This is a genomic window from Fulvivirga marina, assembly GCF_016775155.1.
Taxonomy (GTDB): Bacteria; Bacteroidota; Bacteroidia; order Cytophagales; family Cyclobacteriaceae; genus Fulvivirga; species Fulvivirga marina.
This window is the reverse complement of sequence record NZ_JAEUGD010000058.1, coordinates 191076-306418: the sequence shown is the minus strand read 5'-3', so window position 1 is coordinate 306418 and position 115343 is coordinate 191076. Positions and strand designations below refer to the sequence as shown.

Sequence of the window (115343 nt, the reverse complement as noted above, 5' to 3'; positions counted from 1 at the left end):
GGCATACTCTTTAGTTTGTTTGGGCTGCTGTTCGTTAGCATTTGGATAATCTTCAGCTTTAAATTGAACTGGTTCAAGCGCAATTTCGTTATCTCCATGCTTGTAGAAAGAATTGATAGAATATACCTTTCCTTTCTTAAGCATTTTTACAGGAAGGTTAGCTGACATTTCAAAAGCAACTGTGTCTGCGTGTACCTCCAATGGATTGGGAGTAACGGTTAAGTTCTGGTCCTCCGCCATTTTAACCATTTGGTTGAGCGCACAACCTGAAAGGGATAACACTCCAAACAAAGCTATAGCGTAGAATAATTTTCTCATTGGTTTCGTTTTTTAATGTCTGGTTGAATTTTAGGATATCAAAATTATAGGTTATAATAATTAATGCAATAATAGTTAAAAAAAATAAGAAATAACTAAGTGACTTTTGATAATATGCTTATTATATTTGTAAAGGCGCATATTTGTCGGTAAGTCACACAATAATAAGGATTAAGTGACGTATTTATTTATTAGGATGCGTTTTTTCCATATTTAAAAGGCCTCAAAATGAAAAAGTTACAGCATTTTTTTGAGAAGTATGCCTTCGGAGTGTGTTCAAGGATGGGGGAGAAATTAGGGATTGCAAGCTCCAGTATCAGACTGTATTTTATATATGCTTCATTCCTCACATTCGGTTCGCCTCTTATCATTTATCTGGCGATGGCATTCATTATGAACATAAGAAAGCACCTTCGGCGCAGAAAAAATTCTGTGTGGTATTATTGATTGTTCCGGCACATTTTTAGGGCTTCAAACTTCCTTTTTCCCTTTATAAAATACTCAAAGACTATAGAGCCTCTGTAGATAGTTTCGACCTGTCTGATTTTCTTTTGCTGAACGGCTCTTCGCTTTTTGTAGTTTCTTTTTAGGTCTTTCAAAAAGTCTAAATGAGCCCTGATTACAGCGGCTCCGTCGGCAAAGGAGTCAAAAAGCATGAACTTAACTGAAGCTATAACATCCAGCGTTATCCGTAATGGCATTTTAATATATAGCTCAAGTGTACTATAGTTTTTATATATGAGGGAAAGCCCGTTTCTGAAGTTGAGGTATGTCTTACGAGGGTTGGATTTGTGTAATGTGCCACCACCAACGTGATATACCGTGCTGCTGCCATTGTACATTACTTTATGTCCTGAGCTATTGATTCGCCAGCAGAGATCTATCTCCTCCATGTGTGCAAAAAAGTCAGGGTCGAATCCTTCTAGTTTATGGAAAATTTCAGAGCGTATAAATAAGCATGCCCCGGTTGCCCAGAATATCTGCTTGGTATCGTTGTATTGCCCTGAATCTTTTTCCAGAGTGTTAAATATTCGACCTCTACAAAAAGGGTAGCCTAGCGTATCAATAAATCCCCCGGCAGCCCCTGCATATTCGAATTCTGATTTTTGGTGATAGGACAGTATCTTGGGTTGAGCTGCTGCGATGTTCGGGTCATCGTCCATCATGTTGATTATAGGTATAACCCAATTATCTGTTACCTCAACATCAGAGTTGAGCAATACATAATATTGAGTTTCAACTTGTCGAAGGGCTTCATTATAACCTAAACTATAACCGCCATTGACTGGCAATTTTATTATCTCAACAGACGGGTGATTCTTGCTGACATAGTCAACAGAATTGTCCGTTGAACAGTTATCCGCCACTATGATGCGACAACCGGCGCTATGAGTAATTACAGAGGGAAGAAACTGACGGAGATAACCCTCTCCGTTATAATTAAGAATAACAATGGCGGTTTTTTCCATCTAGACCAATCCGCCCAAGTCAAGGCCAGGGATATTAGGGAGCATGCCCTCGGTACTCTTTTTTAATTCTTCTTTGGCAAGTACTTCAGCCTCTTGTAGAGCTTTGTTTACAGCGGCTACTACGAGGTCCTGCAACATTTCTTTGTCTTCAGGTTTTACCAGGTCCTGATCTATATCCAGGTTGATCACTTCTTTTTTACCGTTGACAGTAGCCTTTACCATTCCACCGCCAGATTCTCCTGTTACTTTAATATGGACTAGATTCTCCTGGGCTTCTTTGACTTTGGCTTGCACCTCTTTCATTTTGCCCATCATCTTCATCATGTCAAACATAGCTTATAAATTTAGATGAGTAAGTTATATAAAACCTTTGTTTATAGGTAAGAGTTTCATAAATCGGATCGCAAAAATGTATTGGATAATATCAATTTCAAAACATTGATTGATATTTTAAATATTTTAATTGCGCAAAAGTAATATTGTGCCTGTTCTGGTTATATCTCTGCCTGCCATATCCTGCATTTTAGCGATAAATGCATAAGTGCCAAGTGGTAGTGTTTTCCCATTCATAGTACCATCCCACCCTTCATCCATGTTGTCTGATGTAAATATTAATTCACCCCAGCGGTTGAAAATATTTAGTTCATAGCTGATGATAAACCTTCCATTGATCTTAAAGACCTCATTTCTGTTGTTACCATCAGGAGTAAATGCATTTGGATAATAGATGTTAACAGGCTTAATAATAGCAACGGTATTAGAGGTTGAATTAGGTATGCCGGCCTGATTGGGTTGGGCAATTATCTGGTATAATACAACCTGCTCACTGTTATTATTGTCAACATCGGTCAGTGAGTTCGTGTTGGTATTAGTTTGTGATGCGGCACCACTTGGATAAGATTTTTGTACCACATAACCGGCTACGCCGTTTTCCCATCCTTGATATTGATTCCAGCTCAAGTTGATCGTATTGTCGTTTTGGGCAACCCCGTTAAGTAGGATGGAGCATGCTACAATACTTTGAGGGTTTTTGTTGCCACAGTCGTCTGTAGAAGCAATCTCATAGCAGTAGGACTGTTGAGATGTTGAAACTCCTGTGTCCTGAAACTCATTTGTATTGTTGGCACCAACCGGGATAAACCCACTGGTCGTATTACTCCTTTTGAGTTGATACTCCGTTACATTCTGATTGGTTGGTGCTTCCCAGAGCAGGTCGATGATATTGTCGGAAACCTGTGTAGAAATATTTCTTATTTGATCCGGAGGGATAGAACTGAAGGCTAGCCCACATTGCTCGAGAGATGTTGTCGTTGCTCCATTCGAATACCTGCCTATCAGGGTATAGCAATATTCTGTATCGCATTGTACATTGGAGTCATCAAAGACTCTTTCCGCTCCAGGGCGATTGTTGTAATTCAAAGGATCTTCCCCAGTACGTATAATATCAAAACTGGCGACATTACCGGTTTGCCAGGATAGCTTATTTACATCACTTTCTATGATCAAATCAAGATCAATACTACAGATTTCATTGGAATATGCGGCGACTGTATTGGAGCATGGATCAATGGAGGCCATCCGGAAGCAATAGAAAGCATCAGCCAGATTGAGGTTTCTTATAGTATCTTTTACAGTTGTTTCATCCACTGGCTTTTTAAGCAGGCTGAAGTTGGAATTTCCCGAAGGCGATATTTGTAACTCGTATAATATATCAGGTTGTAAACTATATTCCAGTACGAGGGTGTTCATATCAAGCATTTCCAGAGCTGTAATGTCAGCAGCCGGAATAGTATTGAGCGGTACCACGGTATTGTTAAATGAATTACAGTTATCCTCAGCGCTATTATTCAAGCCTCTTATGGAAATTGTTTTTTGCAAATTGTCGGCGTACGTATGTTGCGGATTTGCCGCTCCACGAGGTACAGTTTCGGTGTTACCATCACCGTAGTCGATTACATAATTTTCGAAGCTGTCGTCATTAATGTTAATAACCACCCGCTCACCTGAACATGAGTAAATATCGAAATTCGGAGGAGTGTTCTCTGCCACTTCAATAGTGATAAAGTCCTGAGCTGACCCTCCCTGAAAAAGCACTTCGATCTGATATATTCCAGCTTCTGAAAAAGTATATGTATACGGGTCAGGGCTGGGTAAAGGGTCTTCATATGTGCCATCGCCATCGTAATCTATATTACAAGGACATGCACCAACAAAACAGGTGCATGGAGCACTTGCAGTAAGGGAAATAGTTACCGTGAGCGGATTGCACCCACGGTCTTCATTAACAGTAAAATAACCTTTATTGCTCAGTTGGGCAGTAGCTGCCTGGGAGACTGAAAGCAGCAATATACAGAGAGCAATATGTTTAAATGTGTGTTTCAAAGGCTATAGGCTTACTGACCTTAAAAAGCTGACCGCCCTGGCGATATCTTCATATAAAACACGGTCATCTTCAATAAACGGAACATACTCACGGAAATTGCGCATAAAGTCTTCGAGATAACCAGATGTTTTTAAGGGTCTTCTAAACTCCAATGCCTGGGTTGCCGTCATCAGTTCAATAGCTAAAATACGATATAAATTGTTGACAACCTTATATGTTTTGATTGCAGCATTAGCACCCATGCTTACATGATCTTCCTGTCCGTTGGAAGAAACGATGGAGTCGGCCGAAGCAGGTGTACAGTACTGCTTGTTCTGGCTTACCAGAGATGCTGCTGTATATTGAGGTATCATCAGTCCTGAATTAATACCCGGATTAGCCACAAGGTAATTGGGGAGATCTCGAGAACCTGATATGAGCTGGTATGTACGGCGCTCAGAAATGTTGCCGAGTTCGGCTAATGCCAGGGATAGAAAATCTAACGGCAGCGCTAATGGCTGTCCGTGGAAATTCCCGGCAGATATGATCTCATCATCATCAGGGAATACATTCGGATTATCCGTTACACCATTGATTTCTGTTAGGAAAATGTCTTTGACGTAGAAAATGGCATCTGCACTGGCTCCATGCACCTGAGGGATACATCTGAATGAATATGGATCCTGAACATGTTTTTTGGGTTGAGCAATGATGTCGCTACCTTCCAGGAGTTCTCTGAACTTTTTAGCTACAAGGATTTGACCTTTTTGAGGTCTGATGTCATGTACTTTGGCACTGAAAGGCTCTATTCTGCCATCGAAAGCATCAACAGACATGGCTCCGATGATATTAGCCAGATCAAGAAGCTTTTCTCCATTAATTAAAGCCCAGATGCCGTATGCACTCATGAGCTGAGTTCCGTTTAGTAGGGCCAGGCCTTCCTTGGCTCTGAATGCTATAGGTTTGAAACCCAGTTTCTCGTTAATTTGCTTACCCGAGTATCGCTGTCCTTTATAATTAACCTCTCCAAGACCGATTAACGGGAGACAAAGATGGGCGAGGGGAGCGAGATCTCCTGAAGCACCCAAAGAACCCATTTCATAAACAACAGGATATATACCGCTGTTGTAGAAACTGATCAGCCGGTTAACCGTTTCTACCTGTACACCTGAATGTCCGTACGCTAACGATTGCACTTTTAGTAAAAGCATAAGCTTTACTACTTCCTCAGGAACCTCATCTCCGGTACCGCAGGCATGTGATTTTACAAGGTTTTCCTGAAGTTTTGTCAGGTCTTCTTTTGATATGTTTTTATTATATAATGAACCAAAACCGGTGTTTACCCCATAGACAGGTTCTGAGGAGTTTTGAACTTTCTGATCCAGATAATTTCTGCATTTGCTGATTTTCTCTTCAGCATCAGGCGACAATGCTAATTTGTAGTTGCCTGAAATTACCTCTTGAACCTGCTCTAAGGTTAATGATTTATCGGATATATAATGGATCTGGTTCATTAATTAATGCTTTGATAATTGTTTAAGTATTTCTTCCAGAGTTAGCTTTTCCTGTTGTCCGGAAGCCATATTTTTAAAAGACAGTTTTTGCGTGGCTATTTCATCAGAGCCAATAACTATGGTATAACTGATGTTCTTTTTGTTAGCATAGTCAAATTGTTTCTTGGGTTTGGCAGAGTCGGGGTATATCTCAGATTTTATACCTACTTTCCTTAACTGATTGAGTACAGAGAGTCCATATTTTTTCGATTCATCATCAAAGTGAATAATCAGTACTTCTGTAGAAGTGCGAGCCTCTTCTGGAAAAATGTCTAGTTCTTCCATGACGTCATAAATACGATCAACACCAAAAGAGAAACCTACACCTGACAGGTCAGGAACACCGAATACTCCGGTAAGGTCATCGTATCTGCCTCCACCACTTACACTACCAATACTAACATTATTAACTTTAACTTCGAAAATGGCTCCTGTATAGTAACTAAGGCCTCTGGCCAGTGTTACGTCAAAATCTACATGGTGCTGATCCAGGTCAAAAGTCTTCAAGGTTTCCAGGATTTCTTCCAGATCTTTTATGCCCTGCAGACCTTCTTCCGAATTTTGCAATATGTTTTTCAGATGTGCTATTTTCTCCTCAATGGTACCGGTAAGCGCCAAAATGGGCAGGGCTTTCTGCGTAGCTTCTTCGCTGATGCCGCGACCTTTCATTTCTTCCAGAACCTTGTCTATGCCTATTTTGTCGAGTTTGTCAATAGCCACACAGAAATCACTTTCTTTGCCAGTAGCTCCTATAGCCTGGGTTATACCAGTCAATATTTTTCTGTGGTTTATTTTGATGTCAAAATCCTTGATGCCAAGCTTTGCAAAGACCTCATTGATCATAAGTATGATCTCCGTTTCGCATATCAGCGAGTTGGTTCCTACTACATCGGCATCGCATTGGTAAAACTCTCTGTATCGTCCTTTTTGGGGGCGATCTGCACGCCATACCGGTTGTATTTGGTATCGCTTAAAAGGGAGGGCTAAATCGTGGCGATTCATAACAACATATCTGGCAAAGGGTACTGTAAGGTCATACTTAAGCCCTTTTTCGGAGATCTTGGGAAGCAACTGCTTAGAGCCGGCAGCAAAATCGGTTTCTTTTGCCTTGGATAAGAAATCTCCGGAGTTCAATACTTTAAAAAGAAGTTGATCTCCTTCGTCGCCATACTTTCCGGTCAGTACCGACAGGTTTTCCATGGCAGGTGTTTCCAGAGGCATAAAGCCGTACTTTTCAAACACTTGTTTAATGGCACTAAATATAAAATTCCTTTTGCCCATTTGCGCAGGCCCGAAATCGCGTGTACCTTTGGGTAATGTGGGTTTTTGACTCATGGGCGCAAAGCTACAAAAAAGAGCGCAAATGATTTGTTGTCCATTTGAACAGACAACATTATTAATTTGCAGTTTTCCTTTTATTATTAAATACTATTAACGTATCTTTGCAGCCTCTTTTGACAAAAATATTATCAGAAATGGCTGTTACCAGACTTAAAAGAAAAGCGAAAAGAAATAAAACAAGGGCTAGAGTAAGACAGGAGACTATCCAAAGATTGAACTCTAAGCCTGTTATAAAATCAGTTGACGTAGAGGAAATTAAAGAAGAGTTCAAGAAAGGCTCTAAAGGTTCTGCTAAAGCTGATACTAAAAAAGAAGAGGCTAAAGCTGAGAAAAAAGAAGCTAAAGCGCCTGCGAAAAAAGCTAAAGCTGCGGCTGAAAAATCAGAAGAGCCAAAAGCTGAAAAGAAAGAAGTAAAAAAAGCTGCTCCTAAAAAAGAGGACAAAAAAGATACGGAGTAGTCTTTAAGATAATATTTAAAAAAAGGCTGTATCATAAGATGCAGCCTTTTTTACGTTAAACTTTTTTTGGTAACTTTTACCTGTAATGCTCTGTAGCGAATTGTTTATCTAATAGCATTACTGACCACTGGTTCTGCTACCAATCTCTATTACCTGCATATCTTTAATTTCTTTGCCAACAACCTCAAAGCGCACCAGCGTCTTTACCTTATGAAAGCCATGGATTCCCGCTGCGCCAGGGTTAATGTACAACAGGTTATTGATCTTTGGGTCTCTCATAATTCTTAATATATGTGAATGTCCACAAATGAAAATGTCTGGATGGGAAAGTTGAAGACCTCTTTTTATTTTCGGGTTATACCGCGGAGGGTAGCCTCCGATATGAGTCATCCAAACCTTAAGGCCTTCACATCTAAACTTATAATGTTCGGGACAAACAATACGAATATCATGGCCATCTATATTTCCATATACTGCTCTGGTCGGTTTGAAGTCTACCAGTTGCTCTAATACACCCGGGCCTATATCCCCGGCATGCCATACCTCATCGCAGGCTTCGAAATATTTGAATACTTTAGGGTCGAGGTGTCCATGAGTATCTGAAAGCAGGCCTATTTTCATCTATATCTTTTATTTCAGCTTCTAAGCTATACAGATGATTTTAGATGGGCAAATTATACTATTTTTTAATGAATTGCTTTATACCTTGAAAGTAAACATCAGGCTGTTCTACAAAGGGGAAATGGCCGCACTTTGGGATAACCAGTAGCTGAGCCTGAGGAATACTGCTTTCTAATGCTTTACCTGATAGAGTTGCCGCAGGTTCATCTTCACCATAAATGATAAGTGTGGGGACAGAGACATCTTTTAGGCCATTATAAAGATCAAAGTCCGTCAGGTCTTTACCGAGATAACTGAATTTGGCACTTCTGTCCATAAAGTCTTCAGGTATATAAAGATTCAGGCTGTCCAGCAGGTTTTTGTTGTGAAACTGAGTTTTAAAAGAAAGCATCATTAATTTTTTAATAGCGGATGCACTTCTGTTTTTCATTTCTTCGGAATGTATGATTGCTGCCCGGGATAAACTGTCTTCTTTTGTTATCCTGGAAGCCAGCTGTTGCTCTTCCGCCTGCCAACCTTCTGTACTAGCGGGCATGGAATTAGATAAGATCAAATGATCCAGGTTTTGTGGGTACTTAATAGCATAATGCATAGCGAGTAGTCCGCCCCAGGAATGCCCGAGCAGGTCAATCTTTTCAAGCTTCAGTGATGTACGAAGTTGCTCTATGTCATCTACAAACCCTGCAATCGACATACTGCTTGTGTCAACTTCGATGGAAGATTTTCCGCATGCTCGCTGGTCATAGAAGATCAATTGGTGGTCTTTGGCAAGTTCATTGAATTGTGGAAGAAAATAGGAGTGGTCAAGTACAGGGCCACCATGAACCACTATTATAGGGCTGCCACTCCCTATAATTTTGTAATACATTTCAGAGCCATTGATAACCTCAAACCCTTCTTCTGTATACGTTGCTTTGTCGTGTTCTTTACAACTTAATGAGATCAGCAGAGGTAGTAGCCAAAAAAAACGAGAAACTTTCATAGGAAAACGATTAACTTTCTAACTTTAAACTAAAGTTAAACAAATTTATTAATGGCACTTACACCTTCGAATATGCTACCACTGGGAACAGTAGCTCCCAATTTTGAGCTAGTGGATGCGGTATCAGAACGAACAATGACGCTTGAAGAATTAAAATCTGATCAGGCTACGGTGATCATGTTTATTTGCAATCACTGTCCATATGTAAAACACCTGCAATCCGAACTGGTAAATATTGCTGAAGATTATATTCCGGAAGGGGTTAAGTTTGTCGCCATCAGTTCCAATGACGTTGAAGAATATCCTGAAGACTCTCCAGAGTTGATGCAGGCTGAGGCAAAGAAGTGGCGCTACCCTTTTCCATATCTATATGATGAAACTCAGGCGGTGGCCAGATCTTATGATGCGGCGTGCACCCCTGACTTTTATATTTTTGATGGAGAGATGAAGCTGGTTTACCGTGGACAGTTGGATGATTCAAGGCCTGGCAATGAGAAGCCTTTGACCGGAAAAGATATGAGAGCCGCTTTGGATGACTTGTTGAAGGGCAACCCTATTTCAGAAAATCAAACCCCAAGCCAAGGGTGTAATATTAAATGGAAGAAATAGTATTTTGTGTCGAAATAATTATTTGATAATCAAAAGAAAATTCAAGTAGGGTCCTTGTCATTGATAATAGTAATCAGGTGATGTATGATGTATCTGTCATTAGATGCCAGTAGTTACCAAAGGTCCGAAGTGCAGTTTTATATCAGTCAGCAAATTCCCTCCGGCTTGGACTATACAGAAAAATCCGACGGTGTCTCAAAATATTATGTGTAGGTGTTGAAGCAATAGGCAGGTATTAACATAATATTTTATAGCAAGTGGATCGGTTTGATTACACCTGTTTTTCATTATATCGTATAAATATTTCGATTATAAATGATGCTGGTCATTTTTTGAGAGTTTGGTGTGTCATAATTTCATCATGTACTATTTTATGGCTGCGAGTGTGGTATGAGTTATAGTGCAGCGTACTTATCAAAGAAATTAAACCACCTAATTAGTATGAAACCGACCATCACCTATTTACCTAAATGGCTACTCTGTTTGTTTTTAATACTTACAGGCAGTGGCATCACTGTTAATGCTCAAAATGTTGCCCCTAAGACGGATTTGAAGAAGGTTTTGGCTTCTTCGCTTGATAATATTGTTGATGAGCGCCCTCAGCAAGTGCAAATGCTTTCAGGAGCTCCTCTGTACCAGATCAATGCGGGGGGCTGGGAGGCCCCTGATTCGTGGGAAGAAGATTCTTGGGCTCATCCATCTCCTTACGTAGGCCCGGTTAGTTACAGGTCTGCCAATGGGATTGATGGGCAATTTTATCTTAAAAAAAGTAGAGTTAGTTACAGTAATATGGAGTGGGACTTTCCAGTGGCGAGTGGTAACTACATTGTAACGCTACATTTTGCGGAAAGCCCGAACACTTCGCAGGTTATAGGCTCGAGAGTGTTTGATGTAAATATAGAAGGGCGTAAGGCACTTGATGATTTTGATATCCTTAATTACGTGGGAAAGGGGGCTTCTTGCTGGTTTTATTACTCCTTAGCCGTAACAGATGGTAATTTAGATATTGATTTTCTGGTAGAAGAGGGAAGTGCACTTATTTCCGCCATTGAAATTAGTCCAGGCATGTTAGACACTCAGGACCCTATCTTATCACAGTCTTCCAGAGCATTAGTTAAGACAGTGGCGGAGGGGACAGAGTTGCGCATACCCATACGAGCTATTGACTTTGACAGCCCTTCTGATACTATCCATATATTTGGAGGAGATACTGGTGAACCCATTGGTTTTGAAACAGTCATCGATTATGGAAATGGATATGGTGAGATGATCCTCAGGCCTGGGTATGATGATGCAGGAAGTTACTTGTTGTTTATAGCCTCCGAAGATGAGGATGGTTTGGAAACAGCATGTAATGCCTGTTGGGCCTTAGTGGAATTGACTGTAACCGATACTCCTGAGGGGCAGGCGATTTATAGAGTTAATGCAGGGGGTTGGGCTCCTGTCGATGATATTCCGATACCATGGGCTGAAGATTCTTACCTTAATCCGTCTCCTTATATAATAAAAAATTATGTCACTCAGGCGCACAGTGTGACCTCGAACACAACAGAAGCTCCCATTGATATTTTTGATAGGTCAAGAGTTGCCTGGAATTCAAATATGCTCTGGAATTTTCCAGTAGCTAACGGTAACTACAAGGTCGATTTATTTTTTACGGAAAGTTACTTCAACTTCTCAGGAGGACGTGTATTTGATATTCTTATTGAAAATCAGGTAGCATTTGATGATTTTGATATTTTTAGTGAGGTGGGCAGAAACGCACCTCTCCAAAAAACAACGAGCAGTCAGGTTAACGATGGTAATTTAACTGTTCAGCTAAAGAGGGAACTGGCAAACCCGATGATAGCTGGCATATCAATTACTTATAATGGGGAGCATCCTTCATCAACTTTTGCTCCTGAAATGCTGAGTTTTACAGATGCCAATGAACAACTCATGATGACAGTTTCTGCTTACCCTAACCCTATAGAGACATCTATGGTATTATCTTTTTCTAAGAATGTTAAAGGGGTTGTATCTTTGCGTTTTATAGATAAAAACAACCAAGTAAGGTACCAAGCAGTTGATAAAAGTGATGTTAGTCGGACTAAAGCAACCTTCAGTATCGATCCAGGCTTGCCGGCAGGCATATATTTGGCTGAGGTCTCAGTGGGCAGTTACAAACAGTATGTGAAAATAATGAAAAAGTAAGGCCTTGTTTAGTCGAGAATAAAGCGAGGGATACAACCTCACTTTATTCTTTTGCCAGGCTCAGCTACCAAAGTAGCTACACCCAGCAGTATGTATAGGCATCCGCTGATGTATTTTTGAAATTTTAGTCTTACAGGATTCCTGTGTAGATAACCTTTTGTAGAACCGGCAAGCAAGGCATAAATACTATCGCTTAAGATACTAAGACCAATAAATATCAGGCCCAGTGTAAATATTTGCCATGTGCTAGAAGTGGTGCCTGGTGTGATGAATTGTGGAAGAAAAGCAAAAAAGAATAACGCGGTTTTGGGGTTGAGTATGTTGACAATAGCACCCTGAAGAAAAACTCTGCTAAGTTTTTGCTTCTTGAATTTCATGTTAATATCTGGCGTTACAGTTTTAGTGATCAGACTCTTTATTCCCATGTAGATCAGGTATGCAGCCCCGGCATATTTGATTACATTGAAGGCCATGACCGAGGTAACCAAGATTGTAGAAATACCGAATGCAGCTGCAATCAGATGTGCTAATGTCCCTATTTGTATGCCCAAAACCGATACCACTCCTGCTGTTCGGCCTTGATCAATACTTTTTGCAATTACAAAAAATACGGCCGGACCGGGGATGACTAAGAGTAAAACCGATGCTATGATGAATGTTACAAGTTGCTCTGATTCAAACATGAATAAATAAGGTTAGCTATTGGTTGAAAACTTAACTCAACGAATACCATAGAGTAGGAGTTACGCTTTAAACTATTTTATAGAGGCTGTTCACCTATCCAATCCTGAACTTCCCTTACGGTCTGACGGGCTGTGCGCCCCACCCCAATCAGAGTTGCAGAAGCATACCCGGTACAACTTCCGTAACCTACCAGCCAGAGTCCTTCAATTGCAGTAGCTTTAGTGTCCTGCGTTGCTATTCTTCCGTTTTGTGTAATGCCAAGCTCTGCGAGATGGCCCAGGGAAGACTTAAAACCCGTGCACCAAATAACCGCGTCAAAAGCTTCTTTAGATCCATCAGGCCAGATTACGCCGTTTTTGTAGAAAGAGGTGAACGGGCGTACGGTTTTTAGTACATCACGATTGCGGGCTTCTTTTACACTCTCAACCATCACTACATCCCCTAGAGAACCAACAGATTTGATTTCCCTTCCTTCCCTTTGAGCTTTATATTGTTTTGAAGCAAATTCGAATAGATAACGACCGTCTACATCGTCAGATAGAAATTTAGGGTCTTCCTGGGTAACCCAGGTGGTATCTGCTACTTTAGATACTTCTGCCAAAATCTGCGCTCCGGAATTGCCTCCACCAATAATTAAAACCTTCTTGTTGATCAGCTCATGTTCATTACGATATTGAGAAGAATGTAGCTGAATCCCTTCAAATAAGTCCCTTCCTGCGTACTCAGGAATGAATGGGTTTTTCCAGGTTCCTGTGGCGCTGATGAGTGCTGAACAGGTGTACATACCTTTAGAAGTGTCAAGCACAAATGTTTGGTTTGTTTTGCTAACCGAATTTACAATTACTGGGCGTTCCACCGGTAAATTGTATCGCATTTCGTAATCCGACAGGTACTGTATCACATGATTTTTCCCTGGATACTCTTCAACATCCTTAGGCATCATCCAGCCGGGTAAGGAACTGTGTTCTGCCGGTGAAAACAATTTTAGAGAATCCCAGGTTTGTAGCCAGGCGCCACCGGGTCTTTCCTGTTCATCAAGAATGATATATTTCAGGCCGGTTCGGCGCAAAAAAAAGCCAGTAGCCAGCCCGCTTTGCCCACCTCCTATTACTATTACATCAAAATGCTGTTGGTCTGTCATGTATACAAGTATAGCATTATTCATTAAATTGATCTAAATTTTTTTAAAGTCTGTAACCATTTCAAATTCGCTCAGTTTCCCTGTTTGAAAATGGTTCGAAACCCTGTAAATAAAACATAGACCTATTGGATTCGATTTCGGATAATGCTTTGATGCTGAAGGTGAAAGATGGTGATCTCGATAAACTGGGGTTACTTTTTGAGCGGTATAGAAAAATACTTTTTGGCTTCTTTTATAATATGAATCATGATCCTGGCCTGAGTGAAGACCTGGTTCAGAATGTTTTTATGAGGATACTCAAATACAGAGGAGGCTTTAAGGGTGACGGTGAGTTTAAAGTATGGATGTTTCATATTGCACGTAATGTCGGACATGACCATTACAGGAAAAATAAGGACAGAGAAACTGATGAGATCGACAACTGGAAAGACAAGTTGGGAGATGATCAAATGAACAGGGAGGGTGAGATTGAGAAAGGGGAGGACCTTCATTTGTTGAGACGGGTACTCGGGCGACTCGATAAAGAAAAAATGGAGGTGTTAACGCTTAGTAAACTGGAAGGAATGAAGTATAAAAATATTGGGGATATTCTCGATTGCTCAGAAGGTGCAGTAAAAGTTAAGGTTTTTAGAGCACTGCAAGCTTTAAAGCGGGAATATATGCACTTGAAGGAGAGGGTTTAATATACAAGCATTTAGAAAAACAAGGACAATGGATACCAAAGATTTGATAAATAAGTACAGGTCAGGTCAGCTTTCATCGGATGAAGAAAAGATGCTGGATAGATGTATAGAGACGGGAGAGGTAAGCCTTGAGGAGTTGGATGATTTGGCGGCTTTAAAAAATAATTTTGATGCGATGCCTGTGCCTGAGCCTTCTCAAAACATGTCCGATGCATTTTATGCTAATCTCGAAGCTACTAAGCAAAAAGAGCAAAGGCCCAAAGCCGAGGGAAATTGGTTTTCTCAATTATGGGTGACTCAGCCATTTCTTCGATGGGCATATAGTGTGGCACTGATCATTGTAGGGCTAGGGGCAGGCTACTGGCTGAAATCAGGAGGAGAAGACAGTGATAAACTTGAGAACCTCTCAGCGGAAGTTAGTGAAATGAAGGAGGTGATGATGCTAACCCTACTTGATAAGGAATCTCCCAGTGACAGACTTAAAGCTGTAAACCTTACCAGTGAACTGCCGGACGCTAGTGCAAAAGTGACGGAGGCACTATTGCAAACACTAAATCAGGATGAAAATGTAAATGTGAGGTTAGCGACACTCGAGGCGTTATATCCTTATGCTTCTCATCCACAGGTAAGAGAAGGGCTGATCAAATCCATTGCCCTGCAGGAATCTCCTTTAGTACAGATGGCTCTGGCCGAGATGATGGTAGCCTTGCAGGAAAAAAGGTCGGTCCAGAACCTGGAAAAGGTGCTGAAGAAAGAAAATACACCTCCTGAGGTCAGGGAGAGAATTGAAAAGAGTATTGAGGTACTCATTTAATGGCAAGGTCAAAAACTCAAAATAATGAAAAAGATAACAACAACGATTTTAACATGCTGTCTGGCAGGGACTCTGTTTGCTCAAAGTTATAGTGAGAAGATACTGCGCGAGATAGCCTTTGAACAGCAGAGTATAGCCAATGTGCTTTATCTGGCCAACATCAATGGAAGTATTCATGTAGAAGCTTATGACGGACAAAAGATTATTGTGGAAGCAGAAAAAAAGGTAAGGGCAAAAACTAACGAGCGAATGGAACGATCAAAACATGAGCTAAGCTTGGGAGTTCTTGATCGTTATGACACCATAATTGTCTTCATAAAGGGGCCATGCGGAACATTGAACTATAAGGAGGACCAAAGAGGTAAGGGGTATAACTGGAATAATTGTGAATACGATTACGAGTTTAAATTTGATTTCACGCTGAAGGTGCCTAAAGACCTGAATTTGTACCTATCCACCATTAATGAAGGAGATGTTGAGGTAAACGGAGTGTTGGGTTCGTTGAATGTAAACAACGTCAATGGAGCTATTACACTAAAGCAGGTATCAGGGCTGGCGAAGGTGCATACTATCAATGGTGATGTAACCATGGAATACCAGAACCTGCCCAAAGAACCTTCTACATATTATACCTTAAACGGGGATATCAATGCCTTATTTCCTAAAGGTTTGAAGGCAGATATGACATTCAAAAGCTTCAATGGCGACTTTTATACCAACATCAAGCAACTAGAATATAAATCAGCAACGGTGGAAAAGAAATCGATGAGTAAATCAGGGGGACTGGAATATAAAGTAGATAGTCGCTATGCCATAAGTGTTGGCGGAGGTGGAGTAACTCTTGATTTTGAAACGTTTAATGGCGATGTAACCATAAAAGAAAAGCAATAAAAAGAACCAATAACAACGATACAATAACAACAAGTGCTCATGTAATGAGCGAAACTGCAATAGACTTAAAATAAATAGGGTAATTAAATTAAGATGATGATGAAAAAGATTTTAACAGCACTTACTATGCTACTCATATTGGCGTGTGCAAAGTATGGGTATAGTCAGGATAATGGTGAACTGATAGTGCCGTTCAGTGACCCCTCCAAAAAAGGAAAAGTAAGGATAGAAATTAAAAAAGGGTCAATAGAAGTGAAAGGTACTGATAGAAGTGATGTTCTTATTGTTTATAAAGGAAGGAAAGACAAGAAACAAGATGACACCAAAGACGGCTTAAAGAGAATATCCGGATCAGCAATGGATATGGAAGTGAGCGAGAAGAGTAATTATATTGATATCGAGTCTGATTCATGGAGCAGTGGATTGGATCTGGTTGTAGAGGTGCCCAAAAGTGTGGACTTACATGTAGAGACTTACAATGATGGGGACCTTCATATCAGTAATATCAATGGAGAGATTGTGGCGGATAACTATAATGGAAAGATATCCGCAGAGAATATTGCAGGTTCAATAGTGGCTAATACCTACAATGGCAGTATTAAGGCCAGGTTTGATAAGGTTACACCTGACACGCCAATGGCCTTCACAACCTATAATGGAGATGTAGACCTTACATTACCTTCAAACTTTAAAGCCAGTCTAAAAATGAAAACGGCAAGGGGGGAGATATATTCGGGTTTCGATTTTACAGTAGTTAAAAATGAACCGGAGACTAAAACCGAGAAGAAATCCGGTACTTATAAAGTCTATCTTGACGATTGGGTGCGGGGCAATGTTAACGGAGGAGGTCCGGAATTTATGATCAAGAATTATAACGGAGACATCTACCTACGGAAGAAATAAACTTTCAAGTGTTAATTCAATAAAAGTACTTACCAATAGATCATTGCTACTATGAAAAACTTAACCCTAACTTTTCTCCTAATCCTTCTTATTTTTAGATTTTCCTGGGCTCAGGAGCTTTCTCTACAAAATATAACAACCTTTGATAAACTTGTGGTTATAGGCGAGACAGACAAGATTACCTTAAACAGGGGGAGTGAAGACCGCCCCATGATTAAAGTGACAGGAGCTACGGAGAAGGATGTTATTTCAGAAATAAATGCAGGAATCCTAACATTAACAATTCACGGAAGTGTTACTGACATCCAGGTATATAATAGCAACCTGAAACGTATAGAAACTTCTGGTGCCGTAGATATAACTGGTGCTGATATCATCGGAAGCGATGGTAATTATCTGGTAGTTTCATTTGATAGATCTCATGGAGGTGATTTGCTGGTTGAGGGGGGCGATCGGATTGAGATTAAGATGCCTGCTATTGACATTGATATCCCTGAGATAGGTGTTGCTGTCGACCTACCTGAATTTGATTTTGATTTCGACATTGCCCATGATTTTAATTTTCGTGGAGATTTAGAAATTGAGGAGTACAACTATCTTTGGAAAGAGCATAAGGAGGAGCTAAAGCGCTGGACTAAAGAGTGGCACGATGTAACTAGGGAGGTGATGAAAGAGGCTAGTGATGAAATAAAAAGAGTAAAGAAAGAGATGAAAAAATTAATAAAGACTAGGTGAAAATCAGTATTTAAAATCTTTTAACTATTGTATGCATGGCCGGTTTAAATACTGGCCATGCATTTTTTCGTTTGATGGAATTACCAATAATTACTACAAAACATTTTTCAGGGAGCCTTTCTATTACTCCGATTCAATCCTAACTTTACGAAAAAACGAACTCCATATGAAAACCTACCTAACCATATTAGCACTTGTATTTTCACTTTACCTGCAAGCTCAGCCTACAAAACTGGTAGTAAGAGCGAAAGCTAAAGATGCCAAATTTATTGGCAGTTCTATTGGTGGAGCAAAAGTCATTGTGCGTGATGCTTTGACATCTGAAATTTTAAGCCAGGGAGTAACTATGGGAAGTACTGGTAATACTAGCCTGATTATGAAAGAGCCTCATGAGCGTTATAAGCCTATAGCAGATGATCAAACGGCCAGGTTTGTAGCTGAAATTGATATTGAGGAGCCAAAGTTTATAACCATTGAGGTTGTTGCACCAGTTAATCAGTCTCAGGCGAGGGTAAAGGCACAGACGCAACTCTGGTTGATACCCGGAAAGCATATCGAGGGGGAGGGTGTAGTTTTGGAAATCCCCGGTTTCGTAGTTAATGTCTTGAGCCCCCAGACCCATGAATTTATTAAATCATCGAGTATAAAGCTGAAAGCCAATGTTGTAATGATGTGTGGTTGTACTATTTCTAATGGAGGTCTATGGGATGCAGAGAAAATAGAAGTACAGGCTATTATCAGTAAGGGAGGAAAACATTTAAAAACCGTATCGATGGAGGTTAAGGATAAAGTAAATACCTTCGAAGCCGATGTTGACCTTCAGGAACCAGGTACTTATGAAGCCATTATTTACGCGTACGATGACAGAACTGGCAATACCGGGGTGGATAAAGTTAATTTTATAGTTGGAGAGTAGGGAATAACCAATAATCAGTATTTTGATAATCAGTGAATTGTTAAGCAAGGATTGGTGGAAGGCCGAGGTTCGAAGAGGCGATGAAGGAGTCGTCGGTGGTGATTGTTTATGAGGGCTGAAGAATTTGAAGCCAAATTGAAATATTGATCGTCATTGCGACAACTGTAGGAGGAAGCAATCCCCTTGAGTTGTGGGGACAGTTGAGTTTACTTATGGCAACAGCCATAAATACTGCCATGGTTGAGAATCCCTCAAATCCACTCTTTTTGCTACATTTGCAACCAGGGAGTGGTCAGTTTTTAGATGAATTTTAATAATCAGCTTTTATTTTTCTTCAGCGCATTGGGAGCGTTTAATAGCTCCCTTTTGAGTATTTATTTCCTGTTTTTTAAGAAGAATGCCTCTAATCTTTTTTTAGGAGGTTTACTTGCTGTATTAAGTATTCGTGTCTGGAAGTCAATCTTCTTTTATTTTAATCAAGGGTTGTCTCTTATCTATTTGCAGATTGGCCTTAGTGCGTGTTTTTTTATTGGCCCGTTTTTGTATTTATACATAAAGTCAGTAATAGCAGGATCAAAATATAAGGCCAGAAATTCCTGTTTTCTTTTGCTGGGTTTATTGCTTCTGGTAGTTGTGGTAGGGTTTCTGTATCCCTATGAACAATTTCCCATACTTTGGAGTGGATATTTTTATAAAACCATCAATTATCAATGGCTGACGTTTATACTGGCTTCGGGATATTTACTTAGAAACAGATTCAGAAAAATAGAAAAAGCCTCTTTGAATAATGAAAATGTCTGGTTGTTAAGTGTATACTTCGGAGTTTTTGTTATTTGGCTGGCTTATTTCACCTCATCTTACACCTCATACATTATGGGGGCACTTTCATTTTCATTCGCCCTTTACTTGTCATCACTTCTTGTTTTTCATCATAGGAAAAAGAGCAGCCTGGATAAAAAGGAAAAGTATGCTAACCACAAAATACCACTGCAAGAGGCCGATGAACTTTTGGAGAAAGTAACTCAACTGCTGGAGGAAGAGGCCTTGTATAAGGACCCTAACCTGACTTTAGCCCAATTGGCGAAAGCGTTGAGTATTCGACCTCATCTGTTATCTCAGTTGCTGAATGACAATTTAAATAAGAGTTTTTCACATTTTATTAATGAGTTCCGCGTGCGTGAGGCCATTGAACTTTTAAAGTCGAATAGAAATTTGAAAATGGAAATTATAGCCGAGATGTGTGGCTTCAATTCTAATAGTACATTCTATGCAGCTTTCAAGAAAGTGACTAACACTACTCCTGCCAAATACGCTGATAATGGGCCGGTTTTGAACTCCTGATTTATAAATCAGGAATTGTAACGTATAAATCCTTAATCATTTTCATAGATACGCCGGCTAGTATTGCTGAAAAATCATTTCAACAATAAACATTATAGTTATGTATCGTTATCTATTTTTAATTCTACAGCTAACCCTTAGCAACCCCTTGTTTTCACAACATGAAGAGAGACAAATTAAGGAGTCATTGCTCAACTACATTGAAGGGACTTCTTATAACAGGAGGGCGCTTATTGACAAAGCATTTTATTCGGAAGCAAATTTGTACCTGGAAAATCAGGAAAAGGGAATGCGGGTTGTTCCGGTTGATACATACATGGACTGGTTTAAAAGTAATCAGGGACAGTTTAATGGGAGAGTTGGGAATATACTATCCATCGATCATTTTAATACTATTGCTACGGCCAAGGCCGAAATTTTGATTCCAGCTAAGAACCTGAGGTTTGTGGACATGTTCTTACTCAAGAAAATTGACAATGAATGGAAAATTGTAAGCAAGTCTGCAAGCAGTGAAAGTAGCAACCTGACGGAAGATCGAGTTCTGTTTGTTGTCTCTAATGCACATTTTTATGGTAACTCGGAATTGCCTGCCGGCAATAGCTTTTCTGAGATAGTCATTGCTTACAATACGTTTAAGGAGGCAGGGTACAATGTAGACTTTGTAAGTCCAAAAGGGGGTAGCATTCCCATTGCTTATATTAATACGTCTAATGATATGCATAAGCAGTATCTGTACGATTTGGACTTTATGTATAAGCTGAAACATACGAAATCACCTAAAGAGGTACTTCCTGAAAACTATAAAGCCATACAATATATCGGAGGAGGAAGTGCTATGTTTGGTGTACCGGAAAATGAAGAGGTTCAGAAAATAGCGATGTCTATTTATGAAGATCACAATGGTATAATATCATCGGTATGCCATGGCACTGCCGGAATTGTGAATTTGAGAACCAAAGATGGAGAGTACCTGGTAAAAGGTAAAAATGTAAATGGATATCCTGATGTCTATGAAAGACATGATGCGGAATATTACAAAGAGTTTCCTTTTAACATTCAGAAGACCATAGAAAAACATGGAGGTGCCTTTAAATTCTCCCCAAGAAATACAGAACATGTAGAGATACATGGAAATTTGGTGACGGGCCAAAACTACCTGTCATCCAGAGCAGTTGCATTGGAGATCATCAGGAAATTAAAAACTGGTAATGTAGGAGCATTGGAAGAATAGGCGTTCAGAATACAGGCATCTTTAGGAGAAAAGTTGAGTAGCTTTTTAAGAGAGAGCCATTAGATGGTTCTCTCTTTTAATAAGATCATTATCCAACGATACTGAACCGTCCTCCGGGGATGGGCCTGGTTGCTACATATTCATCTCTGCTGAAGTGAAATATGCCGTATCGCTCAATATCCCCTGCTTCCAGAGTCATAACCAACTGGTCGTGACCGAGCATAGTTCTTTTAGGGTCGGTTGTAAAACTGGTACGTCCTACTAGACTGGGGTCTAGATTGAATACTCTACCACCATCCCGAATACCACTTCCCCCTCTCATTTCACCAGCCATAATAGCAGCAGCAGCTTTAGTGCAATGGTACAACCTTGTGCCGTTGGATAGATCAGCTAACTCCCGGTCAAAAGTGTTTCTGACAGCATGTACGCCCACATTTCTTAGCTTTTGCTTATCTGTAAAATCTTTACTTCTTTTAAACTTTCCGGAATGCCTTTTGTGAAGTCCCTCTCCAAAACTTTTAATTTTTTGCTTAGTAGATTCTATGGCGCTTTTGCCTACAAAGTTGCGCATTAACCTTTGAACTTGATCTTTGGTGGTGCTTTCAGCCTCAAGAAAACCCTCAAGCGATTCATATTCTACATCCATTTTTGAATTTACATAGGCCATAAACGTTTCTGTTTCGTTATATTGAAGCCAATGCTGGTATCTGGCATCGAGTTCATCTATGTTAACAGCCATTTGTATGGTGCCGGTAGAGGATAGTTGTTTTGTTGTGAGGCTTGTATTATTTCGGGCTTTCTTTTTTTGAATAGAAGTATTGTTTTGTGCCTTCGTTTGAATAGCCTTTGCACCCATTACATCAGCTTCTCTCTCCAGACTGGTATCATCATTCACATTCATACCACCTTTCATTTGCATTGTAGGCTGTACTCGTCCCTGCTTTTGCTGTACAGTGTGCCATGCTTCGTGTGGCAAGTGTTGTTCCTGTCCGGGAGCCACATGAATGTCTGTTCCTTGTGCATAAGCATGAGCATTTAATTGAGCAGGCTTGGGCGAGTTGTAGTGCACCTTGACATCATCCATAGAATATCCGGAAAGGTTTTCTATTCCTGCTTTTAAGTTGTCAGGTAAACCTGTTTTGTTTGAGTTTGGTGTTTGGGATGATTTTGGACCAGAGGTCCCCTCTTTTTTTAATTGTGTCGTGATATTTTGCAAGTTTCCTTTGCTTAAATTATCCGTGAAGTTAGTATTCCTATCCAGGTTACTTCCTGATAGTGAGTTTTTACTCTGGTTCAGATTATTTGAATAAGTTCCGGTATTATGAGAAGAAGCGGATATGTTGTCTTTCATACAGGTTTAAAGTTGGGTTTCGTTAGGTGGGGAGGAACAATTTAATACATAACCCCTTTAAAAGTCAAATTTTAATACACAAACGTTATTGTTTTATAACATAAAAAATACAAAGGATGATATTATCGCCATTACGACGGTAGAAGGAGATAATCTTTTAATTATGATTAAACTCTACATGTTCCTCGGAATAGAGAGAGCACTTCGTTTCCGAACGATTTTGTGGCAGGCTATACCTCTTCGTGATGAGGGCCAAATTAATTGCCCTTTAAAATGCCGAAAGGAAATAACATCCGCCAGTTTATGGGGTTGTTTTTGGAAAATAGAATACTAGGTCTTAGTAGCAATGTTTAAACAATCAATCTTTAATAAAAATGTTTAACTTTCACCCAGACAATCTGAAATAGAAAAGGTAGTATGATGAACAATGATATTTTGAAATTATATAAACAGTTGGAAGACATGGAACAGACCAAGGAAGTCCTTCAATTGAAGAATCAAATAAAAGAGACTTTGTATCAGAATTTGAGAATGCATTTTTTGGAGTTGTCAAGTATTGGGAGGGTTATCGGGTACGATGAACTTCAGTTGGAATTGAAAAAAGCAAATGAACTTCTTGAGATGCAGAAGTAGGGCACCTCTTTTTGAAGTCTTTCAAAACTATTTACGAGCTGTTTGAAAATTTTTCACCATCATTGCGACGACGATAGGAGGAAGCTATCTCCCGTTATGAATGGCAGAGTTAATTTGTGCGGTTGATTTAGTGTATTCTTCGAAATAGGGAGATCACTTCGTCGTACCCTCCTCATGATGACGAAACGAAATTGCCAAAAGTATGAATTGAGAATCTCACCATAAAAAAGTGCCAGCTTACTCTGTAAACTGGCACCCTGATATATTTGAAGTTTGTATTTAAAGCACAACCCCAAAGCTAAATGCATTCAACTCCGGACCTTTATTCTCAACGAAAAGCGTGTTCAGGTCATAGTTGACAAATACATCCACACCTCTGAATCCTGCCTGTACACGAACACCATATCTGAAGTTGTTGAGGTAATAGCTACCCTTGTCTCTATCTTTTTTTTTGTCTCCTTCATCCTCTATGACAGTTTTGGTATAGCTGCCGATTTTATAACCAGCATAGGCTCCTGCACCTATCCTAAATTGACTCTCGTTACCTGTATGGTACTCCCAGTCACCCCAGCAATGGTGATGCCTATGGCTTCTACGGTTATCTTTCCCAAACTTAAGCATGGGTACAGCACTAAAGTTAATGTAGGCTACTGTTAGCTTACTCTTCTTGGAGTCGAGGTCTGTAACTTCACTAAATATCACCTGATCGTTGACTTTGCTCAGGCGAATATTCTCATTTTCGAATTTGAAGTTATACCAGCTTACATCAGGACCCCATAGAAGATGCAAAGGGCCGCCAATGTGGGTATCATTAATAGACCTGAGTGATACATACCAGCTGCCGAAGGGTTTTACCGAGTAAGGAGCATCGTTGTCATTGGGAAATTCTCCATCCTGAAGATAATTGTTGGTACCCAGGTCTATGTTGAAATGGTTATGGGTGCCAAGGCTCTTTTTTTCCTTTTTGTCTTCGGCCTCATCCTGAGCCAGAGTTTGGTAGGAGATAGCTAGCATGACCAGTGCGATTGTAAATAATTTTTTCATGATTTTGAGTTTTAAATTTTACGTATTTTTTCCAGTACACCCTTCCGGGAGTCGATCAAATGGTTGATTATATGTTGTTTAAGTTGTTTTAGAGAATAATCCCAAAACTAAAGGCATTTAGCTTTGGTCCTTTTCCTTCCGAGAACAGCTCGTTCATATCATAGTTGAAGAAGAGATCTGTTCCCCGGTACCCCATCTGCAGCCGGAGTCCGTAACGGAAATTATTCAGGTTGAAATTGTCTTTATCTTTATCTTTTTCCTTGCCGCCATCATCATACACAATCTTGGAGTAGCTGGCGATTCTGTAGCCAGCATAGCCACCGATGCCGATCCGGAACCCAGCCTGTAGCTCTTCCCATTTCTTTTTGTTTTCCAGAAACCAGATGTCTTTTTTTATCCTTTTTGAATCTCCAAAGGAAAACATAGGAACCAAAGAGAAATTGGCGTATGCTACAGTCAGTTTGCTTTTTTTGAAATCAGCATCAGGCAGAGCGGTATCTTCAACGAATGTTGTGCCGTTCGGTCCATCTATGACCCTGATCCGGTCATTTTGAAACTTGAAGTTGTACCAGGTAATGCTTGGACCCCATTCGAGGTAAAGCGGCCCGCCAACGTAGGTGCTGTTAACAGAGGTGATGCCTACATACCACGATCCGAATGGCCGTACGGTATAAAGTTCGTCATTTTCATCAGGGAATTTTCCGTCAGTGACATAATTGTTTGTACCGATATCGATATTAAAAAAATGTCGGGATTCCTCATGCTTGGCTTCACAATTATTATTGTCATCCTTACCTTTTTCATCATCAGGTTCAGCCTGAGTCGTTATGTTTTCGTCAGAGAGATTAGTCTTATCAACAACAATAGTGGTGTCTGATACCGATGTAGTTTGCCCATTTTCCTCTTTTACCAAGCCTGTAGAGTCATTTTCTAGCTTTAGACTTAACTGATTAAGAATGGCATTCAGGTCATAACCTTTAAGAGTTTCAAGGTCCTGTTTGTCCCTGACCAGAAAGATTATTTTACTCTTACCCACATTGATGATCAAAGAGTCTGTCTGCTCTTGTGCAGTTAGCGGGACGCTTACCAGCATAAGCATCAGGCCGATAACTGCACCTCTGAACAATTGGGTTATTATAGATTTATTTTGAGTTGTCATTTTCCTTCTTAAAGTTCAAAGCGAATAATTCATTTTTAGCTTCCCTCAGCTCACTCAGCCCTGCGTCACCTTCTTTAAGGCTTTTTGCAAAAGCTGCTACCTTTTTAAGGGGTGATTTCTTTTCCTCCTCCGGTTCGTTTACTTCTGCTACTGTTTTGGTGGCTTTAAAATCTTCTATATTAAATGTCATTGTCTGTCCGCCCTTATCCTTTGTTTCGACCTGTTGATTAGTAGATGCAACAGTTGTATTGTTGGTTGCATGACTATCTAAAATTTTTGTATCCGTGCGCTCAACTTTAGGTTCATCGTTCTGATTTTCACTACTTATAATTTCAATTTTAGTAATACCATTTTTAGTGTCGTTATTGGTTTTAGTTTTTGATGTACCTTGTTCTGCCGATTTACCGTTAAAGGAGCTTCTTTCATTATGGCCCATCAAATTTTCTGTATTGCCAGCCTGTTGCGATGAAGGAGCTATTATATCACTCGCTTCAGGCTGAACATTGTTTTCCTGTTCTTGTGAAATCTCGGACTCTTTTTCCTTTTCAATTGAAGCTAATGGGGTATTGGTTTTGATAGAATGCTTTTCGTCTTTAATGTTTTCTTTCAGAGTAGCTATGGTCGTAGGTGTTTCAGTGTCACCATTGAGTAAAAACACACTGGTAAGCGTCACCAATAGTATTACTGCAGCTGCTATTCCAGTATATAACCAGATACCTGTCTCCTTTTTTTTCTGCTTACCGGCCTGTATTCTTTCCCAGGCATTGGCAGAGGGGTTTCTTTCCAGGTCTTCCAGTTTCGTTTTAAACAAATTATCCAGCTCTCGATTGCTCATAGCTATTTGATCTTTTCTTGTGATGTCTTCTCTGCGTTCAATAATTGCTTTTGTAGCAACGTTCTTGCCCTGCTTAATTGCGATTTTGAAGTGTTCTCACTGATCCCTAACTGTTCAGCTATTTCTTTGTGAGAATATCCTTCCACAGCGTACAGGTTAAATACCGTGCGATAACCAATAGGCAGTTGTTGAATTAAATTAAGCAGGTCCTCTGCCTCGAGGTGAGTGCTTAATGCGTTGTAGTCTGGCTCCCTGTCCGCATACTCTATATCCACCTCCAGGTACATCCCTTTGTTTCTCCTGATATAGGTTAGCGACTCGTTCACCATTATACGCCGTATCCACCCTTCGAAGCTACCTTCACCCTTAAACTGATCAATTCTGTCAAATACCTTTACGAAAGCACTGATCATAACATCTTCAGCCTGATCCGGTTCCTTGATATAGCGGATACAAATAGCCAGCATCTTAGAGGCATACTTGTAGTACACTTCTTTCTGCGCCTGGCCATCTTGTTTCCTGCATCGGCGGATCAGTACCTCTTCTTCCGATCTGTGAATTTGTAATTTCATTTAGGTGTCTTCACAAGGGTAGATGCAAGTTACATACGAAACGTTGCACGAGGTAGAAGAAAATTTATTATTTCGTCGTTTTGCTGGTGGCAGGAGGAGCAAAACCTGATTAGAAGGTTTGGTTTCGCTAATCTGAATTCGGATATGAGGAGATCACTTTGTCACTCTTACTTGTATGATGAGTTTTATATATCGCCGTTGTTGCGATAAGAGAAGAGCGAAGGAAGAAGCAATCCTTATATAGTGAATACTAAACTTCATTCAAATATAAATTGCTATGTTACTCAATGGAGGGGGGTTGCTCCGTGTGATAGCCATTTAAATGCATTTTTTACATCCATAACGATACAAAGAAAGCTTTACCAAGCTCAAAAAGCCTGGCAAAGCTTATCAACCAATGTTCAAACCCTTTTGGGCTTGAGACCGAATACACCAACTTTCAATACATTGTTGGCAACCATAAGACCGGCGAGAATACAAATGGCGCCAAGAATAGTCTCAACTGAAATAGATTCGTTGAGAAAGGTTACTCCCAGCGCTACACCGAAAACGGGGAGGAGGTATGTAACCATTGAAAGAAATGATGCACTCGTATTTTCAATAATTAAGAAGTAAACCACATATGCAGTGGCTGTCCCGAAAACCGCCAGGATCATTACAGCACCTAATGCATTAAATGACAGGGCTGCCAAATCCAAGGGACCGTCCATCCATAATGAAAATGGGACCATATAAATGGATGCAATTAATAACTGTGCCGCAGGTGCATGCATAGGAGGTGTCCCTTTTAAGTGGATTCGGGTATAAACCATGCCTGTACCGTAGCTTGCTGCAGCCAGCGTCATAGCAAGAATGCCCCAGAGAGAGGCCTTAATATCAGAAGTAAAGTTCGGAGACAGTAATACAATCAGACCAATAAAGCCAAGTATAGTTCCTGTAATTTTCTGAACGTTCATTTTTTCATCTGCGATCAGAAAATTGGCCAGAATGACCGTAAATAATGGCGTTAAACCATTGAGTATTGAAGCCAAAGCACTGTCGATATAGATCTCTCCCCAACTAATAAGAACAAATGGCAGGGACTGGGCAAAGAAACCTGTAATAGCTACATGCTTCCAGAATGAGGCTGATTTTTTATATCGGGAGCCGCTAATAAGTAATACAATGTATAGCGTAACGGCAGCAAGTACTATTCTTGTTGCTGCCAGCGTAATCGGTGGTATTTCTGCTACAGCTACTTTGATGAACAAAAATGATGGCCCCCACATGGAGGCCAACACTAGCAATAGCAGAATATTTTTAATTCTCATTGATCTTATTTAGTAAAAAGTGATAAGGCGATGTTGTGTTTTCCCTCCTGTTTCAGGTAGCAGTGCCATGCAAAATCATCAGCTTTACATGTGTTTTGTTTTGTGTTGGTAGTGGGTTTAACATCGTTTTCAATGCAGTAGCAATTTGGGGTAAGTGTCAGTGCCTTCATGTCGTGAAATTGTTTTTTGATGTACACTGGTTAACGACATGCATTTTTGTTGGTTCTATTAATATGATGAATTTAATTTCTTATATTTATGAAAATAATTAATACATGAAATGGAAGTACGTCACCTGAGATTGGTAAAAGAGGTTGCTGAAAAAGGAAGCCTTTCAAAGGCCAAGGATAACTTGTTTTTGTCGCAGTCGGCATTGAGCCATCAGTTGAAAGAAGTTGAAACTCAGTTGGGTGCCCCACTTTTTCACCGGGTTAATAAAAAGCTGGTCTTGACAGGAGCAGGAAAGATTGTTCTGGAGTCGGCCGAGCGGATTCTCAATGATCTGGAACAAACCGAGATTTCAGTGAAAAAATATGTGAGCGGAGACAGAGGTTCATTAAGAATGGCCACTGAATGTTATACTTGCTATCATTGGTTGCCCTCACTTATGGTAGATTTTAATAAAGAATTTCCCAATGTGGATATTGAAATACTACCGGAGTATTCCAATGATCCCGTTAGTCACATTCTTGAAGGTAAACTTGACCTTGCAGTTATCAGCGGAAGGCTGGAGAACCCTAACGTTAAGCTTACGGAACTGTTTACTGATGAACTACTGGCTTTGGTTCCCGCAGATCACCCCTGGACAAAAAAGAAATATGTTCAGGCTAAAGATTTTGCTGATCAAAAGGTTATTATTCACTCTTTACCGGTGGAAACGGTGACTCTTTACAGAAAGCTGCTCATACCTGAAAATGTACAGCCCAAGAAAGCTATTCCAATTCAAATCACCGAGGCTGCGGTAGAAATGGTAAAGGCAGGAATGGGAGTGAAAGTGCTGGCGAAATGGATCATTGAGCCCTATTTGCATGACAAAAGGCTTGCAGTAGTTCCGGTTACCCGAAAAGGTTTATTTAGGACGTGGTACGCAGTAACCATCAACAGGCCTGATACCCCACAATACCTCACGAACTTTATGGAGCACCTCCGTTGTAATATTGCCGGAATTTGTAGAGGGTGTCAGGATGCAACCATACCCTGCACAAAATAATAGCTTACCTAAGTCATGGAAAGACCTTGGGCAATAGTGGCGATTGTTTTAACTTAGTATGTGAGAATTACAAGGTATTTTTAGATATGTCAGACCCTTCGAAAATCAAGGCTCAACCACCGGAGAAACACACTGGGATCAAATTGACACACCCCCAAAAACTAGCAGGAGGAATACCTGCAATAGTCTCATCCATGAAGCATATTTATGGAGAAGTGGGTGTGCTGGAGGGTACCAAAACCATGTTGAAGATCAATCAGTTTAAAGGTTTTGATTGCCCGGGGTGTGCCTGGCCCGATCCCGATAAAGAGAGGTCCGTCGTTGAGTTTTGTGAAAATGGAGCCAAAGCCGTAGCTGAAGAGGCTACAACAGCCCGGGTGGATGCCACATTTTTCAGAAAATATTCTGTTGAAGAACTATCCGGATGGTCTGACTATAAAATAGGGAAAAGTGGCAGGGTAATGGAACCCATGATTTTGAAAGAAGGTAGCACTCATTATGAGCCAATTAGTTGGAAGGCTGCTTTTGATACCATCGGGAAGCAGCTTAATACATTGAAATCACCAGATGAGGCCATATTTTATACTTCAGGCAGGACTAGTAATGAAGCAGCATTTTTGTACCAGCTTTTCGTAAGGCAGTATGGTACCAATAACCTGCCTGACTGCTCTAACATGTGTCACGAATCCAGTGGTTCAGGTTTGTCTGAGACAGTAGGCATTGGCAAAGGTTCCGTTAAGCTGGAAGATTTTTATGAGGCTGAAGTGATCATGATTATAGGTCAAAACCCTGGCACCAATCACCCCAGGATGTTAATTGCCCTGCAAAAGGCAAAAGAAAATGGCGCTAAGATTATAACTATCAATCCTTTATCAGAAGCTGGGTTGATCAGGTTCAAGCATCCACAAAAGCCCTTGGATGTAATCGGAAGTGGTACCAAGCTTACAGATCTGTTTTTGCAGGTTCGTGTTAATGGTGATGTTCCTTTGCTAAAGGCCATGATTAAGCTGTTGCTTGAAAGGGAAAAGGAAGCTCCCGGCACTGTGCTTGATCATGAATTCATAAAAAATAGTACCAGTGGTTATGAAGACTTGATCACTGATCTTGGAAAATATAACCTGGATGAACTGATCGCTCAGACTTCCATTACAAGAGAGAAGATTGAGGAGGCTGTTGATCTGCTGGTTGGGAAAAAGAAAATAATTGCCTGTTGGGCCATGGGGCTTACCCAGCATAAAAATGCCGTAGACAATATCAGAGAAGTTGTCAATTTGCTATTGCTTAAAGGCAGCATAGGGAAACCTGGAGCAGGAACTTGCCCGGTGAGAGGGCATAGTAATGTTCAGGGTGACCGTACTATGGGGATCTGGGAAAAGCTAAAGCCAGAGTTTGGGAAGAAGCTTAAGGAGGTTTTTAATTTTGAACCGCCTCATAAGGAAGGGTATGATGTGGTAGGAGCCATTAAAGCCATGGCAGAAGGAAAAGCAAAGTTCTTTTTTGCCATGGGAGGGAACTTCCTTTCAGCCACCCCTGATACAGAACTAACGGCCAGGGCCTTGGAGCAATGTGAAATGACCGTGCATGTTTCTACCAAGTTGAACCGCAGTCATTTGGTGCATGGTAAAACTGCTTTGATTCTGCCCTGTCTAGGGCGAACCGAACTGGACATGCAGCACAGCGGGAAGCAATTCGTAACTGTTGAAAATTCCACTGGCGTGGTACATCAATCGAGAGGAGGGAAGTCACCTGCTTCCACACATTTGCTTAGCGAACCTAAGATTGTAGCAGAATTAGCCAAGGCTACTCTGGGAGATAAAAGTAATGTTGATTGGGATCACCTGGTCTCTGATTATGACCATATAAGAGATGTTATTGAGCAGACCATTCCCGGATTTGATAACTACAATGAACGTGTAAGAAAGCCAGGAGGTTTTTATTTGCCCAACGGAGCAAGGGAGGGCAATTTCAAAACCCTGACCGGCAAAGCCAATTTTACTGTCAATAAAAACCCCGATCACAAACAGGCTGATGATGAATACCTGATGATGACCATCCGCAGTCATGACCAGTACAATACTACCATTTATGGTTTGGATGACCGCTATAGAGGTATACTTCACGAAAGAAGAGTTGTGCTCATGAATGGGGAGGATATTAAGCAAGCTGGATTGAAGCTGGAGGAAGAGGTAGATCTGGTGAGTAACTATGATGGTGAAAAGCGTATAGCTAAAAACTTTTTGGTAATCCCCTATGATATTCCTTCAAGGTGTATAGGCACTTATTTTCCCGAAGCTAATGTGTTGATCCCTTACAATCACTATGCGCATACCAGTAAAACGCCAATCTCGAAGTCCGTGGTGGTTAAAGTTGCGAGGAGGTAAGCCCTTCAACCTGGATCATGTCACTCCAGGTGCAAATTTCAAGTATGACGAATTGGATTCTAGGATAAAGCTAGGCAGTGATGTTTTGTGTCTTAAGCAGAAATCTTAAGAGTGATAACTGTGCATACAAGGTAGACTAAATAATAGTAGCTACTGAGGATTGTCACTTTTTAATCAAATTAATGATTTCTTTCATCGCACTGTAAAGACCTAGATCATTTATATCCATAAAGCATCATATTAATTTAATAATTCAACTTAACCAAATACAGCTATGAGAACAATAAAATCCGATGTGGCATGGGAGCGTTCCCGTGTTAGAGGTCCACATATTCGATACATAGTCACGGCTATTTTTATTGCTTTTGTTATGGCCATGCTAATAGGGTCTGTTATCATGACGTTCATCAGTGTATGGCTCTATTAACTATCTTCTAGGTTATAACTTCATTATTAAAACAGTAAGGGCGCATATTTAGAGAATTGTGCTGGTATCTGTTTTAGTAGTTACTTCACTCCATGCCAGCTGCAATACCCTGAAGAGAGCTTTTAGGGGTATTTATGCTGCTAAAGGAAAACATACTTGGTTTTCTATATGTTGATATAGAGGGCATAGTATTAAAGCTAAAAACTATATCTCTGGAGCGTCTATATGCTCGCTCTCTATCTGCGGGTTATCGTTGGAGGAGGAAGTTTTCATGATGAAGAAGCAAGACTAATTAACAAAGTATACCATGGCTGAACAAAGTGATTTGGATTATACTTATACCACAATAGATGAGATTTTTCGCTTGAGTATTGGAGAGATGGGAGACTTTAGTGGGGCGAAGTATGATGGAAATTTCTCTTTGCAGCTTGAGGAGGCTCAGCAAGCAAAACATCATTACATGGCTGAAAGCCTTAAAACCCATACTGGTAGCCGCATTTTGGATATGGGCTGTGGTTGGGGACCTTTCATGCGTTACGTCATAAAGGAATATGGTGTAACTTGTGTTGGACTTACATTATCCAGTGGACAGGCAACCGCCTGCAGAAAAAATGGCCTTGATGTATATGTGAAAGACTGCAGAAGTGTCAAGCCGGAAGATTTTGGAACCTTTGATGCAATTGCCAGTGTGGGAGCTTTTGAACACTTTTGTTCAATTGAAGACTGGAAAGCAGGCAGACAGGAAGAAATTTACCATAATTTTTTTAAAACAGCATACCGTTTGTTACCTAAAGCAGGCAGGTTGTATTTGCAAACGATGACTTTCGGTAAAAATATGATCAATTATAACGATATAGATATTTATGCCAAAAAAGGATCATCTGAATATATATGTGCGCTTATGGTGAAGGAATTTCCAGGGTCATGGCTGCCATATGGCGTGGATATGATAGAAAGAAATGCTCGGCCTTACTTCAAGCTTATTTCTCAGAGCAATGGACGGCTCGATTATATAGAGACTATTGGCCAGTGGAGAAAAAGATTTAGGAAGTTTCATGTCAAAAAATACTGGCTGTATTTATCACTACTGCCAAAGTACATCACTGATGAAGAGTTCAGGCATCGAGTTGCTATATTCAGGGTCAGCCCGAACCGGGTATGTTTTGAAAGAGAAGTTATGGACCATTACCGGCTTGTATTTGAGAAAGTTTGATCGGTTCGAGTTTGAGCATTGACCTGGAAGCCTGAAACCGCTAAATGTTCTATTGGTCAAGCCAGTTTAAAGATACTTAATACATCAACCATTGGTTTTCAGAGGTGACTAATCTCAGGGTAATAAAATGACCGAGTGTAAGGTGTAAAAATTGGAATATTTAAATGATAAGGATTTTCTCTCTTGATGAGAGACGTCATTTATCAAGGGGGCGTAAGGTTCTAATTTGTCACCGATTCACTGATAGAGATAACATACTTTGCTATGACCATAAAATATTTCTTTTATGCTATACTGATTGTGTCTTTGACTTCTTGTTACTATAACAAGAATATGATTTATTTGCAAGATGAAAGCTTTACAGAACAGAGAGCCAAACTCATTCAAAATGACAAGCAACCCTATAGGATACAGCCCAACGACATTATTTCTGTAAAAGTAAAAAGTGTCAGCAATACTGAAATATCAGATATTTTTAATATCACTCCCAGCCTGGGGCCTGTATATATGGCTCCTGGCAATTTGTATCTGGAGGGCTACTCGGTAAATGATGCAGGACAGATCACCTTGCCTGTGATTGGTACGGTGACAGTGAAAGACATGACACTGGAAGAAGTACAGCAGGTGATCCAGGACAATACCAAGCAGTACCTTAACAATGCCACTGTAATTGTTAAGCTACTCAGTTTTAAAATCACTGTGTTGGGTGAAGTAAAGAACCCTGGGTATCATTATGTTTTCAACAACCAGGTAACCATACTGGAAGCCTTGGGGCTTGCCGGGGATCTGACGCAATATGGTAATAGGAAAAATATCAAACTCATCCGGCAGCACCCGGAAGGAAACATGGTAGTTCTGATAAACCTTACCGATCCGAAGCTCCTGCAATCAGAATACTTTTATCTGATGCCCAACGATGTGCTTTATGTTGAGCCTCTGAAAGCCACGGTAAAACGTACCAATCTTGACCTGCTCAGCGTACTTTTTTCCGCGGCAACCACCACTGTGCTGATTTTGAGCTACATAGACTCTAATTGAGATGAATGATAAGATCAATATCAAGGGAATAGTACTATATCTGCTTTCGAAGTGGCATTATTTCATCATTGCGGCCATTTTGCTGTTGCCGGGTGCCTTTTTATACACCAAATACGCTACAAAGATCTACCAGATCAAAGCTTCCATTCTGCTTAAAAGTGAGCATAGAAATGATCTGGGGGAAAAAGAGTTTATGAAGGGCATGGGCCTTTTTACCTCAGATACCGAATTGGAAGATGAGATAGGGATATTGAAATCTTATAGTATGGTAAATAAAGCTATAAGGGGATTGGATTTTGGTATATCCTATTTTATGGAGAAATCTTTTAATTCAGAAGAAAGGTATGGCGACTTTCCTTTTGTTGTGGAGCTTGATTCTACTGTCAACCAGATCATCAATGTGCCGATATACATTGAGCCATTACCAGAAGGTGGTTATAATATTGAGGCTACGGGTCGGGATGTCGATGCCTATAATTTTCTTACTAACCGGATAGAAGATACCTTTGATGAGATCAATGTAAAACAGGTTGTAGTGGCGGGAAAGCCTTACCGAACCCATAATCTGGGCTTTGTAATCCGGCCGAATGAGCTCTATGCCCCGAAAGAAAATACCGGGTACTATTTTGTTATTCATGATTTAAGTGCTGTTGTTGAATCCTATCAGACCAACCTGGAGGTACATCCTATTTCGAGGGAATCTAACATCGTGGAGTTAGCTCTGCGAGGAAACGTACCTCACAAAACAGCCCGTTTCCTTGATAAACTACTTGATGTTTACCTTCAAAACGAGCTACATAAGAAAAATCAACTGGGTGTTAAAACCATTCAATTCATAGATAGCCAGCTTAGTGGCGTTTCCGATTCTTTGAAAAGAGTAGAGGGATGGTTGGAAAATTTTCGCACCAAGAGTAACATTCAGGATATCAACTATACGGCTGAAAACCTAAGTAAAAACCTTGACAGGCTTGAATCAGAAAGGGCTGACCTAGAGGTAAAACTCAAATATTATAGCTATATCTCAAAATCGCTTGCAGAAGGCAGGTTTGGCGATGTGGTGGCCCCTTCTACTTTTGGGCTGGAAGACCCTTTACTAAGCAGTTTACTGATAGAACTTTCGAAGCTGAACCAGGAACGGGCAGGGCTAAACTATAATGCGAAAGAACAAAACCCTATTACCGAGGTGGTGGACCGAAAGATCCGGAATACAAAAAATACGCTACAGGAAAATGTGGAGAATATTATCAATGTAACCAGCATCGCTCTGAGCGATCTGGATCAACGAATATTAAGAATAAAAAGAGAGTTCAGCCGACTACCAGGTAATGAAAGAGAACTGGTTAATATTCAACGTAAGTTCGATTTTAGTGATAATGTTTATAACTACCTTCTGGAAAAAAGAGCAGAGGCAGGGATCGCAATTGCTTCCAACACAGTGGAAAAAACCGTTGTAGACCGTGCAAAAGTAGTTGGTAGTGGACCGGTGTCACCGAATAATAAATTAGTATATCTTACAGCGTTGTTTTTCACGCTTGCTTTTCCGATTGGATTTATTGTTTTGAAAGACTTCTGGAATGATCATCTTGTGTCAAGGGAAGATATAGTTAAGGCTACAGAGATCCCTTTCATAGGTTCCATTATCCACGGGAGCAAGCATGAAAAGGCAAGGGTTGTTTCCGAAAAGAGAACTCCGCTTACCGAATCCTTTCAATCGTTGCGAGTCAACCTGCAATACCTGACACTGGGAAAAGAAAAGAATGTTATTGGGTTTACCTCTTCATTAGAAAGTGAGGGTAAGACATTTTGTGCAGTTAACCTTGCGTCTACCATTGCGCAATCTGGCAAAAAAACCGTCCTGATTGATGCAGATATGAGGCGACCCAGTGTTTCTGCATATTTTGATGTAGAAAACAGCAAAGGACTCTCCAACTATCTAGTTAAGGGGTGCAGCCTTAAGGAAATCATCCACCCTACCCAAATTGAGGGTTTTCATATAATCAATTCAGGCCCTATCCCACCTAACCCTCTCAACCTCATCGGCCTGCCATTAATGGATCAGCTCATTAATGATCTTAAGCAGTTGTATGATACGGTCATCATCGACGCTCCGCCTGTGGGCTATGTGGCTGAATATATCATACTGATGCGACATACCGATGCCAATATCTACGTGGTCAGATCAAACTATACCAGTAGGTATCACCTGTCAAAAATAAATAACCTCTATAAAGAACGGAAGATCAGGAATGTGAGCATTCTTTTAAACGATGTTAGAACCAGGCTTAACGGATATAGCTATACCTATGGAGCAGCCTACCAGTCATAAAGCCAGGTTTGAAATACTGCTTCAGTTGATACCGGAACGCTTTCATAAGTATTTTCAAAACGTTTCCTGGTTGCTTTTTGAAAAGGTTTTTACACTTTTTGTGGCTATGGTGGTGGGTATCTATATCGCTCGTTACCTTCAGCCGGAACAATACGGGCTTTTAAATTATGCCATCAGCTTTGTAGGCATATTCTCAGCATTTGCTACGCTTGGACTCGATCAGATTATTGTACGAGAGCTGGCCAAAGACATGGATAGAAAGCATGATTTGCTGGGGACTAGTTTTATACTTAAGCTGGGAGGGGCGTTTGTTCTTCTCACAATCCTCTGCGGGGTTTTGATATTCGTACAGAATGATAAGTTTACCACAATTCTTATCGTGATTATCGCCACCGCCGAGATCTTCAAGGCTTTCGAAATTGTCAATTGTTTTTTTCAGGCCAAAGTACTCTCCAAATATGTGGTAAAAGTTCAGCTGTTTGTAAATCTGGCGAGTAGCCTGACCAAGATCGTGATGGTTTATTACCAGGTGCCATTGGTCTGGTTTGCATGGGTTATCCTTTTCACCTCCATGATGAATGCCTTGGGATATACTTACATTTATAAGAAGAAAGAAGGCACCATGCTCAAGTGGAATTTCAGTAAAACACTGGCCATAAGCCTTCTCAACGAAGCCTGGCCGCTTACATTATATGGTATAGCACTGCATACCCAGGCCCGTATCGACCAGGTAATGCTGGGCAAAATGCTAAACAATTATGAGGTCGGGCAGTATTCCGTAGCGCTAAAGATCATAGAAATATTTGGGTTTATACCCATGGTGGTTATGAACACCTTTACCCCTGCTGTTACCAAAGCAAAGAAGATGAGCCGTGAGCTTTATGATAGCCGTCTGTTAAATTTTTACCGCCTGATGTTTCTGCTCTTTGTAATTGTGGCTGTTCCCCTGTATTTTTTTGCGGATCAGATTATTATCTTCCTTTATGGGGTAGAATATCAGGTAGCGGGTGTCCTTCTATCCTTATTTGCTATCAGGCTGTTTTTCACCAATATGGGGGTGGCTAAGTCAGTCTTCATTGTTAATGAGAGCCTGTTTAAATATTCTTTGATAGCTACAATTATTGGCGCAGCTATAAATATTGCAGTCAATTACTGGCTGATCCCGGTCTATGCCTCGACAGGAGCGATCATCGCTACCATCGTATCCTTTACCATCAGCATTTTTGTGCTCGACTTCTTCTTTGCTAATACAAGAAGGAATCAGAAGCTCATGTTTAAGGGGATTTTCTCATTCTGGAAGTTAAATCATATTACGTGAGAGATAGTGATGATAGCATTAAAACCACAACCCTACGCTGATTTTTGTTGCCCTCAATGTGATTCGCAAGTGGAGGTAGAGACAGGAGATGTGAGAATTGCCGGTATGCATTCTTATATCGATTGCACATGTAGGAAATGCGGTTTTTCCTTTTACCAAATGTTGCCCGTAGGGCACCATGTGGAGGTACCTTTTGCCATAGCAAAAGACAATCTGGAGGTTTATCATCATCATCAGGACTATCAGTGGCTGGCAGAGATAGTGCAGCAGGCGTTTCCACCAGTCAAACGGGAAGTATCAGTTGAGAGGCGGATTTTTAAGGTACATCATGAAGTTGTTATTTTAAATGCACTTGACTTTTTATATGGGCACTCACTGCTTAAACTCTACAACGCGCAGCACCACCTAGACAATCATCCATCGTTAGGCCTGATACTCATCATTCCCCAAGCCTTTGAATGGATGGTTCCGGCCGGGTGTGCAGAAGCGTGGATTGTAGACCTTAAGCTTGGGGAATTGAAAAAAAGCTATAGTGCCATTTCGGAGTTTGTGTCTGCCCAGTTTCAGAGGTTCGGTCGCATATATCTGAGTAATGCCTACTCTCATCCCGATTTTACCAAAGTAGACATTAGACGCTTTACAGGAGTTGAACCCTTTCATATTGAAAATTTTACAGGTACTACCCCGCGGGTGACCTTTGTTCTCCGTGAGGATCGCTGGTGGCATCCGCATCAGGCAGATCACTGGTTTTATAGAGTTTGTCGCAAAATAGGGTGGTTGAAAATGGGAGGCAAGTTACTTTCAAAGCGGCAGAAGCAATTGGTGGAAAGTACAATCCGGTATGTGCAAAAGGAACTTCCTGATACAGAGTTCTATATTGTCGGACTTGGCACAATCGGTAGCTTCAATGGTACTGCTCATGACAGCCGTGTGAACTGCATAACTACGGATGTTGAAAGGGAGTGGTGTGATATATACAGTAAAAGTCATGTGGTGGTGGGTTTTCATGGTTCCAATATGCTGCTGCCAACGGCTTTTTCAGCAGGATGTGTTGAAATACTTCCCGAAGACCGTTTTGGGAATATGGTGCAGGACCTGTCAGTTCGCTATAACGACAGACGGCAACTGTTTTTTTACCGGTTTTCAGATCAGTATTCGAAGCCTTCTGATGTTGCTGCCAAGGTGGTAGCAATGATCAGGGATTACGCGGGCTATTACCGCAATATGTGCAAGCGAGTGTATACCTCAGGTGAATGATGGAGATCAATAACCTTTAATGATGGGTATCATGGATAAGTTATTTAAAGTGCGTGAATTTTAGAAAAAAATAAAGACATGGTTACAGCTACTCCCATGCAGGAATTCCGTACGCCGGTTTTAATGGTAATCTTTAACCGGCCAGACACCACCAGGCAAGTGTTTGAAGCTATAAGAAAGGTTAAACCACCCAGGCTATACATCGCGGCAGATGGACCCCGGCCACACGTACCCTCAGACTTAGCAAAGTGTGAAGAAACCCGTAAAATAGCAGATGAAGTAGATTGGGAGTGCGAGGTTAAAACGTTGTTTAGAGATACTAACCTAAATTGCGGAGTGGCACCCTCATCTGCTTTTACCTGGTTCTTTGAGCATGAAGAGGAAGGTATCATTTTGGAAGATGACTGTCTGCCATCTCAAAGCTTTTTTTGGTTCTGCCAGGAGCTTTTGGAACGGTATCGTGATGATGCACGGGTAATGCATATTGGAGGAAACAACTTTCTCCATGGCTGGCAGCATGATCATGACTACTCCTACTATTTTTCCAGAAGTGGGTATATCTGGGGTTGGGCCACGTGGAGAAGGTCCTGGGAGCTGTTTGATTTTGATATTTCCCTTTATCAAAAGCTGAAGAACAAAGGATATTTTGATGGGTTCTTTTTGAATTCGTTAGAGCGCTTTTACAGATTAAGGAAGTTTGATCTTACAGTAGCCAGAAGAGGTACGGTAGACTGGTGGGATTATCAGTGGGATTTTGCTCGCTTTATCCATTCTGGTTTGGCGGTTGTGCCACAAAAAAACCTTGTCAGAAACCTGGGGTTTGGAATGGATGCCACGCATACTACCAATGGCAGAAGCAAAAGTGCAGATATGGAGGCATTGGAGATAACGATGCCATTGAAGCATCCACCATTTGTGGTCAGGGATATTGTTTCTGATAGAAAATATTTCAAGAATCTGATTAAGGATATTGTCCGCTCAAAAATAAAAGTATAACCAATGAAAAATACAGGGAATAAAGCATCACTTCAGGTACCTGTTCTTTTTCTGGTCTTCAACAGGCCGGATGTTACCCGGCAGGTTTTCGAAGCCATCAGATTGGCAAAGCCCCGACAACTGTTTATAGCAGCCGATGGTCCGCGAAAGGATAAAGTCGGAGAATCAGAAAAATGCCGTATGGTCAGGGAGATCGCTACTAATGTAGATTGGGAGTGTGAGGTAAGCACGTTATTTCGCGAGGAGAACCAGGGGTGCGGAGAGGCAGTGTCAGAGGCTATCACCTGGTTTTTTATGCATGTTGAGGAGGGGATTATCCTGGAAGATGACTGTCTTCCTGCTCAGGATTTTTTTCAATTTTGTGCTGAAATGCTCGCATATTACAGGCATGATACCCGCGTGATGCAGATAGGTGGAAATAACCTTTTGCCAGAACAATACCGCGATTATGAATACTCCTACTTCTTTTCCAATCATAACTACATATGGGGTTGGGCTACCTGGAAGCGGGCCTGGGACCTCTTTAGCTATAAGATGGAGTACTACGAAAAAGTGGGCCGCAAAAAGTACCATGACAAGTACTTTCAGTCGTTAGATGAGCAGGATTACTTCCAATATGCCTTTGACAGGACCTATACCGGTATTGAATACCCCACTTCATGGGACTATCAGTGGCAATATGCCAGAATGCTTAATGCCGGCTTCACGGCGGTACCATCTAAAAATCTGGTGGTCAACTTGGGCTACGGTGATGATGCAACCCACACAGTCAATAGTAATTCAGTCATTAGCAGCTTAAAGCTGGAGCAAATGGATCTCCCTCTGAAGCATCCGGAATTTGTAATGGTAGATAGACTGAGGGATAGCGAAATATTCAAAAGCCTTTGTACTACCCGTTGGTCACGAACCAAGCAAAGGATAAAGAGAGTAATGCCCAAAGCATTGCTCAAAAGTGGAAAAAAACTTGTTAAGCTACTTCACTGATGGTGTACAAAAAAGACATCATTAACATCCTGTTTGTCGCCAGCTTTCCGATTTTTGGCCTGGGAACCTATATTTCAGCCTCAAAAAGTCCTTCTTTAGGATACCTGGTCTCGGCTGCACCCTATGTGCTTATTGTACTTTTCTACCTTGTGGATCTTTTGTATCGTAGAGAATTCCAAATTAGAGTGAACATCTGGTATTTGACGGTGGTGCTGTTTCTCCTGTCAACTGTGGCTTCCCTTTTTATTGCTCTTGGAAAAAACCTGCCGGATACTACACAATCACTTACCATAGCCAGGTCAATAGTAATTCTAATGCCATTTCAGGCTTTCGTCGTTGTCCACCTTTACAATGAAAAGGGCACAGAACTTGTCAGGCTTACCTTTATTAGTCTGACCTTGTTGTTATTGATCAACCTTGTAGGTTATTTTGCTCTTGGCCTTAGCAACAACCTTCATAGTATTGAAGGTCGGGTCAACTTTCCTTTTATAGATGGTATCTACAGCGGAGCCTGTTTGGTGGCCATATTGAGCTTAATGCTGGCGTACTACTTTCGTTCTGCGCAAAAGCACATCGGTTGGTTGACGGGTTGGTTAGTCTATTTCTCATTGAACCTTGTCCTTCTTTTTTTGATCAATTCAAGACTAACCACCATGATCTTCCTGGTGGTCCTGTTGTTGATCCTGCTGAAGGCAGTAAGGAGCGTGAAGAGTATCTATTGGGTCTCTGTTTTTACCTTGCCCATTCTTTTAAATACAGGTTTACTGATCTATAAAATATTGAATTTGCCTGTATTTGTTTCCATACTTAAACGAGTGGACCTTATCGATGTCAGTACATTCAATGGGAGGGCCTTTCTTTGGCAGGATGCATTCAACTGGCTGCTTTACGATCAACGCGGACTTTTACTGGGCAATGGCTATCGCGGGCACTATTTTCTGGAAATCACTTCCAATGTAGCTCGCTTATGGAATGAGCAGGAAGCATATCACATGCACCTGCATAGCACATCCTTGGAGATACTCGTAAGCCAGGGATTGTTTATGCTGATCATTTTTTTTCTTCTTTTCTATAAGGCACTGAAATATTACAGGCCTGCGCTCACAAATAATGAGGAAAAAGGAATGTATCTGGCCATTTTAATATTTCTGCTGTTCATTATGGAAGTGGATACATTTTTATATCTGGAGAGTCTCGGAGCCATTATTTTTAGCTGGTTACTATCATATATGGTAGTCGATAGTCCGGGTAAGTCTCAAAAGAGATATGACATAAATAATCAGGTGAATTTAAAAATTTCCGGAGATGGTATCAATAGTTATTCCCGTACATAATAGAAAGAAATTTACACGAAACTGCTTGCTTTCCCTGGAGCGCCAGACGGTACATGAGCATAATATTATCGTAGTCGATGATGGCTCTACTGATGGAACAGAAGAGATGCTGGAACAGGAATTTCCGGAAGTAACAATAATTAAGGGAAATGGGAATCTGTTTTGGACAGCAGCAGTGAACTTGGGTATTAGGCATGCTCTGGATGCCGGTGCTGAATACGTAATGACCATGAATAACGATACCATAGCAGCAGTCGATTTTATGGAAAAGATGTTGTATTGGTCGGCAAAAGAGCCATATGCATTACTTGGAGCGCTGGAAATAGATTTTGATACATTGAAGCCCTACTATGGTGGAGAGATCACACATAAGATATGGAACACGTCCAGATACCTCCTGGAGGAGTTGGATGAAAAAGACTGGAAGGGGTTACATGAGGTTTCTCTGTTTCCGGGACGTGGATTGTTAGTACCCAGAGCTATTTTTGATGTCATAGGGCTCTTTGAGGAGAAGAAATTACCTCATTATATGGCAGATTATGATTTTACGGTAATGGCCAGGCGAAACAGTTTCAAAGTTTACTGTAATTATGATGCCCACCTGTTTACTTACCCTGAGGAGGGAGGTGATCACAAGATTAGAAATAAAAAGAGCCTTAAAAACTATTACAATCACTTGTTTACGATTAAAGGTGGAGGCAACCTACGCAATTTTACTATATATACCCTGCGGAACTCACCTGCAGGATTGGTGCCTATGCATCTGTTGAAGGGCTATATACAGCGTATTTTTGGTTATTTAATTCATTGAAATGAGGCTGCTGATCTCCGCATATGCCTGCATTCCTGATCGGGGTTCAGAACCTGGTAACGGTTGGCATTGGGTCTTGGGGAATGCCATGCTGGGACATGAGGTATGGTGCTTTACCACCAGGGAAGGAGAGGAGGCTATTAAAAAAGCTTTAAAACACTATCCTTCTCTAAAAATACATGTGGAATTCATTGATGTACCTCGTTGGATCAATTACCTGTACCGTTACCAGCCTTTTATTTACCTACACTACTTGGTGTGGCAGCATAAAGCTGCTCGTAAAGCTGCGGCTATCGATAAAGAAATAAATTTCGACCTTCTTCACCATGTAACTTTAGGTAGTTTGCAGTTAGGGGCGGGGTTGTGGAGGTTGAAGAAGCCTTTTGTGTTCGGTCCTGTAGGGGGGAATAACTTTGCTCCTGTGGCTTTTAAAAAATACTTTGTAAGAGGTTGGTATATGGAGATTTTTAGGAAATGGACCAGTGAGTTGCTGATGGCCTTTAACCCTGATTTTATGAAGACAATACAACAGGCTGATCTGATATTGGCATCAAATAATGATACATGGGAGAAGGTGAAATCGATGGGAGGGGAGAAGGTCAGGGTCTTTTTGGATACAGCACTTTCAAATGATTTTTTTACGGACAGTGAAGATTCAAACCATAGTCAGTCCGATGAACTGAGGATACTTTGGGTTGGGCGGATATTTGCGCGCAAGGGTCTTCCCCTGGTGCTAGAGGCGCTAAAAGAAGTGAAGATGAAAAACATTCCTTTTCACCTGACTATCCTTGGCGACGGTAAATTGGGGTGCCGAGTGAACCAATGGTTGATAGACTATGGTGTTCAAGAGCATGTGACATGGCGGGGGCAGGTCTCGTGGTATGAAGTAAAGGCTGCATATAAGGAACACGATGTGTTTATGCTATGCAGCTTGCGTGATTCTTTTGGCTCTCAGTTTCTGGAAGCCATGGCTTTTAAGCTTCCCATTATTACCCTTAATCACCAAGGGGCGCGTGATCACATACCTTCCAATGCGGCAATAAAAGTACCGGTGACGAAACCGGAATCCACAGTAAAAGAGTTGGCAGAAGCTGTTGAATATATGTACCAGAACCCGCAGCATCGAAAGGAAATGGGACAGAATGGCTATGCTTTTGCCCAGCAGCATCAGTGGGACCAGCAAATTATTCAGGTGAACAAATACTATAAGGAGATTTTAAGTAGCACCAAGTCGAGCTGACTTACCTTCTAAACGGATGCTTATCCAGGATAAATAAGGGTGAAATACATGTATTATTCGAAGTTCTAAATTGCATTGCCCCCATCGCTCTGATCATCAGGTTCCCAGGATATAAATCTTGCCTTCTGACAACATGGGTCATTGGGCTGCCTTTGTGTATATGCTAATTTTATATCATAACCTAATTATCTAACTAAAAATCACTAATTATGGCAACAAAATTGGAAAATCTTAAGGATCTTTTCCTGGAACAAGGAAGAGAGTTGCATGATGCTGCCATGCAGGAACAAAAAGAATTGCCTGAAATTCTGAAGGATGCCACTAATCAACAACTAAAAGCCATCATAGACCGCCAATTAAAAATGGCCAAAACTGAGATAAGCTATCTGGATGAAGCTTTTAAAAAGTTAAGAGTAAAGGGGCAAGGCGAAAAGAATTTATGCTGTGAGTCCATTATTAAGCAAACAAAAGCCCTGATAAAACGCAGTAAGGATGCTGAAGTGCGTGACGCGGCCATTATTAATTCCATTCAGCGATTAAATCATAACAAAATAACCGGCTTCGGATCGTTGACTTCCTATGCCAGGGAAATAGGTCAGGATGAAATAGCGGCGAATCTTCATAAAGCACTTGAGCAAGAAAAATCCATTGATGAGGATCTGTCTGACCTGGCCGAATGGGAGGTCAACAAAAAGGCGGCCTCCGTAGTCCTTTAATGAAAAATAATCACTTAACCTTATAAATTAAAATTATAATGTCCCTATTAACAAGAAGAACAAAGGATGTGCTGCCCGGAATGCGTAGCAACCTGATGGATTTATTTGACATGGATAGTTTTTTCTCTACACCATCCCGTTATTCCAGGGTGCCTGCGGCCAATATAAGGGAAACCAATGATGAGTTTCTCGTAGAAATAGCTGCCCCTGGTATGACCAAAAAGGATTTTCATGTAGATGTTGATAATAACATACTAGAGATCAATGTAGAAAAAGAGGAACAGACTGAAGAGCAGAATAAAAGCTATACACGCAGAGAGTTTGATTATACATCTTTCTATCGCTCTTTTGACCTGCCCCGAACGGTACAGGCTGATGATATAAAAGCAGAATACGAAAGTGGTATACTCAGGGTGCACCTTCCCAAAGTGCCTGAAGCTAAGGGAAAACCTGTTAAGACGATAGAAATATCCTAATTCAGGAATTGTATTTTATTAGTGCCTTCAGGTTCCCAAGGTCATGGCCAGGAGCCAGAAGGTATTTTTTTGGAAAGGTACACCTAATACTGGCTGCTGAAATTTTTTACAGAAACATCGTTTTCTATGTACAGTTTACCCGCGTCATCAGTGCGTGAATGATTTAAAAAAACATATCTTATTATGGAACGCAAGCTGTTGAATTTGTACCTTTACTAATAATGTAATCGATACAATTTAAGTATATTATAGATTTCTGTTACATGTAAATCGGCATTATATGGCCGTAAAAAATAAAAATAAGTCAGCGGATTTTTTTATCGCTGCTATCGGAGCGTCTGAAGGAGGGTTGGAGGCTCTACAAAAGTTAATATCCAGTATTCCAAAAAATGCTGAAAATCTCGCCATTATTGTAGCGCAGCATCTGGATAGTGAAAGCCTATTGCCAACTCTACTTGCCACCAGAACAGGTCTTGATGTGGCAGAGATTAGGAACGGTATTGCCGTGCAGTCCGGAATGTTATATGTAGCTCCGCCCAAACAGGAAGTTGTATTTAAGCAGGGTAAACTTTTTTTAAATAAAACTCCAGCCGTGGCTGACCCCAAGCCCTCTCTCAATCTGTTATATTCTTCTCTGGCAAAAGATCATCCTTTTAGGTTGATCGGGGTGATCCTTTCTGGCGGGGGAACCGACGGCGCCGACGGTATGAAAGAGATTAAATCGGCAGGTGGTATTACACTGGTACAGGATCTTGATACTGCTAAATTTATAAGTATGCCGGAGGCTACAATTGAAGCCACTCCTGTTGACTGGATACTTTCCCCTGAAGAGATGGGAAGAAAGCTGGGGGATATTATAAGCAATCCTGAACAACATGTTAGCCCAAAAATAATAGGGGAGGAGGCATTCTATAGTATTATACAATTACTTGAGCAGGTTGTGGGAGCGGACTTTAGTAATTATAAATATGAAACACTGCTCAGAAGGATAGAAAAACGATTGTCCGAACTCCAGTACTCTTCATTACACGAATATTACAACTATCTAAAAAAGCATACTGAAGAAGCTGATATCCTTTTCAAAAAAATGCAGATCGATGTTACTGGCCTCTTTCGGGACCCTGTCGTTTTTGAGTTACTGGAGCAGTATATAGAAAAGTTGCTAGATTCAAAACAACTCGAAGGATCACTGCGCGTGTGGGTGCCTGGTTGTGTTACCGGGGGGGAAGCCTATACTTTGGCAATCATCATAGATGCCAAGTTAAGAGAAAAGAGGCTGAATATTCCGGTACAGATCTTTGCCACTGACATTAACGACAGTTCACTTACCTTAGCGCGCAAAGGTATTTATGATAAAGAGTCTACTGAAAAGACTCCATCCCGGTACAGGGAAAAATACCTGAAGCAGATCAATGGAGACATGTATGAAATAAGCAAAGGCGTCCGGTCGATGATCTTGTTTTTACATCATGACCTTAGCTATCATCCTCCATTTCTAAGATTAGACCTGATTGTTTGTCGCGATCTTCTGCTTTATTTTAATAAGCACCTTCAGAAGCGGATTTTTCGGGTATTCTACACTGCGCTAAGCTCCAGTGGATACCTGGTACTAGGCAAATCCGAGTCAGTGGGTAAATTTACAGATTGGTTCATAACAGTTCAGGCTGAGGCAAAAATTTATCAACGCAAAGCAGAGAAGGCTATACGCTGGATTAAGTACGGAAACCCGCCTTTACAACATCGGTCAAAGCCATCTGGAGAAATTCCCATCCCTGAAATGGTTAAGGAAACGCTATATAATACCTTTAAACACCCTTATGTGGTGGTTGATGATAGTCTTAATATACAGGCGATTAGTGGAGATGTAAGCTTGTATATGGGACTCCAACCTGGGCAGGTGGATGCCAACGCCATAAATTTGGCTCATAAGAATCTCCGAGTAGAACTAAAATCGCTTGCGCTGAATTGTGCTAAATCAAAAAGAGAGGTACAGAGTCAGGTATGCAAGTTTAATAGTCACGGTCATAGTCATTATGTGCAATTTACCATGTGTCCTCTGCTTTATGAGAAAACAGCCGATCAATTTTACATGATAGCATTTGACGCAGTGTCCCATGGAAAAAGTGAATTGCATACGGTAAAATCTGTTAAAAAGGGACAGTCCAGGGCCACAGAGCTTGAAGAAGAGCTAAAAAATACCAAAGCAGATCTTCAGGAGTTGATAGATAGGCTTGAATATTCAAACTCACAACTACAATCGTTGAATGAGGAACTTTGTGTATCTAATGAAGAACTGGAAACCGCAAACGAAGAGCTTCAATCTTCTAATGAGGAAATGCACTCTACTTATCAGGAGCTAAAGGTAGCTCATGAAACCCTTACAATGCAGGAACAGCTGCTGCGTGAATCAAGAGCTAATATTCAGGCACTAATCAACAACAACCTGCAGGCTTTCATACTTCTTGATGCAGATTATAAAGTCGCAGCCTTCAATGAATCAGCAAAAAAGGTCATGAAGAAGTTTTTTCGAATCAGGCTGGTGAAAGGGGCTGGGCTGGGGGAGATAGATGACGACCATTATAATATTTTTTCAGAGAACTTTCTGCAATCTCTAACCCGTAAGACTGTACAGAAAGAGTATGAGTTAATTGATAGCAAAGGGTTTTCTCGTACTTTTAATTTCAATTTTACGCCTGTTTTGGATGAAAATGGAGAAATGGAATCTGTCTCGGTTGGTATGCTCGACATCACTGACAGGAAAAAAGCAGAGCAGAAAGTCAGCAAGTTATCATGGGTGGCCAGGTATACCAATAACGGAGTAATGATTACCGATCATAAGGGTAGAATTCAATGGGTAAATGAAGGCTTTCGGAGGCTTACAGGGTTGACATTTGGTCGGGTAGAAAATGAACTGTTCAGTCGGTTCATTCCCAAGAGTGAACTCAGGCTGGATGCAGTTAAAAAAATTGAAACTGCACTGACAAAAAAATGTGTGGTGACTGAGGTTCTTTTGAAATACATCAGAGGTAAAAAGCAGGTATGGCTCAGTCTGGGTTTGACACCCATTTTTGAGGAAAAAAGAGTAACACACTTCATTGGAGTCCTAACAGATATTACTTGTATCATTCAGGCAGAGGAGCTGAAAAAGAAGGAGGAAGCACTTGAGCAGCGGCAATGGTTGGTAGATGCTATTGCTAGCAATTTTCCGGATGGTATAGTAGGACTTATAAACAATAGCTTCAAGTACATATATGTAAATGGTGGTGAATTGAAGAGGCTGGGATGTCAAAGTAGTGATCTACTTGGAACAAATCTGTTTGATCTGATTTCGGCTAATGGCAGTGAGCTGGTAAAAACACAGTTGAAAAAAGTTTTTGAGGGTGAAAATATTTACCTTGAAGTACCGGTCGGTGAAAAAATATATGGGTTGTATGCAGTACCAGCTATCGAAGAAAATAGTATACCTCGAGCTTTGGTAGTGTTGCTTAATTTAACCAGGCAGAAGAAAGTAGAATTGGAGACCCTCAAGGCATTGAAACAGCAAATGGAATTAAATGATATGAAGTCCCGTTTTGTTTCCCTGGCTTCCCATGAATTTCGAACACCTTTGAGTACTATCCTTTCCTCGGTATTCCTGATTGAGCAGTTTGAGAGAGATAGCAACCGGAATGCAGTGCAGAAGCATCTGCACCGGATAAAAAGCAATGTCAAAATCCTTACAGAGATACTCAGTGAGTTCCTTTCTCTGAGCAAAATTGAGGATGGAACGTTGAGCAATAACCCTGTGAAATTTAACGTGAAGAAATTCTGTGCTGAAATTATTGATACGCTGGTAACAAAGGAAGGACAGGAAATTTTGTATAAGCATAAAGGCACTACAGAAGAGATTTATGTAGATAAGGTACATTTAACCAATATCCTCAATAACCTTCTTTCTAATGCCAGCAAATATTCACCTAAGGGTAAAAAGATCAGGCTTGTTTCTAAAAGCACTGAAGGGGCATTTACTTTTTCGGTTCAGGATGAGGGTATAGGTATTCCTGTTGAGGATCAAACTCAGCTATTTGATACATTTTTCAGGGGAAACAATGTCAGTAATATTCAAGGTACTGGTCTTGGACTACATCTGGTCAAAAGATACTTGGATATTATCGGAGGTACTATTGATTTTGTTAGTATGCCCGGAAAAGGAAGCTGTTTCACTGTAGACATTCCACAGATGCAAGAAGTGGTCAGAACGGGAAACCATGTCAGGGTTTATAGCGCCAAATCAAAATAAAATTATAATCGGGAAGCATATTTCATTCCATTTTTTAATTGTAGAAAAAAGTATCCCGCGGAGATCCAATGAGAGCTCTCCGCGGGCATTAATCAACCTAAACCAACGTTACTATTCCTTTTCCAATACCCAAGCTTTGCGAAAAAGAGGCAGTTCCTGGTATTCATCCCTTAAATTCCTTGCTTCATCCTGGTCAGGTGAAGAGTTCAGGTAAACGTAATTGTATCCACTCTCTGTATCCGGGAGGATTTCGGCCTGATACCCTTTTTTTGTGATGAACTCCTGATATTTTACCGCATTTTCCATGATCTCGAATGCCCCTATGATAACATAGTATTGTTTAGGTGCTTCTTCGTCAATAGCAATGTCGGAGTCAGATACAGGTACCATTGAAGTGTTTATATCTTCACCCTCATGTTCTTTTATTACAGGAGCAGGGGTATCCTTTGAAGGTTCTTCAGCAGGCTTTTTAGGAAGAGGTTTTTTCTGTTTTTGTATAAAGCTGACATTGCTCCTTTTTATCCTTTTATACCTCTTACGTTTGGCTCTGTTATAAATCGATGAAACCTTCGAAGGTGAAGAGTACTTCTTGCCAAAGTTCATGCTAAGTTGAAGCTCATGAGAACTGGTATTTGTTATGGATGACTCAACAGGAGGGAACTCATAGCTATAAGTGAAGCGGATCTTCTCCATGATATTCATCCCAAACAATAGTGCAAGCCCTCTGTTTTGATTGTAGCTGGCTCCTGTCCAGATTTTTTTATTGAAATTAATGAGCGTTGCTGCCTCCCAATAGTTTTGAAGCTTATCTTGGTTTTCATGGTACATAAACCATGGCTCCAGTGTCACGCCAGCGCCCGTACTTAGATCGAAGGCATAGCTAACAGTGTAAAGTCTGTTTTTGAGATTTGTAAAACTGAATTTATTGAAAGTTTCGGTGCCGAATGGGTCTGACTGAAAAAGATCGGTGAGAGCAAATCCCATTCTGAACTTGCCCGCTGTATAGGCTACTCCGAAATTACCATCGGCATAATAGTTATTGTTTGCAGCTTGCATAATTACTGGGTCATTGGTGTTCAGTTCTTCGCTGCTTAGGTCCAGAGTATTCATGCCAACACCCCCGGAAAGACCAAAACGCAATGCCTGATCAAAACTTATCGGAACCACATAGGTAAATGACGCTTTGAAGGTGCTGTTCTGCATGAGTATTTGGTCGTCTGTATTGAGGTTTAGCCCTAATATTATTCTTTGGTTTACGGGTACCTGCAAGTTCAGGCCGGCGCTGGTTGGAGCATCCTGAAAATTAGCCCATTGCTTACGATAAACAATGCCAATAGATGCCTGGTTGTCTATAGCTGCAAAAGCAGGGTTAAACAAGTATGGATTGTGAGAAAATTGTCGGTATACCGGACTTGCATTTTGAGCATTTGCCAACTGCGTAATAATGACAAACAAAAGTATTAGTATTCTTTTCATTAGTTTTTAATTCCATTTCGGGAAGGCACGCAGGCTGTATTTACACACCCTGCGTGCATCCTTTGAAAATGATTTTAGAAATGCGAATTGATCATCTGATAATTCTGAGGGCTCCGTTGATCGTTTTTTCACTATTGCTTAGTACAAAATAGTATGGACCCTCCTCGAGTGGTTTTCCATTGTATTTGCCATCCCAGTTATTCTGGTAGGGTTGACTTTCAAAAACCTGCTTTCCAAAACGGTTATAGACCGTTAGCTTGGAATCGACAAGAACTTCTTCATCTTCCCATACCCAGAAGTCATTGATACCATCATCATTAGGTGAAAAATACCTGGGATAGCTATAGGCATTGGTTCTGGAGCGTGGAGACACAACAATAGTCATTTTGTCTTTCCCTTTCAGGCCATCGTTGTCAGTTACTGTCAGTTCGAATAAGTATACCCCGGCTCTGAGGTCACTTATTTTCACATTCTTCTCGGAGATTTTGGTAACCATTGATTTTGGTCCTGCCAGTTGAGCCCATCGATAGTCAATGATCTCTCCGTCGGGATCTTCTCCTGCACCATAAAGTGTTACCGTATCGGTGGGAAGTGAGACTTTTAGGTTAAGGCCTGCATCTGCAATAGGACTTAGGTTTCCGGCGCTCACTATAATCGTTATCTGGACCATGGCTATCCCGCCTTCATTATCTATAGCTTGAGCTGTAATAGTATGGGTACCAGAAAGTACATTATTCCATTCATACCGATACGGTTCAGTGCTATCTTCCCCAAGTTTGGTGCTTCCGTAGAAGAATTCCACTTTCACAACGGATCCATCACTATCTGAAGCATTTGCTGTGATAACTACATTTTCTCCTGCACCGAAGGAAGCATTATTCGCAGGGCTGGTAATGCTTACAGTTGGAGCGGTATTAGGACCGTCAACAGTAATAGAAATAGCGGCGGAAGTTTTTGTTGCGCCATCATCATCAGTAGCTATAGCCGTGATGGAATGTGTTCCTGCAGGCAGGTTATTCCAAGCAAAGCTGTAAGGGCTGGAGAGGTCTTCTCCAAGCTTAGTGCTTCCATAGAAGAACTCTACCTTGCTCACTGTTCCGTCACTATCCGAAGCATTAGCGGTAATTGTTACCGATTCCCCGGCATTGAAAGTGCCGTTATTGGCCGGACTGGTAATAGTTACTGATGGCGGGTTGTTAGTAGGAGGAGTTGTACCTCCATATTCAAACGCACCTATATCAGGAGCTGAACCATCGAAAGTAAAACCTAGATTCACCCCTGCATCTATCAAGGGGCTCCCTGTTTTAGGTAAATAGTAAGGATCAGGACGATCTCCGGTAGTAGTTATCATGGGGTCTTCGGTAAGATTGTTGGCATAGGTACCAGGTACATTGCCGATGGGGAGATTGAAAAACAGATTGTTTGTTGCTGTAAGCCCGCTCAGAGAAGCATTGTTTTCCATATGAATAAATTCATTAGGATAATAGCTATAGGAAGTATTTCTGTTGATCATCAGATTATTTTTCACGTTGACGTTCTCACTTGTCCCTCCGTATACCCCTATGACATTAACCGTTTTGTTGTCAGTAAACTCCATGGTATTATTATAAAAGTTTACATTGTGCAAACCTCCCCATTCTGCACGAACGATCTCACCAGGCCATGGACCCTGGATGGCATAAAACACGTTATGATGTATTTCCCAGTTTTGCATAGGGTTGCCCCAGTTGGCTATAGCATAACTTCCCTTAATGAAATAGTTATGATCTACTTCAACATCATGCATGGTTAACTCAATAGCATACCCTGAACCATCTGCTCTGCTTCCGATATCAATAACATTGTTATGTACACGGATAGTCTGGTTGCCCGTAGACGGATTAGCATTGGCATTAACAAGGGAAATCGTGTTATCGATATAGCAGTTGTAAATTTCACAACCGACAGGATCAACCATCCACAATTCGATGGAAATGTTAGGTGCCGACCCATTATCCCATATACCAGTAGGGTTGACCGTAACAGTACAGTCATGGATTTTTGTGTCAAACATGTTGTTGTAGCCGGAAGGACCGATGGCTTTTATGCCATAACCGGTATCCTCATCGATATAGCAGTTGTCTATCTCAACCCTATCCAGATTTCCTAGGTTTAGAGCACCAACTACATAATCAGTACTTCCCCATGCGCAATTGATCAGGTCAGTATTGGTAATTCTGGAATCCTTCACATCCCAAAGCCAGATAGCATTGAAGTTGGTGCCGGTTACTTTAACACCATCTATCAGTACAAAACTGCGATTCTTTACGTAAATACCGCCATGAAGCTTCTTGCCATCACCATCTATGGTGAAGTTCTTCAAGTGTTGGTTACCGTTGGAAGGGTTGTATTCGTTCAGGCTGATCAGGTATTTATCTGTTGCATAGCCTGGTGATGCAGGATAATGATAAAATGAAGGGTTGGCTTTCAGGATGGTAACATCCTTTCCCGCACCTTCTATACTTACCTGAAGAGGGACTTCTATTAGCCCATCTTCAATAAATGTTCCCGCTGATAATTTAATAACATGTCCCTGATTTGCAGGAACGTTGGAAACAGCATGTCGGAGACTTCTCCAGGGTTTTGATGCACTTCCATCTCCGTTGGAATCATCCCCATTTATATCAACATAATAAGTCGCACCAGCTGCACTTTGTATAAGCCATACCAAAAACACTAGAACAACACACACTCTTTTCATACTCTTCTCAATACAAGGGTTTTAGGTGGACTGCGAATTGATACACGGAAAATTTCCGTAGATCAATCGCAGAAAAAAATAAAAATATTGGATACAGGCGCGATGACCTGAAGAAATGTGGTACTACGACCTAACATGAGCACAAAGGCTTTTGAATGACTGGCACTGCGGCCTGAAATGAAACCGACACGATGGTCAGAGTTTTATTGCAGAGACTCTATCTGCTATTACCGCAAAAAAATGTTAAGTGATTAAACGTTTTAAGAAAATCAATCCTCACACGGTACCCACAATTTTAGACTTCTTAGGCCTTTTAAAAAAGGTGCTTTCGACAAGACATCGAATATAGCGATAAAACACCGTATTTCAAAGGCGGGCAAAATCGAATAATGACTAATGTATAGCAAATTAATGACTGTCATCATCGTGAAACAATCCGCTTAAACCTATTTTACGACACTAAACAATAGGTGTAATGCAATCTGCTTTTGATAATATTTATAAAAACAAGAAGGTTTTGGTGACCGGAAACACAGGGTTTAAAGGGAGTTGGCTGACCTTATGGCTGTCTATGCTGGGTGCAGAAGTATATGGCTACTCTCTTCAGCCTCCCACAGAACCATCGCTGTACAAAGTTTTGGACTTGAGTAAGCTTATTAACCAGGAAGAGGCGGATATTAGGGATTTTAACCGGCTAAAGAAAATTATCAAAACCATAAAGCCGGATATTATATTTCATCTGGCAGCACAATCGCTGGTGGGAGAGTCTTATTTAACTCCCTTAGATACAATTGAAATCAATACTATGGGGTCCGCAAATGTGATGGAAGCTGTACGTCAGCTAAAGTACCCCGTTGCCATTGTCATGGTTACCTCAGATAAATGTTACGAGAATAAAGAGTGGTTGCACGGATACCGAGAGACAGATCCAATGGGAGGCTACGACCCTTATTCATCTAGTAAAGGAGCGGCAGAAATACTTATTAGCTCCTGGAGGAATTCCTTCTTTCCCAACAATACTATTTTGAACCATGGCGTGAGGTTAGCTTCTGCCAGGGCTGGTAATGTTATTGGAGGAGGTGACTGGGCAAAAGACCGTATCGTCCCTGATTGTATCAGGGACCTGCTAAAAGGCCGCGTTATTGGTGTAAGGAATCCTCATGCAACCAGGCCATGGCAGCACGTATTGGAACCACTACATGGATACCTGCATTTAGGCTCAAAGCTGCTAAACTTTCAGAGCAAAACCGTAGTCGATTATTGTGAAGCGTTCAATTTTGGTCCGCAGGTAAGTTCAAACAAAAGTGTTAAACATCTGGTGGAAAAGGTTATTCAGTATTGGGGAGAAGGCTCTTGGGAGTGGACCTCTCCTCAAGCGGCACATCATGAGGCCTCTTTGTTGAACCTTTCAACGGACAAAGCCTTTCACCAGCTTAAGTGGATGGCCAAGTGGGATTTTGATACTACTGTGCAGCATACCGTGGAATGGTATGTGTATTGGAGGAACGGGTCATCGGAACTGCTGGATCTTACAGAGCAGCAAATAAAGGCCTATGAGACAGCGGTACATAATGCTGCAAGGGCCGTGAAACAAGAAGAAATTAAATCAATCTGACTAAAACCTGAAATAAGTTATGAATTATGATCATCACCAGGAAAGTGAAAGTGCATGTAGGTTTTGCGGCACTCCTTTAACATATACATTTGTAGATTTGGGCATGTCTCCATTGTGCCAGGACCATGTGAAGCCCTGGGAGCTTAAGGATATGGAACCATTTTATCCGTTACATGCCTATGTATGCGACAACTGTTTTTTGGTACAACTGGAAGAGTTTGTGCCTCCATCAAAAATATATGAGGATTACGCCTATTTCTCCTCTTACTCTGACTCCTGGCTGAAGCATGCCAAAGACTACACGGAAAAGGTAACCAAACGATTTGATCTTAACTCAAAAAAACTGGTAGTAGAACTGGCGAGCAATGATGGCTACTTGCTGCAGTATTTTAAAGAGAAAGATATTCCAGTGCTGGGGGTGGAGCCGGCAGCCAATGTTGCAGAGCATGCCATTAATAAAGGAATAAAAACAGAGGTGAAGTTTTTCGGAAATAAAACTGTCTTTGAAATTATTATGAAACATGGGGAAGCTGATCTGCTGATAGGAAACAATGTGCTTGCTCATGTGCCGGATATCAATGATTTTGTTTCTGCAATGAAAATATTGCTCAAGCCTGAGGGTGTTATTACCATGGAGTTTCCTCACCTTTTGAGGCTGATCGAAGGTAATCAGTTTGACACCATTTATCATGAGCACTTCTCGTATCTTTCTTTTTCAAGTGTAGAGCGTATTTTTTCTTATCATGGACTCACGATATTTGATGTAGAAGAACTGCCCACTCACGGAGGTTCATTAAGAATTTATGCCTGCCAAAAAAGGGATACTTCTAAAACAGTATCATCATCCGTCAGAGAGCTTAGAATGAGGGAGCATAAAGCAGGTATGGAAACAATAGCATATTACAGGCAGTTTGCAGAAAGGGTAAAAGAAACCAAGAGAAATATCCTTGATTTTCTGATTTCCGTTAAACGCAAAGGAAAAACCGTAGTAGGATATGGGGCTCCTGGAAAGGGCAACACTTTATTGAATTATTGTGGCATCCGTACCGATTTTATTGACTTTACGGTAGATCGCAATCCTCATAAGCAGGGAAATTACCTGCCAGGAACATTGATCCCCATTTATCATCCGGATATGATCAAAAGAATGAAACCGGATTACGTTTTCATCCTGCCATGGAACCTAAAAGAAGAGATCGTGGAAAATATTTCATATATTGGTGAGTGGGATGGGAAATTCGTAGTACCTATCCCTGAACTTCGGGTCTACAGTGCTAAATCTGTGGATGCAGACCCTTCATTCCATTTCTATACTTGAATGAAATAAGCCCCTTACCACACCAGAAAACTAAACAATCACGCCGTTCTGAATTTTTGGTCTGCGATTAATAAATTGGTGTCCTTACGATGAAAATATTCAGCATTTCTTCTGATTGTAGGCAGTGTATAAGCCTTTGGCTGCACAAATAATTCCGGGATAGGCGTGGTTGGGAGCCAACTGATAAGTCACGCCATTTTCAAGATGATATCAATCATTACCTACCTGATATTTTGATCATTGAGCCCCCTTATTATTAACACTATTTTTAATTTATAAACTATCACCTCGGTTGAAAATAAATTGCAGTAAGTGTTAAAAAATTTATAAAACTTAAATGAAACGCTATGAAAGTTGTTCTATTCTGTGGAGGCCAGGGGATGAGGTTGCGCGAATATTCTGAAAAGATACCCAAGCCAATGGTCCCAATCGGCTACAGGCCCATATTATGGCATATAATGAAGTATTATGCACATTTCGGTCATAAAGATTTTATCCTCTGCTTAGGCTATCAGGCTGATGCTATCAAGGATTACTTTGTGAAGTACAGCGAATATGTTTCCAATGACTTTGTCTATTCAAAAGGTGGTAGCAATATGACATTGCTCAATAAAGATATAGACGATTGGACCATCACCTTTGTGGATACAGGTATGAGTTCTAACATCGGACAGCGTCTAAAGGCAGTGGAAAAACACCTTGAAGGGGAAGAAATGTTTATGGCCAATTATTCTGATGGGCTTACTGACCTGCCTTTGGTTGACATGGTAGACCAATTTAAGGAGTCAGGTAAAACCGGTATTTTCTTAGCCTCTCAGCCTACCCGAAGTTTTCATATCGTTACTCTGGGGAATAACAATCATGTGAGTGAGATCACCAGCCTGGCTAATTCGGGAGTACGTATCAATGCAGGCTATTTTATTTTCAGAAATGAGATCTTCGATCATATCAATGTTGGTGAAGAATTGGTGGAGCAGCCGTTCCAACGGCTCATTGCCAAAGATCAATTGCTGGCTTATCCATATGATGGCATTTTTCTTACGATGGATACATTTAAAGAAAAGCAGATGCTGGATGATATGTATGCGAGAGGAGATACTCCTTGGGAAGTATGGCGAAGCTCTGAATTTCAATATACTGCATGATGCTACCATTGAGGTTAGACCAACGTAATGGACTAAAAATTCTTTGTCTGGGGGCTCATTGCGATGATATTGAGATAGGTTGTGGAGGTACACTCTTAAAAATAATCCATGAATACGCTATCGATCATATCAAATGGATAGTGTTTACTTCAACCAGCGAAAGGGCGGAAGAGGCCATGAAAAGTGCTGAATATTTTTTAATGGATGTGGCTGATAAGGAGATTATTATCGAGAAATTTAAAGATACAGTTCTGCCTCAACAGTCCGCAATGGTTAAGGAGTATTTTGAGGAGATCAGTGAGGCATTCCAACCTGATCTCATTTTCACGCACTATCGTAACGACCTCCATCAGGACCACCGCTTATTAAATGAGCTGACGTGGAATACCTTCAGAAAACAGTTTATTCTGGAGTACGAAATACTGAAGTATGACGGTGATCTGGGAAACCCCGGACTCTACGTTCCGCTGAGTAGCGACATAGCGAATAAAAAAGTACGGGCTATTTTAGATAATTATCTTTCCCAACGTACTAAGCATTGGTTTGATGAGGAAACCTTTTATGCGCTGATGCGATTGCGTGGTGTGGAGTCGGCCTCTAAATATGCAGAGGCCTTTTACATGAGAAAAGGAATATTATAAGCATGATTTTCGAAGAGACAAAACTGAGAGGAGCATATGTCATCAAACCAGAAAGGCTTGAAGATGAAAGAGGCTTTTTTGCCAGGTCATTTTGTCTGAAGGAGTTCGCAGAACATGGACTTTCCCCTTTTGTAGTGCAATGTAACATTTCTTATAATAAGAAAAAGGGAACTTTCAGGGGTATGCACTTTCAGGCTCCGCCTTTTGAAGAGGATAAGATAGTGTGTTGTACCCAGGGCAGTATTCTTGATTATGTGGTTGACCTGCGATTAGGTTCTCCTACATTTAAACAATGGGTAGCTGTTGAGCTTTCTGCTGAGAACAGAAACATCCTGTATATTCCAAAAACTTTTGCTCATGGGTTTATTACACTTACCAATGATACACAGGTATTTTATCAGATGACGCAGTTTTATAATGCCGAGTCTGCAAGAGGGTTCCGGTGGGATGACCCTGCTTTTGATATTCAATTACCGATACCGGTGGAGAGTATCGCAGAGAAAGACAGAAGCTTTCCACCATTCGAATATCCCTCCATTCTTTTTTCTTCCGCTAAATGATAAAATGATGAATGTACTTTATTTTGATTCCGATTTAACAGATAATGAACGAAGGCAGGGGCTTTACCAAGGGCAGCTGTTTACCTATTCTCCTTTCGGAGCTACATATTCCTTTTGCTATTTTGCTGATGCGTTGATACGTGAGGCTTTCGCGGGGTTTGATCCTGAGTATGCCCAGTGGGAGCTGCCGGTAAACCAGTATGTTGATATACTTAAAGCTCTGAAACCTCGATTTATTCACCATAACAAATCGAAAGAATTTATACAGCAAATACTTCGCGATAAGGGATGCGATTTGAATAAAACTTACTTCGATTTACCCAGGCTGCGAACGTCAACAAGTGATGGCTACCTGACTTCTGGTATTGCCTACGCGTTTCATCCGCACAGAGATACATGGTACTCCGCACCTATGAGCCAGGTCAATTGGTGGATACCGATATATACTATGGCGGAAGAAAATGGTTTGGCTCTTCATCCGAAATATTGGTCACGCCCTATAGCTAATGATTCCAGGGAGTTTAGTTACCAGGAGTGGGTAAATGGAAGTAGAAAAACGTGTGCAGAAAATATTTCTTCTGACAAGCGCTGGCAGCCTTCCCCTCAGGAGCGTGTAGAGATGGATTCGGAGTTGAGGATAATCCCTGAGCCAGGAGGCATCATCATGTTCTCAGCGGCCCACTTACATGCTTCTGTACCAAACACCTCTGGAAAGACCCGGTTTAGTATCGATTTCAGAACTATAAACATTGATGATGTGGTGGCCGGAGTAGGGGCACCAAATATAGACACGGCCTGCAAAGGCGAGGCATTGGTCGATTTTATTCGTGCTTCGGATTTTGCCCCTTTTCCAGAAGAATTAATTTATCAGACAGTTTAAGACTTAAGGCAAGGCTAATGCAAACTTTAAAAGAGGTACAAAAGGTAAAAAAAACAACATTAACCAGTGCTTTTAAAAGCGTGGGAGGTGAGATGTATGCGCTTGCAGAAGAGCTGTATCCCTTATGCCGTAGCATTACCGGGGCGGGAACCAGGGATACACTGGAAATATTGAAACATCATATTCCTCTTGTGATGAGCAAAATTCCTTCTGGCACAAAAGTGTTTGACTGGGAGGTGCCCAAAGAATGGAACATCCGCGATGCCTATGTACTTGATCCTCTGGGGCAGAAGATTATTGATTTTAAAAAGTCTAATCTGCACGTAGTCAATTATAGCATTCCTGTACATAAAAAGATGTCCCTTCAGGAGTTACGTCGGCATATTTATACTTTGCCCGAATACCCGGACTGGATCCCTTACAGAACTACTTATTATAAGGAAGACTGGGGCATTTGTATGACGCATAAGCAGTTTCAAGGCCTGAATGAGGGAACCTATGAGGTACATATTGATTCATCACTGGAGAGCGGTTATTTGACCTATGGAGAGCTTTTAATAGAAGGGGAACAGAAAGAAGAGGTGTTGATATCCACGCATATCTGCCACCCCTCTCTTTGTAATGACAACCTTTCCGGAATCAGCATGGCCACTTTTCTGGCCAAGCACCTGATGGGGAAAAAAAACAGGTATTCATACCGTTTTTTATTTATCCCAGGTACCATTGGAGCCATCACCTGGTTGTCTATCAATGAACAAAAAACAGGGGGTGTCAGGCATGGCTTGATCGCTGCTTTGTTGGGGGATACAGGGCCTTTTACCTATAAAAAGTCCAGAAGAGGAGATGCTGAGATAGATCAGGTGGTGCAATATGTGCTCGAGCGTAATGACAAGCGAAATAAGGTCATAGATTTTGTGCCTTATGGTTATGATGAGCGACAGTTTTGTTCTCCCGGTTTCAATATGCCCGTTGGTTGCCTGACCAGGACGCCCTATGGTGAATATCCGGAATATCACACCTCAGCCGATAATCTCACATTTATCAGTGCCGATTCCCTGGAGGGATCTTTAAAAATTTATCTGAAGATTATTACTGTTTTGGAGGCTAATAGAAAATACATCAATATCCTTCCGAAATGTGAGCCACAATTGGGCAAGCGGGGGCTGTATGAGGCTATAGGAGGAAATAATGATGCCCGAAAGTTTCAGTTGGCTCTGCTATGGGTGCTTAACATGTCTGACGGGGAGCATACGCTTCTCGATATTGCCAGGAAGTCTGTAATAGACTTTGAAACTCTGATGGAAGCAGCATTTCAACTGGAAAAAAAGAAATTAATCAAAGGCAGGAGAGAAAAGGGGGATCAATGAATATACTGCTCATCCATAATTACTATCAGCAAACAGGGGGCGAAGATTATGTATTTGAAGCCGAAGGTGAATTATTATCAGCCCATGGCCATAATGTTCATTGCCTTACTTTTTATAATGCTACTATCAGGACCTGGAAAGATAAGTGGACGGCAGCTTCGGGCATCATTTACAACCGCACGAGCGCCATGAAAGTGGAACAGGAAATCAGGTACTTTAATCCTGATATTGTACATGTTCATAATTTCGTTCCGCTGGCTTCCCCCGCAATTTTTCTGGTAGCTAAAAAGTATGGTATTCCGGTGGTGCTTACTTTGCACAATTATCGTTTGCTCTGCCCCGGCGCTACACTCTTCTACAATTATTCTATTTATGAGAAGAGCGTTGAAAGTATTTTTCCTTTAGATGCCATCTGGAAAGGGATCTATAGAAATTCAAGACTACAAACAACGGCTATAGCTTTAATGACCTTGTTTCATAGATTTATAGGAACCTGGAAACATAAAATAGATCGCTATATAGTGCTTACAAATTTCGCTCGCGAAAAGTTTGTGCACTCTACTTTGGGTATATCACATCATAAGTTTGTTCTAAAGCCCAATTTTGTCAATGATAATGGTAAAGGGGATAGGAAACGAAATGGTTTTTTCCTTTTTGCTGGCCGTTTGGCTATCGAAAAAGGGGTGCATACTTTGCTGAAGGCGGCACAGAGTGCAGGGTTTAATGTAGCCATTATTGGAGATGGGCCTTTAAAGGGTGAGGTAGAAGAGGCGGCTCGGCTTTACCCTAATATTCGATATCTGGGCTTCAAATCAAAAGCAGAGGTAGTACATTATCTGAAGTGCTGCCGTGCGCTCATATTTCCCTCTATTTGGTACGAAACCTTTGGTATGACCATTATAGAAGCATTTTCAACGGCTACACCGGTTATTGTTTCCAGGCTGGGGGCTATGCAGGAACTTGTTCAGGATCGTGTGAATGGCCTTCATTTCGAAGCTGGGAACCCGGCTGACCTGGCACGAGCAGTTAAGCAATTGATGAGCGATAGCGTACTGGAAGAGGCCTTGTCGGTAAATGCCCGAGTTACTTTTCTAAGGAAGTATACCGCTGAAGTAAATTACAAAATCCTGCTTAGTATATATCAGGAGGTCATAAAAGATAAGAACCCTTTGGGGATTAGAAAATCGGAACACCTAATTACCTCGGAATAATTAAAAACGATGAGTGACACTATAGTACAGGCTTTAATACACCAGACCAAACGGCCCTTGGTGACTATTGGTATTCCTACCTATAATGGTGGTTCTTCGCTAAGGAGGGCTGTTCAGTCTGCTTTGGACCAGGACTATGATCATCTGGAGATACTTATTGCTGACAATGGGTCAACGGATGAGACTCCGGAGCTATGTCATGAGCTAGTAAAGCTTTTCCCGTTTATAAAGTATATTCGGCATCCTGAGAATATAGGAATGCTAGGTAATTTTGAATTTCTTTTGCAAAATGCTTCAGGGGATTATTTCATGTGGCTGGCCGTAGATGATACTTTAACCAAGCATACAGTGAGCAGATGTGTAGATTTTCTGGAGCGGAACAACGACTTTGTTCTTGCTTCAGGTACTATAGAATATAATGTCAATGGAAAGGTAGTAGAGTTTGAGCGTGGATTTGACTTTTATCAGCATTCAGCAATAAACAGGGTAATGGGCTATTATCTCAAAGTTATTCATGGAGCTATGTATCACGGCATTATGCGGACAAAACAGGCACAACAGGTCGATATCAGGAGAGTAATTGGTTGTGACTGGCATTTTGTCGCCAATATGGCTTTTATAGGTAAAATCAGAAACCTCGAATTTATAGGTTATCAAAAGTCTTTTGGCGGCGCCTCTCGCAACTTTGACCACTACGCCAAGCTTATCGGAGAGTCCTCTTTTGCGAGAGACCATCCTCATTTCAAAATAGCTATGGATGCCTATAAAGAAATCATGCATCATTCTGGTGTTTTTTCATCACTACCTGTTTTTACCAGGTTTTACTTGGCTGTGAGTTCTTTTGTGGCGGTTAACTTCGGCTATTATGTTCGTATCTATCCTTTGGTAGTAGGAGGAAGGCTCAAAAGAGGTGTGAAAAATACCCTTTCCAGAATATCCTACTTGCTTAATGCTATTCTTAATACAAAGCTTTGAATACATAGGAGGCAGACCTCATACAACCTCTCTTTTGATCGGGAAGTTGAAACTTTAGGTGACATTAGTCTATTTATATAAAATTAGTTTTTCACTGGGGCGACCGGTCTCAAACAGAATTGCAGAGTTATAAGGAGACAATTGAACTTGTGGACCTGTGGGGGTGCCATTAGCGTAGAAGCAGGGGACGCTCAGGTTAAATGTTAATTCTTGCTGCGTGGTATTATATAAAAAACGGATTCTTCTGGTTTGAACTGGGGCTTGCATCTCTTGAATTAGAATATCCCTGAGGTGCAAAGGTTGAGTAGCTTTAAAATTTAAACGGGCCAGTTTGCTGCTAATGGTGGGGCTAAAGTAAAATGTAATATTTCTAAAAGTGGAGTCTCCCTTCATATAATGGTATTTCCCTAGAGCCTTCCAGGGCTTTTCACTCATAAGCGGTGCAAATTCCACTTCTCCGGGTTGTGCGGTCCGCAGGGTAACGGATAATCGATAAGTTTTTTTTGCATCAAAGGCTAAACCTGGTCGGTATAGCAGAACTTCACATGCATCTCCAGGGTCGGCGACAATGACCCCCTGGCCATTTTCGGTATATTTGATATTTAAGAAAGACTCGTCAGGCCAGCTCAACCAGTTTTTCATTATTATACCTTCTTCTATGAGTAGTTTCCCATCTATTAGATTTCCCGGGAGCCTGGTAGCTGAAGAGTTTAGGTCTTGGGCGGCATGCTTTTGCCATTCGGTAAAGCTGAGCTGCCAATAGCCATTGCACAACTTACAGGAAGAGCTGTAGTGGACGTATATAGGGTGAGAAGCTATAGTAGCGTAGCTGTTTTTTTCAAATGTAACAGCCTGTTTCAGATAATCTTGGTCAGGAAAATAAAGTAGGGCAGCATATTGATCTTCACGGCTGGCGATCAGAGTATTGCCTTCGACAGTAATATTCCTGCTGATGAACTCATCAGCCGGTACGATATCGTCACGTTTAACTACCAGTTGGGCTTTTTCGTTATTTGCGAAACTATTTCCATTGTTTAATAACTTATTGCCCAGGATTGAAATGCTGCTGGCATTGTGTGCCAGAATGCCGGAGCCCTCACAATAAGCAATGGTATTATGGTTAATGGAAATTCCTTTTGACCGATCGTCAATGTAGATGCCATGAGCGTATGATTCATGGTGTTTTCTAAAAGAAGGTTCTTTGGTCCCAATGATGATGTTCTGACTAATGGTATTATTTCCGGTATTGTTGCCCCAAGTATAAATTCCTCCACCATCATCTTTGGTCAGACAGAAGTTACTGATAAAGTTGCAGTGTATCAATGTATTTCCTGATCTGAAGTCGATAGCTGAATAGCCTGTACTGTCAAAGGTGTTGTATTCAATCACATGATCCTTACCCACTCCTGAGATATAAAAGCCTGTGTACGTTCCGTTACCTCCTGCGCCGCGTCCGGGGTAGAGGCCAACATTGTGTATTTTGTTGCCGGTAATGGTAGTCTGGTCGTTGTTGAGCCATTCTACACCATTGTTGTTAATGTCACTGAGCCTGTTGTTGTTAATAGAGATATTTTTGGACGAGACAGCCTCCAGACCATTGAGGGAGATATTGGAAATAATGGAATTCTTAAAGGTGATGTATTTGCTATTTTCAATTCTTAACCCCGCCAACCGTTGTCCAAAAAAACTGAGCCCATCGACTATTATATGGGCTGATCCGGTAATTAACAACCCATAATTGAATATACTTATCTCGATATTTAAATTGTTGGGATCAAGCCCGTCATGATAAAGGGTCATTTCCTGGTGTTGTTGATCGTAAAACCATTCTCCGGCCGTATCCAGTGTGGCCATATGGTTTTGGATAAAATAATTGATCTCTTGCAGTAAAGGATAACTTGCCTTTTTTTCAAAATAAAAGACGCCTTCTTTGAAGCGTTTTACATTAAGCCTGTCCAGCGTCCACCTGCTGCTTTTTGCCACTACCTCAGCTCCTGACCAGTATCCAGACTTCATGGCAATCCATGAGGTATCTTTAAGCTCATTTTCTAAAGCACCGGGCATGCCAGTAGAAAGGTATCCTGTATTAGGGTGACGGCCTAATGGCTGCTTTTGACCATTAACGAAAAGGTCTGAGGGAATGGTGCCTTTCCGACAAGAGGTTCTCCACAGGTTGTTACCTGAAGTTTTCCATTGCTTTAAAGCAATAGTTCCTTTGACGATGGGAGGTGTACCTGTTCCATAAGTTCCGATGAAGATTTTCTTTTCGGAGGTACCGGTTAGTTTTAGATGTAAGGAGCCAATGAAAGTACTTCCTCTCTCCAATAAAACAGAGTCGCCCGGCTCAATACATGGGAGCTGTAGTTGAAGTTTCTGGAGGGTGCACCAGGGGCTGTCAGTGTGGGTACCACTATTATTATCATCTCCATTTGGCGATAAGTAGTAACATTTGCCATTAACCCCTTGGTATGTCAGCATACAAAGGGAAAAAGTTGTCAGCAAAAAAATAAGTGACCGCCTAAAATCGAAACTCCAATTGCAGTTAAGCGACATCAGTATGGTTTGAGGTCCGTGTGTAATTCCTCACGGGAGAAATCAACTGGTTTAGTGCATGCTTCAATACCAATAGCAAGAAATAAGTATTGCTATAAAGATATCGCTTCCAAAGCCTTCGGGGCTCCAGATAAAGTCGATAAGCCCACTCCAGTGACAAGTTGCGCATCCAATAAGGAAGCCTTTTCTCTTTGCCGGCATAAACGGAAAAAGCCTGTCCCAGGCCCAGCATGCAACTATTTATTTTACCCTGAAATTCTGCCATCCATTTCTCTTGCTTAGGGCAGCCCAGGGAAACAAAAAGCAGGTCAGGGTTCAGACTGTTGATCCATCTGGTAATTTCCTGCTTTTCCTTGGGCTTCAGGGGGCGAAAAGGGGGTGAATAATAACCAACAATTCGAAGTCGGGGGAACTCTAGCAGTGCACGTTCCTTCATGCTGTTAAGCACTTCAAGGGTTGAGCCATAGAAGAAAACAGACTTCCCTTGCCGCTCGGCTTCACATAAGAGAGTGGGGAGTATGTCCATGCCACATATCCGCTCCTGTCTGATGCCTTTAAAGACCCGAAGAAAAATTGAAAGAGGACGGCCATCTGCAGCTACAAGATCAGCATTATTCACTATAGTATTGAACTCGGTGTTTTTGTATGCTTCCATGAGCATATGCACATTGGCAAAGCAGACGTACGATGAATTACCTGTCTCCGTCAGTCTTATGATTTCACGTACAAAATTTTGGGGTGTTGCCACAGAGATATGAGAGGAAAGAATCTTTTCTTTCCTAGGAAAATTGGATGGTTTTTCGTGATATTCAGTATGCATGTTTATCTCCTTTTATTATTTTCCGTACGGTTTGAAATATGATCTTTAGGTCCAGCAACAGACTCCAGTTTTCCATGTAAGCCACATCGTATTCTACCCGTTTTTCCATTGACTCTTTTTCCTTTATTTCGCCCCTGAAGCCATTGACCTGAGCGTATCCGGTAATTCCCGGAGAAATAAAGTGCCTGACTTTATATTTTTGTAAGCTTTTTGAATACTCTTCTAGTTGGCTGAGTAAGTTGGGGCGTGGCCCTACAACCGACATATCACCTAATAGTACATTAGCAAACTGCGGTAACTCATCGAGACTTGTTTTTCTCAAAAAAGCGCCTACACGAGTGATGCGGGGATCACCTTTTACCGCCATTTTTTCGGTGGAGCCATTGATATGCATGGTCCTGAATTTATAGCACTCAAACAACTTATTTTTCTTTCCAGGGCGCAATTGTTTGAAAACAACCGGACCTTCGGAATCCCACACAATAGCCAGTGCGATAATGGGTACTATGATAGGGAAAATGAAAATGATCACGCTGAGTGAAAATACGATGTCGAAGGCCCTTTTTAATGCAGCATTTACAAACAACCCCAGGGGCTCTTTTCTGGTAGTGAGTACTGGTATGGAGTCATAAAGGAATACATTGTGGCTGTTGTGTACCACCTCGCTGAAATCCGGAGCAATTCTGAGATAGATACAGTTGTCATCGGCAAATTTACCAAGCCTCTTGATCAGATCCTTGTGAATGAGAGGCAATGCAAAATAGATCTCGTCAATATTTTCCCTGATACAATAAGCATTGAGGTCATCAACAGTGCCCCTTACCAGTTTGCGATTGACAATGTCCGGGTTGGGATAATTATCGAAAAAGCCTTTAAAAATATAGCGTGAACCACCCTGAAGGGTAAAGAAGTCATGTAAGGCTTTGCCGGAACGGGTGGTTCCCACAATGACGACCCTCCTTAGATCAAAGCCGGAGAACTCAAAGTATTTCCATACCAGCTTGTAAACTATTCTTGAGCCCATCATAGCTAATGAAATAAACAGGTAAACTGTGAGCAATGATTTTAAAGGAATACTATGTGCTATCATGCTATATAAAGTAAGGTAGATGAGTATAACATGGAATAGCAGTGTGCTGAACAGGTTGATGCTAAGGGTTCTTATCAAGCTGTATTTACCAATGTCGTATATGCCGGTAAAAAGTCCGGTGGCTACCCAGCTAAAACCGAAGATGAGAGACAGGAAATACAGATTCTCCTTAGACAGCTGAATAAAATCTGATTTTTGAATAATAACGAAAATGACGCTGATTAGAGCAAAGTCTGCAGCACATAAGATTATTTTTGTAAGTTGGAAATTGTATTTCTCGTCCATAGGTCTGCTTAATTAAGATGCAAAGATTTTATACCCGACAATAAAGGTATGTAGCTCTTGTGCAGGGTAAAATGATGGAGGTCACTACTGTCAGAAATTTTGCTCACTCCATTTACCTGCATACCCTTTTGTACTACTTTGGAAGTACTTTTTACTGCTAAATTGATCTGAACTGGCTTTTACTCTTGATGATAACAATCATTTGGTACCTACACGTCTATCATTGAGCAACAGTGGCATCTGTAACTATTATTGCTAAACAAACTGAGTATTGTTATGGAAAATAATAAAACCGCTCTCATCACGGGCATTACCGGCCAGGATGGAGCATATCTGGCAGAATTTCTTCTTAATAAAGGATATATGGTACATGGTATTAAAAGAAGAAGTTCGTTATTAAACACGGAGCGTGTAGACCACCTGTACCAGGATCCTCATGAGCAAAATGTACGGTTCAGGATGCATTACGGAGATCTTACCGACGCCACTAACCTGATCAGGATCATTCAGGAGACGCAGCCCGATGAAATATATAACCTTGGGGCTATGTCACATGTAAAGGTGAGCTTTGATATACCCGAGTATGCAGCCAATACTGATGGCTTGGGTACGCTGAGAATACTGGAGGCTATTCGTCTACTTAACCTCACTCATAAGACCAGGGTCTATCAGGCTTCTACATCCGAACTTTACGGACTGGTGCAGGAAGTTCCTCAAACCGAAGGTACACCTTTTTACCCCAGATCTCCCTATGCAGTAGCTAAGCTGTATGGTTATTGGATAACGGTAAACTACCGGGAGGCTTATAACATGTATGCCTGCAATGGCATTTTATTTAACCACGAATCGCCACTGCGAGGTGAGACATTTGTTACCCGAAAGATTACGCGTGCTGTGGCTCGTATAGCTTTGGGTTTGCAGGATAAGGTGTATCTCGGTAACCTTGACGCTAAACGTGATTGGGGTCATGCCAGGGATTACGTGGAAGCTATGTGGCTGATCTTGCAACAACAGGAGCCTGACGATTATGTAATAGCTACGGGAGTAACAACTACAGTTCGCGATTTTGCCCGCATGGCATTTGCTGAAGCTGGTATAGAGATCACTTTTGAAGGGAAAGGTGTGAATGAAGTTGCCCGTGTAGTAAAAACTACGAATATTGATCATTTCTTAGCACCGGGCAAGGTAGTACTCGCAGTGGATCCCAGCTATTTCAGACCAACAGAAGTAGACCTATTGATAGGTGATCCTTCCAAGGCCATGACCAAGCTTCATTGGAAGCCAAAACACACAGTGCAAGACCTGGTGAAAGATATGGTAGTCGCTGATCTGAAGTTATTTGAGCGCGATAGGATTTTAATGTCCAATGGGCTTGAGGTTTTTAAGTATGATGAATAGAAATGTAGCCGAAAACTAAAAAACAATGAACTATAAACATGATGTAATGCATTTGGATGCCAAAATATATGTTGCAGGCCATCAGGGTATGGTGGGGTCTGCTATTTTGAGAAAGCTCCAAAATGCAGGATACTACAATTTTGTGCTTCATACATCCGCAGAGCTTGATCTGCGTGAGCAGTCTGCAGTGCAACAATTCTTTGAAATAGAGGAGCCGCAGTATGTATTTCTTGCCGCAGCCAAGGTGGGTGGTATTCACGCTAATAATACTTACCGGGCTGAGTTTATCTATGATAACTTGGTTATTCAGAACAATGTGATCCACCAGTCTTTCAAAACAGGTGTACGTAAACTGGTTTTTTTGGGGTCATCCTGTATTTACCCTAAGTATGCACAGCAACCGATAAAAGAAGAGGCACTGCTTACTGGTCCGTTGGAGCCTACTAACGAGCCGTATGCCATTGCTAAGATAGCGGGAATAAAAATGTGTCAGGCTTATAATGCTCAGTATGGCTCCAATTTCATCAGTCTGATGCCGACCAACTTGTATGGTCCAAATGATAATTATGACCTTGAAAATGCCCATGTACTGCCCGCACTCATGAGGAAAATCCATGAAGCAAAAGTTAAGGGGGAAGAAGAGGTGGAGATTTGGGGTACGGGTAAAGTAAGGAGGGAATTTCTACATGTGGATGACTTGGCCGATGCCTGTCTGTTTTTGATGAATAGCTATGATAAACCTGATATCATTAACGTTGGTACGGGTAAAGATTTGAGTATTTACGAATTGGCGATGCTTCTTAAATCGGTGATAGGATACAAAGGGCGTTTGCGTTTTAATTCTTCAAAACCTGATGGTACCCCAAGGAAATTATTGAATACCTCATTGATAAACCAAATGGGTTGGTACCCAAAAATAGAATTGCGGGAAGGAATACAGAAGGTATATGGCGAATATGAAAAAAAACACTTACAAATCTACTAAGTGAATAACCTATGTACACTTACTTTACTAAAGGGCTTCCAAAGGAGGACCAAGAGAAACAGTAGCTATGAAGTTAATGGGGCCATGTAACGATGATATTGGAGTTTCCCGTTGCCGGGCTAGAAGTAACAACCGGTGGGAGTAAACCAAAATGTATGGCTACCAGTTGACTTATATTCCTTGTGATCTGTGAAGTATCTTGTATCAAATTGAAGAGCCATTGATAATACAGTGAGATCAAGCATAGTCAATAACATCAATTAATAAGGCTGTTACTGTAGAGCCTATAAAACCTATCGATAAATGTCATAGTCAGGATGTGCCTGGTGCTGCAGTTTCAATGTACTAGCTTCCTTTGTCTTAATTACACAGTTCAAAAAATAACATACTTTCCTATTGCGAAGCGTGAGATCAATGTCTCTTCGTAAGATTCGAAGAAAGGATATGATGGTTAGTTAACCGAAGGTGTAGGATTATGTATAATTTAACCTTTTTGTTCTCATAGTAGTATTGAAATGACTGATATTGTCGCAGATATTACATGAAAAAATGTAAATACAGCCCATTAGGTTGCATTTTATGGTGTGCTAAGCTCATCAAAAAAGTAGTTGGATTTACTAATGCCACGATCTCTTTCATGAGTAAAAGTTGCTGCATTTGATGTATAATTAGTTAATTGTGATTTTTTAAATTTTATTTTGTAAATAATTAATTTTTGACTAATTTGATAATCTCACCTCCACAATTTTGGGTTAGTTTTGGGTATAAACTTACATGTGTAAAAAGATTCTTAGACTCCTTTAAAAAGTAATATTACTGTTGAGGTTTAACAGTGCTAAAGCTAACTACATTAGAAAGGAGAAGATGTATTCAGGAGGATACTATTTAACGGAGTTACGGTCAGCGTCGTTGTTATTGATAGAAATGGGTATATTTTACTGAGTAATCTTTTAGATATTCGGCTGAGGAGTTAACAAATGAGCCCATTGAAATGTTGTTTATTGAGGATCATCGTAAAAACATATGCAATACAGGGAAAAATATTTTAACAATCCAGAGGATGGCCTGGTAGTTCGTGGTATGGAACTTTACGCACGTAAGGAAAATGGCGAGGTCTTTCCGGTAGAGGTGAGTTTAGATCATCATAAGCTGGATAACGAAAAATTGGCAGTAGCGCCTATCATGGATACTTCGGGGCACGTTTGTGACAGGGAAATTGTAACTGATCGTGAGTATTGGTTGAAGAGTATGGCTGACAATGCTCCTGTAATGATCTGGGGAGCGGGTCCGAATGGCGAGTGTACCTATCTTAATAAAACATGGCTCACGTTTACTGGTCGCTCATTGGAAGAGGAGCTAGGCACCGGGTGGGAAGAAAGTGTCTACCCTAATGATCTGCCACGGACTGCTGCCTTTTATAGTAAAGTGCTAGAAAATCGAGAACCTTTCACCATCCAGTACAGGTTGAAGCGACATGATGGTAAATATCGTTGGGTACAAGATACTGGGAATCCGATTTATACTCCTGAAGGAGAGTTTGCAGGGTATGTCGGGTATTGTATAGATATTCACGACCAGCAAATAACGCAGGAAAAGCTGGAGAACCTGATATGGCATAGGACGAAGAAGTTACATAAAGTATTAAGGCGCGAAAAGGAAATGAATGCGCTGAAATCCAGATTCGTATCAATGGCCTCCCATGAGCTACGTACCCCGCTTAGTATAGCGCTTTCGAGCCTTATGCTGGTAGAGCAATATGGTTCATGGGAAAAGGATGAACGTGTGGTAAAGCACATGAAAAGGATCAAAATATCCATTAACAGTATCAGCACCATATTGGATGACTTCTTGTCATTAGATAAGCTGGAACAGGGCAAGATAGAAGAAGAGTTGGAGGCATTTGATCTGTTGAATTTTATGTATGAAGTAATTGAAGAGGTAAAACTACTGAAGAAAAAACGTCAGCATATTTACTTGAGCCACAAGGGAGATAGAAAAGTGATTATGGATCGCAAAAAGCTCCATTACATTATGAAGAATCTACTTTCCAATGCCATAAAATATTCTCCGGAAGATGCAGACATTGAACTCAATTTTGAAAATAATGACAATGACATTTCAATTATGGTAAGAGATCATGGCATTGGTATACCTGAAGATGAGCAGAAATATATGTTCAATATATTCTTCCGGGCCAAAAATACGCAGGGCATTTCTGGTATTGGCCTGGGACTGACTATTGTAAATCAATACGTGGGATTGATGAAAGGTAATATAAACTTCACCAGCAAAGAGGGGGACGGGACCACTTTCAATATTAAGTTACCTCAATATAGCTATGAAGAGTATACTCATCATTGTGGATAACTACAATATCCGGGAGAATACAGCAGAAATACTCGAGATGTTCGGGTTTGAAATACGGGTTGCCGAGAACGGAACGCAAGGATTGTACTTGGTGAACAAAAGAATACCTGATTTGATACTCTGCGATATGCGCATGCCTAAAATGAATGGAACAGAGGTGCTTATACGCTTGAAAAATAATCCTATAACTGCTGAAATCCCTTTTGTTTATATAGCAGCCACCATAGAAAAAAACACGGTAAACAGAGTAATGGAAATTGGGGCTGATGGTTGCATTCGTAAACCTTTCGATGGCGATGATCTCATTGATCAGGTTCGACAATTGATAGGCAGCTGAATTGTGTTTGTTCAGGGCAGCAAGCAGTCCTGAACATGAAGAATTATATAGCTGTCATAAACTTACCACCATTATTTGGAAGTACAATCCGCAACTAAACCAGAAACTTTAATACACTTTGTTTTATCTCGCTCAGGGGAAAGACTCCGGTTCTGAGTGGCTTACACATTTACTGTTCATTGCTGATACGCTCATGGGCTCTGTGCCTGCTCAATATTTTATATGGCATTGACCTTTTTAAGAAGGTCAGCACCGTTATAGTATCTGTTATGGGCTTTGGCTGCTCTTTAATTTCTTCTGCCATATGAATTGCGTAGAGTTCTTTTCAGAGGGGCTTCAATGCTATTAAGTTAAGGTTTTGCTTTGACCTTACTACCCTACCCCTACTTTATGAATGCTACTCTATACTACCAAGGTTATGGCTTGGTTTAAAATGAATTCAAAATTCTCTCTTCCGGTACGGAGAGGGCATTCTAGCCAATGCCAGCCTACGATCTTTTCCGGGTGAGGTGATACACTGAAAGGTGGTAACCTCTGCTTTAAGGCTATTACCTTCAGTCGGTGCTACACAGAACAGTAAAGCTTTACCAAACTTTTGGAAGTTTAGTAAAGCCGCGATTTAGCGCTGTAAGCTGCCAGTCTAAAATAAAATTTACCAACCAAAAAGCACATGTGCATAAGCAGTCTAGCGCCTTAACTTAATAGCATTGAGAGGGGCCTGGTAGGAAGTGAAAAGGAAAAGTTAAGACAATAGTAATTGACTGTATAATCAGGGAAATGGCCATATGTCAGAGGCTACTTTCCTTAGGTGTATCTCAGACTGTGATAAAAATCTTGATGACTTGAAACTTCTGTCATCGTAGTAGAGCAAGCATTAAGCTATCTTTATTTTAATCAGCGAAGGAATTAACCCCACTGAGTAATGATGGAGGTAACTGAACATAAAAGGAGCCTCTTTTTCCGGCTGGGTGAGTTTCATCAATGATAGACATGTCTGAAAAAGCAATCAGGCATGCCGGAGGTGATAGGGAGGCGGAGTGATCCGCCTTCTATTTTTTTACCAGGTGATGTCTTTAAAACGCAAATATTAGAGTGATGGTTTCCTAGACCAGGTGTAACAGGGTCAAGCCTTATTTTCGGTAGGTTGAAGTACCGGGGCATTATAGTTAATTAAAACAAATAATTAGGTTTCTTACCCCTTGAGATTGTACTTCTATGAGGTCTGTGCTACTCTTAACTCCATGGATTCGGGGACTCTACCGGTTGTAAATAACATTGTTAGGATTACCCCCTCATACCTTATTATTTTTGAATTACGGTGATTGTATTACCCATACCAACTTGGTTTGTAAGGGATATGTGGCCTGCATTGAACTGACTTATTTCGGCAAAGTTGCCGGAGCCATATTGCTTCACTACTGACATATTCGCAGCTCCATATTGGTTTTGGAAAGATTCGTTATCAGCATCGGTTTGTATGGCCTCTGCTATGTTGGATTCGCCAAACTGAGTTTGTTCAGCATAGTTGTCGTTGCCCGATTGGTTAACGATCGCTATATTTTCCTCTGATGATATTTCTCCATCACCCTGTATCTGAATGGCATGGTTACTATTTCCAGACTGAAGGATTGAAGCTTGGTTCATCTGACCGAACTGATGCTGTTGTGACCAGTTGGCTTCACCAAACTGAGTAGAGATAGCGCTATTAAGCAATCCGTCCTGGTATTTTTGCGACCAGTTGACTTCACCAGATTGCCTTGAGCTTGCCGAGTTAACAAAACCTATCTGATCAATTTCAGAATAGTTATTAAGATCGGTCTGATCAACATATGCACCATTGATAAGTCCCGATTGCCGTTGAACAGAATAGTTGCCTGTACCTTCCTGTATGGTCGTTGCTTCGTTGCGCGTGCCAGCTTGGTTTTGAACAGCCTCATTGATTTCGCCCAATTGGGTAATAGTCGCAGTATTTCCCTGCCCACCTTGCTGTTGTTGAGCGTAATTTTTGAAACCTTCCTGTATGGAGATCGCCAGGTTGCCGACAAATGTCTGATACTGTTGAGTAGAATTTCCCAATCCCGACTGTGTGGAGACCGCTCTGTTACTCGTTATACTTTGTTCTTTGTGGGCGACATTGGCTTCGCCAGATTGATTGGTCATTGCCTCATTAGAGCTTCCGTATTGGTTGGTCACCATTTTGTTGAACCACCCTGTCTGATTACTTTCTGAATAGTTATTTAGATCTGTCTGATTAGCTACTGCATCATTGGAAACTCCTGTTTGTACTATATCAGAGCTATTACCATCTCCTGTTTGAACTACTAAAGCATTATTGAAGACTCCATTCTGCAAAACGTTAGTAACGTTTTGCGCATGCGAAACAACCGCAATTCCTACAGCTAATAACATCATTATAAAATTTTTCATTATAAAATTTAAATTAAAATGTAAACAAAATAGATTTCCATATATAAGCTTATTGCTTTATGTAAAGTATTGGTGCTTATTTCATCAAGTTTATTGTCACTTTGTAGGCAGTACATACCATATGTTACAATTGCCTTTCAACCGCATGATTGGTTTCCTGCTACTGCCAGTGAGGCATTTCGGCATCCTCTATAAGCAGTTGTCTGTCTGAACCGTCTTTATTCATGATCCATATCGATTTTTTGCCACTTCCGTCATTTGAGGCATTTACAAAGATAATTTTGGCACCATCAGGGGAGAACCTGGGTTGAAGATCGTTAGTGCCGTTAGGCTTACCTCCCGAGACTTCTATAACATCAAGAGACTCAATATCCTTGATAAAAATACGGGCATCAAGCTGGCGGCCTGTTGATGATTCATAGCCCGAGACATCTCGGGTATACATAATTTGTTTGCCATCTATAGAGAACGATGGAGATTGAATGATCCCTGATAGGTTGTCTACGAGCTTGACAGTGTCAGTTCCATTGGCGTTCATCAAGTAAATTTCAGAATCATATATGGTCGAACCTATCGTTTCAACTACGATCTTGTTTCCCACCGAGGTCCAGTCGCATGAGCGAAAATTTCTGTTTTTTGGTGCTGTAGCTATTTTGACGAGGTCTACACCAGTCCTGTCGATCCGGTAGAGCTTGTCATAATGGCTGTAAATAAATTGTCCGTTGTCTGGTGACCAGCTAAAACCGATTCCCTGGTTGTGGAAGCCAGCAATGGGTAACGTGGTTACTTGCCGCACTTCGGAACCATTGTAGTTCATAGTGTAAATATGGTAATCTACATTTTTGTTAGAAGAGAAGGCTATGAGGTCTCTTTTGCTACTGAGGAGAGGCCTTAGCTCATAATGATCAGAGCTGGTGAGCTGTACCAGAGATGTTGCCCCCGGACTTGAAGAGTAAATCTCATAGTTATCGGATTTGCTCGAAGTGAATACAATCCTGTTTTCGGGGAAAGGAATGGTTTGAAACCTCCAGGTAGGGCCAGAGGTAATATACCCGGTACTGCTGACTACATCTACATACCAGTAGTAAGTGGTGCCATGCTTTAGGTTTTCAACAGTAAGTGTGGTGTCGGGTAACTGCACACTTTCTATGAGTGGGTTAATGTTATTGGACTCGAAAAGCCGTACCGTATAGGAGAGTTCGTCATCGGAATTGTTGTCCACAGCCCATTTTAGTACAGTTGTTAATGGGGTATTAGTTGCTCCATTTTCCGGAACAGGAGTAAAAGGCGCAGGGGCCAATAGGGTGGAGGAACTCAGTTTAACCCCTAGTTCAGTGGATGTATTTCTGATGACCTTCACTTTGACGCTCTCCCGTGAGTATCCGTCAGCTTTGGTAACAACAGAGTATTCTCCTTCGGGAATCTCGTTGATGACAAACGTACCTTTATTATCAGTAAAAACGACACTTGTTACGGGTACAGTGGTGATCTCTACTTCTTCAATAGGCTCCAAAGATGATTTCGAGAGTACTACTCCATGAATAGAGCCCAGGTAGACAGGATCTATCGTATCTTCGGTGCACGAGTAAAAAAGAAATGAAATGAGAAAAATAGCAAATGTCTTTAAGCCGGTGTGATTAGTTGTTGTCATAATACTGTATCTAATTTTTTGATCTGATGATCAACCTCATATCATTGCCTCTCTGTTGTATTTGTAGAGGTATGGACCAGTTCTCTCCCGAATGCTGTATTTCGTTAAAGGTGCCTTCCTGGATCACTTCAAGCATCAATAGGTTGCCAGAAAGGTTTTGCTGTATGCTGTTATAGCCACCTTGCTGGAGTATCGAGAGTTCTATTTCCTCACTAGTGGTGATTCCACGATATTCATTTGCAGTTCCCCTTTGCCGTATTTGTACCTTTCCTCCCCGGGCTATCTGTGTGCTGTAGATCTCGTTGTAAAGACCACTTTGAAGCACTATTGCTCTTGTGCCGTACTGGTTGATGGCAGATAGATTTTCGGTTCCCTGTTGGTGGAGTATCAACTGACTTTCAAGAGCCGGAAAGGGGTGGAGCAGCCATTCTTCCAAAATAACATGCTTTGGAATTGGAATATTTTCATCTGTTTGACAGAATGCTCCTGATGTAGTGAGAGCTACAATATTCAGAAGGTATATAATGACCTTTTTCATAGCAGTACTTTTGGTTTGGGTGCGAAAGTTTAAGGGGTAATGCCCCGGAAGCACTACCCCTTATTTTCCTAGTTTTGGATTACGGTTGATGAGTTGCCGATACCAATCTGGGTTATGTGAGACGCATGTCCTGCATTGAATTGGCTTACTTCGGCAAAGTTGGCTGCGCCAAATTGTTCTGTAGTAGACACATTACCTGCTCCATATTGGTTTTGGTAAGACTCGTTATCAGAACCTATTTGTACAGCTACTGCTAAGTTAGCTTCACCAAACTGAGTTTGTTCAGCATAGTTGTCATATCCAAATTGATTAATGATAGCCCCATTGAAAGCGGTAAACATCTCGCCGGGTGCACCCTGAGTTTGAACGGCATTGTTGCCTTCACCAGATTGAAGTATTGAAGCGAAGTTGACTTCTCCGAACTGATATTGGGAAGACAGATTGCCTGCACCTAACTGTACACTTGTTGCTGAATTGCTATACAAGTATTGTGTTTGGTAAGCTGCATTGCCTTCACCAACCTGTTCTACAACAGCATGGTTATACTTGGCATCATAATCCCCACCTTGTAGTTGGTTAGAGTAGTTGCCTATGCCGCCCTGGATAGCAAGGGCAGCGTTACCTTTGTCATATTGAGTTTGAACAGCTTCGTTGACTTCACCAATTTGAGCTACAGAAGCAACATTCCATTCGCCATCCTGGTACTGTTGTGACAGGTTTTCCACACCTGACTGTACAGAAACAGCCATATTGGCGACTCCGTTTTGAACTTTGTAAGCGGCATTTGCTTCGCCGGACTGATGGGTCACTACCTGGTTGAACCATCCTGTCTGATTACTTTCGGAATAGTTGTTCAGGTCTACCTGATCAACAACCGCATTATTGGCAACTCCTGATTGTACTATTTCAGAGTTGTTGCCATCTCCTGTTTGAGCCACCAAAGCATTATTGGCGATTCCTCCCTGCAAAACATTGCTATTGTTTTGCGCATACGATGTAACTGCAAAAGTTACAGCTACTAACATTATTACGTACTTTTTCATGGTAAAATTTGAATTTAAATGTGAAACAAAATGGACATATCCATACATACAAGCTTGTTTCTTTATATAAAAGCCGTTGTTTTACCACAGCAGCTATATATGTCTTTTATTTTAGATAATATGTGATCCCAACGTCCGCCCCCCATAGGAAATCATTGTATTTGCCCTGGTCTAGCCGATCGATATTGTCGCTGAGATAGAGGTGATAGTTAGCAGCGCAGCTTATTCCAAGTTTTTTCGTTAATAAATATTCTAACCCAAGCGTGGCAGTTACTTCCGGATAAGAGGTTTTAGCCAGTGATGTGCTACCATCAAGACTGTTTTTAACTTCTGTAACTAATCCGGCTCCTGCCCGGGCATAAGGTGTAGTCCTTAATAAATTGAAGAATTTATATTTTACACCTAACGTAGCATAGCTTATGGTAGCATTAAATTCATCACCTATGCCCAGGCGACCAATTCCAGTGTTAATATCCAGTGAAAGAGGTTTGTGTGCAAACAGTTCAATATTGACCTCACCCCCAGGGAAAAATCTGTTTCCGCTGTAGTCGCCCTGATAGAGCAGTCCGGCTCCACGAACACCTAAACCGATGGAAGTCCTTCGAGGAGCTAACCTATTGCCAAAGGCATCGATATGGCCATTGATATCTTTCTCTGCCAGGTACTGCTGTACGGTTTCAGATTCAATATCCTGTTTCTCTTTTACCTGCCAAAGGTTTTCTACAATGCCCTCTATGATCAGGCTATATACCGCTTTCTCTATGGCCTCTTTCACAGCCATCTCTCCGGGCTCGTTGTAGGTAAAGCCAGTTTCTGCCTCCAGCAGCCTGCGGGTACTAACAAACCGAAAAACTCCGACATCGATTTGTTGCGACAAGATAGTTTTTGAGGTGTAAACGGTCTTCAAAATGCGTCCGTTGCTGGTAGAAACCGCCCGCAGATAAATCGTAACGCGGTCCTCGCGATATTTACCAGATGCTCCTGCACCAAAATATCTGGCTCCGGCACCTCCTGTCATAATATTGGAGTCGAAGGATATGATACCTCCTTCTAATATGATGCCCGCAAATACCAATGGAGGTAGTAGTTTATTATGGTCTTCTTCTGCGTAGTTGGACATACTCGAGCGTATGATCTTTCGCTCGTTTAGCAGGTTTGACAATCCTTCGCGTTCAATCGCAACAAACCACCCCGACTCCTCCATGGCCCGAAGTAGGATAGAAGTTGCTCCCTGGGTAACCGCAGTAGACCAGCTTGTACCAGCCTGAGTGTTTTTATACTGTCCAGTCTGATCCCTGAACTTGTAAACAGCAGCAACAATTTTATCTTTTGGCGCAGGAAGAGTACCAAATCGCTGTAATTGCGGAGTTTCAGCTCCAAGGCGCGCTTCTGATACTCTAAGTGGCTGATGAAAGTACGGCGCACATGAGGGCAGCACTAGTGATATGTAAGCGATGATATGGAAAAGCGTTGTTTTCATAGGTAGAGCCTTTAGGAAGGCAGATACTGTATTTTAGAAGTAAGGTACTATAATAGATGTTTCTCCTCCGGTGCTGGAATCCAGAATATCGATATGAATACCATCAGGGTAACTGTTGATCTCAATCTGAAACCCACCAATTTCGAAGGTTCCATCTTTCAACCCTTCTTCTCCGAAGACGTCGGTTACCAGTCTCCTGGATAACTGGCTAAGAATCTGACGGTTGAGGTCTTGCTCAAACTGTTGAAGTGGATCCTTATTCAGGAAGTCCAAATCATTATTTCCTTTAAAATCATTCTGCTCCTGGGCAGAACTTAAGAGCCATTGATAGTTAAAGGAATCGCCTCCAAAGGCGGGGTTAATGGGTTTGTAAACCAAGTCCTGACTGTAAGCATTCTGTAGAATTATTAGTAGTAGGATGGTTAGTGTAATTCGAATGTTAGGTTTCATGGTTAAAATTGGTTTAATAATTAGAATGTTCAATAAATTCCCGAGCCCTGCATATCTTCCCCTTCTAATTGCTTCATTATATTATCATAGTTGATTAAGTAGCCATAAGTTTGTTTTACTGCCATTTTGGCCAGAGATTCCAGAACATCGTACCGTGTTTGTAGAAAACTCTCAAATACAGTCAGGTCGTTTATCGTTATCGTTATAGTAGTTGATATCCCGCGAAAAGGCCGTTCCTTAACGACCATCATAAAAGATCCATTAGATACGTGTGGCCAGTTCCACAACGAAAAGAAAATCTCCATAAATTCATGCCCTGCTTTACTGATGGTTTCATCAACAATGAGCTTGTCAATCTCTATCGGTTCCGCTTTTGACGCAGCGCCGTTTTTTAGGGTATCTGTTGCTGACAGGTAGGTATTCTGGAAGTACTGTGGCTCAATCCCGTTAAACACCGTGGGCAATGGAGTAACACATACCTCAAGAGGATAAAGTAATATTAAGCATACAACTATAGACATTTTTATGCTTATTTATTGATTTAGGAATATTGAAAAATATAATTACTTAAAATTAGTTGAAGAATTTGTTTAATGAGATGATCTTAATTATCAAAAGCAAAGATTAAAATCTCGGGTTGTTTTGATTGCAGTAATGGAATGGAGAAGGAAATCTTTTTGCATAGAAAACCGATTCGAAAGAGAAGTGGTTGATGGTTACTGAAAGTCAACCTTTGTTGAATTAGTAACCGAATTCCGGAATAAAACAGTGGTACATTCAAAAGCTCCATCTCATTCGTATAAATACCCGATGCGCGAGGTCATCAAAACCAGCTTTTTGTTCACTGAAAAAGGATTGCCATACTAGATTGAAATCCAGGTTTTCTGCAAGGTTGTAGCTAAGGGTAGGGAGAATCATGACCAGGTGTGAGCCCGGGCTGTAGATAACCGTAGCATTACCTGTAAATAGAGGAGTGATTTCTTTAGAGAAAGTGATGTTAGTGTTCCACTTTGTAGGCATCAGGTTTTTCGGAGAAAACTGCAGTGTCGCAATAACAGGTAGTTCTATGGTACTTTCAATGCCTTTGCTGTTGAGAAATCCCCCAATACTAACGTACCATCCCTTTTCAAAAACATGATCTAATTCGGCTGATATATTGATCAATTCCTCTTTCTTGTTTTTGGGGAAATAGTATTGTGCTTCACCACGAAACCCCGATTCTTTTATAATTCCTGACCAACCAACCCCTAGAGTGGGTTGCTGCTGAAACCAGCCAGCAATGATCTGAAAGTCATAGTTGGCGATGTTAGCAAAATATTTCATAGCAGCAATCATTTCATAGCTTTCATCCCCTGCAGAAATAGCCAGTTCGATATTGTCCATCAATCCTGTAAAATATTGTAACCTTACTGCATCTGCGCCAGGCCTTTCCTCATAGTCAAAGTCCAGGAAATTGAATGTGTTGAACAAGTCATTAGGATTCCAGGTAGTGCCGATCCCCCAGTTGATACGTTGTCTTCCTATTCTTGCATTCCAATTGACTTTGTCATATACTACGTATAACCTGTCAATGGATGTGTTCAATACCATTTGCTCTTTGTCAATCCAGTTGAACGACAGATCTGCTGCTTCATTGGCATTTCTAAGTTGAGAGGAAAAACCCGGAGTAAGGGCTACTTCTTCCCCCCAGAATAAGCGATTTCTAAATTCCATGACAGCGGTTATGTGCTCGGCAGGCTGCCATTTGAGGTTTATCCGGTTATGGATCAGGTTACCGGTAGTCAGGTAGGCGAAATTCTCAGTGTAATTCAGTGACTGCAAATCTTTAACGTACCCCGAATATTGTAGCCGGTGCTCCGTCGTATCCTGAGCATAAATGGTTGTATACGTCAGAGCCAGGAGCACCTTCATGGATGTCACCCAATTCATGTGATTGTTGAGTCCACATTGACACTTACCGGTGAAGAATCGGCATGTATTTGCCCATCGACCAAAGTGATTACTCTTCGTGCCCTTTCGATCACGCGTTGATCATGTGTAGAAAATATGAAAGTCATATTTTCTTCCTTATTCAATTTGGCCATAATGTCCAGTAAGTTGTCGGCCGATTTGGTATCGAGGTTAGCCGTTGGTTCGTCGGCAAGGATAAATTGCGGGCGGGAAGCCAGGGCTCTGGCAACTGCTACCCGCTGCTGTTGTCCTCCCGAAAGTTGAGCAGGCCGATTGTCCATTTTGTCTTCCAAACCTATCTGCTGAAACAGGTTGGTAACCCGTGCTTTAATCTCATGCTTCTTTACATGCTGAAGTTGCATGATCAGTTCTACATTTTCACGAGCAGATAGAACGGGTATCAGGTTAAAGGCTTGGAAAACAAACCCGATGTTATGGAGTCTGAAATCTATAAGTTTATTGGGTGTCAGTTTGGTAATATCCACGTTGTTGATAATCACACTGCCGGTGTCTGGCTTGTCAAGTCCTCCGATCAGGTTGAGAAGGGTGGTTTTACCCGAACCGGAAGGACCCACCAAAGCTGTAAATTCGCCACGCTCCAGATGAAGGTGTACATTATTTACGGCTACGACTGGGATGGTTTCCGGGTTGTAAACTTTTTTGATATTATGAGCATCAATAACTGTTTTCATAGTTCATATTTTCATTTTTGCAGCGCTTCTACGGGTCGTAATCTTATGGCTTTAATTGCAGGGACAAGTGATGATAGCATAGATGCTATCAATACGATCAGCATCTCGCCCAGTATTTTTTCCCATGGAAATGCAGGGTAGATCATTGAGCTGAAGCCAAATTCTGACATAGCCTGGCCGCCAAGTGCTGAAATATCCAGGCCGTGGCGATGGTATATCAGTACGATAAACCATGCAATGAGTACCCCCATTGGCACTCCCGTGATAGTTAAAAGGACAGTTTCCGTTAATATCATGAAGAAAACTTTCAAACGATTCATCCCCAAGGCCAGCAACATACCTATCTCGCGTGAACGTTCCAGTACTGCCATCAGCATAGTGTTAACAATACCAAATGATAAAGCGAGCATGATGATAACAATGAAAATCAGGGAATACTGGTCCGTGGTTTCTATCATCAACTTGGTTTCGGGCGAGATATCCATCCATGACTCAATCTGTAAATTCGGATGCTGATTTTTTAAGCTGGCCTGCACATTTTCTACGTCATCGTCATTTTGGAGAAGTATAGCCAGTTCATGAAATTCATCATCTAGTGAGAGATATGAGTTAAGGTCTTTTTGTTTTACAAAAACTATTCTTTCATCCCTGGGAGTGTTGTCTGTTTGATAAATCCCGGCAGCTCTGAATGCACTTGAAATAATATTACTTTCTTTATCGATGAAGGTCAGAATAGCCTTGGATCCTACCTTTAGATGCATTTTATCAGCAAGCTTTTTGCTAATGAGTAGCTGGTTTTTTTTCCCGTTAACGAAACCATCTCCCTCTTTGATTTTGCTATTCAGAGAAGTGACCCGATCTTCTTGTTCAGGGTCGACCCCTACAATCTGGATGCCTGATGATCCGGTTCCTGTTGCCAGCATGCCTTGAGCAATGGTGCGAGGAGTAAATATCTTAACGGATGACAGGTGGCCTAGGCTTTTTATAAGTTCATCATTGTTAGGAATAATGTATTTAGGGTCAAAATCTTCCTTGAAACGGGCATGATGGATCTGAAGGTGAGAAACTTCTTTATCGATTACCGTTCTGAAACGGTCTTCAAGAATTCCTTTGTACAGGCTCAGTACGAATAATCCGGCTACCAAACCAATAGCCACGGAGCTGATGATGATCATGCTTCTGACCTTGTTCCGCCAGATGTTTCGCCATGCCATTTGTATAATGATTATCACAGTCATTTTTTCATTGCTTTAACGGGGTCTATTTTGAAAACAGTGATTACCGGATACATGGAAAGTAACAGTCCGATACTTACAACTATCAATCCCTGTGTGATAAAAATGGACGGGTCGGTAGAAGCTGGAAAAATGGGTTCGAAATTGAAGCGTTCATATGTCTCGGCCATTTCCCCTCCTATGCGGATAGGATGTTCCTTTAGGTAATAAACAAGGGGGATACTACACGATAACCCTGCGACTGAGCCTATAATGACCGTAAATATGGATTCAGTAAGGAAAAGCATTGCTAATATCCCCTTTTTCATACCTATGGCCACAAGCATCCCTACCTCATACCTGCGCTCTACCATCATCATCAGCATTGTGCCGAAGATGCCAAAGCAAATGAGCAGGTACAATATGCCTAAAATAATAGACATGCTGCCTTTGTCCATTTTTATGTGTTGGTCTACATCGGGGAGAAGCTCTTTCCAGCTCATCACTTCATAGGTCTCACCGGATATATGCCTGAGCTTCGAAACGGTGGACCCCAAGTATTTATCAGACTTCAGACCTAGTACATAGGAGGTTACTAAATCTGGAGCTGAGTAGAACTCCTGCGCAGTATGCAGAGGCATGAATAATAACTGATCATTGAGTTCTGGTGAACCAAAGCTAACGATACCATTGATCAGGTATTTGCCGGCAGCGAGTGCTCCATGATAACCCTGACTGATGAGATATACTGTATCGTTGACCTGCAGACCAAATCTTTCAGCCAGTCCTTCAGACAGGATGACCGTATTGCCACTTTTATGATCAAAATATTTGCCTGAGGTTACTTTGTTTTGCAGTGCGGTAATTTTGTTTTCCTCTTCAGGGTGTATTCCTACCACCATACACCCTTTGGTAAGATCTTTAAAAGATGCCAGGGCATACGATTCGATACGAGGAGCTATAGCCGTAATATTTTTCTGATTGCTGATTCTGGATTCATAACTACTATCCCGAATCATACCATTATCCAACACCTGATGGTTCCAATACCCTTTCTGGTGGATTTGGATATAACCAGTATAATAGCTCACCATGTTTTTGATGAAATTATCAAATACGCCATCCTGAAGGCTGCTGGCTGCAACAGATAATATCACGGCAAAAAAGATGGCCGCGGTTGTAATGGCGGTGCGGTGTTTATTTCGCCATAGGTTTTTCCATGCTAGTTTTAACCACATTTCAATTGAGTTTCTTCATTTGTTGCAGTGTAAAAAAAGTATCAGGTATTGGTTTATTGTATATTACATTTGAGTAGATCAATACCGTTTTTTGGTTAGGCTTATCAGCAGGAATCATTTCTATATAAGTGGGAATGAGCCTGCCGCCCATCATTTTTATGTTGGATGCATTCATGGTATTGATCAGCTCTTCATCTTCGTCATAAAACTTAGTATGCAATTCAAGGAAGTCCTTTTTATCAATGTAAAGTGTTAATTTACCCCATACGATAGCCGCTTCCGGCTTGGGGATCATATCAATAATATAGCACTGACGCCCATTGATAGTAGTGTCTCCGGAAAAGCTGTGTACATAGTCTTCCACAATTGACGACTCCTTTACCAGATCATCATTTGTGAAGTCTGTTCCCATCCAGGATTGAGTCATCATGGAGGGGGGCAGTTTAATAGACCTTTCCAAGGCAGGTACCCAGTTCCAAACCTCTTTATCCCGTTTTAAAAAAGCTACTCCTTTCTCCTTGGCAGGGCTTTTAATCAATATCATAGCGTATTTTTCACCTTCCATCCAGGTTTTAACGGTCATTTCTCGTTGCCAGGTAGGACGAACGGTTCGTATGATTAATTCAGATTGGGAGGTTTCCCCCCTCATGTTGTCGTTGGCCCTTTTTACTACCTCTTTGGCAGTAATATCTGGCTGCTGGAGCCACTGTGTCAGGAGCATGATGAAAATGGTAAACACGGTATAAGCTGATCAGTTGGTTTTGCTATATAAGATTAAGCATAGCAGTACACAGTTGTAATGATAGTCGTCAGATGCTGAGATGACCTTTATCACTGTCAGAAGGGGTAAGACTTCTTTATTCGGGGGCACTAAACTCAAGGGGCAACTTAGCTAGTATAATTTTAGGAGGTAATAGTGGCGGCGATTTACAAAGAGAAAGAGCAGAAGTGTAGTGTAAAAGCCTTTGAACCATGAGTATTTACTTTATGCTGTATGGATGATCCAGCAGTAATAATGATGAATATCATCGGCTATTTCCACAGGCGTCATGCCATTAACAAATGGCTAAGATTAATTTAGTTCTCCATTTGAATATAGAAAATAAGTTTACCTAAACTTTTATGAAACCCCTTTTCAAATACTGTAAGCGAATGGATTCAGAGTGTTATAGCATACTTATAGGCAGAGCTATTACAATATTGCATATCAACTCTTGTCCATCTGATTTCATATATCAAAAATTACTCTCTTAAATAAATATGATCATGAGTTATAGTATTTTATTAATTGAGGATAATATCAAAATGGCGGAAAATATTACGAGCATTTTGGAGTTGAAAGGTTATGAAGTGTTGCATGCCCATAATGGAAAAGAGGGTGTGGAGCTTGCGCAGAGTAATCCACCGGATTTGATCCTCTGCGATATAATGATGCCTGAACTGGATGGATATGGAGTGGTACATATTCTAAATAAAGACCCGGAAACTACTAGTATCCCATTTATCTTTTTAACGGCCAAAACCGAAAAAAGTGATTTAAGGAGGGGAATGAATTTGGGCGCTTATGATTACATTACCAAACCTTTCGATGGTGTAGAATTGCTGAAAATAGTAGAAACACGTCTTAAAAAGAACGAGCTTCTAAAATCCAGTTATAGCAATCATTCAAAAGATGTAAGTTCCTTTTTCAGCAAAGCCAGAGAAATAAATGAGTTTCAGAAGCTTTCTGAAAATAGACCCAAGCATGCTTTTAAAAAAAAGGATTTGATTTTTAAGGAAGGCCGTATACCCAACGATCTTTACTACATTGAAGAAGGAAGAGTGAAAACCTACAAAATCAACTGTGATGGAAAGGAATTAATTATAGGAATCCACAGTAAAGGAGATTTTTTGGGCTATGTTCCTTTGCTCGAAGAAGGGCCATACCATGAAAATGCGGAGGCTTTGGAGGATGTGCGTGTATCGATCATTCCCAAATCTGATTTTTTGATGCTGATTTATTCGAGTAAGGATGTGGCCAGAACATTTATTAAGATGCTTTCTAATAACATTGAAGGTGTGGAAAACAGACTGATGGATATCGCGTATCAATCAGTAAGGCAACGTGTGGCAAAAGCATTGTTGAATATTAATTCAAGGTTTGCCGGAAATGACGAAGATGTAATGATTACTATAGCTCGAAGAGACATCTCTGGAATGGTTGGCACGACCACCGAATCATTAAATCGTACATTGGCCGATTTCCGAGCTGAAGGGTTAATCGAGACCAGTGGTGAGGGGTTGAGAATTTTGAATATGGTCAAACTGGAGAAGCTGATTAGATAGAGATAGGTATTGCCTTTTTATTTTCCACCTGGTTAATCCTCAAGAGTCAGATATACTTATGATTTCTGTTAAGAATTATTCCACTCCTCTATGGAAAGCCGTACCCTCTGATGAAGTTTATCATTTCTTCTGATCAGCTCATCAATATAAGAAACCTCCATAAGAGACCGCTAAACAATTATTGGGGCAGGTGTTTTAATGAGGATTATTTGCTCCGCCTATGATAGGTATCGTTGATGGTACTAAGGTTTGATATTTAATTGGACTTATTCATTTTTGGCGACCAGCCTGTAGTATTTTAAAGACTAAAATTATGACTGATCAGAATAAACGACTAGCCACTATTCTGCAGGATCTCGGATCGATGTACCGTTATCTTGGAGGAGAAAATCTCTTTAAGGCTATTGCATATATGAAAGCTTCTCAGGCTATCAAGAGTTTACCTGATGATATTTCCTTATATCTGAAGGAAGGTACGGTCAAGGAAATCCCGGGGGTAGGAAAGAGTCTCGAAAAAGATATCAGAGAATTTTATAGTACCGGTTCAATTTCGAGGTTTGAAAACCTTAAAAAAATTGTTCCACATGGGTTGATTGAATTGGTCGATGTCCGTGGTTTTGGACCAAAGTCGCTCAAGCGACTGTATGAGGATTTACATGTAGAATCGAAAGAGGATGTCGTAAAAGCATTAAAAGACGGTCGCATTACCAAGCTTAAGGGGTTTGGTCCAAGAAAGGTGGAAAACATGCTGCGTGGCCTGAAGTTGCACAAGCAGCTTGAAGAAAGAATGCTCCTAAGGGATGCATTAGAGGCTGGAGAGAAGCTCCTCGCACCATTAAAAACATTAAAAGAGGTGAAACGTGCGGAACTTGCAGGTAGCCTGCGTAGGAGAAAAGAAACCATAGGCGATCTGGACATTCTTGCTGCGGTAAAATTAAAGGACCGCAAAAAAGTGGTAAAGGTATTTACTAGTCCAAAATTGGCACAGAGGGTGCTTGCCAAGGGAGATACGCGTGTGAGTATCCTTATGCAAGAAAATGGTAGGCAGGCAGACCTTCGGATGGTAGATGAATCAGAATGGGGAGCAGCATTTCAATACTTTACAGGCTCGAAGGATCATAATATTCACCTGCGTCGATTAGCAAGGGACAAGGGCTACAAGATCAGTGAATATGGAATTTTCACGGCCCGTAATCATAAGCGTCTAGCAGGAAAAACCGAAGAGCAACTTTATAAGCACTTGGGCATGCAATATATTCCCCCGGAGATGAGAGAAGATAAAGGTGAAATTGAGCTGGCATTGAAAAGAGCAATTCCTAAGCTAGTAGAAATAAAGGATATTAGAGGAGACCTGCAAATGCATTCGGACTGGTCTGATGGATTGCAGACCATGGAAGAAATAGTCGACTTTGTGGAAAAGAATTTTTCATATGATTACATAGCCATCACTGATCACACCAAATCGTCCAGGGTAGCAAGAGGCATGAAAGATCAGGAATTTTTGAAGCAGATTGAAGAAGTGAAGGTCATCAATCAGAAACAGGGAAGAGACTTTTTAAAAGCAGGTGCTGAAGTAGACATTCTGGCTGATGGGGCGCTTGATCTTTCCGATGAAATTCTATCGCAACTCGATTGGGTAGTGGCTTCCATCCATTCAGGTTTTAGCCGAAATAACACAGACCGATTGATCAAAGCTTGTGAAAATTCATATGTGAACTGCATTGGGCATCCTACCGGACGACTTATTGGCAAGCGGGAGGCATACCCTGTTGATATTGCCGCATTGATAGAGGCAGCGGTTGGTACAGGTACAGCTCTTGAGATCAATGGGCAACCTGAGAGGCTGGACCTGAAAGATGAGTGGGCCAATGAGGCCAGAGAAGCAGGAGTGAACCTGGTAATTAGCACTGATAGTCATAAGTACAATGATTTTTATTTTATGTCATTAGGTGTAGGTGTTGCCAGGCGTGCCTGGTGTACGGCTGATAATATTCTCAATACCAAACCATGGCATGATATTGTAAAGCTCACTTCAAAAGGAAATTTGAGTGTTGTATAGCTTATCAATTTACAATTACTAAAATTGGAGCCACCATTGGGTGGAGACCTTTCGTGCTGTCGTAAATGTTACCCTTTCGCAATTAACGGTAATTCATTGCTGTTTTATCAAAGTATGATAAAACTCTCGGTAATCCGTGATCTCCATCATGACAATCGGAAAGGATATGAAGTACCTTTATAACTGAAACATAGTCAAAGTCTTATTGGTTGAGTATGGGAGGATGGTAGATATAAGTGTTTCAAAATGCATGAAACTACCTATTCAATAGCTGAAATTATTCAGCATCTTAACTGTTAAGGTTTTGGTTGTGCAGGTAATATAGAATAACTGCCGCAAAAAGCACTAAACTATGTTATCGGAAGGCGGATGTTCAATCCGCCTTCTTACTTTTATACCCTATCATAAATTATTCTCAATGAGTATCGTAGAGTGTGCCTGTTGCGATAGCAGAGGTCTGTATATGCCTGAGAACCTGTATTCAGGTAATTGACACCGCCAAGGAAAGTCTTGGCATTTGATAACGGTTGTCATTCATGGGCTTGTGTATAGGAAGTAAATTGATTCTTATAAACTGTTGGTTATGAAAAAAATTAAGATGTCCGCCTTTGCGTGTAGTCTTATGTTAACATTTCTTACAGGCAGGGCACAGGAATATGCAGTGTCTGCAAGAACCTCTTATATGCTTTGGCAGGAAGAACAACGCAAGATAATACTCTTACATATGCATCTGACAGAATCAGAACGGATGGCTTTCTGGCCTGTGTATAGTGATTATCAGCAGGCAATTGAAGATTTGGAAATAGAATATCTTCAGATAATAGAGCTACAATCTGAATATGGAGGAGAGCTGAAGGAATCACACAAAATGAGGCTCTACACTGAGCTTCTTGAAATTGACGTTGAACTGGCAAAGCTACGTAAGTATTACTATAAGAGAATCAGAGCAGTACTATCTTCCTCAAGGGCTATCGAGTTTATGAGATTGGATTATGCTATGTGGACGCTATTTCGTATTGAAAACCGGAAAGATAAACTGGCTTTGAAATTTGAAAAGGATATCCCTGAACAGCCCCTAGGTAAAGGAGATTTTGTGATTTATCAGGGAGGTGATTATGGAAATAAAGATCATGTGGTGAGGTAATACATATCGTTGATAAGCAAGGAGGGGATTTTATAAATTATGAAATAACACTGAAGACTATGAAAGCTACAATCACTGAAAACTTTAAAAGAGAAGTACAAATCCCTATAAAAAATGTTACGTTGTCTGGTGAGTTAATTATTCCTAAGGGAGCTACGGGGTTGGTTATTTTCTCGCATGGCAGCGGAAGTAGCAGGTTTAGTCCTCGAAACAACAAGGTGGCAGATACAATAAGGGAAAGCAATGTGGCTACTTTGTTGTTTGACTTGCTCACTGAGCAGGAAGACGCTGTTTATGATAACAGGTTTAACATAGGTTTACTTACCAACAGGTTGATCTCGGTTACCCATTGGGTAATGTCTCAGCAAGAAACCAAGCATTTAAACATTGGCTACTTTGGTGCCAGCACTGGTGCGGCTTCAGCTCTTAATGCTGCGGCGACAGAACTGGGTAAGGAGATCAAAGCAGTTGTGTCAAGAGGAGGTAGGCCGGATCTTTCTTTGCCTGTACTCGAATTTGTGAAGGCTCCAGTGTTGCTTATTGTAGGGGGCAATGATATTGAAGTGATCAAGCTCAATCAATTGGCCTATAAAAAACTGAAATGCGAGAAAGAACTCAAGATTATTCCCGGGGCGACTCACTTGTTTGAGGAGCGTGGTGCGCTGGAAGAAGTGGCACACACTTCGGCAATTTGGTTTAAAAAACATTTAAAATAAGCTAAAAATGAACCTTAAGCCTATCTCATTGCTTGTGGTATCATCACTTTTGCTGATCGCTTGCCAGGCACAGGAAAGAGAAAATACAAAAAGAGATATTGGCACCTTGCAAAGTAAGTATGGAGTAACTGCATCCAATATCTCATATACCGGGACTGTAGATTTCAGGCACGCAGCCAGAGTGGCAACTCCAGGGGTTGTACATATTAGGAGCACATATACAGTTGATGGTCAGGAAAATGGAAAAAACTTCTATGGGATTCCAGACCCTTTAAGAGATCTGCTTCGTAATGACCCTTTTTTCAAGCAATTTGATTTTCAATTTCCCGAGAGGAAATACAAGGTGGTGCCGAGGCAGACAGCAGGATCAGGAGTAATTCTTTCCAGTGACGGTTATATTGTAACAAACAATCATGTGATCGAGGGTGCTGATGAAATTGAAGTTACCTTGTATGACCGACATTCTTATAAAGGAAAGGTAATAGGTACCGATTCGCAAACTGATCTTGCGCTGGTCAGGATTGATGCCAATGAACTTTCATATATTACGTTTGGTAATAGCGATAGTGTAGAGGTAGGTCAGTGGGTGCTGGCCGTTGGCAACCCTTTTAATTTGGCCTCAACGGTAACCGCAGGAATCGTAAGTGCGAAAGCCCGTAATATCAATATTTTACAGGATCAGAACGCTATTGAGTCATTTATTCAGACTGATGCAGCGGTTAACCCTGGTAATAGTGGTGGGGCATTAGTGTCGCTGGATGGAAAGCTAATAGGGATCAATACCGCGATTGCCACTCCTACCGGTGTCTATGCAGGCTATGCTTTTGCTATTCCTTCTGATATTGTAAAAAAAGTTGTTGATGACCTAATGAATTTTGGAAAAGTCCAGCGTGCCGTGCTTGGCGTAATTATCAGTGATCTCAATAGTGAATTATCAGATGAATTAAACATTAAGCGAACTACCGGAGTCTATGTAAATAATGTTCTGGAAGGCGAAGCAGCTCAAAAAGCCGGGATTCGGAAGAAAGATGTGATCATTGCAATAGACGATATGGCAACTGACAGCTCTCCTGAGTTGCAGGAAATAATAGCCAGGAAAAAACCAGGAGAAAAAGTAAAAATTACCCTTATACGCAATGGTAAGGAATTAAAGCTGTACGCTACATTGGAAAGCCCGAAAGAAAAAACAATCGCTGCGGGGGCGGGTAAGGCATTATTAAAGGAACTAGGTGTTGAGTTGCAGGAAATAAGTAATGAAGATAAGCAAAAGTATAGTATAAAAAATGGTGTTATTGTAACCAGGCTATATGCTGGTAAATTGTCTGAGTATACAGATATTAAAGAAGGTTTTATTATAACTTCAGTCAACAATATTCCTATAAAATCGGTGGATGATTTTATCAGCGCTGTAGGGTCGCAGCAGGGAGGTATAATGCTCGAAGGCATATACCCGGGAGATCCTACTATCTATTACTATGCATTTGGCATGCAGGGGAGTTCAGGTTAGCGTAAACGTGCTCCTGATAGCTTGCCTTAGCATGACAACTATTATTGAACAATCTGTCATGAGTTCAAACGATGAGGTTACATTGTTTTTAATCGGACGATTGTAATATTCAATCTAAAAAAGGTAGTTATGCCTGATCTGAGAAACAAAACATTAAGTAGACCCAACCTTGCGGACTACGAAAGGCTGCGTAAAGAATTCTTCTGGGAAGAAGAACTTCGACAACTGGACCCACATGTTAAAAAACATGGGCTTAATATAGCTTATGAAGCGATCGATAAGCATTGTGAGGGGCCGCTTGAAAATCACACGGCTTTGCGATGGATACAAAAGGAGGGCACAATCCGGGATTATTCTTATGGGGAGCTCAAATCTCTAACAGCTTCGTTTGCTAATCTTTTACAGAAACTAGGTGTCAAAAAGGGAGAAACTGTATATTCTCTCATTGGCCGGGTTCCAGCGCTCTATATTGCAGCACTGGGCACTTTGAAATATACGGCTGTTTTTTGCCCGCTGTTTTCTGTTTTTGGTCCCGAGCCTATTTTGCAACGACTGAAAAGTGGTAATGTACGTGTTCTTGTAACCACAAAGGCTTTGTTTGATAAGAAAGTAAAAACATTGCTAAATGATTTGCCGGAGTTGAAATACATATTACTGACAGATATTGAAGAAGACCCTTCAGATCATATATTGTCCCTTAGTAAACATTTGGCTGATGTGCCTGATGTGTTTGAAATACCGTTTACCGAACCTGAGACGCCCGCATTATTGCACTTTACCAGCGGTACTACAGGTATGCCCAAAGGGGCATTGCATGTACACGAAGCGGTATTGATGCATTATGTTACTGGTAAATATGTGCTTGATTTTCAACCCGGTGATATTTTCTGGTGTACCGCTGACCCGGGATGGGTAACAGGTACTTCATATGGAATTATTGCACCATTGGTCAATGGAGTTACCAATATAGTAGATGAAGAAGAGTTTGATGTCACTCGCTGGTATACCCTATTGCAGGATCAAAAAGTAAATGTATGGTATACTGCACCTACTGCTATTCGCAGGTTGATGCGGGCTAATTTTATGCCTGTCGATAAATACGATTTAGAACATTTAAGGCTTATACTAAGTGTTGGGGAACCATTGAATCCCGAGGCAGTAACATGGGGTGAGAAGGCCTTTGGAGTGCCTGTTTTAGATAACTGGTGGCAAACCGAAACAGGAGGTATAATAATTGCCAACTACAGATCGATGGAAGTGAAGCCTGGATCTATGGGCAAGCCTCTTCCTGGCATTAAGGCAGCTATTGCAGAGATCATTGATAATAAATTCACAATTATTGATGAACCCGGTAAACAAGGGCATTTGGTTCTTAAAAGAGGTTGGCCATCTATGTTCAGGTCATATCTTCATCAAGAAGAGCGATACAATAAAAGCTTCCATGGAGACTGGTACATCTCAGGTGATTTGGCCAAACAAGATGAGGATGGCTATTTCTGGTTTGTTGGTCGTGCAGATGATATTATCAAAACATCAGGGCATATGGTAGGACCTTTTGAGGTGGAAAGCTGCTTGATGGAGCATCCCGCAGTGGCTGAGTCGGCAGTGATTGGTAAGCCAGACTCTATGATCAGAGAGCTGGTAAAAGCTTTTGTGGTATTGAAGATTGGCTTTGAAGCAAATGATGAATTGCGCCAGGATATTTTAGGGCATGCCCGTAAGAAATTAGGTCCGGCCATAGCACCCAAAGAGATTGAGTTTACGGAAAGTTTGCCAAAAACTCGTAGTGGTAAAATTATGAGAAGGCTTTTGAAAGCCAGAGAGATGGGAGTGCCCGAGGGTGATACTTCAACGTTGGAGTAATTATATCACCTGAAGTGATTATTTCAAAGTATTTTGAAGAGGGGCAGTGTCACTCTCCCTTCATCTCTCTTCTTCTCAGAGAGATGAAGGGGAATGGAAAACACCTTCATTCTTAAAGCCACTTTCTTCAATTCCTTAAGGTTATAGTGTAGGCTCAAGTGACAGATCTGTCATAATGAATGTCACGATTTCTTTAGATATATGTCATTTATTCATAGGGAAATTATGAGTTAATTCAATCTAAATCAACAACCATGAAAGAGACACCTGTAATTGAATCAAAACAAAGAGGACAAGTTGATCATAATCATGGAATGGAGCTACTCAGGCAGATGAAAAGCATCAGGGCCTTGGAAGATAAGGCCGCTGAAATGTACTCTAAAATGAAGATCAGGGGATTCTTACACCTTTACGTTGGAGAAGAAGCTGTGGCCGTTGGAGTTATGCAATCGTTGACTCAGGATGATAATGTCTTGTGTACCTATCGAGAACATGGTCACGCACTGGTACGAGGGATCAGCGCCCGAAAGATCATGGCCGAGATGTATGGGAAACAGGAAGGTTGCAGCCTGGGAAGGGGAGGATCAATGCATCTGTTTGACAAATCCAAGAAATTCTTCGGTGGTAATGCCATTGTTGCAGGTCATCTTCCATTGGCGGTGGGTATGGCTTTGGCTGATAAAAAACAGGAAAAAGGTGATATCACTGCCTGTTTCTTTGGAGAGGGAGCAGCAGCTGAAGGAGAATTTCATGAATCGCTAAACCTTGCCACTCTGTTTGAAGTGCCAGTACTTTTTGTGTGTGAAAATAATAGATATGCTATGGGCACAGCTCTTCAATATACCCACCACGAACAAAATCTTGAAAAAAAAGGCGTTGGATATGGAATAGAGGCAACTGCAGTGGATGGGATGAATGTGTTAGCGGTTGAAAAAGCTGCCCGTAAGGCTGTTAAATATATAAGAAAAACAGGTAAACCTTATTTCCTGGTTTGTAATACCTACCGTTATCGCGCTCATTCTATGTTTGATGCAGAATTATATCGCACCAAAGAAGAGGTAAAAGAATGGAAAAAGAGAGACCCCATTCAGACTTTTACCGATCAACTGTTAAAGCAAGGGCTGATCACTGAAAAGCAAATAAAAACCATGGATAAAGAGATAGAAAAAGAGATCGATGAAGCCGTTGATTATGCGGAAGCAGGTACCTGGGAACCGGTTGAGGATCTGGAAAAGTATGTTTATAGTAAGTAAATGACAAGCTGCAAAGGGTCATTTTTAAATGGTTTGGATGATAAATTATACTAAATATGGCAACACTAGTTCACTTTGATATACCGGCTGATGATCTAAACAGAGCTCGGACATTCTATAAAGAATTATTTGACTGGAAGTTCACAGAGATTCCTGGATTTGTAGAGTACTGTGAAATTGAGACCAATGACCTGAAAGGCAAGCCGAGCCTGGGGGGTGGAATTACCAAAAGGGAAAGTGAGCAACAAACAGGGATCACTAATTTCATCGGAGTAGATTCTATAGATAAAACACTGGCTAAAGTATCGGAATTAGGAGGTAAAATTATTCAGGCCAAGCAGCCGATTGCTACCTACGGATACCTTGCTGTGTGTTTAGATACTGAGGGTAATAAATTTGGCGTTTTTCAGGAGGATAAAAATGCATGAACAACAAACCATAGAAAAAATCACCTATCGCGATGCCTTGAGACAAGGTCTTGAGGAGGCCATGAGGAAGAACGATAAGGTTTTTCTCATGGGAGAAGATGTAGGAAGATACGGAGGGGCTTTCGCAGTAAGTAAAGGGCTTTTGGAAGAGTTTGGTGCTGATAGGATCATGGATGTGCCGTTATCAGAGTCGGGTTTTGTAGGTGCAGGCATAGGAGCAGCGCTGGGTGGCATGCGACCTGTTGTGGAGGTCATGACAGTCAACTTTAGCCTTCTGGCACTTGACCAGGTTGTCAACAATGCGGCCACCTTATTGCATATGTCTGGCGGTCAACTGAACGTGCCGGTTGTGATTCGCATAAGTTGTGGTATTGGCCGCCAGCTTGCTGCACAGCACTCGCATAGTTGGGAACCAATTTTTGCACACATTGCCGGGTTGAAAGTATTATCAGTAGGCACACACGAAGACGCCAGGTATATGTTGGGAATGGCTCTGCAAGAACTTGACCCTGTTGTGATTTTTGAGTATACCGCTATGCTCAACCATGAAAGTGAAATCCATGAAGACCAGATAGTCCGTGATATCAAAAAAGCCAAAGTCAGAAGAGGAGGTAAAAACCTTTCGATAATCACTTATGGCGCCGGGGTCTACAAAGCTTTAGAAGCTGCTGAAAAATTGATGGGAGTAGGTATAGATACGGAAGTACTGGACTTAAGAGTTTTAAGGCCACTTGATATTGATGCTATCCGGGCTACAGTAACCAAGACCCACCGTGTTCTGATCATAGAAGAAGCATGGAAATCTGTAGGTGTTGCTGCCGAGGTTACAGCTTTGATTATGGAGCATGCTTTTTACGAACTTGATGCTCCAGTGGAGAGGTTATGTGGTGCAGAAGTACCTATACCTTACCCCAAACACCTCGAGGATGCTTCCATACCCCAAACTGAAGATATAGTTGATAAGGTCAAAAAAATGGTAGGAAAATGATTGAGTTTACAATGCCCAGCCTGGGAGCTGATATGGAAGCCGGTACATTGCGAGAGTGGCACATTGAACCAGGAGATTATATAGAACATGGCGATATCATAGCCGATGTGGAAACACAAAAAGGTATTATAGAAGTAGAATGCTTTGATGAAGGGGTTGTGGAAAAGCTTCTTATTAAAGAAGATGAAAAAGTACCTGTTGGAACGGTTATGGCGCTTATTAATCCTGTGGGTGGAGAAGAGCGAGAGGAGGCTGTGGTTCATGAAAAACCTGAAAAGATGCATGAAACAAGAAGGGAACCCGTTCCCCATGTAGTTTCCCCTGTTGTTGAGCATCACAGGATCAAGATTTCACCATTGGCCAGGAAGATGGCCGAAGAAAACCATGTTGATTATACTGTGATTAAGGGAAGTGGCGAAAAGGGAGCCATAGTAAAAGAAGATATTGAAAAGGCTATTTCTCAAGAAGAAGAACAGCCAAAATCTACAGAAGAGAAGCCGGGGACTACGACTAATTTCAGAGAAGCCATTGCGGCAGCCATGACTAAATCCAATAGGGAAATACCGCATTATTATCTCGAAATAAAAGTGGATATGAGTAAATCACTGGATTGGCTGGCAGAAAGGAATAAACAGCGCCAGGTAAAGGAACGTATTTTACCGATCGCTCTACTCATTAAAGCTGTAGCTAAAGCTTTACAACAAGTACCGGACCTGAATGCTACTTGGGAAAATGGTTTGGTGAAGAAACCAGAGATCAACCCGGGGCTGGTTATTTCGCTTAGAACCGGAGGTATAGTTGTCCCTGCGGTCCGTCAGGCAGACCGGAAAAGTATAGAAGAGATTATGGAAACATTAAATAACCTGATACCACGGGCGAGAAGTTTCAAACTGAGAAGTTCCGAGATCAGCGATGGTACTGTCTCCATCACATCCTTGGGAGAAGGTGGCGCAGACCGGGTTTATGGTGTGATCTATCCCCCTCAGGTAGCACTGATAGGTTTGGGCTCCATAAAAAATGAGCCTTGGGTGGAAAATGACATGTTAGGAATTCGACCTGTCTTGTCTATAACGCTGGCTGCTGATCATAGGGCAACTGATGGGCATACAGGAGACCGTTTTCTTAAGGCATTAAGACAGCAATTATTAAACCCTGAAGTACTATGACAGCCATGACTAAAGAAGACTTGAAGAAATTACTTTTTCAATTGCTAAAAAGCATTGCCCCCGATGCAGAACCTGAAAAACTACGGCCAGATGAAAACATTAGGGAGGCGCTTGATATTGATTCCTTTGATTACCTGAGCTTCATTGTTGCTCTTGATGAGAAACTAGGGATTGAAACCCCGGAGGAGGACTATGGTAAGATCAGTACGTTGGATGACCTTATGAACTATTTGAGTGTAAGAACTTGAAAAACAGCCTCAATGATAGGCTGAGGTGCTTTCAGGGCCGATGGTACCTTTATCAGTGTGAGAGACCCCCTCATCAGATAATAGCTGTCATATTTCTCATGATAAATTTTTTAATCAGGTATCCATTTTACGATTATTCTGGTAATGGGTAGCGCAAACACAAATCCAACAATACAACCCCCCAGTAATATTCCCCACTCCTGCCACATTAGCGGCTCTACATAAAAGAACTGATTGAGAGGTGTATAGATGATTAATAGTTGTAGTAGTAAAGAACCAAATAATGAAAACAGCAACCATTTATTAGAAAACCAGGTGAGCTTTTCCATATAGCGGATTGAACCAATACGTACAAATTCATACAATATAAATCCGGTAAAAAGTGCCGTTCTGGCTTTTTCAACATCGTATTGCATTACGATGAAAAATGTAAGCAGCAAAATAGCTGTTTTCTTGATGCCTATAGCTCCTATTAGCCAACCCAATTGCTTGTTTATAATAGGTTCATTCCTTTTCCTGGGGTTCAGTTTCATTATATTACTGGCAGGAGGATCTACGCCAAGGGCCAAGGCCACCAATCCATCAGTCAACAGATTGACCCAGAGTAGTTGCACGGGAAATAAGATAGGATCTTCAAGTGAAAAGAAAATGGTAGAGAGGAAGATGACAGCGACTTCTGCAAAGTTGCAGGTAAGTAAATAGTTGATGAACTTTCTGATGTTGTTGAAAATAGTACGTCCTTCTTTTATAGCTTCCTTAATGGTGCTGAAATTATCATCCAGTAACACAATATCACTAGCCTGTTTAGCTACCTCTGTTCCCTTCTTGCCCATAGAAATGCCCACACTAGCTTTTTTTATGGCCAAGGCATCATTCACACCATCACCGGTCATGGCTACATTGTTGTTTTTTTCTAACGCTTCCAGTATCCGTAGTTTATGGAATGGATTGGTTCGTGCAAAAATGTTTATGTTTTGATTTAGTTTTGCTTCAATCTCTTCATCCTTCATTTTATCTAGATGAGCGCCGTCTATTTCTCCAGCACTGTCTAATCCTACCTGCCTGGCTATGGCACCTGCGGTCATGGGGTTGTCACCTGTGATCATAACCACTCGTATGCCTGCAGTTTTACATTCGAATAACGCCTGTTTTACCTCTTCTCTTGGCGGGTCTATCATACCTTGTAACCCTATCCATATTAAATTTTCTTCAACCCCATCCGTAATATCTTTTGTGGGCTTATAAGCGAAGCCCAGTACGCGTAACGCATCTTTAGCCATTCGAGCATTTTCATCCATCAATTCCTGTTTCAGTTCCTTTGTGAGATCCAGTACCTCACCATTTACTGCAATGCGATCACATTTCTGCAGAAGCACTTCAGGAGCACCCTTTGTAAAAGCGATATAATGTTCGGTTTCATCCACCATAACCACTGACATCATTTTCCGCTCAGAGCTAAAGGAGATTTCGTTGACCTTTTTGAAATTCCTTGCATGCTCTTTGGCCAGGTATTTCTCACTGACTTTGCGCAGCGCTATTTCTGTTTGCTCTCCAAAATATTGCCTTTCCCCATCCTCATTTACATTCATTGATGAATTATTGCATAAAATACCGCATTTAAGGAGGTGTTTGAGGGTAGGGGAGCCTGAAGGTAACTCTTCCATATCTGCTGTTATGGACAGTTGCTTGCCATCATAATACAGTTTGACCACGGTCATTTCATTTTGAGTTAGCGTACCTGTTTTGTCTGTACAGATCACATTAGCAGCGCCAACTGATTCTACAATGGACAGCTTTCTAATCAGTGCGTTTTTTCTGACCATGGCTCTTGCACCAACAGCTAGAGCCAGTACTACAACAGCCGGTAGCCCTTCAGGGATGGCAGCTACCGCAAGTGAGATGGCCGTGAGTAAGGCATTGTAAAAACCGAATTTAAAAAAGCCTATAACGGCAATAGCGATGCCTATTATCAGGGTGAGCATGGACATGTTTTTACCGAGCCTTCCCAGTTCTCTTTGAAAAGAAGACTTTTTCTCCTCCATTTCCTGAAGTTTGGAAGCTACCTTTCCAATACGCGTAGCCATACCTGTTTTTTCTACCAGTGCTTTCGCATTACCCTCAGTTACATAAGTATTGGCAAATACAGCATCTTCTATTTGTTTATGTATGGCTATCGATTCTCCGGTAAGTACAGATTCATCAACTTGGAGGTGAAAAGTTTCCAATAGTTGGCAGTCGGCCGTTACCATGTCACCCGGTTCAAGTAGTAGCAAATCACCTGGTACAACTTCAGCTGATAGAATCTCTGTTTCTTTTCCATCTCGGATTACACGAGCTTTAGGCACTGCCATTTTTTGCAAAGCCTCAATTGTTTTTTCTGCTTCATAATCCTGGATGAACCCAAAAACACCTGATAGAAATACGATAATAAGTATTAATAAGGCATCTACAGTATTGGAGTCTTGCCCGGGAAAGAAACCAACAGCCAGTGAGATAAAGGCTGCAGCGATCAGTACTAGTATAAGAGGAGACGTGAATTGTGATAACAATATCTTTAACGGGTTGACTCTGGCGGTACGGAGTAATTCATTGCGGCCTGTTTGGAGCAACCTTTTTCTGGCTTCTTTAGTAGTTAGCCCGTTTGATACTGTCTTGGGTTCAATAGTGTCTAAGTGCTGTTCCATATTATTCGGGTTTGAGAGCTACATTCCATTTTGCCAGCAGGTTAGCAAACAGCGGAGGCACGATGAACTTAAATAATATACTAGAGGCAATCAGAATAGAAAACAGATAGTCTCCTATTAGGTGGTTTTGGTAAAGCACTGTAATGATGACTATGCTTGTGCTGAAACGAACAGAAAGTGCTATACCCATGAGTAAGGACTTCTTAACACCTAATTCTTTTCTGGCAGACCACCAACTACCCAATAATTTGGCCAATTTTGAGATGAGGGTAATCAGAATAACTAGCCAGAAGTTGGTGATCAGGTAGTGAATATTTATTTCCATGCCAATCTGGAGAAAAAATATAGGGGCTAAAAAACCATAAGTGAGTAACTTGGTATGTGTTTTTAGAAGTTCAAGTTGTTCAGGAGTAACAAAATGTTTGATACTAACACCTGCAAGAATGGCAGCCAGAGCTTCCATGCCTGCCAGTTCACCTATGCCAACGTAGGTGAAGAAAAGAATTAGCATAAAACAAAGGATGATACCCGGATAGTCAGGTATTTTGATTTTAGGGATGAATCTTTTGATTGCAAATAACACTATTGTTAAAACAATGAGTAAAACAAAAGCAATCACCTCCTGTCCAATGCTCGTGTGAATATCACCTTCTATACCTAACAATACACTTAACCAAATTAGGGCCACCAACTCAACAATATCGTCAAGCGTTGCCACACCTATGATCGTTTGTCCTAGCTGTGTGTGAATAACATTGAACTCATCTAGTATGGGTACAAGTATGGCTTCACCCACTGTACCGAAAGACATAGCTACCAATATGGAAGGCAACCAAGGTGTACCAAAGGTAAAGTGGATGAATGTGCTGCCAAATAGCGTGGCAAGAGTTATAGTAACGAAAGTAGTTTTAAAGATAAGCTTACCAAGTTTTTTGACTTCACTCAGGTCAATTTCCAAACCTATAATAAAGAGAAGAAAATACATGCCTAGCTCAGAAAGCATAAGGAAAGCCGGATTGGTTTTTACAGTTGGATTAGGGTCGTATATTGCCAGGGCGATGCCAACAAGTAATGCTGCAAAGATCCAGGGCACTCTGGCCTTTTCAACCAAAGGGGCAAGCAGAAATATCAACAGGAAACAAATACTTAAAAATATGTAAATGCTCATATAATTATTTTTACATTATCATCTCCTCTCAACTTTTGTTGGTTGATATTTAAGTTAAAATGTACCGGACTGAATATGATATTGATGAAAAACAATCAAGAGAATGATTAATACCCTGATCAGGAAGAGTTGAAAACCGATGGGGCAAGAGTTTCACTCAACTTGAAAGTGGTTTCCTCTTTTTTGCTTTTAGGCAATGTTGACTTCATTTAATATCGATATAAGGCGCAAGTGGTCGACTGTAGCTCATCTTTGTCCATGAGATAAACATTACCTCCTTGTAAAAATACCTGAACTGCAGCCAGGTTGTTTAAAGATACATTATGTGTTAATTTCTCGGTTTCGATCTTTACACTAGTTTTATCAGGGTCATATACGCCCCAGATGTTTACGTCTTTTTCAACGAACAGGGTATCAATTTTACCATCCAGTGAAGCGCGTACGATGTCTTTAATGTTGCTGGATGTCCGGACAGTATCTTCATATTGCTTGAAAAGAGCCAGTTTACTATCCCTTGTTTTATTGAAGTAGGGCTCCATAATTTTCAGGGCCGCTTTATTTAGATCAAGGTCATTAAGGTCGGAAGGGTGACATGAGATAGGTTGTGGCATCAAATGAGGATATTGATTTACTTTTTTATATATGGGAAACATATAGTCAAGGCATGCGACCAGCAAGGGCGCACTTTCATTATTAAGCTTTTTCATGAGGCCTTTATTGATAGCTCTGAAAAAACGATTCATTTCATCTTTAAAATCTTCCTTACCTTCTCCATGACCATGAAAAGTGGCCACTCCTTGTTTTTGACTTTTTAACTGGAAGCTTTTTTGCTCATAATCAGACCCTACAACTTCCTCCAAGTGCGATGGAATATATTCATCAACCGCCACTTCGGTAATACCATATAGGTTTCCCTCGTATAACTTGACCCGCTGAAGTTCCAGAGCGAGAATGAAGAACTTGTGGTCGTCGATAAACATAGGCAATAGTGGCTCAAGATAAAATTCGTGAGACACATAGTTGAAAGGAGTAAAATTTAGTGGTAAAGTGTACTTATAGAAATGGTCATTCGAGAGGAATAGAGCCAATCCCTCAGATTGATATTTCCAGAAGGTTACATCCTCTAAAAGTGATTCGATAGGTTGAACTAATTTAGTAACTGCAGCCTCATTGATACGTAGATCTATAAGTTTGTTTTTCACATCTTTAAGCTGGTTCTTTAACTGTAGTTGATTTTCTTTTTTTAGTACTGCTTCACCTGATTCGTATGTAGGTAAGTAAATGGAAATGCAATGGTTAGCATGAATTTCTGCAAGTTTCCTTACCTCTTGCTTTGTAATGGTGGTCATGGCTACGAGGTTTCTTGAATTTTGTCATTAAATGAGCCCGAAATAAGTTTATTTAAACCTAGGTTTTACCCATCCAGGCCTTGGTTTTAGTTCGGAGATATACATCCTCAGGAATTCTCTTGTAACGATAAACATTGTCTCCAAATAATGAGGTTATCATCGAGAAACTGTTTTCAAAAGAATAAGTGGAGTCGTTGTTTTTGATAAAACGATCCGAAAGCCTCAGGACTAAATCTATCAATGGCTTTGGGTTCTAACATTCTGCGGAAATCATTTCGCATTAAAATTAAACCCATGCCCAAAATCTATACTCCTACATCGCATGATATAGTATAGCATCGAAAGCGATCAATATTCTAAAGAAAAATAGTGGAAGTATGGCTTTTCAGAAATGACCTTGATCGTCAGAGGCAAAAATCTTTGTCATAGACAAATTTTATCATGTTGAGGTACTTTGATTAGGCAATACTCAGTCAAGCTCCAGGGACTTTTACGGATGTTTGATATAGTCTACTTCGGGTGCACTTATAATTTTTGGATTACTTTGAAAATAGCAATGATTTGAATCAAATGGGTTATTGATGCAAGTCATTTATTAATAGTTATTTGTGACCTACCTTTTACGAGGTATTGCTGTAAGCCTCTATAGTCATGGCTAGGAAAAATCAAAAAAAACTCAATCAACGAAAACTCCCAACGGGCCTCTCTAGGTGGGTGTATGTCTTATTCTTCATGGTGATGGCCATTCTTTTACTTTACAATGGTGGCAGTGAAAAAGTTATAACCTGGAAGCGCTTTGAGCAGCAGATGCTACTTAGTGGAGATGTAAGTAGGGTAGAGGTGATTAACGAACGTAAGGTCCAGGTATATATAAAGTCAGAAAGTCTGGATAAGGTAGAGTACAACGATGCAGCAAAAAATTTTATGGGTAAAAAACTGTTGAATGGACCTCACTATTATTTCAACATAGGTTCAGTAGAGGTTTTTCACCAAGATATGGAAACTGCCCAGGAAGGAAAACCTAAAGCTGACCACCTTACGGTAATATACAAAGAAGAAACGGAGTGGCTACCCAATATCTTAGGATGGTTAATACCTTTTGGGTTGATCATTCTATTTTCAGTATTCTTACTTCGTGGAGCTTCTTCAGGAATGAAGAATATGGGACGTTCGGTATTTAATTTTGGTCAAATAGCTAAAAAAGAGATCGATACGGATGCAGTAAGAAAAACAACTTTCGATGATGTAGCGGGTCTTGAAGAAGCTAAAGAGGAGATTTATGAACTCGTTAAGTTTTTAAAAGCCCCTCAGAAATACAGTAAACTAGGAGCTAAAATCCCTAAAGGGATTTTATTGGTTGGCCCTCCAGGCACAGGTAAAACCTTGCTTGCCAAGGCAGTGGCCGGAGAGGCTGGTGTGCCTTTTTTTTCCTTGTCAGGATCTGAATTCGTTGAGATGTTTGTGGGCGTTGGAGCAGCGCGCATGCGTGATTTGTTTGAGAAAGCCAAAGCCAAAGCCCCTTGCATCATCTTTATTGATGAAATTGATACTGTGGGGAGAAATCGTGGAAAAGCCGGAGCCTTTCAGGCTAATGATGAAAGAGAGAATACCCTCAACCAATTGCTGGCCGAACTCGATGGCTTTGATTCAGATACTGGTGTGATCGTATTGGCCGCTACTAACCGGGGTGATGTTCTTGATCCGGCGCTTCTTCGTCCGGGTAGGTTTGACAGGCATATTCATTTAGAACTGCCCGGCCTTAAAGAGCGGGCAGCCATATTTGCTGTACATATGATGCCTTTGAAGTTGAATAAAGAAGTGGATAATGAACTTTTGGCAGCGCAAACACCCGGGTTTTCTGGTGCTGACATCGCCAATATATGCAATGAGGCGGCATTAATAGCCGCAAGAAGAGAAAAAGAAGAGGTAGAAAGTGTTGATTTTATGGACGCCATAGACAGAGTAATAGGAGGTCTGGAAAAGAGAAGTAAAATTATTACTCCTGCAGAGAAAGAGCGCATAGCCTTTCATGAGGCAGGCCATGTTACAGCCAGTTGGTTTTTAGAACATGCTTACCCCGTTTTGAAAGTATCAATAATACCCCGGGGTAAATCGTTAGGGGCGGCCTGGTACCTGCCTGAAGAGCGCCAGATCATTACCCGATCTGAGTTTTTTGATGCTATTTGTGGAGCTTTGGGAGGGCGCGTATCTGAAAGTATATTCTTTGATGAAGTGTCTTCAAATGCGGTGGATGATCTTGAAAAAGTGACCAGGCAGGCTTATGCTATGGTCACTATCTATGGACTAAGTGATAAGATTAGGAACATTAGTTATTATGATTCTACAGGTCAGTCTGAAAATGCTTTGCATAAGCCATATAGCGAAAAAACAGCAGAGAAAATAGACCAGGAAGTACAGGAAATAGTGGATGAGGCTTATGAAAACACCAGGAAGCTATTGTCAGATCATAAGGAGCAACTTGAACAACTTGCCAGGCAGCTTATAAAGAAGGAGATCTTATACAAAGAAGATATAGAGAAAATCTTAGGCAAACGAACGTTTAAGCCTCCTGTTCCGGATGATATAGTCGTATGAACAAAATTATGCTATGGATGATTTCATCCTTCTTTTGGTTGGGATTTTTGGGCTTTGGGGAGGAACTCAAATTACTATTAAAAATGCTGCACTGATAGCAGAGGAATTTCATGTATCGGAGTTATTTATTGGACTTACGATTTTGGCATTTGGTACTGACTTGCCTGAGTTGATTGTAGCTATTGATGGCAGCATCCACAACCTTCATGGAGAACAGACCTCACGTATTATTGTTGGCAATGCAATAGGCAGCTCAGTGTGTCAAATCAGTGTGGTAATTGGTGTGGTGGCAATATATAGCTTGCTTTCTATAGACAAAAAACAATTGCAGCACCTGGCGATAGAACTCCTGGGGTCAATTGTATTACTCTCTTTAGTGGCCTTTGATCATATTGTGACCTGGAATGATGGAGCCTTACTCATCATAGCCTTTCTTATTTATTTTTTCACCTTGTGGCAGGGAGAAAAGCATGCCAAAGCAAGTGAAATTAAGGCTGAAATCCCACCTAAACCACCCGCCCCTAAAAGAGGAACAATTTGGGCCAGGTTTCCGGTGCAAATCATATTATTGGTCCTGGGGTTGGCAATAGTTGCATTTAGTTCTGAGTTTACGATAGACCATGCTTTGGCTATCGCTCAAATTTGGAGTATTCAACAATCATTTATAGGTGCAGTGATAGTAGGGCTGGGTACAAGTTTACCAGAACTGGCAATTTCTATTAATGCAATAGCAAACAATAAATCAGGGCTATCTATTGGGAATATAGTAGGTAGCAATATTTTTGATCTGCTTGTGCCAATTGGTATTGCTTCGCTTATCTCAGATATAAAAGTGGAGGGTCCGGTATTGTGGTTTGATATGCCCTATTTGTTTGTGCTTACAGGTACAGTTATTTATTTTTTTACTAGAGAAAGGGGGTTACAACATTGGGAAGGGATAGGCTTAACAGTTATGTACCTGGTTTATGCCTTTGTCAAATTCTTCCTGTAAATGAAGGTTTTAAGTAAAGAGAAAGGGTAGGAATTTGTATTGGATGCCAGGGGTATCTTCAGTTTTCTCAGCCTGACCAATTTTTGTGGCCCAAATGCTTTTTGTTGAATAAAAACAAAAAGCGGGAAACTTACCTTTTGATAGATAAACTTCCCGCTCATTTAAATACTTCGTAAAGTATATTAAACGTCAAGCTATTGTTATTATGGCTTCATCATCCAGTCGTAACTTTCAGAATCTAATCAAACACTGTCTTAACAATCCCAACTTCCTAATCCGTAGACGAGAAAGAATTTCATGATCAGGCTCATGTTTAATCATACTGTTTCCAGTAAGCCTTTTATCATTTACTTGATATTATAAAGGTACAACATGCTATTAAAGTAGTTGATGACCGATTACTTTATTCGTAATGATTTTGATCATAATTTCATCGTTATTCGGTCGATTCTATCATTTTATTTAATTTTTGTCGAGTATGCTCTGTCTCTTCAATTTTCAATAATAGCTCATAATATTCATGGCTTTATCACTTTCATTTTGAGTGCGATAGCATCATGTCCCGCCATTAAAGGGCTACTCTGTTCTGACTTTTGTTTTCTAATACTCGACATGCTTCTTTTAAAACTCAAATTATCTTACTGAATTGGGGATCAATTGAAATATGGCCGTCAAATAATTCAGCATGGTGGATTGGGACGTTAACAATAATGTCCCACCTGAATATCTCCATAAAGCTCAGCAGCAATATGCCATACTCAAAACAGAAAATTTCAGGATGACGAGCAAATAAGCTAATTTTAAAACCTCATGAAGCATATAAAATTCAATAAGACCATATGCGGGGTAGATTTTCTTCTCAATGTGCTTGAGTTCAACAACGATAAAAGCAGCGGGTTATTTAGTGAAGTGCAGTCCACTGATTTCTTTCAAATTATCTTTATCAAGGAGGCGAGTGGCAGGTTACAATTAAACCAAAGTGAAATTAATGTCTCAGACAACTCCATTATATTCATTTCCCAATTCCAGCAGTATCAGTGGAAAATAGATAAGGGGAGTAGCTTTAGGGCACATGTATTGGTGTTTCAGGAAGATTTTTTGAATGAGTTCTTTGCTGATAAATATTTTAGTTATCGCTTACTTTATTTTTATCAAACACAGTATCCTCTTCATATAGCCGTTGATGAGGCTGAAAGGAAGGCATACCTGGAGCAGCTTTTAAAGATCAAAGAAGAGCTGGTTTGTCCAAAAAGTGATAGCGCTCATCTCATACGTTCATTAGTCTATTATATGCTTATAAGTTTGAATCGTGCATATGCTGAAAAATACAATGTAGAAACCGCTATTAATCAGGATAATGTGGCTTATGAGTTTAGAAAACTCGTGGAAGAGAATATCTGCTCTAAGCAAAGAATAGAAGACTATACAGCATTGATGGGGGTCAGTAGGATTACACTCAATAAACTGGTCAAAGCTCAATTTAATGTAACCGCTTCCGATTTTATCAAGTCCCGGCTTCTGTTTGAGGTAAAGATGAAACTGATCTACACCCAACTTACCATTGCTCAAATTGCCGCTGAGCTGAACTTTTCAGAACCCAACCATTTATCTCGTCTGTTTAAAAGCCGGGAAGGAGTTACCCCAATTGAATTTAGAGAAGGTTATCAAAATGGTATGTAATAACCAGTGACTGGTAGCTTTTAGGAGTCTGCTAAATAGAACCTTTGCGTAAGCAATTTGATCAAACGCGAGTTACTATTTAATCATTGTTTTACATGTTATGCTCCGATTTGGATAGGCATGCAAAACCAAAACAGACAGATATGGAAAAGATAGAAATTCAGCTTATCAGAAATGCAACCTTAAAAATTAAGTATGCGGGCAAAACGCTTTTGGTAGACCCGGCACTGGGAGCAAAGCATAGCTTCAGATCATTCGTCGAGCCCGGCAAAAACCTGAACCCAACGGTTGATTTGCCTATAACGGTAGAGGAGGTTGTTGCAGATCTTGACGCCATTTTGCTTACCCATACACACCCTGATCATTTTGATATTGCCGCTGTTGAGATATTAGATAAAAGCTTACCTTTTTATGCACCGCCTGTAGATGCGGGCAAAGTTCAAGAGGCGGGTTTTCGAAATGTTCAAGTCATAGAGGATAAGGGGGAATTGGGTGATATAACCATTACAAGAACAGGAGGGAAGCATGGCCCGGAAGAACAGTTGAACCTCCTTGGAGAGGTGGCGGGCTTTGTCCTTCAGGCCGGAGGTTATCCAATAGTTTATATTATAGGTGACTGTATTTGGGATGCTGAGATTGAAAATAACCTCAAAACGATCAAGCCAGACATCGTCATTACCAATTCTGGTGGTGCGGTATTCATGGGACAAGTCAGGATTTTAATGAATGAAGAAGAGACCATAAAAGTGGCCAAAGCTGTTCCTGATGCTACTGTTATTGCGGTTCATATGGAGGCTTTAGATCATTGTAAAACAACTAGAGAAACGTTAAAGGCTGCTGCTGTTGCAAATAATATAGATGTTGTGATTCCAATGGATGGGGATGTTGTGATGGGTTAGAGTATGCATATGCCTCAATTACTTTCTTTATTAAATTACACAATTCCCAATCTAGGTGTATTGCGGTTTGTTATGCTTAATTGGCCTTTGAAATAAAAAGTGATTAATATTGCAAATTGATCCTAGCTAGTTTATAGGATATTTACGCTAAATGCTAATGGCTATAAAAAAGTTAATACTTATTTTTTGCATATTCATTTTTAATGTACCGATAATTTTTGGCCAAAACTGGAGTTTGTCTGAGAAGCTTAGTTCAGAAAATCCCTATGAAGATTCGTATGGTTATTCAATAGACGTTTACCAAAATATCATTGTTGTAGGGGCGATGCATGATGATACATATGGAGAGGACGCCGGGTTGGTTTATGTATATGAACGTGTTGATGGAGCCTGGGGTAAGCAATGTGAATTGATCTCCGATGATATTAATTCCAAAGATCAATTCGGTACAGATGTGGCAATTTTTGGCGATTATATTATAATTGGCGCAAACCAACATGGCGATGGTAAAGGAGCTGTCTATTTCTTTAAGAAAAATGGAGATTGCTGGGAGCAAATCAATAAATTTAATCCAGATAATCATCTTACCTTACCTCAGTTCGGCTCTTCGGTTAGTATTTTTGGTAATTACGCAGTAATAGGGGCTATTGGTGGTGGAGGAATGGAAAGTGGTGAAGTTTATATATTTCAAATGGAGGATAGTAACTGGGGCTTTGTTGCGAAGATACTATCCCCAGTTGAGAGTTTACGTTTTGGGTATGCTTTAAAGATATATGAAGACTTTTTAATAATAGGCGGTAGCTCCAGTAATACAGGATATACTCCTGTCTTTATATACCAACTGATTGATGGAAAATGGGAGTTGGACGGTCAATTGGATTCAGGCGTAAATAATGATTGGTTTGGTAGGGGTGGAGTAGAAATAAATGATAGCTATGCTATTGTCAGTGCATCAAGAGACAGTCAAGAAGGAGAGAATGCTGGAGCTTTCTATACCTACATAAGAACTGGAGAGGGTTGGCAGTTGAATAATAAAGTTACTGTTAAGGGCAGGAGCTCATTTTATCTAGGGTATGGTTTGGCATTGCAAGGGGATAATGTTTTTGTTGGGGCTAATGGGAGTGTGTTACTGTATCAATTAAATGAGACAGGAGTAACTTACATGCAGGAATTAAAATCTGAGGATTCGGAACCGGGCTGGTTTGTTGGGGCTATTTCAGCTACAGAGGAAATACTTTTGGTAAATGGTTATGATTATTACGGAGGACAGAATAATGTTGGTACAGTAAAGATATTTACAAATAATGTTGTGAATGGTATTAGTAACGAAAATTATGAGTTATCTATTAGTCCTAACCCTGTAGTTAACAGACTTGTTATCAATAATGACAGCAGTATCACAATATCAAGTATAACTGTACGGAATGAATTAGGGCATATTTTATTAAGAAATACCAACGACTCTAATCAGGTGCATAAAGTGTTAGATTTACATGAGTTTCCAAGTGGAGTGTATTATATACAGGTTGTTTCTGATAAATTTTCAATTATTAAAAAAATAGTTAAAAAGTAGCCTACTTCCATCACACATATATTATTCACGCCTGCACAGACATAAATCAGCCTAGCTCTGATAAAAAATTTCCTCCTAGTGTTAGTCCACTACCCCAAAGCCTCCCTCATTTTCTCTTTAATTTCCTCATTGCATAAGTTTCCAATACTCCCTTCATGGGCATGTTTAACATCTTTATCAGGCACATAAGTCCCGGCTTGAACAGCTTGCCCAACCTTTTGGTAAGCCTCACGGAACGGCAGACCATTGATTACCTCTTTATTGACAGACTCTACCGTATACAAGTAGTCATATTTAGGATCATCTATGGCTTTTTTATTGATAATGATATGCTGAAGCATATACTCAGAGATCTTTAGACAAGATTTAAGGGTGAAAAGTGCAGAAAATAAGCTTTCTTTTAGAATCTGGAAATCTCTATGGTAGCCGCTGGGAAGGTTATTGGTGACCATGATCAGTTCTGTGGGTAGGGCTTGTATCTTGTTGCATTTAGCGCGCACCAATTCAAATACATCCGGGTTCTTTTTGTGAGGCATAATGCTGGATCCAGTTGTCAGGTGGTCAGGAAAAGTGACAAAACCAAAGTTTTGACTCATGTAAAGGCAGACATCCATGGATAGTTTGGAAAGTGTGCCGGCAGCACTAGCCAATCCGAAGCTTATGGATTTTTCCAGTTTTCCTCTGCTCATCTGGGCGGCAACGGAGTTGTATTTCAACGTTGTAAATCCCATCTTTTCAGTTGTTGAGGTGCGATTAATGGGGAAGGAGCTGCCATAACCTGCTGCTGATCCGAGCGGGTTTTGATCCGCTATTTTATAAGCCGCATTGAGCAGGTGAATGTCATCGATCAAGGACTCTGCATAAGCGCCAAACCATAGGCCGAACGATGATGGCATTGCTACCTGAAAGTGTGTGTATCCGGGTAAAAGAACACCTTTGTATTGTTCACTTAGTGAGATCAATCGATCAAAAAGCTTCCTGATCAGTCCTTTAACCTCTTGTAGCTCATCTCTGGCAAACAGGTGCAGATCAACTAAAACCTGATCATTGCGGGAACGGGCAGTATGGATCTTTTTGCCTGCTTCGCCTAGCTTTTCGGTAAGCAGATGCTCTACTTTAGAATGGACATCTTCAAAATGATCTTCTATTTCAAAAGAGTCTTCGACAATCTGCTTCAGGATCAGGCTGATCTCTTTTTCAATTCCTTCCAGCTCTTCTGCGGACAGCAACCCAATTTCCTTGAGCATTTGTGCATGCGCCAGCGAGCCTAGCACATCGTATTTGGCCAGGTGAAGGTCCAACTCGCGGTCGTTACCTACTGTAAAAGTTTCAATGTTTTTTTCTATCGAGTATCCTTTATCCCAGAGTTTCATTTTTTTTATATGTATAATATGTTGATCTATGTATAATATTTTCTTCATGGCTAACACCCCTGTAGGTCCCCTCAAGGGGACATTTTGGCTAGTGCTATTGATGCTGATATGCATTTTAATTGATTATGCACTTTTCATATCTTTTACGCACTAATCCTCCCTTGAGGGAGGTACCCGCAGGGGGGAGGGTGTTCTTCATTTAGTATCCGTTTTTTCTTTATAATCCGAAATCCATTGATAAATTGAATTTAAAACAAAGGACATATTTTGCTTTACATCTTTATCATCAAATCGTAAAAACGTTATTTTATATTGTTCTATGCGCTTTTGGCGTAATGCATCTCTGTCCGGAGCATCATCATGATAATGGCTCTCTCCATCAATCTCAATTACCAGGGCGAGTTCATGACAATAAAAGTCAACGATATAATCAAGCATTGGTACCTGCCTATGAAATTGATAATCTAGTAACTGTCTGTTTTTAATTTCACACCACAACAGGACTTCTGAAAGGGTACTATGCTTTCTAAGTTCCCTTGCTTTGGCTTTTAAATCCTTACGATATGGGACGAGTTTGTTTTTAGACACTGACTTATTATTTCCTTTTCTAAATGACTAACGCCCCTATAGTCCACTCAAGGGGACATTTTGGATAGTGCTCCATAATTGTTAACTGCATTTTATGTTTTAATTACTTACTTAAATTAATGCCTGCTATAATATGTTACCGCAT

General features: G+C 40.9%; 98 protein-coding genes (1 of these 98 only partly in view). 58 read left to right on the top strand and 40 right to left on the bottom strand.

The genetic code is table 11. From position 1 onward, the window contains the following. A protein-coding gene (locus JMN32_RS17690) for a TPR end-of-group domain-containing protein (RefSeq protein ID WP_202857688.1) crosses the window boundary here: on the bottom strand, positions 1–318 show its start. It extends 1455 nt beyond the left edge of the window; the window shows 318 of its 1773 coding nt (coding positions 1–318); it begins with the start codon at positions 316–318; its stop codon lies off the left edge, out of view. A 228-nt stretch (positions 319–546) separates the two neighbouring features. Here JMN32_RS17690 and JMN32_RS17685 point away from each other — a divergent pair, with 228 nt between their 5' ends. Further along, on the top strand, positions 547–765 hold the full coding sequence (locus JMN32_RS17685; protein ID WP_202857687.1) for a PspC domain-containing protein: 219 nt from the start codon (positions 547–549) through the stop codon (positions 763–765). On the opposite strand, the gene JMN32_RS17680 is transcribed toward JMN32_RS17685, so the two are convergent. From JMN32_RS17680 to hisS, 5 genes are all read right to left on the bottom strand, one after another. Then, positions 759–1787 (bottom strand): glycosyltransferase family 2 protein, encoded by a 1029-nt coding sequence (locus JMN32_RS17680; RefSeq protein ID WP_202857686.1) that lies wholly within the window; start codon positions 1785–1787, stop codon positions 759–761. The genes JMN32_RS17685 and JMN32_RS17680 overlap by 7 nt on opposite strands. After that, the gene (locus tag JMN32_RS17675) at positions 1788–2120 is read right to left on the bottom strand and encodes a YbaB/EbfC family nucleoid-associated protein (RefSeq protein WP_202857685.1); all 333 of its coding nucleotides are present in this window, start codon (positions 2118–2120) and stop codon (positions 1788–1790) included. 126 nt (positions 2121–2246) lie between these two features. Further along, entirely contained in the window at positions 2247–4169 is a 1923-nt protein-coding gene (locus tag JMN32_RS17670) for a T9SS type B sorting domain-containing protein (RefSeq protein WP_202857684.1), read from the bottom strand. 3 nt (positions 4170–4172) lie between these two features. Continuing rightward, on the bottom strand, positions 4173–5663 hold the full coding sequence (gene hutH / locus JMN32_RS17665) for a histidine ammonia-lyase (RefSeq protein WP_202857683.1): 1491 nt from the start codon (positions 5661–5663) through the stop codon (positions 4173–4175). Positions 5664–5666: 3 nt separating this feature from the next. After that, positions 5667–7037, bottom strand: a complete 1371-nt coding sequence (gene hisS / locus JMN32_RS17660; protein WP_202857682.1) for a histidine--tRNA ligase — start codon at positions 7035–7037, stop codon at positions 5667–5669. 140 nt (positions 7038–7177) lie between these two features. On the opposite strand from hisS, the gene JMN32_RS17655 reads away from it, so the two are divergent. Then, positions 7178–7501, top strand: a complete 324-nt coding sequence (locus JMN32_RS17655) for a hypothetical protein (RefSeq protein WP_202857740.1) — start codon at positions 7178–7180, stop codon at positions 7499–7501. A gap of 117 nt (positions 7502–7618) precedes the next feature. On the opposite strand, the gene JMN32_RS17650 is transcribed toward JMN32_RS17655, so the two are convergent. Both JMN32_RS17650 and JMN32_RS17645 read right to left on the bottom strand, forming a co-directional pair. Then, complete coding sequence (locus JMN32_RS17650; protein WP_202857681.1) at positions 7619–8122, bottom strand: metallophosphoesterase family protein; 504 nt, start codon at positions 8120–8122, stop codon at positions 7619–7621. 58 nt (positions 8123–8180) lie between these two features. Then, the gene (locus JMN32_RS17645; RefSeq protein ID WP_202857680.1) at positions 8181–9104 is read right to left on the bottom strand and encodes a proline iminopeptidase-family hydrolase; all 924 of its coding nucleotides are present in this window, start codon (positions 9102–9104) and stop codon (positions 8181–8183) included. Between the two features lie 51 nt (positions 9105–9155). Between JMN32_RS17645 and JMN32_RS17640 the strand changes: the two genes are divergently transcribed. Together JMN32_RS17640 and JMN32_RS17635 are read left to right on the top strand one after the other, a co-directional pair. Beyond that, positions 9156–9713: a thioredoxin family protein gene (locus tag JMN32_RS17640; protein ID WP_202857679.1), complete on the top strand. Its 558-nt coding sequence runs from the start codon at positions 9156–9158 to the stop codon at positions 9711–9713. 441 nt (positions 9714–10154) lie between these two features. Further along, complete coding sequence (locus JMN32_RS17635) at positions 10155–11906, top strand: malectin domain-containing carbohydrate-binding protein (RefSeq protein WP_202857678.1); 1752 nt, start codon at positions 10155–10157, stop codon at positions 11904–11906. Positions 11907–11944: 38 nt separating this feature from the next. Here JMN32_RS17635 and JMN32_RS17630 read toward each other — a convergent pair whose 3' ends face one another. Both JMN32_RS17630 and JMN32_RS17625 read right to left on the bottom strand, forming a co-directional pair. Next, the gene (locus JMN32_RS17630; RefSeq protein WP_202857677.1) at positions 11945–12589 is read right to left on the bottom strand and encodes a LysE family translocator; all 645 of its coding nucleotides are present in this window, start codon (positions 12587–12589) and stop codon (positions 11945–11947) included. Between the two features lie 77 nt (positions 12590–12666). Then, complete coding sequence (locus JMN32_RS17625; RefSeq protein ID WP_238354527.1) at positions 12667–13755, bottom strand: ArsO family NAD(P)H-dependent flavin-containing monooxygenase; 1089 nt, start codon at positions 13753–13755, stop codon at positions 12667–12669. A gap of 101 nt (positions 13756–13856) precedes the next feature. Here JMN32_RS17625 and JMN32_RS17620 point away from each other — a divergent pair, with 101 nt between their 5' ends. From JMN32_RS17620 to JMN32_RS17585, 8 genes are all read left to right on the top strand, one after another. Continuing rightward, positions 13857–14414, top strand: a complete 558-nt coding sequence (locus JMN32_RS17620; protein ID WP_202857676.1) for an RNA polymerase sigma factor — start codon at positions 13857–13859, stop codon at positions 14412–14414. Between the two features lie 28 nt (positions 14415–14442). Next, on the top strand, positions 14443–15228 hold the full coding sequence (locus JMN32_RS17615) for a HEAT repeat domain-containing protein (protein WP_202857675.1): 786 nt from the start codon (positions 14443–14445) through the stop codon (positions 15226–15228). 24 nt (positions 15229–15252) lie between these two features. Beyond that, positions 15253–16119 carry a DUF4097 family beta strand repeat-containing protein gene (locus tag JMN32_RS17610; RefSeq protein WP_202857674.1) on the top strand — a complete coding sequence of 289 codons (867 nt, stop codon included), beginning with the start codon at positions 15253–15255 and terminating at the stop codon, positions 16117–16119. A 99-nt stretch (positions 16120–16218) separates the two neighbouring features. After that, positions 16219–17022 carry a DUF4097 family beta strand repeat-containing protein gene (locus tag JMN32_RS17605; protein ID WP_202857673.1) on the top strand — a complete coding sequence of 268 codons (804 nt, stop codon included), beginning with the start codon at positions 16219–16221 and terminating at the stop codon, positions 17020–17022. Positions 17023–17073: 51 nt separating this feature from the next. After that, on the top strand, positions 17074–17757 hold the full coding sequence (locus JMN32_RS17600) for a hypothetical protein (protein ID WP_202857672.1): 684 nt from the start codon (positions 17074–17076) through the stop codon (positions 17755–17757). A gap of 166 nt (positions 17758–17923) precedes the next feature. Further along, complete coding sequence (locus JMN32_RS17595; RefSeq protein WP_202857671.1) at positions 17924–18673, top strand: hypothetical protein; 750 nt, start codon at positions 17924–17926, stop codon at positions 18671–18673. 366 nt (positions 18674–19039) lie between these two features. Beyond that, positions 19040–20014 (top strand): helix-turn-helix domain-containing protein, encoded by a 975-nt coding sequence (locus JMN32_RS17590; protein ID WP_202857670.1) that lies wholly within the window; start codon positions 19040–19042, stop codon positions 20012–20014. Between the two features lie 100 nt (positions 20015–20114). Continuing rightward, complete coding sequence (locus JMN32_RS17585) at positions 20115–21245, top strand: nuclear transport factor 2 family protein (RefSeq protein ID WP_202857669.1); 1131 nt, start codon at positions 20115–20117, stop codon at positions 21243–21245. An 88-nt stretch (positions 21246–21333) separates the two neighbouring features. On the opposite strand, the gene JMN32_RS17580 is transcribed toward JMN32_RS17585, so the two are convergent. Beyond that, positions 21334–22596 carry an eCIS core domain-containing protein gene (locus JMN32_RS17580; protein ID WP_202857668.1) on the bottom strand — a complete coding sequence of 421 codons (1263 nt, stop codon included), beginning with the start codon at positions 22594–22596 and terminating at the stop codon, positions 21334–21336. A 462-nt stretch (positions 22597–23058) separates the two neighbouring features. On the opposite strand from JMN32_RS17580, the gene JMN32_RS17575 reads away from it, so the two are divergent. Then, the gene (locus JMN32_RS17575; RefSeq protein ID WP_202857667.1) at positions 23059–23229 is read left to right on the top strand and encodes a hypothetical protein; all 171 of its coding nucleotides are present in this window, start codon (positions 23059–23061) and stop codon (positions 23227–23229) included. A 279-nt stretch (positions 23230–23508) separates the two neighbouring features. Here JMN32_RS17575 and JMN32_RS17570 read toward each other — a convergent pair whose 3' ends face one another. The 6 genes from JMN32_RS17570 to JMN32_RS17545 all read right to left on the bottom strand — a co-directional run bounded on the left by JMN32_RS17570 (position 23509) and on the right by JMN32_RS17545 (position 28319). Then, positions 23509–24273 carry a hypothetical protein gene (locus JMN32_RS17570; protein ID WP_202857666.1) on the bottom strand — a complete coding sequence of 255 codons (765 nt, stop codon included), beginning with the start codon at positions 24271–24273 and terminating at the stop codon, positions 23509–23511. A gap of 88 nt (positions 24274–24361) precedes the next feature. Then, positions 24362–25432 (bottom strand): hypothetical protein, encoded by a 1071-nt coding sequence (locus JMN32_RS17565; RefSeq protein ID WP_202857665.1) that lies wholly within the window; start codon positions 25430–25432, stop codon positions 24362–24364. Beyond that, positions 25416–26267: a hypothetical protein gene (locus tag JMN32_RS17560; RefSeq protein ID WP_202857664.1), complete on the bottom strand. Its 852-nt coding sequence runs from the start codon at positions 26265–26267 to the stop codon at positions 25416–25418. Before JMN32_RS17560 ends, JMN32_RS17565 begins: the two co-directional genes overlap by 17 nt. A 2-nt stretch (positions 26268–26269) precedes the next feature. Beyond that, positions 26270–26839, bottom strand: a complete 570-nt coding sequence (locus JMN32_RS17555) for an RNA polymerase sigma factor (RefSeq protein WP_202857663.1) — start codon at positions 26837–26839, stop codon at positions 26270–26272. A 401-nt stretch (positions 26840–27240) separates the two neighbouring features. Further along, positions 27241–28149: a DMT family transporter gene (locus JMN32_RS17550; RefSeq protein ID WP_202857662.1), complete on the bottom strand. Its 909-nt coding sequence runs from the start codon at positions 28147–28149 to the stop codon at positions 27241–27243. 5 nt (positions 28150–28154) lie between these two features. Continuing rightward, positions 28155–28319, bottom strand: a complete 165-nt coding sequence (locus tag JMN32_RS17545) for a hypothetical protein (RefSeq protein ID WP_202857661.1) — start codon at positions 28317–28319, stop codon at positions 28155–28157. A gap of 110 nt (positions 28320–28429) precedes the next feature. Between JMN32_RS17545 and JMN32_RS17540 the strand changes: the two genes are divergently transcribed. From JMN32_RS17540 to JMN32_RS17465, 16 genes are all read left to right on the top strand, one after another. Then, positions 28430–29359, top strand: coding sequence for a LysR family transcriptional regulator (locus JMN32_RS17540; RefSeq protein ID WP_202857660.1), 930 nt, complete (start codon positions 28430–28432; stop codon positions 29357–29359). Positions 29360–29445: 86 nt separating this feature from the next. Next, positions 29446–31740 (top strand): FdhF/YdeP family oxidoreductase, encoded by a 2295-nt coding sequence (locus tag JMN32_RS17535; RefSeq protein ID WP_202857659.1) that lies wholly within the window; start codon positions 29446–29448, stop codon positions 31738–31740. Between the two features lie 274 nt (positions 31741–32014). Beyond that, positions 32015–32167, top strand: a complete 153-nt coding sequence (locus JMN32_RS17530) for a hypothetical protein (protein ID WP_202857658.1) — start codon at positions 32015–32017, stop codon at positions 32165–32167. 307 nt (positions 32168–32474) lie between these two features. Next, positions 32475–33380, top strand: coding sequence for an SAM-dependent methyltransferase (locus JMN32_RS17525; protein ID WP_202857657.1), 906 nt, complete (start codon positions 32475–32477; stop codon positions 33378–33380). A gap of 264 nt (positions 33381–33644) precedes the next feature. After that, positions 33645–34418, top strand: a complete 774-nt coding sequence (locus JMN32_RS17520) for a polysaccharide biosynthesis/export family protein (protein ID WP_238354526.1) — start codon at positions 33645–33647, stop codon at positions 34416–34418. Between the two features lies 1 nt (position 34419). Beyond that, positions 34420–36744 carry a GumC family protein gene (locus tag JMN32_RS17515; protein WP_202857656.1) on the top strand — a complete coding sequence of 775 codons (2325 nt, stop codon included), beginning with the start codon at positions 34420–34422 and terminating at the stop codon, positions 36742–36744. Further along, positions 36686–38062 carry a flippase gene (locus tag JMN32_RS17510; protein WP_202857655.1) on the top strand — a complete coding sequence of 459 codons (1377 nt, stop codon included), beginning with the start codon at positions 36686–36688 and terminating at the stop codon, positions 38060–38062. The genes JMN32_RS17515 and JMN32_RS17510 overlap by 59 nt, the downstream gene beginning before the upstream one ends. A gap of 9 nt (positions 38063–38071) precedes the next feature. Further along, positions 38072–39319 (top strand): hypothetical protein, encoded by a 1248-nt coding sequence (locus JMN32_RS17505; protein WP_202857654.1) that lies wholly within the window; start codon positions 38072–38074, stop codon positions 39317–39319. Between the two features lie 78 nt (positions 39320–39397). Next, positions 39398–40315: a nucleotide-diphospho-sugar transferase gene (locus JMN32_RS17500; protein WP_202857653.1), complete on the top strand. Its 918-nt coding sequence runs from the start codon at positions 39398–39400 to the stop codon at positions 40313–40315. A 3-nt stretch (positions 40316–40318) separates the two neighbouring features. Further along, complete coding sequence (locus JMN32_RS17495) at positions 40319–41299, top strand: nucleotide-diphospho-sugar transferase (protein WP_202857652.1); 981 nt, start codon at positions 40319–40321, stop codon at positions 41297–41299. Beyond that, complete coding sequence (locus tag JMN32_RS17490) at positions 41299–42633, top strand: O-antigen ligase family protein (protein WP_202857651.1); 1335 nt, start codon at positions 41299–41301, stop codon at positions 42631–42633. Before JMN32_RS17495 ends, JMN32_RS17490 begins: the two co-directional genes overlap by 1 nt. Next, positions 42605–43444, top strand: a complete 840-nt coding sequence (locus tag JMN32_RS17485) for a glycosyltransferase family 2 protein (protein ID WP_202857650.1) — start codon at positions 42605–42607, stop codon at positions 43442–43444. The genes JMN32_RS17490 and JMN32_RS17485 overlap by 29 nt, the downstream gene beginning before the upstream one ends. Position 43445: 1 nt before the next feature. Continuing rightward, positions 43446–44684: a glycosyltransferase family 4 protein gene (locus JMN32_RS17480; protein ID WP_202857649.1), complete on the top strand. Its 1239-nt coding sequence runs from the start codon at positions 43446–43448 to the stop codon at positions 44682–44684. A gap of 209 nt (positions 44685–44893) precedes the next feature. Beyond that, positions 44894–45400, top strand: a complete 507-nt coding sequence (locus tag JMN32_RS17475; RefSeq protein ID WP_202857648.1) for a YciE/YciF ferroxidase family protein — start codon at positions 44894–44896, stop codon at positions 45398–45400. Between the two features lie 38 nt (positions 45401–45438). Beyond that, positions 45439–45876 carry an Hsp20/alpha crystallin family protein gene (locus tag JMN32_RS17470; RefSeq protein WP_202857647.1) on the top strand — a complete coding sequence of 146 codons (438 nt, stop codon included), beginning with the start codon at positions 45439–45441 and terminating at the stop codon, positions 45874–45876. A 280-nt stretch (positions 45877–46156) separates the two neighbouring features. Next, positions 46157–50155 (top strand): CheR family methyltransferase, encoded by a 3999-nt coding sequence (locus JMN32_RS17465; protein ID WP_202857646.1) that lies wholly within the window; start codon positions 46157–46159, stop codon positions 50153–50155. A 111-nt stretch (positions 50156–50266) separates the two neighbouring features. Here JMN32_RS17465 and JMN32_RS17460 read toward each other — a convergent pair whose 3' ends face one another. Then, positions 50267–51631, bottom strand: coding sequence for a PorP/SprF family type IX secretion system membrane protein (locus JMN32_RS17460; RefSeq protein WP_202857645.1), 1365 nt, complete (start codon positions 51629–51631; stop codon positions 50267–50269). A 91-nt stretch (positions 51632–51722) separates the two neighbouring features. Beyond that, positions 51723–54371, bottom strand: coding sequence for an Ig-like domain-containing protein (locus tag JMN32_RS17455; protein ID WP_202857644.1), 2649 nt, complete (start codon positions 54369–54371; stop codon positions 51723–51725). Between the two features lie 475 nt (positions 54372–54846). On the opposite strand from JMN32_RS17455, the gene rfbG reads away from it, so the two are divergent. From rfbG to JMN32_RS17410, 9 genes are all read left to right on the top strand, one after another. Next, positions 54847–55986 carry a CDP-glucose 4,6-dehydratase gene (gene rfbG, locus JMN32_RS17450; protein ID WP_202857643.1) on the top strand — a complete coding sequence of 380 codons (1140 nt, stop codon included), beginning with the start codon at positions 54847–54849 and terminating at the stop codon, positions 55984–55986. 19 nt (positions 55987–56005) lie between these two features. Next, on the top strand, positions 56006–57304 hold the full coding sequence (locus tag JMN32_RS17445; protein WP_202857642.1) for a class I SAM-dependent methyltransferase: 1299 nt from the start codon (positions 56006–56008) through the stop codon (positions 57302–57304). Positions 57305–57651: 347 nt separating this feature from the next. Continuing rightward, entirely contained in the window at positions 57652–58449 is a 798-nt protein-coding gene (locus JMN32_RS17440) for a sugar phosphate nucleotidyltransferase (RefSeq protein WP_202857641.1), read from the top strand. Continuing rightward, positions 58446–59090, top strand: a complete 645-nt coding sequence (locus JMN32_RS17435) for a PIG-L deacetylase family protein (RefSeq protein ID WP_238354525.1) — start codon at positions 58446–58448, stop codon at positions 59088–59090. Before JMN32_RS17440 ends, JMN32_RS17435 begins: the two co-directional genes overlap by 4 nt. Before the next feature lie 2 nt (positions 59091–59092). Next, positions 59093–59650: a dTDP-4-dehydrorhamnose 3,5-epimerase gene (gene rfbC / locus JMN32_RS17430; RefSeq protein ID WP_202857640.1), complete on the top strand. Its 558-nt coding sequence runs from the start codon at positions 59093–59095 to the stop codon at positions 59648–59650. A 4-nt stretch (positions 59651–59654) separates the two neighbouring features. Continuing rightward, entirely contained in the window at positions 59655–60530 is an 876-nt protein-coding gene (locus JMN32_RS17425; protein WP_238354524.1) for a phytanoyl-CoA dioxygenase family protein, read from the top strand. Positions 60531–60547: 17 nt separating this feature from the next. Continuing rightward, entirely contained in the window at positions 60548–61897 is a 1350-nt protein-coding gene (locus tag JMN32_RS17420) for a DUF4910 domain-containing protein (RefSeq protein WP_202857639.1), read from the top strand. Then, positions 61894–63108, top strand: a complete 1215-nt coding sequence (locus JMN32_RS17415) for a glycosyltransferase family 4 protein (RefSeq protein WP_202857638.1) — start codon at positions 61894–61896, stop codon at positions 63106–63108. Before JMN32_RS17420 ends, JMN32_RS17415 begins: the two co-directional genes overlap by 4 nt. Before the next feature lie 9 nt (positions 63109–63117). Further along, positions 63118–64083 (top strand): glycosyltransferase family 2 protein, encoded by a 966-nt coding sequence (locus JMN32_RS17410; protein WP_202857637.1) that lies wholly within the window; start codon positions 63118–63120, stop codon positions 64081–64083. Positions 64084–64152: 69 nt separating this feature from the next. Here the strand turns inward: JMN32_RS17410 and JMN32_RS17405 are convergent, their stop codons facing one another. The 3 genes from JMN32_RS17405 to JMN32_RS17395 form a co-directional block, all read right to left on the bottom strand. Further along, entirely contained in the window at positions 64153–66561 is a 2409-nt protein-coding gene (locus JMN32_RS17405) for a right-handed parallel beta-helix repeat-containing protein (RefSeq protein ID WP_202857636.1), read from the bottom strand. A 64-nt stretch (positions 66562–66625) separates the two neighbouring features. Further along, on the bottom strand, positions 66626–67456 hold the full coding sequence (locus tag JMN32_RS17400) for a WecB/TagA/CpsF family glycosyltransferase (protein ID WP_202857635.1): 831 nt from the start codon (positions 67454–67456) through the stop codon (positions 66626–66628). After that, positions 67446–68831 carry an exopolysaccharide biosynthesis polyprenyl glycosylphosphotransferase gene (locus JMN32_RS17395; RefSeq protein WP_202857634.1) on the bottom strand — a complete coding sequence of 462 codons (1386 nt, stop codon included), beginning with the start codon at positions 68829–68831 and terminating at the stop codon, positions 67446–67448. The genes JMN32_RS17400 and JMN32_RS17395 overlap by 11 nt, the downstream gene beginning before the upstream one ends. Positions 68832–69107: 276 nt before the next feature. Between JMN32_RS17395 and gmd the strand changes: the two genes are divergently transcribed. The 4 genes from gmd (at position 69108) to JMN32_RS17375 (ending at position 73918) form a co-directional block, all read left to right on the top strand. Beyond that, positions 69108–70229 (top strand): GDP-mannose 4,6-dehydratase, encoded by a 1122-nt coding sequence (gene gmd, locus JMN32_RS17390; protein ID WP_202857633.1) that lies wholly within the window; start codon positions 69108–69110, stop codon positions 70227–70229. 46 nt (positions 70230–70275) lie between these two features. Beyond that, positions 70276–71214, top strand: coding sequence for a GDP-L-fucose synthase family protein (locus JMN32_RS17385; RefSeq protein WP_202857732.1), 939 nt, complete (start codon positions 70276–70278; stop codon positions 71212–71214). Positions 71215–72237: 1023 nt separating this feature from the next. Next, on the top strand, positions 72238–73581 hold the full coding sequence (locus tag JMN32_RS17380) for a PAS domain-containing sensor histidine kinase (protein WP_202857632.1): 1344 nt from the start codon (positions 72238–72240) through the stop codon (positions 73579–73581). Then, positions 73553–73918, top strand: a complete 366-nt coding sequence (locus JMN32_RS17375) for a response regulator (RefSeq protein WP_202857631.1) — start codon at positions 73553–73555, stop codon at positions 73916–73918. Before JMN32_RS17380 ends, JMN32_RS17375 begins: the two co-directional genes overlap by 29 nt. A 169-nt stretch (positions 73919–74087) precedes the next feature. Here JMN32_RS17375 and JMN32_RS27545 read toward each other — a convergent pair whose 3' ends face one another. From JMN32_RS27545 to JMN32_RS17315, 13 genes are all read right to left on the bottom strand, one after another. After that, positions 74088–74222, bottom strand: a complete 135-nt coding sequence (locus JMN32_RS27545; RefSeq protein WP_262896726.1) for a hypothetical protein — start codon at positions 74220–74222, stop codon at positions 74088–74090. A 998-nt stretch (positions 74223–75220) separates the two neighbouring features. After that, positions 75221–76345 carry a hypothetical protein gene (locus tag JMN32_RS17370; RefSeq protein WP_202857630.1) on the bottom strand — a complete coding sequence of 375 codons (1125 nt, stop codon included), beginning with the start codon at positions 76343–76345 and terminating at the stop codon, positions 75221–75223. 160 nt (positions 76346–76505) lie between these two features. Beyond that, positions 76506–77996 (bottom strand): carboxypeptidase-like regulatory domain-containing protein, encoded by a 1491-nt coding sequence (locus JMN32_RS17365; RefSeq protein WP_202857629.1) that lies wholly within the window; start codon positions 77994–77996, stop codon positions 76506–76508. Positions 77997–78006: 10 nt separating this feature from the next. Next, positions 78007–78534, bottom strand: coding sequence for a hypothetical protein (locus JMN32_RS17360; RefSeq protein WP_202857628.1), 528 nt, complete (start codon positions 78532–78534; stop codon positions 78007–78009). Positions 78535–78602: 68 nt separating this feature from the next. Continuing rightward, positions 78603–79577, bottom strand: a complete 975-nt coding sequence (locus JMN32_RS17355) for a hypothetical protein (RefSeq protein ID WP_202857627.1) — start codon at positions 79575–79577, stop codon at positions 78603–78605. Positions 79578–79683: 106 nt separating this feature from the next. Continuing rightward, entirely contained in the window at positions 79684–81057 is a 1374-nt protein-coding gene (locus JMN32_RS17350) for a CsgG/HfaB family protein (protein ID WP_202857626.1), read from the bottom strand. A 33-nt stretch (positions 81058–81090) separates the two neighbouring features. Beyond that, positions 81091–81507 carry a curli production assembly/transport component CsgF gene (locus JMN32_RS17345; RefSeq protein ID WP_202857625.1) on the bottom strand — a complete coding sequence of 139 codons (417 nt, stop codon included), beginning with the start codon at positions 81505–81507 and terminating at the stop codon, positions 81091–81093. A gap of 29 nt (positions 81508–81536) precedes the next feature. Then, a complete protein-coding gene (locus JMN32_RS17340) occupies positions 81537–82028 on the bottom strand; it encodes a CsgE family curli-type amyloid fiber assembly protein (protein ID WP_202857624.1) in 492 nt (163 codons plus the stop codon). Between the two features lie 256 nt (positions 82029–82284). Then, complete coding sequence (locus JMN32_RS17335; RefSeq protein WP_202857623.1) at positions 82285–83436, bottom strand: hypothetical protein; 1152 nt, start codon at positions 83434–83436, stop codon at positions 82285–82287. Next, a complete protein-coding gene (locus JMN32_RS17330; protein ID WP_202857622.1) occupies positions 83433–84149 on the bottom strand; it encodes an ABC transporter ATP-binding protein in 717 nt (238 codons plus the stop codon). The genes JMN32_RS17335 and JMN32_RS17330 overlap by 4 nt, the downstream gene beginning before the upstream one ends. A gap of 11 nt (positions 84150–84160) precedes the next feature. Continuing rightward, positions 84161–85387, bottom strand: coding sequence for an ABC transporter permease (locus JMN32_RS17325; protein WP_202857621.1), 1227 nt, complete (start codon positions 85385–85387; stop codon positions 84161–84163). Further along, positions 85384–86601, bottom strand: a complete 1218-nt coding sequence (locus tag JMN32_RS17320; RefSeq protein WP_202857620.1) for an ABC transporter permease — start codon at positions 86599–86601, stop codon at positions 85384–85386. The genes JMN32_RS17325 and JMN32_RS17320 overlap by 4 nt, the downstream gene beginning before the upstream one ends. A gap of 1 nt (position 86602) precedes the next feature. Continuing rightward, a complete protein-coding gene (locus JMN32_RS17315; RefSeq protein WP_238354523.1) occupies positions 86603–87322 on the bottom strand; it encodes an outer membrane lipoprotein-sorting protein in 720 nt (239 codons plus the stop codon). 545 nt (positions 87323–87867) lie between these two features. Here JMN32_RS17315 and JMN32_RS17310 point away from each other — a divergent pair. From JMN32_RS17310 to JMN32_RS17260, 11 genes are all read left to right on the top strand, one after another. Continuing rightward, entirely contained in the window at positions 87868–88926 is a 1059-nt protein-coding gene (locus tag JMN32_RS17310) for a response regulator (RefSeq protein WP_202857618.1), read from the top strand. Positions 88927–89239: 313 nt separating this feature from the next. Next, positions 89240–90985 carry a DNA polymerase/3'-5' exonuclease PolX gene (gene polX, locus JMN32_RS17305; RefSeq protein ID WP_202857617.1) on the top strand — a complete coding sequence of 582 codons (1746 nt, stop codon included), beginning with the start codon at positions 89240–89242 and terminating at the stop codon, positions 90983–90985. 583 nt (positions 90986–91568) lie between these two features. After that, entirely contained in the window at positions 91569–92129 is a 561-nt protein-coding gene (locus JMN32_RS17300; protein WP_202857616.1) for a hypothetical protein, read from the top strand. Positions 92130–92188: 59 nt separating this feature from the next. Then, positions 92189–92845, top strand: a complete 657-nt coding sequence (locus JMN32_RS17295; RefSeq protein WP_202857615.1) for a dienelactone hydrolase family protein — start codon at positions 92189–92191, stop codon at positions 92843–92845. 7 nt (positions 92846–92852) lie between these two features. Then, a complete protein-coding gene (locus JMN32_RS17290) occupies positions 92853–94352 on the top strand; it encodes a Do family serine endopeptidase (protein WP_202857614.1) in 1500 nt (499 codons plus the stop codon). Between the two features lie 129 nt (positions 94353–94481). After that, positions 94482–96215: an acetate--CoA ligase gene (acsA, locus tag JMN32_RS17285; RefSeq protein WP_202857613.1), complete on the top strand. Its 1734-nt coding sequence runs from the start codon at positions 94482–94484 to the stop codon at positions 96213–96215. Positions 96216–96469: 254 nt separating this feature from the next. Beyond that, positions 96470–97468 (top strand): pyruvate dehydrogenase (acetyl-transferring) E1 component subunit alpha, encoded by a 999-nt coding sequence (gene pdhA, locus JMN32_RS17280; RefSeq protein ID WP_238354522.1) that lies wholly within the window; start codon positions 96470–96472, stop codon positions 97466–97468. 56 nt (positions 97469–97524) lie between these two features. After that, positions 97525–97896, top strand: coding sequence for a VOC family protein (locus tag JMN32_RS17275; protein WP_202857612.1), 372 nt, complete (start codon positions 97525–97527; stop codon positions 97894–97896). After that, positions 97889–98884 (top strand): alpha-ketoacid dehydrogenase subunit beta, encoded by a 996-nt coding sequence (locus JMN32_RS17270; protein ID WP_202857611.1) that lies wholly within the window; start codon positions 97889–97891, stop codon positions 98882–98884. The genes JMN32_RS17275 and JMN32_RS17270 overlap by 8 nt, the downstream gene beginning before the upstream one ends. Next, complete coding sequence (locus JMN32_RS17265) at positions 98881–100050, top strand: dihydrolipoamide acetyltransferase family protein (protein WP_202857610.1); 1170 nt, start codon at positions 98881–98883, stop codon at positions 100048–100050. Before JMN32_RS17270 ends, JMN32_RS17265 begins: the two co-directional genes overlap by 4 nt. Next, positions 100047–100298 (top strand): acyl carrier protein, encoded by a 252-nt coding sequence (locus tag JMN32_RS17260; protein WP_238354521.1) that lies wholly within the window; start codon positions 100047–100049, stop codon positions 100296–100298. The genes JMN32_RS17265 and JMN32_RS17260 overlap by 4 nt, the downstream gene beginning before the upstream one ends. Positions 100299–100408: 110 nt before the next feature. On the opposite strand, the gene JMN32_RS17255 is transcribed toward JMN32_RS17260, so the two are convergent. The 3 genes from JMN32_RS17255 to JMN32_RS17245 all read right to left on the bottom strand — a co-directional run bounded on the left by JMN32_RS17255 (position 100409) and on the right by JMN32_RS17245 (position 105499). Continuing rightward, complete coding sequence (locus JMN32_RS17255) at positions 100409–102982, bottom strand: calcium-translocating P-type ATPase, PMCA-type (protein ID WP_202857609.1); 2574 nt, start codon at positions 102980–102982, stop codon at positions 100409–100411. A 1-nt stretch (position 102983) separates the two neighbouring features. After that, positions 102984–104150 carry a cation:proton antiporter gene (locus tag JMN32_RS17250; RefSeq protein WP_202857608.1) on the bottom strand — a complete coding sequence of 389 codons (1167 nt, stop codon included), beginning with the start codon at positions 104148–104150 and terminating at the stop codon, positions 102984–102986. 209 nt (positions 104151–104359) lie between these two features. Further along, positions 104360–105499 carry a baeRF7 domain-containing protein gene (locus JMN32_RS17245; protein WP_202857607.1) on the bottom strand — a complete coding sequence of 380 codons (1140 nt, stop codon included), beginning with the start codon at positions 105497–105499 and terminating at the stop codon, positions 104360–104362. 651 nt (positions 105500–106150) lie between these two features. Here JMN32_RS17245 and ftsH point away from each other — a divergent pair. The 5 genes from ftsH to JMN32_RS17220 all read left to right on the top strand — a co-directional run bounded on the left by ftsH (position 106151) and on the right by JMN32_RS17220 (position 113237). Then, positions 106151–108094: an ATP-dependent zinc metalloprotease FtsH gene (ftsH, locus tag JMN32_RS17240; protein WP_202857606.1), complete on the top strand. Its 1944-nt coding sequence runs from the start codon at positions 106151–106153 to the stop codon at positions 108092–108094. Positions 108095–108107: 13 nt separating this feature from the next. After that, on the top strand, positions 108108–109085 hold the full coding sequence (locus JMN32_RS17235; RefSeq protein ID WP_202857605.1) for a calcium/sodium antiporter: 978 nt from the start codon (positions 108108–108110) through the stop codon (positions 109083–109085). An 810-nt stretch (positions 109086–109895) separates the two neighbouring features. Then, positions 109896–110765, top strand: a complete 870-nt coding sequence (locus JMN32_RS17230) for a helix-turn-helix domain-containing protein (RefSeq protein WP_202857604.1) — start codon at positions 109896–109898, stop codon at positions 110763–110765. A 143-nt stretch (positions 110766–110908) separates the two neighbouring features. Further along, positions 110909–111664: an MBL fold metallo-hydrolase gene (locus JMN32_RS17225; RefSeq protein WP_202857603.1), complete on the top strand. Its 756-nt coding sequence runs from the start codon at positions 110909–110911 to the stop codon at positions 111662–111664. A 235-nt stretch (positions 111665–111899) separates the two neighbouring features. Beyond that, positions 111900–113237, top strand: a complete 1338-nt coding sequence (locus JMN32_RS17220) for a T9SS type A sorting domain-containing protein (protein WP_202857602.1) — start codon at positions 111900–111902, stop codon at positions 113235–113237. Positions 113238–113326: 89 nt separating this feature from the next. Here JMN32_RS17220 and argH read toward each other — a convergent pair whose 3' ends face one another. After that, positions 113327–114610: an argininosuccinate lyase gene (gene argH, locus JMN32_RS17215; protein WP_202857601.1), complete on the bottom strand. Its 1284-nt coding sequence runs from the start codon at positions 114608–114610 to the stop codon at positions 113327–113329. Between the two features lie 195 nt (positions 114611–114805). Then, on the bottom strand, positions 114806–115198 hold the full coding sequence (locus JMN32_RS17210; protein ID WP_202857600.1) for an endonuclease domain-containing protein: 393 nt from the start codon (positions 115196–115198) through the stop codon (positions 114806–114808). Positions 115199–115343: the final 145 nt, after the last annotated feature.

Coding starts and splice junctions, on each gene's coding strand:
- JMN32_RS17635 (WP_202857678.1), top strand. CDS start 10,155: ATGAAACCGACCATCACCTATTTACCTAAATGGCTACTCTGTTTGTTT.
- JMN32_RS17655 (WP_202857740.1), top strand. CDS start 7,178: ATGGCTGTTACCAGACTTAAAAGAAAAGCGAAAAGAAATAAAACAAGG.
- JMN32_RS17645 (WP_202857680.1), bottom strand. CDS start 9,104: ATGAAAGTTTCTCGTTTTTTTTGGCTACTACCTCTGCTGATCTCATTA.
- JMN32_RS17630 (WP_202857677.1), bottom strand. CDS start 12,589: ATGTTTGAATCAGAGCAACTTGTAACATTCATCATAGCATCGGTTTTA.
- gmd (WP_202857633.1), top strand. CDS start 69,108: ATGGAAAATAATAAAACCGCTCTCATCACGGGCATTACCGGCCAGGAT.
- JMN32_RS17415 (WP_202857638.1), top strand. CDS start 61,894: ATGAATATACTGCTCATCCATAATTACTATCAGCAAACAGGGGGCGAA.
- JMN32_RS17650 (WP_202857681.1), bottom strand. CDS start 8,122: ATGAAAATAGGCCTGCTTTCAGATACTCATGGACACCTCGACCCTAAA.
- JMN32_RS17535 (WP_202857659.1), top strand. CDS start 29,446: ATGTCAGACCCTTCGAAAATCAAGGCTCAACCACCGGAGAAACACACT.
- JMN32_RS17255 (WP_202857609.1), bottom strand. CDS start 102,982: ATGGAACAGCACTTAGACACTATTGAACCCAAGACAGTATCAAACGGG.
- JMN32_RS17380 (WP_202857632.1), top strand. CDS start 72,238: ATGCAATACAGGGAAAAATATTTTAACAATCCAGAGGATGGCCTGGTA.
- JMN32_RS17405 (WP_202857636.1), bottom strand. CDS start 66,561: ATGCTGACATACCAAGGGGTTAATGGCAAATGTTACTACTTATCGCCA.
- JMN32_RS17350 (WP_202857626.1), bottom strand. CDS start 81,057: ATGAAAACAACGCTTTTCCATATCATCGCTTACATATCACTAGTGCTG.
- JMN32_RS17490 (WP_202857651.1), top strand. CDS start 41,299: ATGGTGTACAAAAAAGACATCATTAACATCCTGTTTGTCGCCAGCTTT.
- JMN32_RS17395 (WP_202857634.1), bottom strand. CDS start 68,831: ATGGACGAGAAATACAATTTCCAACTTACAAAAATAATCTTATGTGCT.
- JMN32_RS17300 (WP_202857616.1), top strand. CDS start 91,569: ATGAAAAAAATTAAGATGTCCGCCTTTGCGTGTAGTCTTATGTTAACA.
- JMN32_RS17475 (WP_202857648.1), top strand. CDS start 44,894: ATGGCAACAAAATTGGAAAATCTTAAGGATCTTTTCCTGGAACAAGGA.
- JMN32_RS17420 (WP_202857639.1), top strand. CDS start 60,548: ATGCAAACTTTAAAAGAGGTACAAAAGGTAAAAAAAACAACATTAACC.
- JMN32_RS17225 (WP_202857603.1), top strand. CDS start 110,909: ATGGAAAAGATAGAAATTCAGCTTATCAGAAATGCAACCTTAAAAATT.
- JMN32_RS17345 (WP_202857625.1), bottom strand. CDS start 81,507: ATGAAACCTAACATTCGAATTACACTAACCATCCTACTACTAATAATT.
- JMN32_RS17555 (WP_202857663.1), bottom strand. CDS start 26,839: ATGAAATTACAAATTCACAGATCGGAAGAAGAGGTACTGATCCGCCGA.
- JMN32_RS17410 (WP_202857637.1), top strand. CDS start 63,118: ATGAGTGACACTATAGTACAGGCTTTAATACACCAGACCAAACGGCCC.
- JMN32_RS17235 (WP_202857605.1), top strand. CDS start 108,108: ATGGATGATTTCATCCTTCTTTTGGTTGGGATTTTTGGGCTTTGGGGA.
- JMN32_RS17575 (WP_202857667.1), top strand. CDS start 23,059: ATGGAACAGACCAAGGAAGTCCTTCAATTGAAGAATCAAATAAAAGAG.
- hisS (WP_202857682.1), bottom strand. CDS start 7,037: ATGAGTCAAAAACCCACATTACCCAAAGGTACACGCGATTTCGGGCCT.
- JMN32_RS17610 (WP_202857674.1), top strand. CDS start 15,253: ATGAAAAAGATAACAACAACGATTTTAACATGCTGTCTGGCAGGGACT.
- JMN32_RS17290 (WP_202857614.1), top strand. CDS start 92,853: ATGAACCTTAAGCCTATCTCATTGCTTGTGGTATCATCACTTTTGCTG.
- argH (WP_202857601.1), bottom strand. CDS start 114,610: ATGAAACTCTGGGATAAAGGATACTCGATAGAAAAAAACATTGAAACT.
- JMN32_RS17445 (WP_202857642.1), top strand. CDS start 56,006: ATGAATTATGATCATCACCAGGAAAGTGAAAGTGCATGTAGGTTTTGC.
- JMN32_RS17365 (WP_202857629.1), bottom strand. CDS start 77,996: ATGACAACAACTAATCACACCGGCTTAAAGACATTTGCTATTTTTCTC.
- rfbG (WP_202857643.1), top strand. CDS start 54,847: ATGCAATCTGCTTTTGATAATATTTATAAAAACAAGAAGGTTTTGGTG.
- JMN32_RS17500 (WP_202857653.1), top strand. CDS start 39,398: ATGGTTACAGCTACTCCCATGCAGGAATTCCGTACGCCGGTTTTAATG.
- JMN32_RS17360 (WP_202857628.1), bottom strand. CDS start 78,534: ATGAAAAAGGTCATTATATACCTTCTGAATATTGTAGCTCTCACTACA.
- JMN32_RS17375 (WP_202857631.1), top strand. CDS start 73,553: ATGAAGAGTATACTCATCATTGTGGATAACTACAATATCCGGGAGAAT.
- JMN32_RS17530 (WP_202857658.1), top strand. CDS start 32,015: ATGAGAACAATAAAATCCGATGTGGCATGGGAGCGTTCCCGTGTTAGA.
- JMN32_RS17425 (WP_238354524.1), top strand. CDS start 59,655: ATGATGAATGTACTTTATTTTGATTCCGATTTAACAGATAATGAACGA.
- JMN32_RS17370 (WP_202857630.1), bottom strand. CDS start 76,345: ATGAAAAATTTTATAATGATGTTATTAGCTGTAGGAATTGCGGTTGTT.
- ftsH (WP_202857606.1), top strand. CDS start 106,151: ATGGCTAGGAAAAATCAAAAAAAACTCAATCAACGAAAACTCCCAACG.
- JMN32_RS17325 (WP_202857621.1), bottom strand. CDS start 85,387: ATGACTGTGATAATCATTATACAAATGGCATGGCGAAACATCTGGCGG.
- JMN32_RS17310 (WP_202857618.1), top strand. CDS start 87,868: ATGAGTTATAGTATTTTATTAATTGAGGATAATATCAAAATGGCGGAA.
- JMN32_RS17320 (WP_202857620.1), bottom strand. CDS start 86,601: ATGTGGTTAAAACTAGCATGGAAAAACCTATGGCGAAATAAACACCGC.
- JMN32_RS17680 (WP_202857686.1), bottom strand. CDS start 1,787: ATGGAAAAAACCGCCATTGTTATTCTTAATTATAACGGAGAGGGTTAT.
- JMN32_RS17265 (WP_202857610.1), top strand. CDS start 98,881: ATGATTGAGTTTACAATGCCCAGCCTGGGAGCTGATATGGAAGCCGGT.
- JMN32_RS17605 (WP_202857673.1), top strand. CDS start 16,219: ATGAAAAAGATTTTAACAGCACTTACTATGCTACTCATATTGGCGTGT.
- JMN32_RS17355 (WP_202857627.1), bottom strand. CDS start 79,577: ATGAAAAAGTACGTAATAATGTTAGTAGCTGTAACTTTTGCAGTTACA.
- JMN32_RS17455 (WP_202857644.1), bottom strand. CDS start 54,371: ATGAAAAGAGTGTGTGTTGTTCTAGTGTTTTTGGTATGGCTTATACAA.
- JMN32_RS17520 (WP_238354526.1), top strand. CDS start 33,645: ATGACCATAAAATATTTCTTTTATGCTATACTGATTGTGTCTTTGACT.
- hutH (WP_202857683.1), bottom strand. CDS start 5,663: ATGAACCAGATCCATTATATATCCGATAAATCATTAACCTTAGAGCAG.
- JMN32_RS17435 (WP_238354525.1), top strand. CDS start 58,446: ATGATGCTACCATTGAGGTTAGACCAACGTAATGGACTAAAAATTCTT.
- JMN32_RS17560 (WP_202857664.1), bottom strand. CDS start 26,267: ATGAGCAATCGAGAGCTGGATAATTTGTTTAAAACGAAACTGGAAGAC.
- JMN32_RS17600 (WP_202857672.1), top strand. CDS start 17,074: ATGAAAAACTTAACCCTAACTTTTCTCCTAATCCTTCTTATTTTTAGA.
- JMN32_RS17465 (WP_202857646.1), top strand. CDS start 46,157: ATGGCCGTAAAAAATAAAAATAAGTCAGCGGATTTTTTTATCGCTGCT.
- JMN32_RS17230 (WP_202857604.1), top strand. CDS start 109,896: ATGAAGCATATAAAATTCAATAAGACCATATGCGGGGTAGATTTTCTT.
- JMN32_RS17335 (WP_202857623.1), bottom strand. CDS start 83,436: ATGAATTGGGTGACATCCATGAAGGTGCTCCTGGCTCTGACGTATACA.
- JMN32_RS17550 (WP_202857662.1), bottom strand. CDS start 28,149: ATGAGAATTAAAAATATTCTGCTATTGCTAGTGTTGGCCTCCATGTGG.
- JMN32_RS17570 (WP_202857666.1), bottom strand. CDS start 24,273: ATGAAAAAATTATTTACAATCGCACTGGTCATGCTAGCTATCTCCTAC.
- polX (WP_202857617.1), top strand. CDS start 89,240: ATGACTGATCAGAATAAACGACTAGCCACTATTCTGCAGGATCTCGGA.
- JMN32_RS17275 (WP_202857612.1), top strand. CDS start 97,525: ATGGCAACACTAGTTCACTTTGATATACCGGCTGATGATCTAAACAGA.
- JMN32_RS17640 (WP_202857679.1), top strand. CDS start 9,156: ATGGCACTTACACCTTCGAATATGCTACCACTGGGAACAGTAGCTCCC.
- JMN32_RS17440 (WP_202857641.1), top strand. CDS start 57,652: ATGAAAGTTGTTCTATTCTGTGGAGGCCAGGGGATGAGGTTGCGCGAA.
- JMN32_RS17505 (WP_202857654.1), top strand. CDS start 38,072: ATGATAGCATTAAAACCACAACCCTACGCTGATTTTTGTTGCCCTCAA.
- JMN32_RS17250 (WP_202857608.1), bottom strand. CDS start 104,150: ATGAGCATTTACATATTTTTAAGTATTTGTTTCCTGTTGATATTTCTG.
- JMN32_RS17460 (WP_202857645.1), bottom strand. CDS start 51,631: ATGAAAAGAATACTAATACTTTTGTTTGTCATTATTACGCAGTTGGCA.
- JMN32_RS17545 (WP_202857661.1), bottom strand. CDS start 28,319: ATGAAGGCACTGACACTTACCCCAAATTGCTACTGCATTGAAAACGAT.
- JMN32_RS17330 (WP_202857622.1), bottom strand. CDS start 84,149: ATGAAAACAGTTATTGATGCTCATAATATCAAAAAAGTTTACAACCCG.
- JMN32_RS17585 (WP_202857669.1), top strand. CDS start 20,115: ATGTATCGTTATCTATTTTTAATTCTACAGCTAACCCTTAGCAACCCC.
- JMN32_RS17295 (WP_202857615.1), top strand. CDS start 92,189: ATGAAAGCTACAATCACTGAAAACTTTAAAAGAGAAGTACAAATCCCT.
- JMN32_RS17340 (WP_202857624.1), bottom strand. CDS start 82,028: ATGTCTATAGTTGTATGCTTAATATTACTTTATCCTCTTGAGGTATGT.
- JMN32_RS17315 (WP_238354523.1), bottom strand. CDS start 87,322: ATGCTCCTGACACAGTGGCTCCAGCAGCCAGATATTACTGCCAAAGAG.
- JMN32_RS17385 (WP_202857732.1), top strand. CDS start 70,276: ATGCATTTGGATGCCAAAATATATGTTGCAGGCCATCAGGGTATGGTG.
- JMN32_RS17260 (WP_238354521.1), top strand. CDS start 100,047: ATGACAGCCATGACTAAAGAAGACTTGAAGAAATTACTTTTTCAATTG.
- JMN32_RS17515 (WP_202857656.1), top strand. CDS start 34,420: ATGAATGATAAGATCAATATCAAGGGAATAGTACTATATCTGCTTTCG.
- JMN32_RS17245 (WP_202857607.1), bottom strand. CDS start 105,499: ATGACCACCATTACAAAGCAAGAGGTAAGGAAACTTGCAGAAATTCAT.
- JMN32_RS17565 (WP_202857665.1), bottom strand. CDS start 25,432: ATGACAACTCAAAATAAATCTATAATAACCCAATTGTTCAGAGGTGCA.
- JMN32_RS17580 (WP_202857668.1), bottom strand. CDS start 22,596: ATGAAAGACAACATATCCGCTTCTTCTCATAATACCGGAACTTATTCA.
- JMN32_RS17595 (WP_202857671.1), top strand. CDS start 17,924: ATGAAAACCTACCTAACCATATTAGCACTTGTATTTTCACTTTACCTG.
- JMN32_RS17270 (WP_202857611.1), top strand. CDS start 97,889: ATGCATGAACAACAAACCATAGAAAAAATCACCTATCGCGATGCCTTG.
- JMN32_RS17615 (WP_202857675.1), top strand. CDS start 14,443: ATGGATACCAAAGATTTGATAAATAAGTACAGGTCAGGTCAGCTTTCA.
- JMN32_RS17400 (WP_202857635.1), bottom strand. CDS start 67,456: ATGCATACTGAATATCACGAAAAACCATCCAATTTTCCTAGGAAAGAA.
- pdhA (WP_238354522.1), top strand. CDS start 96,470: ATGAAAGAGACACCTGTAATTGAATCAAAACAAAGAGGACAAGTTGAT.
- rfbC (WP_202857640.1), top strand. CDS start 59,093: ATGATTTTCGAAGAGACAAAACTGAGAGGAGCATATGTCATCAAACCA.
- JMN32_RS17510 (WP_202857655.1), top strand. CDS start 36,686: ATGTTAGAACCAGGCTTAACGGATATAGCTATACCTATGGAGCAGCCT.
- JMN32_RS17540 (WP_202857660.1), top strand. CDS start 28,430: ATGGAAGTACGTCACCTGAGATTGGTAAAAGAGGTTGCTGAAAAAGGA.
- JMN32_RS17485 (WP_202857650.1), top strand. CDS start 42,605: ATGGTATCAATAGTTATTCCCGTACATAATAGAAAGAAATTTACACGA.
- JMN32_RS17675 (WP_202857685.1), bottom strand. CDS start 2,120: ATGTTTGACATGATGAAGATGATGGGCAAAATGAAAGAGGTGCAAGCC.
- acsA (WP_202857613.1), top strand. CDS start 94,482: ATGCCTGATCTGAGAAACAAAACATTAAGTAGACCCAACCTTGCGGAC.
- JMN32_RS17470 (WP_202857647.1), top strand. CDS start 45,439: ATGTCCCTATTAACAAGAAGAACAAAGGATGTGCTGCCCGGAATGCGT.
- JMN32_RS17625 (WP_238354527.1), bottom strand. CDS start 13,755: ATGAATAATGCTATACTTGTATACATGACAGACCAACAGCATTTTGAT.
- JMN32_RS17685 (WP_202857687.1), top strand. CDS start 547: ATGAAAAAGTTACAGCATTTTTTTGAGAAGTATGCCTTCGGAGTGTGT.
- JMN32_RS27545 (WP_262896726.1), bottom strand. CDS start 74,222: ATGGCAGAAGAAATTAAAGAGCAGCCAAAGCCCATAACAGATACTATA.
- JMN32_RS17495 (WP_202857652.1), top strand. CDS start 40,319: ATGAAAAATACAGGGAATAAAGCATCACTTCAGGTACCTGTTCTTTTT.
- JMN32_RS17525 (WP_202857657.1), top strand. CDS start 32,475: ATGGCTGAACAAAGTGATTTGGATTATACTTATACCACAATAGATGAG.
- JMN32_RS17480 (WP_202857649.1), top strand. CDS start 43,446: ATGAGGCTGCTGATCTCCGCATATGCCTGCATTCCTGATCGGGGTTCA.